The organism is Rhodococcus sp. K11/5 (genome assembly GCF_055193735.1).
Genome location: NZ_CM143721.1, coordinates 2,236,873 through 2,352,215, shown reverse-complemented (window position 1 = coordinate 2,352,215; position 115,343 = coordinate 2,236,873). Strand labels below are relative to the sequence as shown.

The window sequence follows — 115,343 nt, the reverse complement described above, 5'->3', positions numbered from 1 at the left end:
ATCGAGGAGACGGGGCTCGCCGAGTTCTGGGACACGGTCGTTCGTCATCGCGAGACCCTCACCGCGGCAGGCGAATTCGACGCCAAACGACGAGCCCAGCAGGTCCAGTGGGTCTGGACCATGGTGCAGGATCAGCTGATGCGACGCCTCTCGTCGAGTGCGGCCGTCTCGGCGATCGAGAAGGACGTCGAACGGCGGGTCGCCGACGGTTCGCTCACCGCCGCGTTGGCCGCGCAGGAGATTCTCGACGCGTTCGACACCTAGACCGTGCGCGCGGCGAACGCGCCGACCCGGCCCAACAGGTGGTCGAAGAATGCCTCGGGATCGGTACTCACCGCGATGGCGGCGTTGTGTCGACGCCCCCAGAATCCACGCCGGTCGGCGATGGTGGTGCCGCGGGTCAACGCGCCGTCGACCTCCACGTCCACCGTCGCCGGCACGTACCGGGCCATGTCCGGGAAGAGCGCCAGCGCCGCGGCGAACGGATCGTGCATGTGGGCCAGGTACCCCTCGCCCACGGAGCGGTGGAACTCGAAGTAGAACCGGATGGCGTCGGACAGGTGACGTACGACGGGAACCGTTGCCCGCGAACGGGTTCCGTCCGCATCGGCCGGTGAGGGCAGTTCCTCCGGCTCGCTCCCTGCGAGTGCGGCGAGTCGGGCGAGGTGGTGCGGGTGCATCTCGATGGTCTCGGTCACACCGAGGGCACAGACGATGGGCAGTCGGTCGGCGGGCAGGCGGTCGGCGTGCACGTCGGCGAATGCCTCGAACACCTCCTTGGCGGCCTCGGGATCGACGCTCACGTTCCACTCCGCGGTCGGGGTGGTGTTGCCGGGATGGTCGAACGATCCACCCATCACGACGAGCCGACGGAGCAGGGTGGGCAGCTCCGGCTCGATCCGCAGGGCGAGTGCCAGGTTCGTCAGCGGTCCGGTCACCAGGCCCGTGATCTCACCCGGATTCGCGCGCGCGAGATCCACCCATGCCTGCGCGGCCGACCGTCCGGACACCCGGCGGTCGGTGGGCGGAAGATCGGCGTATCCGACGCCGAGAGGGCCGTGGGTGTCCTCGGTGGTCCGCAGCGGCGCGACGAGGGGCTCCTCCGCGCCGACCGCGACCTCGATGTCGGGGGCCCCGCACACCGCGAGCCAGCGGAGCGTGTTGTCGACGACGCGCGCAGTCGGAACGTTGCCGGCGGTGCAGCAGATGGCCTCGATGTGTGCCTCGGGGGACGCGAACAGATAGACCAGGGCGAGCGAATCGTCGATTCCGGTGTCGACGTCGACGATCAGACGGGTGGTCGCGGGCATGGCCGTCATCGTGTCACGGAAACCGGAGCTCGCCGGGCCCGTCGATGCTCGCGGGAAAGGGATGGTCGTCGTACTCGGCGAGGGCGGGTCGCGCCGTCGTGAGATCACCGTGCGTCGCGACGGTGCGATCGCCGACAGGCGCGACGGGCGGAGGATCCTCCCGGCGCCCCTCGGCGGCGAGCAACCACGACGCGGTACGCGACAACGACACCGAGACATCCCGGCCGATACCACCGTCCGCCCGAAGCGCCAACGCGTCGACCACGCCGGCCGCGAGCAGCTGCCCCGTCGCGTGATCGAGAGCCTGGACGGGAAGCGACCCCGGCCGTGACTCGGACCCCACGGTGATCGCGATCCCCGACGCGGCCTGGACCAACGAATCGAACCCGCGCCGCTGCGCCCACGCCCCACGGGTGCCCCAGGCCGTCACGCTCCCCACCACGGCGCCGCCGGGACGATGTGCATCGAGGAACGCCCGCACCGTCGATCCCTGTCGGTAGCCGCAGAGCACCACGTCCACCGTGGTGAGCACGGACGCCAGGCGTTCGGCGTCGTCGGCGTCGGTCACGTCCAGTGCGGCGTTCGCCTTGCCGGCGTCGGTCTCGCGATGCAGCAGAACGGCCTCCGGCATGCCCGGAGGGTCGACGCGAAGAACCGACGCACCCAGGAGCGCGAGCATCCGACCCGCGATGGGTCCGGCGATCACCCTGGTGAGATCGAGCACCCGGACACCGGCGAGCGGGCGCATCGGATCGGTCGGCGGTGCGGCGAGCTCGGGGGCGCCGTCGGGGCGCAACACCGACGCCACCAGCGGACCGACCCGTGACCTGCGTCCGGGATCGCTGTCGGCCCACTCGCTCTCGGTGCGCACCGCGACCGCGACAGCACCGACCTCGGGCGCGAGCTGCTCCACCTCGGACGCGCTCCAGTGCCGCAGTTCCGCGGTCAGCACGGCGGCGTCGGCACCCGCCGGCAACGACAGCAGCTCGTCGAGGCCGCGGCGGTGGTGCGGGTAGTTGGCGTGCGTGCGTACCCACCCGTCACGCGTCGGAAAGAATCCCGACAGCTCGGCGAACGGCGGCACGGCCGCACCGTTCACCCGGAGCAGTCGGTCCCCGCCGAACGACGCCGCGACGCGCTCCGGATCGACGACCCAGGGGATCAGCGGCAGCCCGACCGCCTGGCGATACCGGTCCGTCGCCGCGCACACCGCCATCGTCGAACCCACGGCCAGGTCCTCCACGGGAAGTCGACTCGAGAGCAGCCCCGGATCGGTCGGCGACACGGTGACCGAGCCGACTCGGTCGGCGCCCTGTTCGGCGTCGTACCGGTCCGCCAGATCCCCGGCCGTCACAGCAGATCCCCTCGTTCTCGGTCAGACCCGGCGGGCCGAGATCTCCATACCGGCTCCGCGCAGGCGCGTCACGAGTGCGTCGCCGATGCCCGTCGCGGGGGTCAGAACGCCACCGCCGAGCTCGGGAAGATCGTCGCGGTCGAGGGCGAGGGCAAGCGCGGACTCGCCGAGCATCATGGCCGTCGCGGCGTACCCGGGGTCGCCCTTCGCCTTCACCCGCGAGCGGTAGTGCGCCCCGGTGGTCGTGGTCGTGTACAGGTCGACCGTGAAGTGACCCTTTTCCCGCGTCTTCGCGCTCGGACCCGATCCGGGCTTGGGAAGAACCTTGTCCAGGACGAACCGGGTCGGAGGGAAGGAGAGACCGGCCACGAAGGCCACCAGCCCGGCCGCGACGCCTCCGGCGATGACCGGTGAGAGCGGGGACGAACCGACGCTCATGACCTCGCTGTACTTGAACTTCCGGCCGTAGGCGTAGCCGCGGAGTGCGTTGCTGCGACGCACGATCCGCGTGTTGTGCGCGGCCATGACGAACGGCGCCTTCCATCCCTTCAACGACGGGTGGATGTCCTCACCCTTGGTCAAGGTGGCGTCGGTCTGCCGCCCGAGATCCGGCTCCGCGGAGCGATCCGGGGTCAGCGAGTACGGGCTCGCCGCGAGCTTGCGGGCGGTGCGGTCCTTGGTGACGGTGTCGATCTGTCCGCGCAGCGAGTCGATGGTGCCGCCGCTGACGCCGCCGCTCATGGAGGTGACCACCAGGGTGGTGTCGGTGAGTTCGCCCGCGCCGTCGGCCTCGACCGCCGCATGCAGTGCGTGCACGCCGATGTCGGAGGGGATCGAGTCGAATCCACACGAGTGAACGATGCGGGCGCCGGTGGAGTGGGCCAGGTCGTGGTTCTCGTCCGCGCTCATGCGGGCGAAGAGCACCTCACCGGTGAGGTCGACGTAGTCGGTGCCGGCGGACGCGCAGGCGTGGGCGAGCGTTCGGCCGTACTTGGCGTACGGGCCGACCGTGGTGACGACCACGCGGGTGCGGGCGACGAGAGCGTCGAGCGCCGGACGGTCGTCGGCGTCCGCCACGACGATCGGCCACGACGCCGCTCGGCTCGGCAACCCCACCCGAGCGGTTTCGAGCTTGGGACGCGATCGTCCCGCGAGAGCGATGGTCGTCCCGTCCGGGGCGTTGCGGGCGAGGTATTCGGCCGTCAGCGCACCGACGAAACCGGTGGCGCCGTAGACCACGATGTCGAACTCGCGCTCACCGTCGTTCGACTGCGTCTCGGGGGCTGGGGTCGTGTCGTCGTGTGCCATGCACCGACCTTACAAGTGCCGTCGACCCGGACTCTCGAGGTCGGGGGTCACCAGGTCCAGGTGTGGACCGGCTCGCCCGAGTGCATGCGGTCGAGATAGTCCGACAACATCCCGGCGACGGCGACGTCGCGAGATTCGCCCGCGCGCTCGCGGGCCACGACGGCGCCGCGCTGCCACACCGAGCCCGACTGCCGGTTCAGGCACCGGCCCTCGATCACCTTCAGGTAGCGGTCACGAACATCGGCGTCCACTCCGTACGCGGTCAGACCGGCATCGGCCATCGGAAGCAGGCGGCGCAGGATCAACTCCTCGGGACTGATCCATCCGACGTCCGGCCAGTAGAGCCGGGAGTCGAAACCTGCGCGCGCCGCGGAGTGCAGGTTCTCCTCGGCCGCGTCGAACGACATCTGGGTCCACACGGGACGATCGGCGTCCACGAGGGCGCGCAGAGTTCCGTAGTAGAACGCCGCGTCCGCCATGGTGTCGATCACGGACGGTCCGGCCGGAAGCACCCGGTTCTCCAGCCTGATGTGGTGGTCACCGCCGGAGCGGTCGTAGATCGGTCGATTCCAGCGGTAGACGGTGCCGTTGTGCATGCGCAGTTCGGTGAGGGCGGGAGCGCGACCGGCCTCGAGTTCGGCGGTGGGGTCCTCGTCCGAGACCACCGGGAGCAGCGCCGGGAAATAGCGCGAGTTCTCCTCGAACAGGTCGAAGATCGACGTGATCCACCGTTCGCCGAACCACACTCGCGGGCGCACGCCCTGGTTCTTCAACTCCAACGGGCGGGTGTCGGTGGCCTGCTCGAACAGCGGGATGCGCGTCTCGTGCCACAGGGCCCGGCCGGCGAGGAACGGTGAGTTCGCCGCGAGCGCCACCTGGACACCGGCCAACGCCTGAGCCGCGTTCCAGTGCGCCGGGAACTCGCTGGGCGCCACCTGCAGGTGCAACTGCACCGACGTGCAGGCGGCTTCGGGGAGAATCGTGTCCGAGATCTGGTTCAGCGACTCCGGATCACGGCTGCCGGGTAGCGGAACACCGGTGATCGCCAGCTCGATGTCCTCACCGCGGGCGGCGAAGATCTGCTGGTTGAGGAGGTCGTAGCGCGGGTTGCTCGACAACCACCGGTGTGCGAAGTGTTCGCCGGTCAACGTCGGAAGCATGCCGATCATCGCCAGCGAACAACCCGATTCGGCGGCCTTGGCGTCCGCTGCGTTCAGCGAGGCCCGCAGTCCGTTCTCGAGCTCGCGCATGCTCGAGCCGGCGAGCGGTTCCGGGGCCACGTTGATCTCGATGTTGAACTGACCGAGCTCGGTCTGGAAATCCGGGTTCGCGATCGCCTCGAGCGCCGCGGCATTGGCCATCGCGGGCTGCATGTTCTCGTCGACGAGGTTGAGTTCGATCTCCATGCCGAGGTGGGCTTCGTCGACGTCGAAGGTGTCCTCGGCGAGCATCGACGCCAGCGCGTCGAGGCACTCCTGCACCTTGTGCCGGAACGCCTGGCGATCCTTGCGACTGAACGTGCGCTGCTCGACCTCGTCGCCCATGCGCATATCTCACCACGACGGAACGCGTCGGGTGGGACCGGCGTCACCCGGACGCGGGGCGTCGGGGGAGCGATCACCAGGGGGCGGGGGCGTAATCCTTGAGAAATTTCCCGTGCAGATCGACACCGGCCTCGCCCTGAACGATCGGATCGTAGACCCGAGCCGCGCCGTCGACCAGGTCGAGCGGTGCGTGGAACCCCTCGTCCGCGAGCCGCATCTTGGTGGGGTGCGGGCGTTCGTCCGTGATCCACCCGGTGTCCACCGCGCTCATGGAGATGCCGTCGGTCATCATCTCGTTGGCGCTGGTGCGGGTGAGCATGTTCAGGGCGGCTTTCGCCATGTTGGTGTGCGGGTGGCCGGGACCCTTGTATCCGCGTCCGAACTGCCCTTCCATCGCCGAGACGTTCACGACGTACGCGCGGCGGGCCGTCGACGCGGCCAGAGCGCCCCGGAGCCGGGAGACGAGGATGAACGGCGCCACCGAGTTGCACAGTTGCACCTCGAGCAACTCGACCGGATCGACCTCCTCGACCGTGTGCACCCAGCTGTTGGTCGGCGCCTCGTCCGGCACCAGACCGCCGGCGTCGATCGCACTGCCGTCCGCGATACGCGCGGGTCCGGCGGACCCGGCCACCAGGGCCAGCGACGTCACCGCGGACGGGCCCAGGGCGGCCAGCGCCGCGGGAGTGATGTCTGCGCCGCCCGTCAGGGAGCCCATGAGTGCGGCGGGGTGCGCGGCGCTGGTGACACCGAAGGTGCGCACGGGCACGCCGAGCGCGGTCAGGTCGACGTCCTGCTCACCGTCCGTGAGAGCGGAGTACGACCCGGCCGATCTCTTGACGGTCTGCGCCGCGTTGTTGATCAGAATGTCGAGCGGACCGTCGGCCGCCACGGAATCCGCGAGCGCCACCACCTGGGCCGGGTCACGGAGGTCGATGCCGACGATCGACAGTCGATGCAGCCAGTCGTGACTGTCCGGCATCGAGGCGAAGCGGCGTACCGCGTCGGCCGGGAACCGAGTCGTGACCGTGGTGTGCGCTCCGTCGCGCAGCAATCGCAGGGCGATGTACATCCCGATCTTCGCGCGACCGCCCGTCAGCAGAGCGCGGCGCCCGGACAGATCCGTGCGTGCCTCGCGCCGACTGCGATTCAGGGCCGCGCAGTCCGGGCACAGCTGGTGGTAGAACGCATCGACGACGGTGTAGCGCTGCTTGCAGATGTAGCAGGGCCGCGCCCGCAGCAACGATCCCGCGGTCTCCGATCGAGCGGACGAGGTCAGGGCGAGACCGGCGGTCTCGTCGTCGATACGGTCCGGGGATCCGGTCGCGGTCGCGGCGACGACGGCTCGATCGGCCTCGGCGACCCGCGCGCGCGAGTCGAGTCGGCGCCGCTTCTTGACGGTCTTGAACAATCCGCCGACGGCCCGGCGCACCGCGATCGAATCGGGATGGTCGTCGTCCAGTTCGCCGGCCCGTGCCAGCACTCGCAGACACGTGTTCAGATCGGTCGGGTCGATGCGGCCGAGCTCGGCCGTGTCGGTGGCCGGGTCATGTTCCGGCGCCGTGGGTTCCGCGTCGTGTCGCATGTCCGCTCCGTTCTCCGCTCGTGGGTCTGCGGGTGGCCGTCGGACCGGGTGGTCGTCGGACCGGGTGATCGTCACACGAAGAAGGCCCCGATTCGACTCGCGAATCAGGGCCTTCTTCGTCGGTGTCCGAGGGGGGACTTGAACCCCCACGTCCGTTAATAGGACACTAGCACCTCAAGCTAGCGCGTCTGCCATTCCGCCACTCGGACAAATCACGTCGAGACCGATCTGGATCGGCCGCACGGTGACGTCGGCACGCATGTTGCTGCGTGCGCCGGGTAAATCTATCCGATCCGACGCTGTGAACCAAAACCGCACGTCGGAGTGGGTACAAGGGGTCTCGAGGGCACCACGGGGCGAGAGCCGAGTGAGCGGGCGGTGTGCGTGGTAGGAACAACGGGTGACCACAGACGAACCTCGGGCCGATACTTCGAATTCCCTCGATCCCACGGTGGCCGTCGACGAGGTCGTGGACCTCGTGGCGTCACTCATTCGCTTCGACACCTCCAACACCGGTGAACTCGAGACCACCGTGGGGGAGAAGGAGTGCGCCGAATGGGTGGCGCAGCAACTCGAGGCGGTGGGCTACGACACCGAATACGTCGAGTCCGGTGCTCCGGGCCGCGGCAACGTGTTCGCACGCCTCGCCGGTGCCGACAGCGCACGCGGCGCCCTGCTGGTGCACGGCCATCTCGACGTGGTGCCGGCCGAGCCCGCGGACTGGAGTGTGCACCCGTTCTCGGGTGCGGTCGAGGACGGATACCTCTGGGGCCGCGGGGCCGTCGACATGAAGGACATGGTGGGAATGGCGCTGGCGATCGCACGCCAGTTCAAGTCCGCCGGGACGGTGCCGCCGCGCGACCTCGTGTTCGCGTTCCTGGCCGATGAGGAGGCCGGGGGCAAATACGGCTCGCATTGGCTCGTCGAGAACCGTCCGGACCTGTTCGACGGCGTCACCGAAGCCGTCGGCGAAGTGGGCGGGTTCTCGTTGACGGTGGCCCGGCCCGACGGCGAGGAGCGTCGGCTGTACCTGGTGGAAACCGCGGAGAAAGGCCTGGCGTGGATGCGGCTCACCGCCAAGGCTCGCGCGGGGCACGGCTCCTTCCTGCACGACGACAACGCCGTCACCTATCTCGCGGAAGCCGTTGCTGCGTTGGGCAAGCACCAGTTCCCGCTGGTGATGACCGACTCGGTCACCGAGTTCCTCGCCGCGGTGTCGGAGGAGACCGGCCTGGAGTTCGATCCGACGTCGCCGGACATCGACGGGACCCTGGCCAAGTTGGGCAGTATCGCGCGCATCTTGGGAGCCACGCTTCGCGACACCGCGAACCCGACGATGCTCTCCGCGGGCTACAAGGCCAACGTCATCCCCCAGACGGCCACCGCCACCGTCGACTGCCGGGTGCTGCCCGGTCGGAAGGCGGAGTTCGAGCGGGAGGTCGACGCCCTCATCGGACCCAACGTCGAACGTTCGTGGATCGCCGACCTCGAGCCCTACGAGACCACGTTCGACGGACACCTCGTCGACGCCATGAACGACGCGATCCTCGCCTTCGACGAGAACGGTCGCACCGTTCCGTACATGCTCTCCGGTGGCACGGACGCGAAGGCATTCGCGAAACTCGGCATCCGATGCTTCGGATTCGCCCCGCTCAAGCTGCCCCCCGAACTCGATTTCGCGGCCTTGTTCCACGGAGTCGACGAACGGGTACCCGTGGAGTCACTGGTGTTCGGTACCAAGGTGTTCGAGCACTTCCTGCTGCACAGCTGAGTGCGATCGCACCGGCGTCGAACCACCGGTGATGTTTCACGAACGCATGCAGTCCACGACCGAAAGGACACACTCGATGTCGCACGATCCCTACGCGGCTCTGCCCCAACTGCCCTCCTTCGAGCTCACCTCGACCAGCATCACGGACGGACAGCCGCTCGACGGCGAGCAGGTCAGCGGAATCATGGGCGCGGGAGGCCACGACAACTCTCCGCAGTTGTCCTGGTCGGGTTTTCCCGAGGAGACCAAGAGCTTCGCGGTCACCGTCTACGATCCCGATGCGCCCACGGCGTCCGGGTTCTGGCACTGGGCGGTGGCGAACATTCCGGTGAGCACCACCTCGCTCGAGGCCGGCGCGGGCGACGACGGCGCCACGGGCCTGCCGAACGGCTCCGTGCAGTTGAAGGGTGATGCCGGACTGGCCCGCTACATCGGAGCGGCGCCGCCTCCCGGTCACGGACCGCACCGCTACTTCGTGGCCGTGCACGCCGTCGACGTCGAGCGACTGGACGTCGACGAGACCGCGACCCCGGCGTACCTCGGGTTCAACCTGTTCTCGCACGCCATCGCGCGAGCGGTGATTCACGCGACGTACGAGATCTCCGAGTAGACCGTGCCGGTTCGGGGACGGCGCCGTCCCCGAACCGCCGCGGCGGCGAGATCACGCGCCGCGTGAGTCCGATCCCACCGCGTCGGCCACCGTGGCGAAACCTGCGGCCCGCGCCCGACGGACGAGCCCCGCATTGATGCGGCGCGCCCAGAACGGACCGCCGTAGACGAAGCCCGTGTACCCCTGCACCAGGGTCGCGCCCGCGGTGATGCGCTCCCACGCGTCGTCGGCGCTTTCGATGCCGCCCGCGGACACCAGGATCAATCGGTCGCCGACTCGTTCGCGCAGGCGCCGCAACACCTCGAGGGAACGGTGGGCAACAACCGGTCCCGACACCCCGCCCGCGCCCATCGCGGTCACTCCGGGGGTGCGGACGGCGTCCCGAGAAATGGTCGTGTTCGTCGCGACGATGCCCGCCGAGCCCAACTCCAACGCCAGATCCGCCACGGCATCGACATCCTCGTCGGACAGGTCCGGGGCGATCTTGACCAGGACGGGCACGGACACGGCCGCGTGAACGGCCGCGAGCAGGGGGCGCAGCGACTCGACCGCCTGCAGATCGCGCAACCCGGGCGTGTTGGGAGAGCTCACGTTGACGACGACGAAGTCCGCGACCGGACCCAGCAGGCGTGCGCTCTCGGTGTAGTCGACGGCGGCGTCGGCGGCCTCCACCACCTTCGTCTTGCCGATGTTGGCTCCGATCGGAATGTCGCCGCGGCGCCGGCGCAGCCGCTCGGCCGCGACCTCCGCACCGTCGTTGTTGAATCCCATGCGATTGAGAAGGCCGCGATCGTCCGGAAGGCGGAACAGCCGGGGAGAGGGGTTGCCCGGCTGCGGCCGTGCGGTGACGGTTCCGATCTCGGCGAAGCCGAATCCCAGTGGCCCCCATGCGTCGACGCCGTGGCCGTTCTTGTCGAATCCGGCGGCCAGACCCATCGGGGACGGGAACGTCACCCCGAACGCCGTGGTGCGCAGCGCGGGATCGCGCACGGTGAGCACGCGCGAGACGAGCGCGCGCAGGGGAGCCGGTGTGGTCACGAAGACCATGGCGGCGAAGGCGAGGTGGTGGATGCGCTCGGGCGGCACCAGGAACAGGACACGCAACAGCAGTCGGTACGGGCTCACCGCGGGACGCTTCTTTCGTCGATTCTTCTCACAGTCCCGGCTGCGGGACGTGCTGGGCAGTGCGACGGCGCTTGAGCAACACGCGACGGCTCCCGTCGGTGTAGAGCCGGACCCGCGAGAGTTCCCATCCTCCGTACTCCGCGGAGATCGCCAGTCGCATGGAAGCACTCACCCGCGTGACGTCGGGAGGCAGCTTGATGGGGACGTACTCCCAGTCGTCCGTGGTGCTCTCCCAGCCGACGGGCAGCGCCCGGTTGGATCGTGTCATCGACGAAACCTCGTTCCCCAGCGTCGGAGTCTCAGAATGCTCGGTGCTTCGGAGTGCTCGGTACTTCAGAGTGCTCGGTACTTCAGAGTGCTCGGTACTTCAGCGGGTCGGGAGGACCTGAACACCCTCACCGACCGTCGAGCCTACGAAAAGTGTGCCCGACTGCGAGTCGACGGCGAGAGTATCGGGCTGCCGCACCGTGGCGAACCGTTCCGTCTCCACCGGAATTCCGGAGGCGATGTCGAAGCCGACGACCTCGTTGGTGGCGGTCGTGGTCACCCACACCGTGCCGTCCGTGTCGTCGCACGCCACCGCGAACGGCGAGCCCTCGACGGGGAACCGCTGCCGCAGGAGGAGGTCGTCGGTGGCGAGAATCAGGACCTCGTTGTCGGTGGTGTCCGCCACGACGATCGCGCCGTTGGCGCAGTCGGTGATGTTCGTCGCTCCGTCCCCGGCACGCAGGGCGGGCCCGAGCCGCTCGGAGTCGACCGAGATGGAGGTCACCGACGTCTGCGCGGTGTCGAGTGCGACGAGTTCGTCGCCGGTCACCGACAGTCCGTCGACCGCTGCGAATCCGCCGATGGTCTGCGTCTCGGTTCCGTCGGCGTCGAAAATGCGCACGAAACCGGTCGGGGTTCCCACGGCGAGTCCGTCCCGGTAGGGCCGTACCGAGGCCGCACCTCCGTCGACGGCGAGATCTCGCGTGTCGCCGGTGGCGGCGTCCACGATCGTGATCCCGGCCGCCGTCGTCACCAGCACCTCGCCGTCGACACCGTCCTGGACGGACGTGCCGGGCTCGGCGAGCTCCACGCGCCGAGCTTCGCCGGACGTCGGCGTGAGGAGCAGCTCGGATCCCGCGTCGACCAGGGTGGCGAGGTGACCGGACGCGGAATCGTAGGCCAGCGCGGTGACCGCGACCGCGCCGCCGTAGCGCTCGTCGGCGACCGTCCCGGCGGGCGGGGTGGTCGTCTGGGGGGAGACCGCGGCCGTCTCCGGTTCGCGGGTGTTGAGGCTGCTCGAGTCGTCGTCACTCGAACACCCCGCTGTGACACCGATCACGGCCGCGAGCGAAGCAACCACCCAGCGGGTACCAGTGCGTGACATCTTCTACTCTTTTCGGTCGGCGTGGGAACGACAGGACCCATCTGACCACCCCGCACCGTCGAATCATCTGTGGGGGAGGTGTGATCGTGTCGCCCGCCACGATCCGTACGGTCCATCACAGCCGAACCACTCGTCAGGAGAGACGCCGTGAACGTCGAATTCGACCCTGGCCGCGCCACCGCACCGATCCCCGGATTCGGGGTCGAGGACGTCACGGCCGGCGCGCACGCCCACGGTTTCGGGTCCACCGGTGACGGCCGCAACTTCGCGTTCCGAGTACGCGGAAAAGTGCTGCACGTGGACATCTATCGGGCCGACTCGGCCGACGTACCGGACGCCATGGACGTGGAGGCGACCGCGGACGCCGACGTCACCGACGTCGATCTCGCGGACGAACGGTCCGTCGTCGCGGCCGTCCGTGACGCCGTGACCGGCGCGCTCGCCGGGCCGAGCGACTCCGGGGCTCTGCGATCACTGCTCGGTCGACTCGGTCAGGCCATCGACCCGACCTGAGCCCTCGTGCATGCGAGCGGTCAGGAGCTGACGTCGTCCAGCGCCGCCGCGATGGCCGCCGGCAGCTCGATGTCCTCGGCGGCCAGCACGCCCGTCAGCTGACCGATCGCGCGCGTACCGACCACCACGGACGCCACCCCCGGCCGATCTCGAGCCCACGCCAGGGCGACGGCCAGGGGGGAGGTGCCGAGGCCGTCGGCCGCGGTCAGCACGGCCTCCACCACCTTGCCGCCCTCGTCACCGAGGTATTCCGTCACGCCGCCGATGCGAGCATCGTCGGCACCCCGAGAATCGGCAGGGATGCCGTCTCGATACTTTCCGGTCAGCACGCCCCCGGCCAGCGGTGACACGGCCAACAGGCCGACACCGTGGTGCGCGGCGGCGGGGAGAAGTTCCTCCTCCACCCGCCGAGCCAGTAGTGAGTACTCGGCCTGGGCGGCGACGATGCCGGACAGGCCCGCCGCCGTGGCCACCTGCCATCCCAGATGCCCGCGGACGCCGACGTAGCGCACTCGGCCGGATTGCACCGCATGGTCCATCGTTTCGGCGATCTCGTCGACGGGAGTGCGTGGATCCCAGCCACCGGGGCTCCAGAGGTCGAGATGGTCGGTGCCGAGCTCACGCAGAGTCCGATCGAGCCGGTTCAACAGGGTGCGCCGCGAGCAGTCGATCGTGCGGACATCTCCGTCGTCGGTGCGGTCGACTCCTGCGTCGACACTGAGCACCAGGTCCTCGCGCGGCACCACATCGTCGATCAGCTCGGCGAGCAAGCGGAGAGCGCGGCCGTCGCCGTACGACGGCGAGGTGTCCACCAACGTGCCGCCGGCCTCGGCGAACGCCGACAGTTGCGCGGCAGCGTCGTCACCGTCGACGGCGCGGCCCCATTCGGCCGTACCCAGACCCACTCTCGAGACGCGCAGTCCGCTGGCGCCGACCGTTCTCTGCTTCATGACGAGGTGACTTCCGTTTCGCTCGTGATCCGATCGCCCGGGGCATTCCCGGACGGTGTTCGAGCCACGACCCTAGTACGGTCGATCCTCGTGACTGCCACCGCGACGCGAGCACGAGAACCCCTGTCCGCCGTCTTCGGGCTTCCGTCGGGAGACCCGTCGTGATCACCGAATCCATGAGCTGGATCCAGGCCATCGTGCTCGGCGCCGTGCAGGGACTCACCGAGTTCCTCCCGATCTCGTCGTCGGGCCACCTGCGCATCGTGTCCGAGGTGTTCTACGGAGCCGACGCCGGTGCGTCGTTCACCGCGGTCACGCAGCTGGGCACGGAGGCCGCGGTACTTCTCTTCTTCGCACGGGACATCGGTCGGATCGCGACCGCGTGGTTCCGCGGGCTGTTCGACTCGTCGAAGCGGAGCAACCTCGATTACCGCATGGGGTGGTACGTGATCGTCGCGACCATCCCGATCGGCATCCTCGGCTTCTTCTTCCGGGACGAGATCCGCACGGGAGCGCGCAACCTGTGGATCGTTGCGACCATGCTGATCGTGTTCGCGCTGGTCATCGCCCTGGCCGAGAAGGTCGGCCGCAAGCGCCGACCCATCGAGAAGCTCACCACCAAGGACGGCATCCTCATGGGGCTCGCGCAGTGCCTGGCCCTCGTTCCGGGGGTCTCGCGGTCCGGAGCCACCGCGAGTGCGGGTCTGTTCCTCGGCCTCACCCGCGAGGCCGCGGTGCGATTCTCGTTCCTGCTCGCCATTCCCGCCGTGACCGCGTCGGGCCTGTTCTCCCTTCCCGACGCGTTCGCGCCCGCGGGCGAGGGCCTGCAGGCGTCGGGCCCGCAGTTGTTCGTCGCGACGCTGGTGGCGTTCGTGCTCGGTTACGCGTCGATCGCATGGTTGCTGAAGTTCGTCGCCAACCATTCGCTGTACTGGTTCGTGGGGTACCGCATCATCCTCGGCACCGCCGTGCTGATCCTGCTGGCGACCGGTGTCGTGGCCGCCTCCTAGGGTGGAGTCATGACCGTCATCCTGCTGCGCCACGGGCGCTCGACGTCCAACACGGCCGGCACTCTCGCCGGTCGCTCCGAGGGAGTCGATCTCGACGACCACGGACGCGAGCAGGCCGAGCGCGTCGTGAACCGGCTGGACGGCCTGCGCATCGACGCGATCGTGCGGTCACCGCTGCAACGATGCGGTCAGACGGTGGCCCCGCTCGCGGCCGCGCACGGACTCGAACCGGTGATCGAGGACCGCATCGTCGAGGTCGACTACGGCGACTGGACGGGCAAGTTGCTGAAGGATCTGGTGGGCGAGCCGTTGTGGAAGGTGGTCCAGCAGCACCCCTCGGCCGCGGTGTTTCCCGGCGGCGAAGGCCTCGCCGAGGTGCAGGCGCGAGCCGTCCGGGCCATCCGCGACCACGATCGGCGCCTCGCGGCGGAATTCGGTCGTGACGCGGTGTGGGTCGCGTGCTCGCACGGAGACGTCATCAAGTCCGTTCTGGCGGACGCGCTCGGCTCGCACCTCGACGAGTTCCAGCGCATCGTCGTCGACCCGGCGTCCATCAGCATCGTCCGCTACACCGAGACCCGTCCCTTCGTGCATCGGGTGGGTGACCTGGGCGGCGACCTGACCGCATTCGTTCCGAAGCCCGAGTCCGAAGCGTCGGACACCGCCGAGACGTCCGACGGCGGCGCGTCGGAATCGGACGCCGTGCCCGGTGGTTCCACAGGGAAGTAGACAATGCGCGGATAATGGGTATCACCACCCGCCCGCTCCCGCTCGACTACCGGCCCGATGTCATTTCATGGAGGTGCATGCATGTCCCGCGCGATCCACGTTTTTCGCACCCCCGACCGCTTCGTCGCCGGAACGGTCGGTGAGCCCGGCGACCGCTCCTTCTTTCTCCAGGCCGTCCACGACGCCAGGGTGGTGTCGGTGGCACTCGAGAAGCAGCAGGTCCAGGTCCTCGCCGACCGTGTCGGACTGCTTCTCGACGAGGTCGCCCGGCGTTTCGGCACCGACGTTCCGCCGGAGGAGACCGAGACCCACGACCTCGACCCGTTGGTGACTCCGGTCGACGCCGAATTCCGGGTCGGCACCATGGGCCTCGGCTGGGACGCGGATGCAGGCGCCGTGGTGGTCGAACTGTTGGCCATCACCGAGACCGAGGTGGACGAGTCGGTGGTGCTCGACGACACCGACGAGGGCCCGGACGCGGTGCGGGTGTTCCTCAGCCCCGAGCAGGCTCGCGAGTTCGCCGCTCGCAGCGAACGAGTGATCGCGGCGGGGCGTCCGCCGTGCCCGCTGTGCGGTGAGCCGTTGGCCCCCGGAGGACACATGTGCGTGCGAACCAACGGGTATCGCCGCGGTGAGATCCTGGGCGCCGACACCGACGAGTTCGGAGACGAGTCCTGACGTCGCCGGAGGGCTCGGCGGTGAGCGACGCGGACCTTCTCGCCACCGGTGAACTGACGATCGTCGGCCGGGTCATGCAGGCCAGCAACGCAACGCTGGTGTGCGAGATCCCGCGTCCGGATGCGGAGGACGCGCTCCGGTGCGTCTACAAGCCGGTGCGTGGCGAGCAGCCTCTGTGGGACTTCCCCTACGGCACACTCGCCGGGCGCGAGATCTCGTCGTACCTGGTGTCGGAAGCTCTCGGGTGGAGCGTGATTCCGACGACCGTGTTGCGCGACGGCCCACTCGGCCCCGGGATGGTTCAGCGATGGATCGACACCGTCGAGCGTCGTCCCGAGCGAGGCGAGGGTATCGATCTGGTGGACCTGTGTCGTCCCGATCTGGTGCCGAGTCGCTACATACCGGTCCTGCGGGCGTACGACGACGCCGGCGACGAGGTCGCGTTGGTTCACGCGGACGACCCACGGTTACGCCGAATGGCCGTTCTGGACGTCGTCATCAACAACGCCGACCGCAAGGGCGGGCACGTGCTCGAAGGGTTGGACGGCAACGTCTACGGGGTCGATCACGGCATCGCGATGCACACCGAGGACAAGCTCCGGACCGTTCTGTGGGGGTGGTCGGGTCGGACCATCGACGCCGATCTGGTCGCAGATCTCGAACGCCTCGGAGAAGCCCTCGAGGGCGACTTCGCGGACACGCTGGCGCCGCACCTGACCGAGGACGAGATCCTCGCGCTCGCCGTCCGGGTGGCCGTGCTGGTGGCGGAGCCGGTGATGCCGGCCCCCAACTCGCACCGGCCGATCCCGTGGCCGGCGTTCTGACCGGCACCGGATAGGCTGCGGGCCATGCAGTCCTGGTCCGAAGTCGCCGTCCCCACAGTTCCCGGCGAGGGCCCCCCGCTCCGCTTGTTCGACACCGCCGATCGGGCGGTGCGACCGGTGACGCCCGGGTCGATCGCCACCATGTACGTCTGCGGCATCACCCCGTACGACGCGACCCACCTCGGCCACGCCGCGACCTACCTCGCGTTCGATCTCGTCAATCGCATCCTGCGGGACGCCGGACACGAGGTGCACTACGTGCAGAACGTCACCGACGTCGACGATCCGCTGTTCGAACGCGCGGCCCGCGACGGGGAGGACTGGGTGAGCCTGGGCAACCGGGAGACCGACCTCTTCCGCTCCGACATGACGCACCTGCGCGTGATCCCTCCGCGGGACTACATCGGTGCGGTCGAGTCCGTGTCCGAGGTCGTCGAACTGGTGGAGAAGTTGGTGGCGTCCGGCGCCGCGTACGTCGTGGACGACGCGCAGTACCCCGACGTCTATTTCCGGGTCGACGCGACCGAGCAGTTCGGGTACGAGTCGGGCTACGACCGCGCCACGATGGAGCGGTTCTTCGCCGAGCGCGGAGGCGATCCCGATCGCGCGGGCAAGCGCGATCCGCTCGACGCCCTGGTCTGGAAGGCCGAGCGCCCCGGCGAACCGTCGTGGCCGTCTCCCTTCGGACCCGGACGGCCGGGCTGGCACATCGAGTGTGCGGCCATCGCGATGAACCGCATCGGATCGGCGTTCGACATCCAGGGTGGAGGCAGCGACCTGATCTTCCCGCATCACGAGTTCTCCGCCGCGCACGCCGAGTCCATCACCGGCGCGGAGCGATTCGCCCGGCATTACGTGCACACCGGCATGATCGGCCTGGACGGCGAGAAGATGTCGAAGTCGTTGGGCAATCTGGTCCTCGTGTCCAACCTGGTGGCCGAGGGTGTGGATCCCGGCGCCATCCGGCTCGGGCTCTTCGCCGGCCACTACCGCCAGGACCGCCCCTGGACCGACGAGGTGCTCACGACCGCGCAGGAGCGGATCGCGCAGTGGAGCAAGGCCGTTGCCCTGGATGCGGCCCAGTCCGCCGATGACACGGTGGCCCGAGTTCGCCAACACCTCGCGGACGACCTCGACACGGCCAAGGCGCTCGACGCGATCGACGCGTGGGCGCGGGACGCGCTGACCCTCGGCGGCCGCGACTCCGGCGCGCCGGGGCTCGTGGCCGATGCGGTCGACGCCTTGCTGGGCGTCTCGCTGCGCTGAGTCGCTCGGGCCCCCGACGACATTTCTGCTCCCCTTGTCGCCTCCGCGCGCGGGATCCCGCCCGACCGGGTCGGAACGGGAGCAAAATGTCGTTGTCCCCGGGTAGTCCGGTCATCCACAGGTTTGTCGTCGTCGCAGGTCGGTGTCGACGCCGCATCGTCGACACGGCTCATAGTTCGCTTCGTGGCGATGGACCGAGTGATGACGCGTGCGCAGCTGCTGGCTTCCGGGGTGTCGGTCGGTGGCATCCGCCGACTCCACCGGATTCTGCCCGCCGTGTACTCGCAACCCGATCCGTCGTGGATGGACAGGTGTCGCGCCGTCACTCTGTGGCAACCGACCGCTGTTCTCAGCCACCGAACCGCAGCGCGCCTGTACGGCTGGATCGACGAACCCGAGGGAGTCGATGCAACCGTGGCACCCGCAGCGCGACACCGACCGCCGCCCTGGCTCACTCTGCACCGCCGACGCCTCGACGACTGCGACGAGGTCCTCGGTTTGCCCGTCGTGACTCGTGAACAGGCGCTCCTCGATTGTGTCGCGGTGATGGACGCCGATGCCGCTGCACGACTCGTCGACGAACGGTTGGGGTGGGAGATGGACCCGGACCGTATTCGGATGCTCGTCGCACGGTCTCCGAACAGGCGGGGTAACCGTGCCATGATCGAGCAACTTCGCGGCGCCGCGGTGGGGTTCGCTTCGGAACCCGAGCGTCTGCTGGACCGGGCAATGATCGCGCGTGGTCTGCGGATGCAGGTCAATGCCCGGGTCGGGAGCTACGTGGTCGATTTCCACGACGAGGGCGCCCGGCTGGTGGTGGAGGTCGACGGCCGAGCATTCCACAGCGAGCCGGAGGTGTTCCGCCGTGACCGTGCGCGGCAGAACCGGCTGGTCCTCGCCGGGTATCGGGTGCTGAGATACGCGGCCTACGACGTGCTGGCCGATGCGGATGCGGTGGCGTCGGAGATCGTCACCGAAGTCCGTCGGCGTCGGCACGCCCGCCGATGACACGACATTTCTGCTCCCTTCGTCGCGTCCGCGCGCGGGATCCCGCCACATTCGAGCGAAATCGGAGCAGAAATGCACCCGGCGACCACCGTCAGGTGAAGTCGAGTCCACCCTCGGCGGCTGTCGGCACCCGTCTGCGCAACGGTGACCCCAGCGCCGCCGCGAGGTCGGTGCCGTCGTGCTCGGCGAGCAGTTCGCCGTCGTCCCACACCAGAAGCGCTGCGCTGACGGTGTTCTCGGCGGTGGAGTGCGCGAGATCGTAGTGCGCGCATCCGGGTACGCCGGCGTACGTGATCCACAGGTCGTACCCGGTCATGAACAGGTCCAGGTCGAATTGCACACTGAGACCCAACAATTCGCTGCGACCGTTGTCGTCGACGCCCGCGAACGCCTCGTCGAGGGCGAGCAACCTGGGGGAGTGCGGATCGGCCGACGACAACATCACGTGCGCCGCCGCGAACAGCGGGAGGTGCAGCGAGACCGACTGCTCGCCGCCGGACAACGCGCTGTGCCGAGCAACGGTGAGCCGTTCCTCGGAGCCGTCGCCGCCGATGAGGGAGAACGAGAACACGCGCCACTGCCGGTAATCGAGCGTGGTGGAAAGGATCTCGGGATAGGAACGCTCGGGGTGCGCTGCGCGCGCGCTGCGGATCTGGGCGGCGAAGTGGGCGCGCATGGTGGCGAGATCGTCCGGACCCAGAGCCGACGCATCTCGATCGAGCAGCTTCGAGACCGCGCGGGCGTCGTCGTCGAGCGCGTCCGCGAGCACCCAGTGCACGCCGATCGTGCTGCCCGAGGACATCCGCCGTTCCTTCATCTCCGACCCCATCATGGCGATCAGCTCCCGAGCATCGACGGTGCGTTCGTGGATCTGCTGCGCCAGCCCGGTGAGCAGCGCGTCCTCGAGGATGCGCCGCTCCGCGTCGGTGAGCAACGTTTCCTGATCGCGTCGCGCGGCGTCGATGGACACCGCGAAATCCGCGACCGTCGAGTACCCTTGCTCGTCCTGCACGCGAACCACCGTGACGCCGTCCGCTGCGTCCCAACTCAGCCGGAAATCCTGTCCCGACGCGGCGAGCTGCGCGTCGAATTCCTGGAGGGCACCGGTCAACGCGCTCCGGGTGGACTTGCGTGCGGCGTCACCGGCCTTGACGGATTCCGTCGCGGCGCTCAGTTCGTCGAACAGGCGGTGTACCTCCGCGGGCAGCACCTGCGGGGTGTCATCGGGTCCATCGGCCGCTTCGATGCGATAGAGCAACTGGTCCACGGTCGACCAGGCCGCATCGCTCGCGGGCCACGTGCAGTCGGGTGACGCGCCGAGCACCGCGAGCAGATCGCGGTGGGCGTAGGGCGCGAGAGAACTCGCGTCGGAGATGGTCTCGGTGAGTGCTGCGGTCAGCTCCGCGAGCGCCGCCCGGTGGCTGCCCTCGGCCTCACCGATGTCCTCGCCCGCCTTCGCCGCGGCCTTGCGTGCGGCGGTCTGCTCCTTCTTTCCCACCTCGATGCGGGTCCGCACGGTTGCGAGTTCCGCGTCGATCCGTTCGGCACTCGCGCCGAGCGACTCGCGAAGCATCGTCAGCTTCCCGAGCTGCTGCTCGTATCCGGATTCCGCGATCGCCGCTTCCTCGGCGAACTCCTCGGCGTTGCCGCGTGCCTCGTCGAGCCGCCCCGCAGCCTCGCGTTCGCGTTCGGCCGCGCGATCGACGTCCGCACGGTGTCGCACGATCGCGGACCCCATGTTCTCGAAGTGTCGAATCGATGCGGCCAGAGCGTCGAGCTCGCGAGGCCGATGCGGCGCTCGGTGTGCCATCGCCTCGGAGCGCAACGTGCGCTCGGCGGTGGAGAGCTCGGCGACGGCGTGATCGAGATCGCGATTCGCGGCGGCGACGGAGTCGGTCGTCGACCGGAGGGCACCGGCTGCGTCGACCACGGCGCGCAGAGCCGCGGTGATGGCCGACGTTCGCGGGAGCGCACCGATCGCGGTACGAATTGCGGCGATCCGAGCGTCGATCTCGCCGCCACGGTCGATCAGGGTTTCCACCGTGCGCTGCTGCTGCGCCGTCGCCTCGTCGAGTTCGGTCAGACGGTGCGCTCGACGCCGAGCGCGCGCCGTGGCTCCGATGTACTCGGCGGCGGCCTTCGTGTGCACGCCTCGCTGGACGCCCTGACGGAACCGGCCGTCGACGCCGACGGACACCTCGGCGTCCACGTCGAGTTCGATGGACGCGAGGATGTCGCGCACGAGGGCGGGAGCGACGGGCACATCGTCCTCGACCACGAGAACGTCGGCGAGTGTGCGGCCCTCCGGACGGGTCGGGCTCGGTACGAGGTACAGCTCGGACGTCGCGTCGTGCGGGACGGTGTCGGCCACCCAGCCGTCGAGCACGTTCGCCGCCGCGAGAGCGGCCTCGAGGCCGGCGGCGTCCGCGTCGGACACCGAGTCGGCGAATCGAACGAGGCGCCACAGCGGTGCCCCGCCCCGCCCGGTCCGATCCCCGGTCCTGGCCGCGAAGGCGGGCGGGGCGTCGTCCCGCTCGGCGGCGACGGTGCGCCGCTCCGCGGTCAGCTCGGAGATTCGCACCCGCGCGGCGTCGGCATCACGCGACGCGTCCTGGCGTTCTGCACGCAATTCGTCGAGCGGTTCGCGCACGGCCTCGGCGACCACGTCGCCCAGTGTCGGTGCGTCGTCCTCGCCGATGCCGGCCAACGCAGCGTGGAGCGAGTCGGACAATCCGGGAACGGGTAGATGTTCGGAGTGTTCGGTCCACCACGACCGGAGCGCAACGGCGGTGGTGGCCCGCGCCGCCGCGGCACCGGTCTCGGCTTCGTGCACGGCCGCGACGGCACGGTCGTGGAGTTCACGAGCTCGCACGGCGGATCGCTCCGTGCGGGTGCGCTCGACAGCCGCGCGATCCACGACGGCAACCGCCGCGCGCACGGCGCGCACGTCGGAGTCGCGTTCCTCGGCGTGGCCGCGAACGGCTGCGGAGATCTGATTCACGCGCGCATCGGTGGGCAGCACCGTCCAGGCGATGCCCGCGTCGTCGGCGGCTGCCGCGAGCTCGTCCTCGGCCCGCGAGATGGTCGCCCTGGCGTCGCGGGCGTCCGCGGTCGCGTCGTCGAACTCTCGCGTGCGCGCGTCGACGGCCTCGGTGGCCTTGCGGGCTTTCTCCCCCTGCTGTTGCGTGGAGATCTCGAGCCTGCGAACGGCGTCGGCGAGGTCGTCGAGCTGCTGCTTCCCCTCGTAGGCCGTCGACCGCTGGAGGGTCTGCTGATCGGTCACGGCGAGGTCGAGATCGCGTTCGGCGGCCTCGAACCGCTCCTCGGCGGCACTTCGCTCCGCACGTCGGCGCTCACGTAACTGCCGGGATGCGAACAGAGCGACCGTGGCGTGATCCACCGACGTCAGTCGCCGCGTGACGCGCTCGATGTCCGTCTTGGCCTGCACGGCGAGATAGCGCGAATAGACGCCGACGAAGGTCTTGGCGGCGCGGTCGGCCTGCACCAGCCCGTCCAGGGCGCGCCCGACTTCCTCCATGTCGCTGAACGATCGCGCCGCGTCGAGCACGAGATGCTCGTCGAGGGGCCGCAAGCCGTCCGAGAGGGCGCGCGAGAGTCCCTTGGGGTCCAAGTTCTTCGCGAGCTGCGGTCGCCGCAGGGTCAGGATGAGATTGATGAGCTGGTCGTAGCGTTCGGCGCCGAGTCCGAACAGCCGGGCGTCGATCGCGGCTCGGTAGTCGATGGGGCGGTCGACGATGGCGTCGGTGCCGAGTTGTTCCGCCAGTTGCTTCTTGGTCAACGGCCGATCGTCCGGGCCGAGCAGCGAGAAATCGACTCCCACCCGTCCGTCGGCGACGAAATACCACCGGGTGACCTTGTCCGACGAGCGAGTCGCCCGCATGCCGATGCCGACCGTCACGGACTCGGGGTCGTCCCGGTCACCTCGACCGAACTCCATCCACACGTACGAGTGCGCCGAATCCTGGCCCCGGTAGAGCAGATTCGACTTCATCGTGCGCTCTTCACCGGCGAAGGGATTGAGTCGCCGCGGCTCGATGCGGCCGTCGAGGACGAACGGGAACAGAACCTCGAGGGCCTTGGTCTTCCCGGAACCGTTCGGTCCGCGTAGGACCAGTCGCCCGTCGGCGAAGGAGAACTCCTGGTCGCGGTAGTCCCACAGGTTGACGATGCCCGCCCTGATGGGACGGAAACGGGTGCTGCGGGTCATGACTTCCTCACTCCTCGAACAGGTCCGGAACAGCGGCGCGCTCTCGCACCGTGACGACGACGCCTCGGTACCGCGCCAGCGCGGGTAGCGCAGCGACACCGCCGGCGACGGGCGCGACCAGGGAGAGTCGGGCGAGCAGATCGACCGCGGCATCACGTATCCCCACGCGGTCGGACTGCCACTGGGCTGCGAACGTCCGCCCGTAGGTGTCCACGAGAGAGTCGACGGTGGTGGCGATCCACGAGTCCGGAATCAGGCGGTGGCGGACCGGCTCGCCTCGCGAAGCCGTGCCGTCCACGCCGACCCCGGAGGCGTCGTCGAGCTCGGAATCTTCGGCGACAACGCTGTCGTCCAACAGGTTTCGGAATACCCCGCCCTCTGGTATCGCACCGTCCAGCGCCGCCACGAGGGAGGGCGTGGGGTCGGTGTCGACGGTGCAGTCCACCGCGTCGATCGCATCGGGGTCGAGAACACGGTCGGCGATCTCACCGGCCAGCAGCAGTGCCACCTGGGCCACCGTGCCGGTGGACGGAAAGCGCGTGTCGGACAGTCGACCCGAGGTGTCGATCAGAGCCACACCCTCCGCGCGACGCTCCACCGCCAGGCCCGTCACGAGACACACGTCGTCGATCGCACGGTCGGTGAGCGTCGACAGCAGACCCGAATCGGTGTACACCACAGGCTGTTCCACCAACGCTCGCCGAGCCCGACGCGCCGCGTCCACCCCGTCGTCGGACGGGGGCGTCAACAGACCGGCCGCGGTGGAGAGGTGCTGGAGAGCCCGCGGTGGGCGGAACAACGCCGTCACCACGGACCGGTCGATGTCGTAGAGCGCCTCGCCCGCATCGGGATTGGTCGCCCAGCCACCCGCGTCCCCGTCCGCCAGGGTGATCGCTCCACGAACGGACAGCCATCCGACGGCGTCGACGAAGGCGTCGCGATCCGAGGAGCGCTCGGGGTCGAAGTCGATCCCCACCACCTGAGATGCCTCGGCAGCAGCGTGATCCGCCAGTTCCGACAGCGTGATCTGGTCACCGGCACGGCCCAGCGCGGCGAGCACCAGCGCGAGCAGAGCGTACCGGCGACGGTCGAACACGCGGTCCGTTCCGGTACGTGCCGGTTGCGTGGGATCGAGCCGGTCGAGAACCGGGTACAGGCGAGCCGTGGTCTCGGTGACCTCGAGCCGGTAGCCGAACAGTTCGAGCATGTCTTCGCGCAATTCTGTGGCCCAACGCCGGATCAAGGGCAGCGCAACGCGATCCGGATACGTCCGGGTCACCAGGTGATTCGACAGCACCACTCGCGCGGCGCGCTGATAGGAGTCGATGGCCAGCCCCGGGACGGACCGCGCCCTCATCGTCGATCACCCGTTCTCGCGGGCGACTCGACCCGCAACCGTTGATCGCCGAGGTGGAGCACCCCACGACTGGTGCGCACGGCCGAATATCCGGCACCGTCCGAGACGACGAGTGTGACGCCGGAATCGGTGGCGGACGAATCGGTCACGCGGCCCACCGTCGGGACGCGCGCGGAGAGCGCTGTCGTCAGCAGCCGCAGCAACACCTCGGTCTCCTCGTCGGTGAGCACGCGTTCGTACACGTCGCCGTCCGCCAACGATGCCGCCGCCGCGGCCCGTCGCCGTTGTTCGTCGAGTTGTCGTTCGCGGAGTCGGCGCACGCTCGCGTCGTTCCGCTGCACTCGCGCGGGCGCCCCGGCGGCCGGCGGACGACCCGTCTCGGCGAGGGTCCGCGAAATCTCGATGGGGGGTGCCTCCCACCAGGATCGATGCGTCGGGACGATCTCCGCGTCGGGGTGCGCCATGGACAGATGTCGCGGTCGACCGAGTCCGAAGGTGGCACCGAACAGCGCGTGGGCGGCGTCCTCGGACGGCGCGGCCGCGAACCAGCCCGCGAGGTGCCGCAGCTGCGATTCCCGGCTCACCCCGCCCCGACGGGTCTCCGTCACGCGGCGTAGCAACGACAGGACGGCGGCGATCGCGCTCATGGTGCCCTCACGAAGTCGATCGGCCTCCGTCTCTCCGGCGGTCTCCGTCTCGGCCACCCGGAACCATTTCGCGAGTCCGTCCCAGCGCGTCCGCCAGTCTTCGCGACGTTCGTGCAGCGCCATGAACACTCGTTCGTCGTGCAGCGCGGCCTTGTCCAGCAACGCGTCCAGTCCGGTCGCCTCGACCGCCGTGATGGCGTCGGCGAGCTTGGGCGCGAAACGCGCGAGGTCGACGCTGAACTCGCGCATGTGGGCGAGAAGAGCGTCCTTGTGGGCGAGGAACGCCTCGGGGGTGACCTCGGTGGTGCGGACGAGATCGCCGAGCGAAAGGTAGAAATGTGCGGCCCGAGTGGCCATCTCGGACAACGTCGTGTCGAGTCGACTCAGTTTGCGGAACACCAGTTCGCCGTCGCCGGCCGTGTGAGCCGCCGCGAGGTCGTTCAGGTCGGCGAGCAGCTCGGGCAGCACCAGTCGCGAGAGAGCCGAGTCCTCCGGCCTGGCGGCCAGCACGTCCTCCACCGCTCGGTACGCCTGGTACCCGATCTGCGCGAACTGGTAGACGTAGTGCCGGTTGCGGTACTCGGCCAGGGTCGCCGCCCGCGTGCCGTCGTAACTGCGCTCGAGCACCCCCCACAGGTGGAGCTGCTCGAGCAGGGGCGCGATCTCGTGACGCGTGAGATCCGCGTCGTCGTCCATTCGGGAGACGAGCTCGGCGACCTCCCCGGCGTGCAGCAGGACGACGTAGCCGGTTCGTGCCTGCTCGAAGGCCCGCAGAACACGCAGGTAGTCCGACCGCTTCTCGGCGGTGGCGAACGAGAACAGCCTCAGCCGATCGTCGGCGACGAACTGCTCGGCGGAGGAAGACACTGGGACAGGGTAGGCGGTGCGAACCCCGGGCCCCGAATCTCAGGGCCCGATACCCCGCCGGCCGAGAGCCGTCGAGGCCGTCAGCCGACGTCGAGAACGAGGCTCCCGTCGACGATGTCCGCCGGGTAGGTTCGCACGCTTCCGATGCCCTCGGTGGTGCAGGCGCCCGTCGCGAGCGAGAAGGCGTACTGGTGCAGAGGGCACACCACCACGCGTCGGTCGACCTGCCCGTCCGCGAGTGGTCCGCCGCGGTGCGGGCACTGGGCGTCGAGAGCGCGGACCGACCCGTCGGTGAGCAGGAACACCGCGATCTGTCGGTCGCCGACCACGTAGGTGCGCCCCTCGCCCGGGGTGAGGTCGGTGACGGGCCCGACGGTCACGGCGGTCGCGGCCGTCATGAGGCGGGAAGGCCGGAGGCCGGTCGGGTGGGGGCGGGGAGGCCGGAGGCCGGTCGGGTGGGGGCGGGGAGGCCGGAGGCCGGTCGGGTGGGGGCGGGGAGGCCGGGACGTACGGGCACGATCGGGAGGGGCAGTAGCGGCAGCGATGGTTGGAACTGCGCGGGTGACTTCGGTGCGGCTCGTTCCTTCCACGGATCGACGTATCCGTCCACGGCGGTCTGCAGTCGCTCGTCGAGGCCGGCGACGACGCCGTCCCGATCGTCGATCAGGATCGCGATCAGCTCGTCGAGACCCAGCCGGGGCACGAACGCGTAGGTCCGCTCGAGCCACTTCGCCTCCTCGCGGTAGAACTGGATGAATCGGCCGGCCACGGTGATCACCTCCTCAGGGGAGCCGACCGTCGCCAAGACGTCCCCCTTGCGGATGTGGGCTCCGGCCGCGCCGCCGACGTAGATCTCCCACCTGCCGTCTCCGACGGCGACGACACCGAAGTCCTTGCACAGCGCCTCGGAGCAGTTCCGGGGGCATCCGGCCACGGCGAGCTTGAGTTTCGCCGGGGTCTCCAGTCCCTGGAAGCGCTCTTCCAGCGCGATACCGAGGGCGGTCGAGTCACCCAGTCCGAAGCGGCAGAAGTCCGATCCGACACAGGTCTTGACGGTGCGCATGGACTTTCCGTAGGCGAATCCGGAGGGCATGTCGAGGTCTCCCCACACCTCGGGCAGGTCCTCCTTCTTGATGCCGAGCAGGTCGATGCGCTGACCGCCGGTGACCTTGACCAGGGGGACGGAGTACTTGTCGGCGACGTCCGCGATGCGTCGCAGCTGATCGGGGGTGGTGACGCCTCCCTTCATCTGCGGGACCACCGAGAAGGTGCCGTCGCGCTGGATGTTCGCGTGCACGCGATCGTTGATGAACAGCGCACCGCGCTCGTCCACCCAGTCCGGACCCCACACGACGCGCAACAGCGACGCGAGCGGCATCTTCGACGCCGCGTCCTCGACACCGTCCGTGGCGAGTTCGGCGATGACGTGGGACACCGACCGCAGATCCTTCTCCCTGATCGCGGCGATGAGTTCGGGCTTGGTCAGGGGAATGCTCGGGACGTACCAGTCGGCCGCGGGATCGGCCTGCAACGCACCCCCCGCGGCGCACGCCACGACGTCCGCGACGAGACCCTTGCACGAGCCGCACCCCTTGCCGGCTCGGGTTTTCGCCACGACGTCGGAGAGGGTGGTGGCGCCACCGTGCACGCACGCCACGATGTCGCCCTTGGTGACGCCGTTGCAGTTGCACACCTGCGCCTCGTCGGCCAGTTCTGCGGCTCCCGTTGCGGCCGTCGGGGTTCCGAGATCGAAGAGCATGCCGATGCGCTCGTCCGGGAGGGGGACCTTCTCGTCGAAGGCCTGCGTGAGAAAGGCCACCTTGCTGATGTCGCCGAGCAGCATGGCCCCGATGAGCTTGTTGTCGCGCACCACGACCGACTTGTACGTTCCGCTCCGGGGTTCGTAGAACTGGACGAACTCGTCGGTCTCGCGCTCGGGTCCTTTGACACCCATCGCCGCGACGTCGACGCCGGCGACCTTGAGCTTGGTGGTCGACCGCGAACCGTGGTACGCCGCAGCCGGATTCGCGCCGGTCAGCACGTCCGCCAGCACGCCGGCCTGCTCCCACAGCGGAGCCACGAGCCCGTAGACCTCTCCGCGGTGCTGGCAGCACTCACCGACCGCGAACACCGAACCCTCGTCCTCGCAGCGCATCTGATCGTCCACGACGATGCCGCGTTCGACCACCAGTCCACCTCGTCGCGCCAGGTCGACGTTCGGCCGGATACCGGCGGTCACGACAATCATGTCGGCCGCCAGGGTGGTTCCGTCGGCGAATCCGACGCCGGTCACCACACCGGCATCGTCTCGCTCCACCGTCGTCGTGCGCTTCGACGTGTGCACGCCGACCCCGAGTTCCTCGATCTTGTTCCGCAACAACCGGCCCCCGCGCTCGTCGAGTTGTTGGTTCATCAGGTGGCCGGGGGAGTGCACCACGTCGACGTCGATTCCTCGGGTGCGCAGACCGTAGGCCGCTTCGAGACCGAGCAGGCCTCCGCCGATGACGACGGCTCGTACCCCGTCCCTGGACGCCGCCATCTGCAGCATCCCGTTGGTGTCCTCGATGGTGCGGAATCCGAAGACTCCGCGGGCGAGTCGCCCGTCCGGCTCGCGAAGACCGTCCATGTTCGGAAAGAACGTGGTGCTGCCCGTCGCCACGATCACCGTGTCGAACTCCACGACGCGGCCGCTCTCGCAGGTGACCGTCTTCGCGAACCGATCGAGCGCCACCGCTCGGTCGCCGACATGCAACGTCACGCCGTTGTCCCGGTACCAGGCCATCGGGTTCAGCATGAGGTCGTCGTCGTCGACGGAGCTCTCGCCGGACAGCACGTGGGAGAGCATGATGCGGTTGTAGTTGCCGTAGGGTTCGTCGCCGATCATGGTCACGTCGAACAGGTCCGCGCCGCCGCGCTGAAATATCTCCTCGACCGTGCGCGCCCCCGCCATGCCGTTGCCGATCACCAGCAATCGCTGCCGGGGCATCAGAAGATCATCATCCCGAAGTCGACGACGATCTCGCCGCTGCAGCCGTCCGGAGCGGCGACGGTCAGCTGCAACACCGAATCCGACTCGACGTCCTCGACCACCCGCAGGGGGACGTTGACGCTCGATCTGGCACCCATCGGAAACACGCGCATCGATTCGCCGTCTCGGGTGAGGGTGACCACCACCAGTTCGGCGGACGAATTGCCACCACGGAAGTACAGCGGTTGCGCGGTCAGTCCGGAGGGGACGACGTAGGACGCGCTCGGGTCCACCGACTCCGGCTTGCTCAGACCGCTGCCGGTGAAGGGGAAGACGCCCTGGATGAACTTCGGAGTACTGGCCATGGAAGACGACTGTGCGGGTCGGGAGTTGCCGGGCGACTGCGCCGACGTTACGGCGAGGTCAGGAATACCTCTCGAGCCGGCGTGCTCCGATGTCAGCTGCCCCGCGCGTCACTTCCGTCGTCCGGGCATGGCCAGCGGAGCGAGGATTCCGAGCAGGATCGCCGGGATAAGGAACGCGACGTGGGGATGCAGCGCGTACAGCGGAGTCAACGCCAAGGGCGCCAGGGCGGCCCCACCGAACCGGAAGGATTGCACCACCGACACCGCGCCGCCGCGATTCGCACCGCCGGAACCCAGAATGGCGGCGTTGACGCCGACGAGGACGAATTGCGACGCGACCCCGGCCATGGCCCACACGACGGCCACCACCAGGAGCACGTCGACCGTCCCGGCGAGCGCCACCAGCACCGCACCCGCCGGGGCGCCGATGAGTACCGAGCGACGCGCGCCCAGGCGGTCGATGAGTGTGCCCACCGGACGAGCGGCGAAGATTCCGGCGATGCCGAACACGGTGAGCAGCAACCCGCGCTGACCGGCGGTGAGTCCGAAGGTGTCCTCGGCGCGGAAGGCGACCAGGAAGTTCAACCCACCGAGTGCGCCCCACCCCAGCAGCGCGACGACGGCGACCCGAAGGACGGGCACGCTCAGCGCATCACGCAGCCGCTCCCGGGGGGCGTGTGCGTCGACCGTGTCGTCCGCCGCGGGAAGGCCGACGGCCAGAAGAACGAGCGACACCCCGGTCAGCACGAGGAAGGCGTAACGCCAATCGAATTCGGCCGCGAGGCCACCCACCAGCGGTGCGCTCGTCTGTCCTGCGGCCTGGAGCGCTCCGAACGTGCCCAGGGCCCGGCCGAGACGTGCGCGAGGGGTCACCGCTGCCAACGCGGCGAGCAGCAGGGGAGTGGTGAAGGCGTTGGCGACACCCTGCAGAGCCCGCGCCCCGAGCAACAGTTCCAGGGTGGGCGCGGCGAAGCAGGCCAGCGAGGCGACGGCGTACAGCACGTACGCCCAGGCCACCGTCCGCTCGCGTCCCCATCGAGCACCGAGCGTTCCCGACGCCAGCATCGCGGCCGCGAACGGGAGCAGGTACGCCGTCAGCGAAGTCGCGGCCGATCCGGTGGTCACGGACAGATCGGCGCCCATCTCGGGCAGCATCGACGCGACGACGCCGCCACCGAAGGGACCCAGGAATCCGCCCGCGTAGAGCGCGCCGACCCTGAGCCTCGCCAGACGCCCGGGGACGTCCGCGCTCACGATCGAGCGGGGGATCGAGAACCGCTCACAGCCCGAAGTTTCCCGGTCCCCGCCGCCGAAGGTAACGCTCGAACTCCGCCGCGAGTGCGTCTCCGTCGACCTTCGAGACCGCCTCGGTCATGTCGACCTCGGCGTCGCCCCGCTCTTCGAGAGAGCGGACGTACTCCGCGATTTCCTCGTCGTCCGCGGTCATCTCGGTGACCGATTCCTCCCAGTCCTCGGCCTGGCCGGGGAGCTCGCCCAGCGGAACCTCGATGTCGAGGATGTCCTCGACGCGCTGGAGGAGAGCGACCGTCGCCTTGGGGTTCGGCGGCTGTGACACGTAGTGCGGGACGGCGGCCCAGAGGGAGACCGCCGGAATGCCCGCTTTCACACACTCGTCCTGCAGCACGCCGGTGATTCCCGTCGGGCCCTCGTACCGGGTCTGCTCGAGATTGAACTGCTCGGCCGACTCCATGCTGTACGCCGTGCCGGTGACGGGAACCGGACGGGTGTGCGGGGTGTCCGCGAGCAGCGCGCCGAGAATGACCACCGTGTCCACGCCGAGTTGGTCGACGAATTCGAGCAGGTCGTCGCAGAAACTGCGCCACCGCATGTTGGGCTCGATGCCCCGCAGCAGAACCACGTCGCGCTCGCTGCCGGGAGGGGAGCACACGGACAGTCGGGTGGACGGCCACTCGATCTCTCGGGTCACCCCGTCCACCTGCCGGACGGTGGGTCGATTGACCTGGTAGTCGTAGTAGTCCTCGGAATCGAGTTCGGCCAGCGGGGTGGCGTCCCAGATGAGTTCGAGATGCTCGACGGCACCGCTGGCGGCATCGCCCGCGTCGTTCCAACCCTCGAAGGCCGCGACGAGTACGGGGCTGCGCAGCGTCGGCAGCAGTGCGTCGTCGGACTCCCCAACCTCGACGTCGTCGGACTGCGCCGCCTCGACCTCGCCGGACTCCCGGACCTCGACCTCGCCGGTCGGCTGGTTCGTGTCCCGGGTCACACCTGATTCGCCTCGGGGCGTTTGCGACTCACTCACCCACCCAGCCTACGACCAGAGTCGCGAACCCCGACCACTACGCTGGTGGCCATGCCTGCCGAATTCCGTTCCCGCCTCCTCGATGCGCTCTCTCAGCGCGTTGTCATCGGCGACGGCGCCATGGGGACGATGTTGCAGGCCGCCGATCTGACCCTGGACGATTTCCTGGGCCTCGAGGGCTGCAACGAGATCCTGAACGACACCCGTCCCGATGTCCTGAAGGACATTCACCGGGCGTACTTCGAATCCGGCGCCGACGCGGTCGAGACCAACACGTTCGGCTGCAACCTGCCCAACCTCGCCGACTACGACATCCAGGACCGCATCCGCGAACTGTCCTACAAGGGCACCAAGCTCGCCCGCGACGTGGCCGACGAGATGGGCACCGGCCGCGACGGCATGGGTCGCTTCGTCCTCGGATCCATGGGACCCGGCACCAAGCTGCCCACCCTGGGGCACGCACCGTTCCGGGCTCTCCGCGACGCGTACCAGGAAGCCGCCCTGGGCATGATCGACGGCGGTGCCGACGCGGTCCTCGTGGAGACCTGCCAGGACCTGCTCCAGGTGAAGGCGGCGATCCTGGGTAGCCAGGCCGCGATGGAACAACTCGGCATTCGCATCCCGATAATCACGCACGTCACCGTCGAGACCACCGGCACGATGCTGCTCGGTAGCGAGATCGGCGCGGCGCTCACCGCGATCGAGCCGCTGGGAATCGATCTCATCGGCCTCAACTGCGCCACGGGTCCCGCCGAGATGAGCGAGCACCTTCGCCACCTCAGCAAGCACTCCAACCTGCCCATCTCGGTGATGCCGAACGCCGGCCTTCCTCAGCTCGGCCCCACCGGTGCCGAGTACCCCCTCACACCCGAGGAGTTGGCCGAGGCGCTCAGCGGCTTCGTGTCCGAGTTCGGGCTCGGCCTCGTCGGCGGGTGCTGCGGAACGACGCCGGAGCACATCAGGCAGGTGGCCGACGCCGTCCACGGCGCGACGCGCAAGCAGCGGAACCCGGCGCCCGAGAACGGCGTGTCCTCGCTGTACGCGGCGGTCCCGTTCGATCAGGACAACAGCATCCTCATGATCGGCGAGCGCACCAACTCCAACGGCTCCAAGGCATTCCGCGACGCGATGCTGGCCGAGGACTACCAGAAGTGCCTCGACATCGCGAAGGATCAGACTCGCGACGGCGCGCACATGCTCGACCTCAACGTCGATTACGTCGGCCGTGACGGCGCCGCGGACATGTCCGCGCTCGCCTCCCGACTCGCGACGTCGTCGACGCTGCCGATCATGCTCGACTCCACCGAGCCCGACGTCCTGGAAGCGGGCCTCGAACATCTCGGTGGCCGCAGTGCGGTCAACTCGGTCAACTACGAGGACGGCGACGGACCCGATTCGCGGTTCCAACGCATCATGCGGCTGGTGAAGAAGCACGGTGCCGCCGTGGTGGCGCTGACCATCGACGAGGAGGGGCAGGCCCGTACCGCCGACTGGAAGGTGCGGATCGCCGAGCGACTGATCACCGACATCACCGAGAACTGGGGGGTGGCGGAGTCCGACATCATTCTCGACACCCTGACGTTCCCCATCTCCACCGGTCAGGAGGAAGTGCGGCGGGACGGCATCGAGACCATCGAGGCGATCCGGCGGATCCACGAGTCCCACCCCGACGTGCACTTCACTCTCGGTATCTCGAACATCTCGTTCGGACTGAACCCCGCTGCGCGGCAGGTGCTGAACTCGGTGTTCCTGCACGAATGCACCGAGGCGGGTCTGGACACGGCCATCGTGCACGCGTCGAAGATTCTGCCGATGAACAAGATTCCGGACGAGCAGCGCGAGACCGCACTCGATCTGGTCTACGACCGACGCGCCGAGGGGTACGACCCCCTGCAGAAACTGATGGCGTTGTTCGAGGGCGTCTCCGCCGCGTCCGCGCGCGAGTCGCGAGCGCAGGAGCTCGCCGGACTGCCGCTGTTCGATCGGCTCGAACGCCGCATCGTCGACGGTGAACGCGAAGGGCTCGGCGACGATCTCGAGGAAGCGATGGAGGTCAAGCCGCCGCTCGAGATCATCAACGAGACGCTGCTGTCGGGGATGAAGACGGTGGGCGAACTGTTCGGCTCCGGTCAGATGCAGTTGCCGTTCGTGCTGCAGTCCGCCGAGGTCATGAAGGCCGCGGTGGCCCTGCTCGAGCCGCACATGGAGGCGTCGGACGAGGACGGCAAGGGCCGCATCGTGCTCGCGACCGTCAAGGGCGACGTCCACGACATCGGTAAGAACCTCGTCGACATCATTCTCAGCAACAACGGCTACGAGGTCGTCAATCTCGGTATCAAGCAGCCCATCTCGGCAATTCTCGATGCCGCGGTGGACAAGCGGGCCGACGTGATCGGCATGTCCGGGCTGCTCGTGAAGTCGACCGTCGTGATGAAGGAGAACCTGCTCGAGCTCAACGCCAAGGGCGTGGCCGAGAAGTTCCCGGTCATGCTCGGCGGTGCCGCGCTCACCCGGTCGTACGTCGAGAACGATCTGCAGGACGTCTACGACGGCCAGGTGTCCTACGCACGGGACGCGTTCGAGGGCCTGTCGCTGATGGACACCATCATGAACACCAAGCGCGGCGTCGCGCCCGCCGCGGACAGCCCGGAGGCGCTCGCGGCGGCGAAGAAGACGGCCGAACGCAAGGAGCGGCACGAGCGGTCACGCCGAATCGCGGCGAAGCGCAAGGCCGAGGAAACTCCGGTCGAGATCCCCGAGCGTTCGGACGTCGCCGTGGAGAAGGACCTTCCGGCGCCACCGTTCTGGGGTACGCGCATCGTCAAGGGCGTCTCGTTGGCCGAGTACTCGGGCCTTCTCGACGAGCGCGCTCTGTTCCTCGGTCAGTGGGGTCTGCGTGGTGCCCGGGCCGGTGAGGGGCCGTCGTACGAGGATCTCGTGGACACCGAGGGTCGCCCGCGCCTGCGGTACTGGCTGGACCGACTCAGCACCGACGGCATCCTCGCCCACGCGGCGCTGGTGTACGGCTACTTCCCCGCCGTGTCCGAGGGCGACGACGTCGTCGTCCTCGAGAGTCCGGAACCCGACGCGGCAGAACGATTCCGCTTCACGTTCCCCCGCCAGGACCGTGGCCGGTTCCTGTGCATCGCGGACTTCGTGCGGTCGAGGAAACTCGCCCACGAGACCGGGCAGGTCGACGTACTCCCGATGAATCTGGTGACGATGGGGCAGCCGATCGCGGACTTCGCCAACACGTTGTTCGCCGCCGACGCATACCGGGACTATCTGGAGGTGCACGGTATCGGCGTCCAGCTCACCGAGGCGCTCGCCGAGTACTGGCACCGCCGGGTGCGTGAGGAACTGATCCTGTCCGGTGGCCGCTCGTTGGCCGCGCAGGACCCGACCGACGCCGAGGGCTTCTTCAAGCTCGAGTATCGCGGGGCCCGCTACTCGTTCGGATACGGCGCGTGCCCCAACCTCGAGGACCGCATCAAACTGGTGAAGTTGCTCGAACCACAGCGCATCGGGGTCGACCTGTCCGACGAGTTGCAGCTGCATCCCGAACAGTCCACGGATGCGTTCGTCCTCCACCACCCCGAGGCCAAGTACTTCAATGTCTGATTCCCCCACGACGGGCACCACCGCGGTCGCGCTTCGGGCCGTGCTGTTCGACATGGACGGCACCCTGTTGGACTCCGAACGACTGTGGGACGTCGCGGTGTACGAGCTGTCGGCGTCGATGGGTCGCGAGCTCACGGCCGAGGTACGCGAGAGCACCCTGGGTAATTCGATGCGCGGTTCGCTGCGCAAGATCTTCGCGCACGTCGGCCGCGAGGCCACTCCGGACGCGATGGACGAGGCCGCACGGTGGCTCAACAGCCGCGTCACCGAGCTGTTCTCCGCGGGGCTGCCGTGGCGTCCGGGTGCACAGGACGCGCTCGACACCGCGCGCGCCGCGGGCGCCCGGTGTGCACTGGTCACGAACACCGAGCGAGTCCTGACCGAACTGGCGTTGGACACCCTCGGACGTGATCGCTTCGACGCGACCGTGTGCGGCGACGAGGTGGCCGACGCCAAGCCGGCACCCGATCCGTACCTGCGCGCCGCAGAACTGCTCGGCGTCGATCCCGGACACTGTGTGGCCGTCGAGGATTCGCCCACCGGAACCATGGCTGCGGTGGCCGCCGGGTGCGGCGTGATCGTGGTGCCGTCGGAGACCGCGGTCCCGTCCGGCCCCGGTCGTACCCTGCGGGAGTCCCTGGTCGGCCTCACCGTCGACGATCTACGCGGCGCGGTGCGGCGACCGTCCGACTGAGCGGCACCGCCCCACCGGCCCTGCGGCCTGATGGGGAGGATCGACCGTCACCGTGGAACAATCCTCGTCTGTGAAGAACTTCGAATCCCTGTTCGCCGAACTCAGCGACCGCGCCGTGACTCGCCCGGAGGGTTCGGGCACCGTCGCTGCGCTCGACGCCGGTGTCCATCAGCAGGGCAAGAAGATCCTCGAGGAGGCGGGCGAGGTGTGGATCGCCGCCGAGCACGAGAGCGACGAGGCCCTCGCCGAGGAGATCTCCCAGCTTCTGTACTGGGTCCAGGTGCTGATGGTGGGACGCAACATCGGTCTCGAGGACGTCTACCGACATCTCTGAGCGGCCCGCTCACTCTCGAACACTCGGATGCCGTCACCCCGCCCTCGAACTTCCCGTTCACGAACCATCAGGATGTCCCCATGCTTCGCGTTGCCGTTCCCAACAAAGGTTCCCTCTCCGAACTCGCCGGCGAGATCTTGAGCGAAGCCGGATACCGGCGTCGCACCGACTCGCGCGACCTCACCGTCCTCGACAACGCCAACAACGTCGAGTTCTTCTTCCTCCGCCCCAAGGACATCGCGATCTACGTCGGGTCCGGTGAGCTCGATCTCGGAATTACCGGCCGGGATCTGGCGCTCGATTCCGGCGCCCCGGTCGCCGAGCGACTGGCGCTGGGCTTCGGTCGCAGCAGCTTCCGGTACGCCGCCCCGGCGGGTCGGGAGTGGACGCCGGAGGACCTGAACGGCTTGCGAATCGCGACCTCGTACCCCAACCTCGTGCGCGCCGACCTCGCCGCGCGCGGGCTCGAGGCCACGGTCATTCGCCTCGACGGCGCCGTGGAGATCTCGATCCAGCTCGGCGTGGCCGACGCGATCGCCGACGTGGTGGGCTCGGGACGCACTCTGCGCCAACACGATCTGGTGGCCTTCGGAGAGTCGCTGTGCGATTCCGAGGGGGTCCTGGTGGAGCGGGCGGGCGCACCTTCGGACGACCGCGCTCGCAACCAGTTGATCGCTCGCATCCAGGGTGTCGTGTTCGCGCAGCAGTACCTGATGCTGGACTACGACTGCCCGAAGTCCATTCTCGACGCCGCCGTCGAGATCACTCCCGGCCTCGAATCGCCGACGCTGTCTCCGCTCGCGGACGAGAACTGGGTCGCCGTGCGGGCGATGGTGCCGCGCAAGATCCACAACTCCGTGATGGATCGACTGGCCGATATCGGCGCGAAGGCCATTCTCGCGTCCGACATCCGGTCCTGCCGGGCCTTCTGACCCGGCCCCTTTCCACGCAGCGCCGGGTCAGCGCGCGCGGACCTCGAGCGTCTGGAAGCTGCGGCCGACCGCGCCGTCGGCGTCGTACAACGTGGCCGCGCACAGGCCGATCCCGTCGGCCGCGATCGACGTTCGGGCTCGGACGCCGACCCATTCGCCCACCGGTTCCCGGAGAATCTCGACCGTCAGATCGGTGTTCAGGAAGGTCCAGTCCTTCGCATCGAGCCGGGCGCCGACGCCGTTCGCGATGTCGGCGACACCGAACAGCCGCGTGATCGGTGACGGGGTCTCACCCGCCACCACCGGCACGAGGCTGCGGGTCCAGAGGCTGCCCGTCCCTTCCTGCGGGTCGACGGGCACGACTCCGCGAAACTCCAGCGCGTCGAGGTACCCGCCGTGCCAGTCCGCGGCGAAACCCCAGCCCGGCTCGCTGTCCTCGGGCCCGGGAACCAACGGAGCCTCGGCCGCGAAGGCCACCGCCGACGTGTCCGAGGTGGCGATGCGCCACGCCGTCGCCCGAGCGACGGTCCGCGCGGTGCCGTCCGGCCGCTGCGCGACCAGCTCGGCCGCGAGCATCTCGACGCGGCGACCGGGCCGCTCGATCCATGCGCGCACCTCGATCTCGGCCACGGGGACCGGACCGAGGATCTCCATCGTCACCCGGGCAAGCCGTGCCTCCGGCCGCGGCGCGCAGTTCTCCAGCGCGCGGGTGAGCAACGCCGAGGGCGGGGCGCCGTGCTGCATCGTCTCGGCCCACACACTCACGGTGTATCGGGTTGCCAGGAAGCGTTCGTAGCCCTCCCGCAACGCGGCGATCGGAACGAACAGAGCTGCGCCGGAATCGGTCTCGGTCACGACGCGGGCTCCGAAGCCGCCGGTGCGGACACCGCCGGTTCGGGCGTCTCGGAGGGCCAACCAGGATAGGCCGGGGGAGTGCCGCCGAAGCTGGGGCACAGTGCCTGATAGTCACACCACCCGCACAATTTGCTCGGCTTGGGCCGGAAATCACCCGACACACCCGCGGTACGGATGGCACTCCAGATCGCGACCAGCGTGCGCTCGAATCGATCGAGCTCGTCCTCGTCCGGGGAGTAGGTGAGCACCTGCCCGTCCGCGAGGAACAGCAGGCGAAGCTGCGACGCCACGATCCCGCGCGTCCGCAGGAGCACCAACGCGTAGAACTTCATCTGGAACAGGGCCTTGCCCTCCGCGATCTGCCGCGGCGCCTTGCCCGTCTTGTAGTCGACGACACGAACCTGCCCGGTGGGCGCGACGTCGATGCGGTCGATGTAACCGCGCAGCAGCACGCCGTCCGCGATCTCGGTCTCCACCAATTGTTCGCACGACTCCGGATCGAACCGGGTGGGGTCCTCGAGGGTGTAGTACGCATCGACCAGCGCACGGGCCTCGGCCACGAACTTCTCTCGTTCGTCCTCCGCCACGGTGTCGGCGGCGAACTCGTGTTCGTCCAGCATCGCCGACCACGCCTGCTCGAGGAGCGCGATCGCGCGGTCCGATCCGCGGTCCGCGGCGGGCAGGCCGTAGAGGTGCTCCAGCGCGGAATGCACCAGGGTGCCACGCAACTGGGCCCTGCTGGGCGGGGCCTCGATGCGGTCGATGGCCCGGTAGCGATACAGCAGCGGACACTGCTTGTAATCGGCGGCGCGCGACGGTGACAGCGCCGGGCGGCGCCGCGGTCGGGCCGAATCCGCGGATCCGGGCGAGGGGCTCGGGTGCTCGATCGCGATACTCACCCGCCGAGACTAAGCCCGGCCACCGACAGGATCGGTGACCTCCCATAGAGTTCCCCCGGCGCGTCGCGACGACGAGCACCGACCCAGCACGAGCACGAAACGAGGCCCGACGGCGTGGAGCCAACCGAGAACGACGCGGCACAGGCCGAGAAGACCCCGGCGCACACCGACGCGACGCAGTCGGACACGAGTGACACCGCCCCGGACCGCGTCACTCGACCGAGCGGGCCGTTTCGGGTGGGCGATCGCGTGCAGCTCACCGACGCCAAGGGGCGGCACTACACGGTGATCCTGGAGGCCGGGAAGCAGTTCCACACGCACCGCGGCGGCATCGAGCACGACGCGTTGATCGGCGTCGACGAGGGCAGCGTGGTCACCTCGACCAACCACACGCCTTATCTGGCCCTGCGCCCGCTGCTGGTCGACTACGTGCTCTCGATGCCTCGCGGCGCCCAGGTGATCTACCCCAAGGACGCCGCTCAGATCGTGCACGAGGGCGACGTGTTCCCCGGCGCGCGTGTGCTCGAGGCCGGCGCGGGGTCGGGCGCCCTGACCTGTTCGCTGCTCCGCGCGGTGGGACCCGAGGGGAAGGTCATCTCGTACGAGGTCCGCGACGACCATGCGGTGCACGCCGTGCGCAACGTCGAGCAGTTCTTCGGCGAGCGCCCCGCCAACTGGGATCTGGTCATCGACGACCTCGCGTCGTTCGACGTGGCGAAGCACGGCGGCATGGTCGACCGCATCGTTCTCGACATGCTCGCACCCTGGGACACGCTGCCCGCCGTGGCGAACGCGCTGGTGCCCGGCGGGGTGCTCATCGTCTACGTCGCGACGGTGACCCAGCTGTCCAAGGTGGTCGAGGCGCTGCGCGAACAGGAGTGCTGGACCGAGCCCCGGTCGTGGGAGTCGATCGTGCGCGGCTGGCACGTCGTCGGACTCGCGGTGCGACCCGAGCACCGCATGCAGGGCCACACGGCATTCCTGGTCAGCGCCCGACGCCTCGCCGAGGGCACGGTGACCCCGAAGCCGCAGCGACGCGCCGGAAAGACCCCGCCCGCGACGCCACCGGCGGCGGATGCGTCCGGTTCCACACACCTCCCCTGAGCAGTACGGACGCATCGAACGACGGTCCGGTGCCGAATACCTCCCGAACGGACGGCGCACACACTTGCGATTCGCCCGGTAGCGTTGATGAATCGCTTAGAGAGGTGTCCTACATGAGCCCTACAGACAACTCGAATCGAGATGCCGGCAGGAACCGAGAAGAAGCCTCGGATCAGGCCGCCTTGATCGCCGAACTCGACGCCGTACGTGCGGAGGCCACCGTGCTCCGCCGCCAACTGGACAATGCCCGTGCCGGTTCCGGTGCAGGTGCCACGAGCGACACCCGTGACCTCGAATCGCGAGTGGATTCGCTGACCACGCGCAACACCAAGCTCATGGAGACGTTGAAGGAAGCGCGGCAGCAGCTCATCGCCCTGCGCGAGGAGGTCGACCGGCTCGGCGCGCCCCCCAGCGGTTACGGCGTTCTCGTCCACAAGTACGACGACGACACCGTCGACGTGTTCACCTCCGGCCGCAAGATGCGCCTGGGGTGCTCTCCCAACGTCGAGGTCGCCGAACTGCGGCCCGGCCAGACGGTGCGGCTGAACGAGGCCCTCACCATTGTGGAGGCCTGCGAGTTCGAACGTGTCGGTGAGATCAGTTCGCTGCGCGAGATTCTCGACGACGGTCGACGGGCGCTGGTCGTCGGACACGCCGACGAGGAGCGTGTGGTGTGGCTGGCCACGCCGCTGCAGGAGATGGCGGACGACGAGACCCCCGAGGACCCGGACGGCCCGTCGCGCCGACTGCGCCCCGGCGACTCGTTGCTCGTGGACACCAAGGCCGGGTACGCCTTCGAGCGCATCCCCAAGGCCGAGGTGGAGGACCTGGTCCTGGAAGAGGTCCCGGACGTGGGCTACGAGGACATCGGTGGTCTCGGGCGCCAGATCGAGCAGATCCGCGACGCGGTCGAACTGCCGTTCCTGCACAAGGATCTCTTCCGCGAGTACTCGCTGCGTCCGCCGAAGGGTGTTCTGCTCTACGGTCCTCCCGGCTGCGGCAAGACGCTGATCGCCAAGGCCGTCGCCAACTCCCTGGCGAAGAAGATCGCCGAGGCGAAGGGCGAGGACGCGAAGGAAGCGAAGTCGTTCTTCCTCAACATCAAGGGCCCCGAACTGCTCAACAAGTTCGTCGGCGAGACGGAGCGGCACATCCGACTCATCTTCCAGCGGGCTCGGGAGAAGGCGTCGGAAGGCACCCCGGTCATCGTGTTCTTCGACGAGATGGACTCGATCTTCCGCACACGTGGTTCGGGCGTCTCCTCCGACGTCGAGACCACGGTCGTCCCGCAGCTCCTCGCCGAGATCGACGGCGTCGAGGGGCTCGAGAACGTCATCGTCATCGGTGCCTCGAACCGTGAGGACATGATCGACCCGGCCATCCTTCGACCCGGTCGCCTGGACGTGAAGATCAAGATCGAGCGTCCCGACGCCGAGTCCGCACTCGACATCTTCTCGAAGTACCTCGACGAGAACCTGCCGATCAACAGCGACGATCTGGGCGAGTTCGGCGGTGATCGTGCTGCGTGCATCCACGCGATGATCGAGAAGGTCGTCGAGCGCATGTACGCCGAGAGCGACGACAACAAGTTCCTCGAGGTCACCTACGCCAACGGCGACAAGGAGGTCCTGTACTTCAAGGACTTCAACTCGGGCGCGATGATCCAGAACATCGTCGACCGCTCCAAGAAGTACGCGATCAAGTCGGTGCTGGACACCGGTACGTCCGGCCTGCGTATTCAGCACCTCTTCGACTCCATCGTCGACGAGTTCGCCGAGAACGAGGACCTGCCCAACACCACCAACCCGGACGACTGGGCGCGCATCTCGGGCAAGAAGGGTGAGCGGATCGTCTACATCCGCACACTGGTCACCGGCAAGAACGCCAGCACCAACCGGGCGATCGACACCGAGGCCAACACCGGGCAGTACCTCTGACGGGGGTTCGGTCGGCACCGGTTCCGTCGGTGGGGAATAGGCTCGACTGATGCAACGCATCATCGGCATCGAGGTCGAGTACGGAATTTCCTCCCCGACGGAACCGTCGGCCAATCCCATTCTCACGTCCACCCAGGCCGTTCTGGCCTACGCCGCGGCCGCGGGCGTACCGCGCGCCAAGCGCACCCGGTGGGACTACGAGGTGGAATCCCCGCTCCGCGATGCGCGGGGATTCGACCTGGGCAAGTTCAGCGGGCCGGCGCCGATCATCGACGCCGACGAAGTGGGCGCGGCGAACATGATCCTCACCAACGGCGCGAGGCTCTACGTCGACCACGCTCACCCCGAGTACTCGGCGCCCGAAGTCAGTGACCCGATGGACGCCGTGATCTGGGACAAGGCCGGTGAGCGGGTCATGGAGGCGGCCGCGCGGCACGCGGGGAGCGTGCCCGGAGCGCCGCGGCTGCAGCTGTACAAGAACAACGTGGACGGCAAGGGCGCGTCGTACGGCACTCACGAGAACTACCTGATGTCGCGCGAGACGCCGTTCTCCGCGATCGTCATGGGCCTGTCGCCGTTCTTCGCCTCACGTCAGATCTTCACCGGGTCGGGGCGCGTCGGGCTGGGGCAGTCGGGGGACGAGCCGGGCTTCCAGCTCTCCCAGCGTGCCGATTACATCGAGGTCGAGGTCGGCCTCGAGACCACGCTCAAGCGCGGCATCATCAACACCCGCGACGAGCCGCACGCCGACGCGGACAAGTACCGACGGCTGCACGTCATCATCGGCGACGCCAATCTCGCGGAGATGTCGACCTACCTCAAGGTCGGCACCACGGCCCTGGTGCTAGACCTCGTCGAGGCCGGTGTCGATCTGTCGGATCTTCAACTGGCGCGCCCGGTCACCGCCGTCCACCAGATCAGCCACGACCCCACGCTGCGGCGGACGGTCGCGCTGGCCGACGGCCGTGAGCTCACCGCGCTCGCTCTGCAACGGATCTACCTCGAGCGCGTGTCCGCGCATCTCGACGCGCAGGGAAACGAGGACGCTCGCGCGGCGGATGTCGTGGAGAAGTGGGCGATGATCCTCGACCTGCTCGAACGCGACCCGATGGACTGTGCCCACCTGCTCGACTGGCCCGCGAAACTGCGCTTGCTCGAAGGTTTTCGCAACCGCGAGGGTCTCGGGTGGTCGGCGCCGCGTCTGCACCTGGTCGACTTGCAGTACAGCGACGTCCGCCTGGACAAGGGTCTGTACAACCGGCTCGTGGCGCGCGGTTCGATGGAACGGCTGGTCACCGAACAGCAGATCATGGACGCGGTCTCGACTCCCCCCAGTGACACCCGGGCGTACTTCCGCGGCGAGTGCCTACGCCGGTTCGGTCCCGACATCGCCGCAGCCAGCTGGGACTCGGTGATCTTCGACCTCGGCGGCGACTCGCTGGTTCGGATCCCGACTCTCGAACCGCTGCGCGGCACCAAGGCCCACGTCGGGAAGCTGCTCGACTCCGTCGATTCGGCGGCGGAGCTGGTCGATCAACTGACCAACTGAGGTAGGGACGCCCGATCTCGGGCGGGTTGCCCCGGTCCGACGGCCGTCGGCTCGGTAGGCTGAAGTTCCCCGTGGAGCCGGTCTCCGCAGGGTCGAGTGAGAAGGAGGTCGGCGATGGCACAAGAGCAGACCACACGCTCCGGCGGTGGAGACGACGACGAGGGTTCTGCGGAGGGCGCGCAGGGTCAGGAACGGCGCGAGAAGCTCGCCGAGGAGACCGACGATCTGCTCGACGAGATCGACGACGTGCTCGAGGAGAACGCCGAGGACTTCGTCCGGGCCTACGTGCAAAAGGGCGGCCAGTGACGGAAGGCCGATCCGTCTCCCGTCCCCACGAGAGCGAGACCTCGCTGCGCTACGGCTCGGCGTTCTCCTCGTTCAGTGATCACCTCCGCAACCACGCCCCGCACCTGCTGCCCGAGAATCGCTTCGACGGTGATTCTCGGTCGGCCGCCGCGTCCGAGGCCGGAACGAGTTCCGACATCGCGCCGCACGGAACCACGATCGTCGCCGTCGCGTACGACGGCGGCGTCGTGCTCGCCGGAGACCGCCGCGCCACGATGGGCAATCTGATCGCCAGTCGCGACGTCGACAAGGTCTACATCACCGACGACTACTCCGCGGCGGGCATCGCCGGTACCGCGGGACTCGCCATCGAGCTCGTTCGTCTGTTCGCCGTCGAACTCGAGCACTACGAGAAGATCGAGGGCGTCCAGCTCACCTTCAACGGCAAGGCCAGCAAGCTGTCGTCGATGGTGCGAGGCAATCTCGGTGCCGCGATGCAGGGTCTCGCCGTGGTTCCGCTCCTGGTCGGATACGACGTGGACGCTGTCGACGCGCGGCGCGCCGGTCGCATCGTGTCCTACGACGTGGTCGGTGGGCGCTACGAGGAACGCGCCGGCTATCACGCCGTCGGGTCGGGGTCTCTCTTCGCCAAGTCCGCGATGAAGAAGCTCTACCGCGACGGCATGTCCGAGGACGACGCGTTGCGCGTGGCGATCGAGGCTCTCTACGACGCAGCGGACGACGACTCCGCCACGGGTGGTCCGGATCTCACCCGAGGCATCTACCCGACGGCGGTGACCATCGGGTCGGGTGGCGCGGACTTCGTCACCACCGATCGCACCGAGACGCTCGCGCGCGCGGTGCTCCAGGATCGACTCGCACAGGGAGGTGAACGTCGATGACCATGCCGTACTACGCCTCCGCCGAGCAGATCATGCGCGATCGCTCGGAACTGGCGCGCAAGGGAATCGCCCGCGGGCGCAGCGTCGTGGTCCTCACGTACGCAGACGGCGTGCTGTTCGTCGCCGAGAACCGATCGTCGGCCCTGCACAAGGTGAGCGAGCTCTACGATCGCCTCGGCTTCGCCGCGGTCGGCAAGTACAACGAGTTCGAGAACCTCCGTCGCGCCGGGATCGTCCACGCGGACACCAAGGGATACACCTACGATCGCGCCGACGTGACGGGGCGCTCGTTGGCCAAGGCCTACGCCCAGACGCTGGGCACCATCTTCACCGAGCAGCTCAAGCCCTACGAGGTGGAGATCTGCGTGGCGGAGGTGGGTCGCTTCGGTGACGCGCCGAAGGCTCAGCTCTACCGCATCACCTACGACGGCTCCATCGTCGACGAACTCGAGTTCGTGGTGATGGGCGGAACGACCGAACCGATCGTGACGGCACTGCGCGAGGCGTACCGTCCCGGCCTCGATCTCGCTGCCGCCGTGGGTATCGCCGTGGCCGCCCTGCAGGACGGGGTCGCGCCGGTCGCTCCGCCCGCTGCAGGTGCGGAGGCGCCGGAGAAGCGAGTTCTCGAGGTGTCCAGCCTCGAGGTGGGGGTACTCGAGCAGACCCGTCCGCGGCGCGCCTTCCGACGCATCACGGGGAATGCGCTGCAGGAACTACTTCCCGCGGCGTCCGCCGACTGATCCCGATCCGTAGATCGTGAGCAGGGAGGGCCGGGCCTCGAAGTCGAAGGTCCGGCCCTCTCCGGCCACCTCCCCGTCCACCGCGACGGACACCGGTTCGCCCGCGTTCGCCACCGTCAGCGTGTTCACCCTCAGGTGCCGGTAGGTCGGTGAGCGACCCAGGGTCCCGGTGAGCGCCGCGACCGCGAGTCGGGTTCGCGACAGCTTCATCCGCGCCCGCAGGTAACGCACGTCGAGGACTCCGTCCGACAGGGTGGGGCGCGGCATCGGGATCTGATCCGCGGGCGCGTACCGCCCGTTTCCGACGAACAGCATCCACACCGATTCCGGGCGTCCGTCGAGAGTCACGGTCATGGGTTCGGCGACCGCGAGAACCTTCACCATGGCGGCCGCCGCGGCGGGCCACTTGCCGATGCGCGGGCCCCACTTGTCGCGCAGCAGAACCGAGTCCGGATATCCGCCGACGCTCGCGGTGTTGACGAACAGGTGCGGCTTCCGTCCGTCGACGGAGACACCGCCCACGTCCACCGTCGCCGACCGCCCCGATTCGACGGCTCGCGCGGTGACCTCGATGTCGGCCGATCCGGTGTCGCGGGCGAAGTGGTTCAGGGTTCCGCCCGGAAAGACCGCCAGTGGAAGGCGACGATCCGCCGCGACCGTCACCGCGGTGGCCACGGTGCCGTCACCCCCGCAGACGCCGAGGGCGCGAACCTCCGGACCGACGGCCGCGTGGAACTGATCGACGAAGTCGACGCCCGATTCGACGTCGGGTTCGAAGAAGGTGGCTCCCGGCAGGGAATCGGCGACCCGATGCACGTCGGCCTCGTTGTCCGACCCCGCGCCGGGGTTGACCAGGACCAGCAGTCCGTGGCCCGTCGGCAACGCCGGGGCCTCGCCGTCGTTCCCCAGGCGAGCAGCCTCCTCGGTGCGCACCGCCCACCACCGACGCGTCGACAGCGCCACGGCCGCCCCGAGCGCGGATCCGACGACCACGTCCGACGGCCAGTGCACACCGACGTGCACTCGCGAGTACGCCACGGCGGCGGCGAGCGGCGCCACGATCGCTCCGGCCAGCGGTGACTCCAGGGCGACCCCGGTCGCGAACGCCGCGGCCGACGCCGAGTGCCCGGACGGAAACGACGACGACACGGGGGGCTCGAGCAGGCGACGCAACGACGGCACGTCGACGGCGGGTGGCCGATCGCGGGGGAGCATGGGCTTGAGGACCCCGTTCGCGAGGGTGCTCGCGCCGACGACGGCGAGGAGGCCGCGCACCGCACCGCGCCGTCTCGATCCCCCCGTCGCCGCCAGCCCCGCGGCGACGATCAACCAGAGCACGCTGTGGTCGGCCAGGCCGGTGAGATGACGCAGAACGGGGTCGACCCGAGCGGGGCGGGCCGCGAAGCTCGCGCGGACCAACGATCGATCGAGCGTGCGAGTGCGGCCGCGAAGGGATCGAGTCGTCATCGGGCCACACTATCGGCGCGAACGACGGTGATCGGCGCGAACGCACACCACGACGTGCTCGCCGCCCGACAGCCGATGCCGGACCGTTCGTGGTTGTACTGTCGAAGTGTGCAGCGACGAATCATGGGTATCGAGACCGAGTTCGGTGTGACGTGCACGTTTCACGGGCATCGTCGGCTGAGTCCGGACGAGGTGGCCCGGTACCTGTTCCGCCGGGTGGTCTCGTGGGGGCGCAGCTCCAACGTCTTCCTGCGCAACGGCGCGCGGCTCTACCTGGACGTCGGCTCGCACCCGGAGTACGCGACGGCGGAGTGCGACAGTCTGCTGCAGCTGGTCACCCACGATCGCGCCGGCGAGCGCGTGCTCGAGGACCTGCTGGTCGACGCAGAGCAGCGGCTCGCCGAGGAGGGCATCGGCGGAGACATCTACCTGTTCAAGAACAACACCGACTCCGCCGGCAATTCGTACGGGTGCCACGAGAACTACCTGGTGGTCCGCGCGGGCGAGTTCTCGCGCATCTCCGACGTCCTGCTCCCCTTCCTGGTGACCCGCCAGTTGATCTGTGGCGCCGGCAAGATCCTCCAGACTCCGAAGGCCGCGACCTTCTGCTTGTCCCAACGCGCAGAACATATCTGGGAGGGTGTCTCGTCCGCGACCACCCGGTCCCGACCCATCATCAACACCCGCGACGAGCCGCACGCGGACGCGGAGAAGTACCGACGACTCCACGTGATCGTCGGCGACTCCAACATGGCCGAGCCGTCGACGATGCTCAAGGTCGGCACCGCCGCGCTGGTGCTCGAGATGATCGAGGCCGGCGTCTCGTTCCGAGATTTCGCTCTGGACAATCCGATTCGCGCGATTCGCGAGGTGAGCCACGACCTCACCGGCCGGCGTCCCGTTCGCCTCGCCGGAGGTCGCCAGGCCAGTGCGCTCGAGATCCAGCGCGAGTACCACGCCCGCGCCGTCGAGCATCTGGTGAACCGGGAGCCCGATCCGCAGGTGGAGCAGGTCGTCGATCTGTGGGGCCGCACTCTCGATGCCGTCGAGGCGCAGGATTTCGCGAAGGTCGACACCGAGATCGACTGGGTGATCAAGCGAAAGCTGTTCGAGCGCTACCAGGATCGGTACTCGATGGATCTGTCCGATCCCAAGATCGCCCAACTCGATCTCGCGTACCACGACATCAAGCGCGGCCGCGGCGTGTTCGACGTACTGCAGCGCAAGGGTCTCGCGAAGCGCATCACCGAAGACGAGCAGATCGACGAGGCCGTCGACACCCCGCCCCAGACCACTCGGGCGAAACTGCGCGGCGAGTTCATCTCTGCCGCACAGGAGGCGGGGCGCGACTTCACGGTCGACTGGGTTCATCTCAAGCTCAACGACCAGGCGCAGCGAACGGTGCTGTGCAAGGACCCGTTCCGCTCCGTCGACGAGCGGGTCGAGAGGCTCATCGCCTCGATGTGACGGTGGTCGGCGGCGCCGTCAAGGGCACCGTCCACAGATCGGGCACGTCACGGCGTCGTATCGGCGGTTGTCCACAGCCCGGCGATGCGCGCCTCCATCGACGCGTCCGACCACTACGCTGACGATCGTGGCGATCTCCAAAGTCGAACGACTCATGAACCTGGTGATCTGCCTGTTGTCGACGCGGCAGTTCCTGACGGCAGAGCGCATCCGAGACTCGGTGGCCGGGTATGCCGATTCCGCGACCGACGAGGCGTTCAGTCGCATGTTCGAGCGCGACAAGAACGAACTGCGGGATCTGGGCGTACCGCTCGAGACCGGACAGGCGTCGCGGTTCTCCACCGTCGAGGGGTACCGCATCAACCGTGATGCCTACGAACTTCCGGATATCGATCTCGCGAGCGACGAGGCGGCCGCGGTCGCCGTCGCCGTGCAGCTGTGGGAATCACCGGAGCTGACGTCCGCCGCGCAGAGCGCGGTCCTCAAGCTGCGTGCCGCGGGAGTGCAGGTCGACGCGGAGGCGTCGCCGGCGTCGCTCACCGCAGTGCCGGCTCGCACCCGTGGTTCCGAACCGGCACTCGGCAGACTCCTCGCCGCGATAGACGACGGCCGCGCCGTCCGCTTCTCGCACCGCTCGTCCCAGGCCGACGCCTACGCCGAGCGCTCCGTCGAACCGTGGGGCGTCGTGACGCACGGCGGGCGGTGGTACCTGGTCGGACACGACCTGTCTCGCAACGCCGTTCGCACTTTCCGACTCTCGCGCATCGGCGACGACGTCGTCGCGTTCGGAGAGGCGGGTGCCGTCCACAAGCCCGACACCGCCGACCTCGCCGCCATCGTCGCCGACGCCGCGGGCACCGGCAACGTCGCCGGGAGCGCCGACGTGTGGGTGGCCGACGGGCGTGGATTCGAGATCCGCCGACTCGGGGCGGTCGTGGAGGAGCGGACGCTCGCGGGCCGTACGGGGTCCGTCGTTCGGGTCCCGGTGCGCTCGTGGGAGTGGATCGCCCGCGTGATCACCGGTCACGGCGCGGACGCGATCGTGCTCACGCCGCCGGAACTCCGCGCGGACGTCACGGCCAAACTCTCGGCCACCGCGTCGTCGGAGGTCGCCCGATGAGCGCGCGCCTGTCGTCGCGGTTGGCGCGGCTGCTGAATCTCGTTCCGTATTTCGTCGCGAATCCCGGGATGAGCGCCGTCGAGGCGGCCGCCGAGCTGGGGGTCACCACCAAGCAACTCATGGACGACCTAAACCAACTGTGGATGTGCGGTCTCCCCGGGTACGGACCCGGTGATCTGATCGACCTGTCCTTCTCCGAGGAGAGCATCGAGGTCACGTTCACCGCGGGCATCGATCGGCCTCTCCGTCTGACCTCGACCGAGGCGACGTCCCTGCTGGTCGCGCTGAGGTCGCTGGTGGAGATGCCGGGGATGGTCGATCCGTCGGCCGCGCAGCGTGCCATCGCCAAGATCGAGGCGGCGGCCGGTGTCGCGAACGCCTCGGCGGACGCGGGCAACACCTCCGAGGATCCGGTCGAGAGCCCCATCGTCGCGACCGTGCGCGGGGCCGTGGCTGGTCATCGCGCGTTGGATATCACCTATTACTCGGCGTCGCGGGACGTGATCTCCGAGCGCACCGTCGATCCGATCCGGGTCGTCCTGATCGACGATCACAGCTACCTGCAGGCGTGGTGCCGCAGCGCCGAGGGTGTGCGCCTGTTTCGTCTCGACCGCATCGACGCCGCGCGGGAGAACGGTGAGCCGTCCACCCCGCCGGAGCAGGCCGAGGACGACGACGCGTTCGATCTGTTCCGAGACGACGCGTCGCTGCCCCTGGCCCGGTTGTCCGTCGCCCCCGACCACGTGTGGATCCTCGACTACTACCCGATGACCAGGGTGGCGGACGGTTCCGACGGTTCGGTCGAGGTGACCATGCGGTTCGCCACCGTCGATTGGATGTCGCGTCTCGCGCTGGGATTCGGGTCCGGGGTCCGGGTGCTGGAGCCACCGCAACTGGTGGACATGGTCGGCGAACGCGCTCGCGCGGCTCTCGACGTGTACCGAAGTGTCGACGCGGTGGGTTCGGGTGGTTCACCCGACTCGGGCGATGTGATCGGGCACTGAGTTCGCCCACAGGATTCTCCGAGTGAACTCTCGGCGAACCTCGAGGTATCGGCGGGTCCGCGAGCCGAGAATTCGATGTCCACTCCGGTAGCATCGGGTCATCCAACTGGGAGGTTTTCAATCATGACTGGCGCTTTTCAACCGTGGCACTGGATCGTTCTGATCCTCGTCGTCGTCCTGCTCTTCGGCTCGAAGAAGCTGCCCGACGCGGCACGTGGACTCGGACGCTCGCTGCGCATCTTCAAGAGCGAGGTCAAGGAGATGCAGAACGACGGCAAGGACACGAACTCCACGACCACGCAGACTGCGCAGACCACGCAGCAGCCGGTCGCCCCGGCGCAGCTGCCCGCGCAGGCGCCGGTCGCCTCGCCGGATCCGACCGTGCAGACTGCCGTACCCACCGATCAGGATCAGCATCCTCGGTCTGCCTGATCGACGGTGAGTCGCCGGCCCCCCGGTCGGCGCCACCGATGAGGACGCCGGGGCGTGTGGCGCCCCGGCCGTGCTCACGGCCGGTCCCGGACCGGCGACGTCCCCACGGCTACGTCGGCTGAGGCCGCGTCCGACCATCAGAGAGTGATCGTGCGAATCCCACTGGACCCGCGACAGCGCAAGCGGCGCGTCAACCCCGACGGAACGATGTCGCTGGTCGAGCATCTTTTCGAGCTTCGGACCCGGCTGGTGTGGTCGATGATCGCCATCGTGGTCACCACGATCGTGGGCTTCTTCTGGTACTCGCACACGTTCCTGGGAATCGCCTCGCTCGGTGATCTGCTCAAGGATCCGTACTGCTCTCTTCCCGCGTCCAGCCGCGCCGATCTCACCGACGACGGAGTGTGTCGCCTTCTGGCCACCGGTCCGTTCGAGCAGTTCATGCTCCGTTTCAAGGTCGCCATCACGGCCGGCGTCGTCCTCGCCTGCCCGGTGTGGCTGTACCAGGTGTGGGCGTTCATCACGCCCGGCCTTCACAGCAACGAGCGACGCTACGCCGTCGCGTTCGTCACGTCGGCGGCGTTGCTGTTCATCTCCGGCGTCGTCCTCGCCTACGTCGTGGTCTCCAAGGCCTTGGACTTCCTGCTCACCATCGGTGACAACGTCCAGATCACCGCGCTGTCCGGCGCCGAGTACTTCGGGTTCGTCATCAACCTGCTGATCATCTTCGGCGTCAGCTTCGAGATCCCTCTGCTGATCGTCGCGCTCAACGCCATCGGTGTGCTCAAGTACGAGCGGCTCAAGTCCTGGCGTCGCGGGTTGATCTTCGCGATGTTCGCCTTCGCCGCCGTGGCCACCCCGGGTGGTGACCCGTTCTCCATGACCGCGCTGGCCCTGGCTCTGTGCATCCTGGTGGAGCTGGCCATCCAGGTCGCCCGCATCAACGATCGCCGTCGCGCTCGCAAGCAGACCGAAGCCTGGGGCGAGGTCTCGGACGACGAGGCGTCGACTCTGGACACGCGAGTCGCCCCCGTCGAGCGGCCGGTCCCGGTGACATCGGACGGCAAGACCGACTACTCCGACACCCCCTGATCTGGGCAGGTCGGCCACGGCCGTGTGGGTGAGCGCCGCGCTCGACCGGTCGATCCACCGCCTCGGGATCGATAACCTCTAATCTGGACGGGTGGCCACTCCCAGCGGACAGCACGAATTCCGGTCAGCGAGCGGACAGCAGGACCTGCACGACGGTCCGCGTTTGGACGAGTTCGCGTCGTCGCTGTCGTTTCCCCTCGATCCGTTCCAGCGCAACGCGTGCCGCGCTCTCGAAGACGGTCACGGCGTTCTGGTCTGCGCGCCGACCGGTGCCGGGAAGACCGTGGTGGGCGAGTTCGCCGTCCACCTCGCGCTGACCTCCGGCAACAAGTGCTTCTACACCACGCCCATCAAGGCGCTGAGCAATCAGAAGTACGCCGAACTCGCCGCGCGCTACGGCAAGGGCTACGTGGGCCTGCTCACCGGTGACCAGAGCATCAATTCGGACGCGCCGATCGTGGTGATGACCACCGAGGTGCTCCGCAACATGCTGTATGCGGAATCGCCTGCGCTGCGCGGACTCTCGCATGTCGTCATGGACGAGGTCCACTACCTGGCCGACCGGTTCCGGGGCGCCGTCTGGGAGGAGGTCATCCTCCACCTCTCCGAGGACGTGCGCCTGGTGAGCCTGTCCGCGACGGTGAGCAACGCCGAGGAGTTCGGCGCGTGGATGGAAACCGTCCGCGGCAACACCTCCGTGGTGGTGGACGAGACCCGACCGGTGCCGCTGTGGCAGCACATCCTCGTCGGCAAGCGGTTGTTCGACCTGTTCGACGTCAAGTCCGACGCCGGCGCCCCGACCGGCGGTCCGGTGGACAAGGACCTGGTTCGCTACGTCAAGGAACGCGTTCAGGCCGAGCGGATGGGGTCATGGGAGGCGCCGCGCGGTCGAGGTCGCGGGGGGAGTCGTCCGCACCGGCCGGAAAGCCGCCCCATTCCACGACCCGAGGTCATCCGACTCCTGGACGCCGAGGGTTTGCTCCCGGCCATCACCTTCGTCTTCAGCCGCGCCGGATGCGACGGTGCCGTCAACCAGTGCCTGCGATCGGGCCTGCGGCTCACCTCCCCGGAACAGGCGGAGGAAATAGTCGAGGTCATCGAACGGCACACGGCCGAGATCCCGCGCGGCGACCTCGAGGTACTCGGGTACTGGGAGTGGCGCGAGGCGCTCGAGCGCGGACTGGCCGCGCACCACGCCGGAATGCTCCCGGTGTTCCGACACACCGTCGAGGAACTGTTCGTCAAGGGTCTCGTGCGGGCCGTGTTCGCCACGGAAACGCTGGCCCTCGGCATCAACATGCCCGCTCGCACCGTCGTCCTCGAACGTCTGGTCAAGTTCAACGGTGAGACGCACGCGAACCTGTCGCCGGGGGAGTACACCCAGCTCACCGGGCGGGCGGGGCGTCGCGGTATCGACGTCGAGGGCCACGCGGTGGTGTTGTGGCAATCCGGGGTCGAGCCGACCGAGGTGGCCGGCCTGGCGTCCACCCGCACGTTCCCACTTCGCAGTTCGTTCCGACCGTCCTACAACATGGCCGTCAATCTCGTCGACCGCATGGGCGTCGACGCGTCCCGCACCCTGCTCGAGCGTTCGTTCGCGCAGTTCCAGGCGGACGCATCCGTCGTCGGGCTGGTCCGGGGAATCGAACGCAACGTCAAGGCACGAGAGGATCTGCTGGCCAAACTCGGTGGTGCCGATTCGCCGTACGCCGAGTACGCGGAACTGAAGGCCCGGCTCAAGGAACGCGAACGGCTGCTCGAGCAGCAGGGCCGCACCGAACGCCGGAACGACGCGGTGTCCTCCCTCGTGGCCCTGCGCCGTGGCGACGTCATCTCGATCCCCACCGGCCGGCGGTCCGGGCTGGCCGTGGTGCTCGAGAGCGACGAGTCGTCCGTGGATCCTCGGCCTCTGGTCCTCACCGAGGACAAGTGGGCCGGTCGACTGTCGTCCGCCGACTTTCCGACCCCGGTGTCTGCACTCGGTCGCATGCGACTTCCTCGGCACATCGATCACCGCACCGCGCGGACGCGTCGAGATCTGGCGTCGGCGTTGCGCAGCACGGGAATCACCGCGCCGGGACGAGGTCGACGTGGCCGCTCCACCGCTGCGGACGATCGTGAACTCGGTGCACTGCGCCGTGCCGTGCGATCGCACCCGTGCCACTCCTGGCCGGACCGCGACCATCTGGCTCGCCTGTCGGAGAAATACGCAAGGCTCGAACGCGACACCGATTCGATGCGCTCTAAGGTCGCGTCCACCACCAACTCGCTGGCCCGCACCTTCGATCGCATCCTCGAACTGCTGACCGAGCGGGGTTACCTCGCCGAGCGTGACATCGAGGCCACCGACGGCGAACCGGCCGGCCGGGCCGTCATGGTCACCGAGCGCGGCACGAAACTGGGTCGCATCTACTCGGAGTCCGACCTGCTGGTCGCCGAGTGCCTCGCCGAAGGAGTGTGGAAGGGGCTCGGTCCGGCCGAGCTCGCTGCGGTCGTCTCGTCCGTCGTCTACGAGTCGCGTCAGGACGGGGACAATTCGCCGCAGGGACCGACGGGGAACATCCGGTTCGCACTGGCTCGGACCGTGCAGGCGTGGAGCGAACTGCGGGCCGACGAGATCAGACTGAAGCTGCCTCCCACCCGGGAACCGGACATGGGCTTCGTGATCGCGATCTACAAGTGGGCGCGCAGGGAATCGCTGGAGGAAGTGCTGTTCGCGGCCGGTCAGCAGGGTCGGGCACTGTCCGGCGGCGACTTCGTGCGGTGGTGTCGTCAGGTGATCGACATCCTGGACCAGATCCGCTCCGCCTCGCCCGACGAGACCGTGACCGCCACCGCGAACAAGGCCATCGCCGCCATTCGCCGAGGAGTGGTGGCCGTCGACGCGGCCTGACGGTTCCCGCCCTTCGCTGCGGCGAAGGGCTAGTGTGCGACGCGAAAGAGCACGTTCCGGCTTAGTGGAGGCGATCATGAGCGGCCCGTATCAGCGCGACGACGAGGGGCGTTCCGGGGATGCCGCCGACGGTGGTGTGCCGGAGACGGGCCAGCAGGGTGGCGCGAGTCGGCCCGAGGACCAGCGGTACGCGCAGCCGGGGGGTTACGGGCAGCCGCAGGGGTACCAGCAGCCCCAGAAGTACCAGCAGCCCCAGGGGTACCAGCAGCCCCAGGGGTACCAGCAGCCCCAGGGGTACCAGGGTCTACCGGGTTTTCAGCCGCAAGGTCAGCCCGGCTACGGACAGTCCGGTTATCAGCAGCCGCAGGGATACCAGCAACCGCAGGGTGATCACGGTTACGGCCAGCCCCAGCACTACGGGCAACCCCAGCAATACGGGCAACCCCAGCAGTACGGGCAACCCCAGCAGTACGGGCAACCCCAGCAGTACGGCCAACCCGGGTACGGGCAGCCGGGGTACCCACAACCCGGATACGGGCAGCAAAGCCCCCCTGCGCAGCAAAGTTATGCGCAACCCGGGTACGGGCAGCCCAGCGGCTACCCGCAGGGGAATCAGCAATGGAACGAGTCCGAGCAGAACAAGCGGTCGCGGAAGAAGCCTCTTCTCATCGGGGGCGGCATTGTGCTCGGACTGCTCGTCCTCGGGTTCATCGCCTTCGCGGTGTCGGGACTCTTCGTCGACCGATTGGACAACGAGGCCGTACAGGCCGGGGTCGCCCAGATCGTGACCGAGGCGTACAGCGCCATCGAGGTCACCGATGTTTCCTGTCCTTCCGGGCAAGCGGTCGAGGTGGGTAATGAGTTCACATGCTCCCTCACCGTCGACGGCGATCCCCGCACCGTCACCGTGACCGTCACCGACGACCAGGGCACGTACCAGGTGGCCCGCCCCCAATAGGTCCAACGGTTTCACTGCGCCCAGCCTCACCCCGTGTATCGGGTGAGGCTGGGCGGCAGAGTTTTTGGGACCGGTTTCAGTCCGGTTCTGGCGGTTCTGGCGGCTCTGGTGGTTCGGGGTCTGGTGGGTCTGGGTCGTAGAGGTATTCGTCGGGGTGGTGGTAGTGGTTGATGCGCCCGGTGCGCCTGGCGTCGAGCCAGGTCGGTGGGTGCCAGAGGGTGCGCCCCGGGTAGGGGTGATCGTTACCGGCGGTGGTGGTGGACCAGCGGAGGTTCGGGTCGTCGCCGATGAGGTGGTGATGCCGATCGCAGGCCAGTGCCAGGCAGTCGATGTTCGTGCGCCCGCATTTGGCCCAGTCGGTGACGTGGTGGGTTTGGCATCGGGTGGCGGGTCGGGTGCAGCCGGGGAAGGTGCAGCCGCGGTGCCAGGCGGTCAGGACGAGGCGTTGGTCTTCGGTGGCGAGTCGGCGGCCGCGTTCGAAGTGCAGGGGGCGGCCGTGGCCGTCGAAGAGCAGCAGGTAGGGGTGTGCGGCGGCGGCCATCTGTATGGCCTGCCTTATCGGGATGTGGGTTCCGGTGCCGGTGAGGGCGAGTCCGGTGGCGTTTTCGAGGTCGTGCAGGGTCATGGTGACGATGGCTTTGGTGGCGACACCGCGGTGGTGTCCGAGCAGGTTCGAGCTCAGCAGCAGGCGGATGGCGTCTTTGAGGTCGTCGTGGATACGTTGGCCGCGGCTACGCAGATCCCGCTCCGGCTCCGCACCCGGCTCCGCGTCGGGGGTGGGGAGGCCGAGGTCGAGCTCGGGATCGGCACCCGCACCGGCGTCGGCGTCGGGATCGGCGGTGGGGGAGTCGTTCCCTTCCGCTCCGCCGTCGTCTGAGCCGTCGGACGCACCGTCGTCGGCCGCGTCACCGCCGCCCGCGTCACCGCCGGAGCCATCCCTCTTCGGTCCTTTCTTGGCTCCGGGTTTGCCCATCGCCTCGGTGACCGCTTCGAGCAACGCCCGGAACTCCGCATCGACCCGGAACTTCCCCCGACTCAGCCCGTGGGCGTCCTGTTTGTCGAAGTGGATGAAACACGACGCCGCGACCTCCTCGTCGGAGGGTGGGTTTCCGTCCTCGTCGAGGTGCGCGAGGATCCGCTCCCCGGCCGCGCGCACCGCATCCGCAGCATGCTCACCGCACAGCGCCACCAACTGCTTCTCCGCCTCCTCGGCGACCTCTGGGCCGACCGCCTCGGGGATGCGGGAGACGATGGTGCGGATCACCGCCACGTGCGCCGGATCCAACACACCCTGCACTGCGGCGGTGCCGGTGTGCGGGTACACCGGCGGCATCGGCTTACCCGTGAACGCCCGCCGCCTCCCGACGTCGGCGGCGGTGCGCAGGCGGTCCCCGGCGGCGCGGGCGGTGATCCGCAACAACATCCCCAGCGAGAAGGGGGCGGAGCCGCCGAGACCGTCGAACCCGCCCTGATGGACGGTGTCGTTGAGCCAGGTGTACGACGAGCCGAGCAACGAGCGGCGGACGGTTTCGGTGCGGGCGATCAACGCCAACCGATCCCGATTCGACAACCGTGACGCATCGACCGAGGCGAGGTCCGCCATCGTCGTCTCCAACGACGCGATCAGTGTTTCGACGGAGGCATCGGTGATGACGGCGCCGGCGATGTCGCCGACCCCGTCCCCCGTGCCGTCCCCCGAAAGCATGCCCAGAAGGTAACCGACCCCACCGACACAAATCGAACAGGTGTTCTAGAGAGGGGATGGTCAGCGAGCCATGGCCTTGATCAGCCGCCCGATCGAATTCTGAACGCCGAGCTCGTCGGCGAGTACGGACAGGCGCTCCGGATCGACGGGCTCACGCGGAATCTCGTCCGACCGAGATCGAATGATGTCGGCGTCGGTGACCACCCGAACGACGGGCAGTGCTGCGTCGATGTAGTCGCGTGAGGCGAGCAGTTTCGCCCGGACCCCGGCGGCCAGCTCCGGATCCTGACTGTCGGCTGCAGCCAGAACGGCCTCGAGCGATCCGAACTTCGTCATCAAGGACGACGCACCCTTCTCGCCGATGCCTTTCACGCCGGGCAGCCCGTCGGACGAATCTCCGCGTAGGAGAGCGAGTTCCGCGTAGGCAGGGCCCGGTCGGTCGATCGGTACGCCGTACTTCTCCGACACCTCCGCCGGGCCGAACAGCTCGGCCTTCGCCAGTCCGCGACCGGCGTAGAGCACCCGGACCGGCACCGGTTCGTCGGCCACGACCTGGAGAAGATCACGATCACCGCTGACCACGACGACGGTGTCGACCCGCTCCTGAGCCGCCAACGTGCCGAGAACGTCGTCGGCCTCGAGGCCTTCGGCGCCCGCCGTGGCAATTCCCGCTGCTTCCAGAATCTCGAGAATGAGGTCGACCTGGGGCCCCAACGCATCCGGTGCGTCCTCGGAGTCAGGGCCGGACGCCGATTCGTCGAGTACGCGATGGGCCTTGTAGGACGGGACCAGTTCCACCCGAAAGGTGGGGCGCCAATTCAGATCCAGGCAGACCGACAGTCTCGACGCGCCGGTGCGGGTGATGAGCGAGGCGACCATGTCGATGAACCCGCGCACCGCGTTGACGGGCCGACCGTCGGGCGCGGTCATCGACTCGGGCAACGCGTGGAATGCCCGGAACCACAAACTGGCAGCGTCCAGAAGCAGGAGTGTTCTTCTCTCGTCGCCGGTCATGGGGACATCCTGCCGCACGCGTTAGCCTGAGGGGCATGACGTCACGATTTCCCAGTTCCGTGTACCGAGAACGACTCGCTCGAGCCGCCACGCTCACCGCGGAAGCCGGTCTCGACGCCCTCCTCGTGACTCCGGGCCCCGACCTGTTGTACCTACTCGGTTCGGGTGCCGAATCTTTCGAGCGCCTCACGTGCCTGGTGATCCCGGCAGACGGATCCGCGGCCACCGTCGTGGTGCCCCGCATCGAGCTCGCCGCCCTCTCCGATTCGGCCGCATCGGATCTGGGGCTCGAGCTGCGTGACTGGGTCGATGGAATCAGTCCCCATCGACTCGTCGCGGACCTGTTGCCCACTCCCGCACGGGCTGCCGTCGCCGACGCCATGCCGGCTCTGCACCTCGTGCCGCTCGCCGATGCGCTCGGCGCCCTTCCCGTTCTCGCCACGCCCGTGCTGCGCGAGCTGCGCATGACCAAGGACTCCGCCGAGATCGACGCATTGCGGAAAGCCGGAGCCGCGATCGATCGCGTACACGCTCGGATGGGCGAGTTCCTGGCGGCGGGCCGCACCGAAGCTCAGGTGGGCGCGGACATCTCGGCCGCCATCCTCGCCGAGGGACACACGGCGGCGGCGTTCGTCATCGTCGGCTCCGGCCCCCACGGCGCAGATCCGCACCACGAGGTCTCCGACCGGGTGATCGAGCCGGGCGACGTCGTCGTGATCGACATCGGCGGACCCGTCGAGCCCGGCTACAACTCGGATTCGACGCGGACCTACAGCATCGGCGAGCCGAGTGCGGACATCGCCGCCAAGTACGCCGTCCTCGAACGAGCTCAGCAGGCTGCCGTCGACGCCGTGAAGCCCGGGGTGACGGCCGAAACGATCGACGCAGCCGCCCGCGACATTCTTGCCGACGCGGGGCTCGCCGACGTGTTCGTGCACCGCACCGGGCACGGTATCGGCCTGTCGGTCCACGAGGAGCCGTACATCGTGGCGGGCAACGACATCGCACTCGCCGAGGGAATGGCCTTCAGTATCGAACCGGGGATCTACTTCCGCGGTGAGTGGGGCGCACGGATCGAGGACATCGTGGTGGTCACGGCCGACGGCTGCGAGTCGGTCAACAACCGACCGCACGGACTGACGGTTCTGTGAGCGTCGATCTGCTGGCCGCACTGCACCGCGAAGGTACCCGCCTGGCGGACATGCCTGCCGACGCGCTGGACGAGCCCGTCCCCTCCGTTCCGGGGTGGACGATGCAGCACGTCGTGCGGCACACCGGCAAGGTCCACCGGTGGACGGCCGCGCTTCTCGAAGCCGACCCGGGTGTCGATGCCCGTGCACTCGCCGGCGAAGTGGAGGCCCTCCCGAAAGGCCCGGCCGCACTCGACGCGTACCGCGACGCGCTCGACACTCTCGTCGAACGTTTTCGATCGACCGACGCGGAGCGGCCGGTGGCGACGTTCGTCGGCCCCGGCACGGCCGGATGGTGGTTACGTCGGCAAGCCCACGAGGTCGCCGTGCACCGCGTCGACGCCGCGGACGCGGTACATGCGGGGGGCGGTCCCGTACCGACTCCACTCGATCCGGGGGTGTCCGCGGACGGGATCGCCGAACTGACAGAACTTCAGTTCGTGCACCGGTTGCAGCACCATCTGCTGCCGCCGGAGGTGCTCGGGAAGTCGGTCCACGTGCACAGCACGGACGCGACCGACGTCGAGTGGACCTTCACCCTTGGTTCCGACGGCGTGACATCGGTTCGCGGTCACGCGAAAGGAGAGGTGGCCCTGCGCGGTACCGCGGCAGACCTTCTCCTCGTCCTGTGGCGTCGCCGCACGCTCGACGCCGTGGACGTCTTCGGGGACGCGTCGGTGGCGCGGGGATTCCTCGAGGCGACGCGCTTCTGACCGGGGGCGACACCGGTCGTCCTTCCGTCCCGGAGCGACGCCGGTCGCCCCTCATTCCCGGAGCGACGCCGACCCGAGCACCCGCACCACGTCGATCTCGATGACCACTCGCTGGGGGTTCTCGCGGGGTTGCCGGTAGCGCGCGGCGTAGCGGTTCTCGGCGTCACGCACGTCGTCGGCGTCGCGCAGTACTCGAGTCGGTCCCTCGAGGGTGAGCCACCGAGCTCCGTCGACCTGGGTGACGGCTCCGTAGCCGCCCCGTTCGGCGTTGCGCACCTTCTGCGACCCCTCACGAGTGATCACGCGCGCCTTTCCGTTCTCGGCGTCCCAGGTGAATCCGACCGCGACGACGTGCGGAGTCCCGTTCGGGCGCAGAGTGGCGAGAGTCGCGAGATGGCGCTCGGTGAGGAAGGTCGCGGCGTCGGCGTTCAGGGAGGAGGGGGTGGCGGGCATGGGATGAACGATAATCGAGGACACTGTTGGTCGTGAGCCCCCAACGCACCGATGACCGCGCCGGCACTCTCCTGCTGCTCGGCGGGCGCAGCGAGATCGGCGTCGAAGTGGCCGAGAGGATGGCACGCGATCGGCCCGTCGTGCTCGCCGCCCGGCGTAGCGACGACCTCGAGGCCGAGACCTCGCGTCTGCGAGCTGCGGGTGCACGATCGGTCGCGACGGTCGAATTCGACGCCGACGACGTCGCCGGGCACCACGAGTTCCTGTCGCAGGTGGCTCGGGACCACGGACCGCTCGACATCGTGGTGCTCGCGTTCGGAATCCTCGGCGACCAGGCTCGCGCGGAACGCGATGCCGCGCATGCCGTATCGATCGTGCACACCGATTACGTCGCGCAGGTGAGCGTCCTCACCCACCTCGCGACGATGCTGCGTCAGCAGGGTTCGGGTCGCATCGTGGCGTTCTCCTCCGTCGCCGGCATCAGGGTGCGCCGCGCCAACTACGTCTACGGATCCGCGAAAGCCGGTCTCGACGGCTTCGCGAGCGGTCTGGCCGATGCACTGCACGGCAGCGGAGTTCGATTGATCCTGGTCCGATCCGGATTCGTGATCGGCCGCATGACGGAGGGCATGTCGCCGGCACCGATGTCCAGTACGCCCGCACAGGTGGCCGACGCCGTCGCGGCCGCACTCGGATCGCGCAGGGACGTCGTCTGGGTGCCGGGACGGCTCCGCCCGTTCTTCTTCGTCATGCGGCTCGTTCCGCGGATCATCTGGCGCAGGATGCCTCGATGAAGCATCCGATCGACGTGGTCGGCATCGGTGCCGACGGCTGGGACGGTCTGGCGCCGCCGTCCCGACGCGCTCTCGCCGAGGCCGACGTTCTGTTCGGCTCGCGTCGACAGCTGGACGCGATCCCCGAATCGGCGTGCGCTGCAGACAGAGTCGTGTGGCCGAGTCCGATGTTGCCCCGGCTGCGGGAAACCGTGGACGTGTACGCCGAGCGCCGATGCTGCGTCCTCGCCAGCGGCGATCCCATGTTCCACGGTATCGGCGTGACTCTGGCGCGGACGTACGGGCCCTCGTCGATTCGCGTGTTCACCCACCCGTCGTCGGTGTCGCTGGCGTGCGCCAGGCTGGGCTGGGCGCTCCAGGACGTCGAGATCGTCAGTGTCGTCGCCCGAGCGGTGGAGACCGTCCTCCCGGCCCTCGTCCACGGTCGTCGTGTTCTGGTCCTCGGTGAGGATCGGCACACGCCGTCCTCACTCGCGGATCTGCTGCAGCGCAACGGTTTCGGGATGTCCGCGATGACGGTCCTCGAACAGCTCGGGAGCGTGGAGGAACGAGTGCGCACGCTGCCGACCGAGACGTGGGCCGAGGGCCTCGACGCTTCCGACGCACCCGGCGCGCTGAACGTGATCGCACTGGACGTCGCCACCGACGATGCGGGACAGGGCATCCGCGCCACCCGCAATCCCGGTCTCGCCGACTCCCTCTTCGTCGGCGACGGCCAACTCACGAAATCCGAGGTTCGGGCGCTGACGGTCACCGCGCTCGCTCCCACCCCCGGCGAACTTCTCTGGGATGTCGGCGGCGGCTCCGGCAGCATCGCCATCGAGTGGATGCGCACCCACCCTCGCTGCCGCGCCGAAGTGTTCGAACGAGTCGACACCCGCATTGGGAGTATCCGCACGAACGCCGGAGCGCTGGGCGTTCCGTCGATGTCGATCCGCGGGGCCGCACCGGAATCCTTCGATGGCGCTCCGACTCCCGACGCCGTCTTCGTCGGTGGCGGCGTCACTCAACCCGGACTTCTCGACGGCTGCTGGGCGGCGCTGCGACCGGGCGGGCGACTCGTGGCCAACGCGGTCACCGCCGAATCCGAAGCGTTGCTGCTGGCGTGGTATTCGAAGCACGGCGGCACCCTGCGCAGAATTCAGATCCAGCGTGGGGAGCCCCTCGGGCGTTTCACCGGATGGCGCCCGCAGATGCCGGTGACGCAGTGGGTGGCGGTCAAGACGACCGAGCGCACGGACCCCGAATCGACAGTCCCACTGGAGGCGAACCCATGACCGTGTACTTCATCGGAGCCGGACCGGGAGCGGCGGACCTCATCACCGTGCGCGGCGCCCGAATCATCGCCGAGAGCCCCGTGTGCCTGTATGCGGGCAGCCTGGTTCCGCGCGAGATCCTCGACACGTGCCCGCCCGACGCGCGTGTGGTGAACACCTCGCGGATGACGCTCGATGCCATCGTCGACGATCTGATCGACTCGTCGCGCGCGAATCTCGATGTGGCACGAGTTCATTCGGGTGACCCGTCGTTGTACAGCGCTGTCGCGGAGCAGAAGCGACGCCTCGACGCCGCCGGGGTGGCATCGGTCGTCGTGCCGGGTGTCCCTGCGTTCGCGGCCGCCGCGGCGTCACTGGGTCGCGAGCTGACGGTGCCGGGTGTCTCGCAGACCGTCGTACTGACTCGGATCTCGACGCTGTCGACCGCGATGCCCGAGGGCGAGCAGTTGCCGATTCTGGCCGCGAGCGGTGCCACCATGGTGATCCATCTCGGCGCCAAGCAGATCGAGTCCATCGCCCGCGAGCTGATTCCGGCGTACGGGTCCGATTGCCCGGCCGCGGTCGTCGCCTTCGCCAGTCGCGACGACGAGAAGATCGTGCGGGGAACACTGGCGGAGATCGCGGCGTCCACCATCGAGGCAGGGATCACCAAGACCGCCGTCATCGTGGTGGGCCGAGTGCTGGCGGCGGAGAGCTTCCCGGACAGCTTCCTGTACTCGGCGGCACGGCGCCGTCTGGATCACTGAGCGCAGCAGATAGATTCGACAGCCATGACCACCGCTACCCACATCCTCGTTCTGGGCGGCACCGCCGAAGCACGCACGCTGGCCTCCGCCCTCTCCGGTGACCCCGATCGCCGGGTGACGTCGTCTCTCGCCGGCCGCGTCGCACACCCGCGTCTTCCGGTCGGGGAGGTGCGCGTGGGCGGGTTCGGCGGCGCGACCGGGCTCACCCGCTGGGTGGAGCGCCACGACGTCGATCTGGTCATCGACGCCACGCACCCCTTCGCCGCGACGATCACCGCCCACGCGGCCGAGATGTCCCGGCTGTGCGACGTTCCGCTGACCGTGCTGAGACGACCGTCGTGGACCGCGGAGCCAGGGGACCGATGGTCACCGGTGGCCGACATCGCGGGAGCAGCCGCGGCGCTCCCACATGGGTCGACGGCACTGCTGACCATCGGGCGCCTCGGCGTCCACCGGTTCGCCCATCGCGACGACGTCGACTTCACCATCCGGTGCATCGATCCGCCCGACGCCCCCTTGCCCGCGCGAGCGCGCGTCATCCTCGCACGGGGGCCGTTCGCGCTCGAGAATGAGCGAGAGTTGTTGTCTCGGTCCGGAATCGACGTCATGGTCAGCAAGAACAGCGGGGGAGCGGCAACGCAGGCGAAGCTGACGGCGGCTCGGGAAGCGGGGATCGAGGTCGTCATGATCGACCGGCCGCCGCTCCCGGTGTCCGGTCTCGACGTGGTGACGACGGTCGAGGAATGCCTCGACCGAGTACACCGCCTCGGTAGGTGACGGAGCCCCGAGACCTACAGCTGCGCCGCGTCGGTCGCGTACCGGCGTGAGGTGAACACCCGACCGCCCGACACCGCGGTGGTCGACGCCCCGATGATGAGCAGGCACCGCATGTCGATGCGCTCTGGTTCGAGTTCGTCGAGACGCATGACGGACACGCTTTCCTCCGGTCCGGAGACGTCGCGACCGACGATCACGGGGGTGTGGGGACCGCGGTGCTCGAGGACCAGATCGCGCAGGGCGGCGACCTGCCACGTCCGGGTCTTCGACGCCGGGTTGTAGACCGCGATCGCCATGTCCGCCGAGGCAACCGCCCGAATGCGCTGTTCGACGACGTCCCAGGGCTTGAGCCGGTCGGAGAGCGAGATGACGGCGTAATCGTGACCGAGAGGGGCTCCGACCCGGCTCGCCACGGCGTTCGCCGCCGTCACCCCGGGGCACACCCGCACCGAGATGGATCGCCAGCGCTCCTCGGCGGCCACCTCGAGAACCGCTGCAGCCATGGCGAAGACGCCGGGATCGCCCGACGAGACGACGACGACCCGAGCCCCTCGGGACGCCAGATCCAGGGCCATCTCGGCGCGCTCGGATTCGACCCGGTTGTCGCTCGCGTGGCGGTTCTGGCCGGCCCGATGTGGAACTCTGTTGATGTAGGTGGTGTAGCCGACCAGGTCCGTGGCCATCGAGATCTCGTGCCGCACTTCGGGAGTCGTCCATTGGTCCGAGCCGGGTCCGAGCCCGACGACGACGACCTCACCGACGTCCGGGCGGCGCAGGGTCGCGTGGGTGGGGCTCGAGACCATGGCGATGGAGAAGTACGGCACGTCGGCGTCGTCCACGTCCGCGGCCGCCGTCACCTTCTCTCCGTCGGTGCTGGCCCGTTCGACGTACCGGCCCTCGGCCAACCGGCCGCTGTCTCGAAGTGCTTGTCGCACAGCGGGATAGGTCCGTCCGAGCTTGAGAATGGAGGCGGCGTCGGTGTCGCGCAGACGGCGGGTGAGTTCGGCCTGCGGCAGGGTCCCCGGCAGGATCGTCAGCACTTCCTCGCCCTCGACGAGGGGCTCGCCCAGTGCGGCCGACGCGGCGCTCACCGAGGTGACACCGGGCACGACCTCGGTGTCGAACCGGGGCGCGAGCCGCACGTGCATGTGCTGATAGGAGCTGTAGAACATGGGGTCGCCGGCCGCCAGCAGAGCCACCGATCGGCCGGCCTCGAGGTGGACGGCCAAGCGCTCGGCGGCCTCGGTGTAGAAGTCCGCGAGCGCGCCGTCGTACCCGCCGGGGTGATCGGTGCCCTCGGTGGTGACGGGGTAGACCAGATGCTCTTCGATCTGACCCTCGCGCAGGTACGGTTCGGCGGTCCGTCGGGAGATACTGCGGCCGTGCCGAGCGCTGTGGAAGGCCACCACGTCGGCCGCGGCGATGACCCGCGCGGCCTTGACCGTGACCAGCTCGGGATCCCCGGGCCCGATACCCACCCCCCAGAGTTTGCCGCTCACTCTCGTTCCGTCGCAATGGCATTGATGGCGGCGGCTGCGATCGCACTTCCGCCGCGACGTCCGGTCACCAGCAGATAGTCCAGCCCCAGTCCCGACGCGATGAGATCGTCCTTCGATTCGGCGGCGCCGATGAAGCCGACGGGACCGCCGAGAATCGCGGCGGGACGCGGGGCGCCGTCCGCGACGAGCTCCATGAGGCGGAAAAGGGCGGTCGGCGCGTTACCGATGGCGACGACCGCGCCGTCGAGATGCTCGACCCACAGGTCGACCGCGGCGGCGGTGCGCGTCGTGCCCTTCGCTCGAGCCATCTCGGGAACATCCGGGGCGTTGAGCGTGCAGATGACCTCGTTGTCGGCCGGGAGGCGTCGACGCGTCACTCCCGACGCGACCATCGTGGCGTCGCACAGAATCGGCGCCCCGGCTCGCAGCGCCGCTCGCCCCTTGGCGACGACGTCCGGAGTCGCCTTCACCGAACCGGCGAGATCGACCTCGCCACAGGCATGGATCATGCGAACGACCACCTGCGCGACGTCGTCCGCGAAGGCCGACAGATCGGCCTCGGCGCGGATGGTCGCGAAGGAACGTCGGTAGATCTCGTCGCCGTCGCGGATGTAGTCGTGCATGGCACCACGATAGGGAGGTCGGTAGCGGAACGGTGCGTCAGGGTGGCAGCGACACCCGTCGGCGTCCCCGCCACCTCGTCGTGGTTCGGACCTACCCGTCCGTCGTGGTTCGGACGTACCCGTCGACGCCCGCCACGACGTCGGTGACGGTGCCGCGCGGCCGACCGCAGCGGCGTTCGCACCCCACCCAGTGCTCGCGGCCGGTCTCGGAGATCGCACCGTCCGCCACCGCGGCGTCGAGATCGGCGCGCACGTCGGAACGTGATTTCTCGCAGCCGGGGCTCCCGACGCAGGAGCTGACGCGAACCCACGGCGACTCGGCGTCGAAGATCAGACCCATCGGAGCGAGGACACGCACCACCTGCTCGGCGGCGAACTCCTCGAGGTCCACGATCACCAGTGAGCGCCACGGCGTGACGTAGACGTCCCGGTCGATCGCGGCGAGGAACTCGGCGGTGCGGGCGGGTAGCACCCCGTGCGCCACCGTCGCGCCGAGTGCCACGGTCGCGTCGTTCTGGACGAACCAGCCGATCGGTGGTTCCGTGCCGATCTCGACATCGAGTGCGTTCACACCCGGCGCGCCCGTGTTCGCGGCGTCGCCCGGCGCCTCCAGGTGACGCAGTACCCGATTCACCCCGTCGGGGAGTTCGGCGATCCGCCAATGACCGTCGCGCTCGGCGCGGAAGCCGCGCGCGGCAGCGAGCATCACGTCGACGGCCTCGTGTCGGTCCACCCGGACCCCGCTGTCTCGGCCGGCCAGGATCAGCCCGAACCGGTGGTCGTCCAGCGCGTGCACGCCGATGTCCGCCGCGAAGCCGGAGACATCGCCGCGGCCGTCGTCGACGCTGAACAGGACGCGGCCGGGCAGCTCCGCGAGCGTGTCGTCGCGCATCAGTCGTCGGTCCAGTTCGGTGACCAGATCGCGGACGTCGGACCGGCCCTCGACGCGGCCGGACAGCGGCGACGCCAGGATGTTGCGCACCCGTTCATGGGTCTCGGACGGGAGCAGCCCGGCGTCGGCGAGTCGTCGGGCCAGTTCGTCCGGATCGGTCACCGCGCGCAGCTGCACGTTGCCCCGCGACGTGAGGACCAGGTTGCCGTCCGAGAGTTCGGTCGCCGCCGCGGCCAGCACCCCGAGCTGCGTGGAGGTGAGTCGGCCACCGGGAAGACGCACCCGCGCCAGCGCCCCGTCGGCGGCCCGGTGTACCTGCAGTGCGCCGGGGCAGGCGTCGGGCCGGGTGCGGTCCGACGTGGGGCTGTCGGAGGGATCGATACTCACGGGGTCCAGGCTACGACCCGAACGACCGTCGACCCGACGTGCCCGAGGACCCTGCCGTCCTCACGCCCCCGGCCGCCGGGCCCGTACGATCACAGTCGAGCAGCGCGGAAGCCGGTGCAATTCCGGTGCGGTCGCGCCACTGTGACGCGCACCGGGTGCGCGAAGTCAGACCCGAGCCGCTCACCGAGAACCACCGACGGGGCGCGAAACCCCAGGGGAGGCACCACCTGTGATTCTGCTGCTGTCCACGTCGGACACCGACCTGCTGAGCGCCCGTGCGAGCGGCGCCGACTACCGGTGGGCGAACCCGTCGCGTGTGCTCGTGAGCGAGGATCTTCCGACGATGCTCGACGGCGTCGATCTCGTCGTCGTGCGCATTCTCGGCGGGCGCCGCATGTGGGAGGACGGCATCGACGCGGTGCTGCGATCCGGCCTTCCGGTGGTGATGCTCGGTGGCGAGCAGGCCCCCGACGCCGAGCTCATGGAACTGTCCACCGTGCCCGCCAACGTCGCGGCCGAAGCCCATCAGTACCTGGCCGAGGGCGGCGCCGACAATCTTCGCGAGCTGGCGTGGTTCCTGTCGGACACGGTGTTGCTGACCGGTCACGGTTTCGCGCCTCCGGCTCACCTGCCGACATGGGGATTCCTGGCGCGCGAGGACGCCGAGGTCACCGGGCCCACCGTGGCCGTTCTGTACTACCGAGCTCAGCACCTGGCCGGCAACGTCACCTACATCCACGCGTTGTGCGACGCCATCGCACACGCCGGGGCCCGGCCGATGCCGATCTACTGCGCGTCTCTGCGCAGCGCGGATCCCGAGCTGCTCGAGGCATTGCGTCGGGCCGACTCGATGGTGGTCACCGTGCTCGCCGCCGGCGGCACGCGTCCTGCGAACGTCGGTGCCGGCGGCGACGACGAGGCCTGGGACGTCACCGAACTCGCTGCGCTCGACGTGCCGATCCTGCAGGGCCTGTGTCTCACCAGCAGCCGCGCGAACTGGGCCGCGAACGACGACGGGATGTCACCGCTCGATGTCGCCACCCAGGTGGCGGTACCCGAGTTCGACGGCCGCATCATCACGGTCCCGTTCTCGTTCAAGGAAATCGATTCCGACGGCCTCAGCACGTACGTACCCGACCTCGAGCGGTGCTCCCGGGTCGCCGGGATCGCCGTTCGGCACGCTCGGTTGCGCCACATCCCCAACCGGGACAAGCGGGTCGCGCTGATGCTCTCCGCGTACCCCACCAAGCACGCCCGGATCGGCAATGCCGTCGGCCTCGACACCCCCGCCAGCGCGATCCGCATGCTCACCGAGATGCGCGAGCGCGGATACGACGTCGGACCGATCGACGGCGACGACGCGGTGCCCGGACTCGCCGCGCAGGACGGAGATGCGCTGATCCACGCTCTCATCGCCGCGGGCGGCCAGGACGCCGATTGGCTGACCGCCGAGCAGCTCGAGGGCAACCCGATCCGTATCTCCACGGCGCAGTATCGGCCGTGGTTCGACACGCTTCCCGACGATCTGCGCAGCGGCGTCGTCGAACACTGGGGTGAGGCCCCCGGTGAGCTCTACGTCGACCGCTCTGCCGACAAGGACGGCGAGATCGTCATCGCCGCATTGCGTTTCGCGAACGTCGTGCTCATGGTGCAACCGCCCCGCGGCTTCGGTGAGAACCCCGTGGCCATCTACCACGACCCCGATCTGCCCCCGAGCCATCACTACCTCGCCGCGTATCGGTGGCTGGCGGCGCCCGAGGAGGACGGTGGCTTCGGCGCCGACGCCGTGGTGCACCTGGGCAAGCACGGAAACCTGGAATGGCTGCCGGGCAAGACGCTCGGAATGTCCGCGTCCTGCGGCACCGACGCGGCACTCGGCGATCTCCCGCTGATCTACCCGTTCCTGGTCAACGACCCGGGGGAGGGTACGCAGGCCAAGCGCCGCGCCCACGCCACCCTCGTCGACCACCTCATCCCGCCGATGGCCCGCGCGGAGAGCTACGGCGACATCACCCGCCTCGAGCAGTTGCTCGACGAGCACTCCAACATCTCGACGCTGGACCCGGCGAAGCTCCCGGCCATCCGCCAGCAGATCTGGACGCTGATGACCGCGGCACAGATGCACAAGGATCTGGGGCTCGAGGAGCGCCCCGACGAAGAGGTCTTCGACGACATGCTGCTGCACGTCGACGGGTGGCTCTGCGAGATCAAGGACGTCCAGATCCGCGACGGTCTGCACATTCTCGGTGAGGCGCCGCACGGCGAGGCCGAGGTCGACCTGGTGCTCGCGATGCTCCGCGCCCGGCAGATGTGGGGCGGCGAGCGCACGGTTCCGGGTCTTCGGGAGGCCCTGGGACTCAGCGAGGACGGCGACGAGGCTCGGACCGACGTGGACTCGGTGGAGGAACAGGCACGCGGCCTGGTCGCCGCGCTGCACCGCACCGACTGGGACGTGTCCGCGGTCGAGAGCATCACCGAGGGCCTGCCCGATGCCGTGGGTGACATCCTGCGGTTCGCTGCGGTCGAGGTCGTTCCGCGGCTCCGGCAGACCGACCAGGAGATCCACCGGGTGATGCACGCCCTGAACGGCGGATTCATCCCCGCCGGTCCGAGTGGGTCACCGCTGCGTGGCCTGATCAACGTGCTGCCCACCGGCCGCAACTTCTACTCCGTCGACCCCAAGGCCGTTCCTTCTCGCCTGGCGTGGGAGACGGGGCAGGCCATGGCCGAATCGCTCGTCGCTCGCTACCTGCAGGACCACGGCGAGTACCCGAGGTCGGTGGGTCTGTCCGTGTGGGGAACGTCGGCGATGCGCACGTCCGGTGACGACATCGCCGAGGTGTTCGCCCTGCTCGGCGTGTTGCCGGTCTGGGACGAGGCGTCGAGGCGCGTCACCCACCTGGAGCCGATCTCCCTCGAGGAACTGAAGCGACCGCGCATCGACGTCACGGTGCGCATCAGTGGCTTCTTCCGCGATGCGTTCCCGCACGTCCTCGCGATGATGGACGACGCCGTGCGGATGGTCGCCGCGCTGGAGGAATCGGACGAGCAGAACTACGTGCGAGCCCACGCACAGGCCGACCTCGCCGAGCACGGCGACGATCGACGGGCCACCACTCGCATCTTCGGGTCCAAGCCCGGGACCTACGGCGCCGGGCTGCTGCAGCTCATCGACAGCAAGAGCTGGCGCAGCGACGAGGATCTGGCGCAGGTGTACACCACCTGGGGCGGTTTCGCCTACGGCCGAGGACTGGACGGGGTTCCCGCGGCCGAGGACATGCGCTCGTCCTACCGGCGCATCGCGGTGGCGGCCAAGAACACCGATACCCGTGAGCACGACATCGCCGATTCGGACGACTACTTCCAGTACCACGGCGGCATGGTCGCGACGGTGCGCGCGCTCACCGGGACCGCGCCCGAGGCGTACATCGGTGACAGCACCCGCCCCGAGTCGGTACGCACCCGCACCCTGCACGAGGAGACCTCCCGGGTGTTCCGCGCTCGCGTGGTCAATCCGCGATGGATGGACGCGATGCGGCGGCACGGATACAAGGGGGCGTTCGAGATGGCGGCGACCGTCGACTACCTCTTCGGGTACGACGCGACCACCGGCGTCGTCCAGGACTGGATGTACGAGAAGCTCACGCAGGAGTACGTGCTGGACGAGGTGAACCGCAAATTCATGTCCACCTCCAATCCCTGGGCGCTGCACGGCATCTCGGAGCGCTTGCTCGAAGCGGTGGAGCGCGGGATGTGGGCGGAACCCGATCCGCAGGTTCTCGCGGACCTTCGCGCGGCGTACCTCGAGAGCGAAGGAGACCTGGAGGGGGAGTGACCCGGGGCCTACTCTGATTCTCATGACCCCTCCCTCCGCGAACCCGTTCGGCGATATCGGCACCGCCAAGTACGTCCTGCTGACCACGTTCACCAAGACGGGCACGCCCAAGCCCACCGCCATCTGGGCGGCGCTCGACGCCGGCGAACTGCTCATGTGGACGCAGGGACAGTCCTGGAAGGTCAAGCGCATCCGCAACACCCCGCGAGTCACCGTGGCCACGTGCGATCGTGCGGGCAACAACGCCGGCCCGGCGATGGAGGCGACCGCCGTGGTCCTCGACGATGCGGGCACCGCGCGCACGCGGAAGGCCATCGTCGCGAAGTACGGCATCGTCGGTCGGGTGGCCGTGACGGCCAGTTCGCTCTTCCGCGGCAAGGATTCGACGATCGGGATCGCCGTCCGCGCGGAGGAGACCGAGTAGGCCTGCCGTTCGAACCTCTACTGCGCCTTGCTCACCGACGACATGTGGAAATCGGGGATGCGGAGCGGCGGCATCGCTGCGCGCGTGAACCAGTCCTGCCACTCGCGGGGGAGGGTGGGGACCGTCGCGCCGGCCTCGGTCGCGCGGCGTAGCAGGTCCAGTGGGCTCTCGTTGAACCGGAAATTGTTCACCGACGCGGTGACCTGCCCGTCCTCCACGAGGTAGACACCGTCCCGCGTCAACCCGGTGAGCAGCATCGTCGTCGGGTCGACCTCACGGATGTACCAGAGCGTGGTCAGCAGCAACCCGCGTTCGGTGGACGCGACCAGATCGTCGGTCGAGCCGCCGCGGCCACCGGTCATGATCAGATTGTCCCCGGGGGCGGTGGGGGCGCCGCCGAACCGGTCGGCAGCGGACCTCGGGTAGGCGAGCGAGGTGATCGTGCCGTCGCGAATCCAGTCCACCCGCCCGGCATCCATGCCGTTGTCGAAGACCGAGATCGCGTCGGAGGACGACCCCGTGACCACGAACGGCGCAGTCTCCAGGCCGGGCTCCGCGGGATCGGAATAAAGCGTCAGCCCCAGGGCGCCGAGGGTCTCGCCGATTCGCGTTCCGCCGCTGCGAGACAGCGCGTTTCGACCCTCGTGTGCCCCGCGGCCCTCCATCGTCCACATCAGATCGATCATGAGATCCGAGACCGCCGACGGGGGCAGAATCGTCTCGTATCGACCGGCGGGGAGCTCGACCGTACGGGCCGACCAGTCCAGACGTCGGGTCAGTTCGGCGAGCAGACCGTCGACGACGACGTCGGTGAAGTCCTTCGTTCCCGAGCCCACCCACGCGCTCGCCCCACCCGACAGTCCGCCGCGTTTACCGTTGATCTCGAGCGTGCCGATGGGTTCGACGACCCTGCGGCGCACCCCGGACGAGGTCCCCAGCCACACCGTGCCGACCGTGTGGTGAGCGAAGCCGTACAGGGCGTCGGCCCCGTCGAATCCTCGCGCGAGTCCGGGGACCAGCGGCTCGAAGACCTCGACGCCGGTGACCGGGCCCGCCTCGCCCCACCCGTCCGGATCGCCGTCTCCCGCGATCAGCGGCATCGCGTCCGACGCCGGTTCGGCGGCACGCGCCGCGCGTTCGGCCGCACGAACGACCCCCACGACGTCGTCGGGGTCGACGCTGGTGGACGAGACCGATCCGACGCGGGCCGCGTCGCCGTCACGCACGATGGACACCACCGTCCACCGGCGCTGCGCACCGACGCCGTTGGTGGTCATCGAGTTCCCGGCCCACCGCAACGACGCCTCCGCCGTGTCGGACACGATGACCACGGTGTCCGACACCGTGGTCACGGACAGGGCCTTCTCCACGAGCTCGTGGCCGCCCAGCATTCGGGTCGCGCTCACTGTCCCGCCTCCGATCGTGTGTTCAGCACCGAGACGCCGCGGAACAGGGCGGACGGGCAGCCGTGGCTGACGGCCGCCACCTGGCCGGGTTGTGCCTTGCCGCAGTTGAAGGCTCCGCCCAGGCGCCACGTCGACGCACCGCCGACGGCCTCCATCGAGCCCCAGAAATCCGTCGTCGTCGCCTGATACGCGACGTCCCGGACCTGCCCGGTGAGGGCACCGTTCTCGATACGGAAGAAGCGCTGGCCGGTGAACTGGAAGTTGTAGCGCTGCATGTCGATGGACCACGACTTGTCACCGACGACGTAGATGCCGCGCTCGACGTCCGCGATGAGATCGTCGGTGGTGCGATCGGCGACCGGATCCGGCTGCAGCGACACGTTCGCCATGCGCTGGATCGGAACGTGGTGCGCCGAATCGGCGTACGAGCACCCGTTCGATCGTTCGAGTCCGAGGCGCGGGGCGAACACCCGATCGAGCTGATACCCCACGAGGACACCGTCGCGCACCAGGTCCCACCGCTGGGACTCGACGCCGTCGTCGTCCCAGCCGATGCTGGAGAGTCCGTTCGGCTCCGTGCGGTCGGCGGTCACGTGCATCACGTCGGTGCCGTACCGCAGCGTGCCGAGCTGGTCCGGGGTGGCGAACGAGGTGCCGGCGTACGCGGCCTCGTACCCGATCGCTCGGTCGTATTCCGTGGCGTGGCCGATGGACTCGTGGATGGTGAGCCACAGGTTGGTGGGGTCGATCACCAGATCGGTGGGACCGGGTTCGACGGTCGGTGCCTTCACCTTCTCGGCCAACCACTCCGGTATCCGGGCAAGCTCGTCGTCCCAGTCCCACATTCCTTCGCGGCCGCTACCGGGGTCGACCAGGTATTCCCACCCGCGCCCGACCGGAGGCGCGAGCGTGCGCATCGATTCGAACGATCCCGACGCGGAATCGACCGCCACGGCGTCGAGCTGGGGATGCAGCCGCACGCGTTGCTGGGTTATTCGCGATCCGGCTAGATCGGCGTAGAAGGTCTGCTCCTTGACCTGCAGCACCGACGCCGTCACGTGGTCGATGCCGTCCGCGGCGGACAGCCGGCCGGAGAACTCGGCGAGCAGACCGACCTTGTCCTCGGTGGGGACGTCGAACGGATCGATCCGATACTCCGACACCCAGAGGACGTCCTCGTGGACCGGCTCGGCCGCGAGGACGACGCGTTCACGGTTGAGCTCGCGCAGGGCGGTCGCCACCTGGACCGCTTTCCAGGCCACCGCCACGGCCTGATCGACCCCGAGTGCGACGTCGGAGGCGAAGCCCCACGTCCCGTCGACGACCACCCGAACCGCCATGCCCAGATCCGAGGAGTCGACCGCCGATTGGACCGACCCGTCGCGCAACACGAGAGCCTGGGTGGTGGATCGGTGGATGCGCAGATCGGCATGCGTGGCGCCCGCGGCCCGGGCGGAGGTCAGCGCCGCGTCCGCGAGGGCGTGCAGGGGCAGGGCGACGAAATCGGCGTCGACGTCTCTCACCCGGCTCACGCTAGCCGAATTGTTGCCATCCCAACCGGACGACGAGCGCGAAGACCACGACGAGCAGGACCACGCGGACGAAGCCGGCGCCGCGGGAGATCGCCATTCTGGATCCGACGAGAGCTCCGGCGATGTTCGCGACGGCCATCGAGAGCCCGAGCAGCCACAACACGCTGCCGGTCGAGGCGAACCAGGCGAGGGCGCCCAGATTGGAGCCGAGGTTGAGGACCTTGGCCATCGCGGCGCTGCGGACGAATTCCGTGCCGAGGACCGTCGCGAACACGATGATGAGGAACGTGCCGGTACCCGGCCCGAGGATGCCGTCGTAATAGCCGATGGCGATCGCGGCGAGAGCCACCACGATCGCGATCCGCCGGGTGGTCGGTGGCTCGGAGGCGATGACCACTCCGATGGTGGGCCGCAACGTCACGATCAGGGCGACGAACACGAGCACCACCAGCACGATGGGGATGAACACGTCCTTGTCGATGAGACTCACCGACGCGGCGCCGAACGCGGCGCCGACGGCCGCGAGAACCCCACACGGGGCCAGGATCGACCACTGCATCGGCACTCGCCGAGCGAACGTGAGCACTGCTGCCGTCGTACCGGCGACGGACGCCACCTTGTTGGTGGCCAGCACGGTCTGCGGCAGCGTCGCGGCGGGGGTGACCAACAGCAGCGCGGGCAGCAGAATCAGCCCACCGCCGCCGACGACGGCGTCCACCCATCCCGCGGCCAATGCCGCAGCCAGCAACACACCCCAGTCAGCGGCACCCATGGCGATATTCGATCACAGCCCAGCGCACTACCATTACGCGCGATGCGACCCCTCCGATCGTGGTTCACGGCCCGCCCGCTGGTCGCCGACGCGGCCCTGGCGCTGTTCGTCGTGTTCGTCGAACTGGTCGGCACGGCCGGCACCGACCTCCCCACTGCGGTGTACGTGGCGCTGGTGGTGGCGGTGGGGGCTCCGATCGTCGTCCGCCGACGGCACCCCGTCCTCGCGGCCTGGACGGCCCTGCTGCTGTGTCAGATCGGGTCCGCGCTGATCCGGTCCGATCCACCGGCCGACGGGGGCGTCCCGGAGTTTCCCCCGGGTCATCTCGCCCTGATCGTTCTGCTCTTCTCCTGCGCGCTGTACGCCCGGCGGCGCGACACGGCGTTGTTCGCCGCGGGTCTGGTGCTCGACCTCGTGGTGATCACCGTGGCGGTGCGCCCCGACTTCTCGGTCACCCTGTCCATGTTCGTGCTCTACGCGCTCGCCTGGATCACGGCGGAGTTCATCGGCGCGCGCCGCGCGTACGTGGCCGAGGTGCGAGCCCGGCTCGCCGTCGCGGAACTCGAACGCGACCGCCTGGCCGAGGAGGCGGTGATCGCCGAACGGACTCGCATCGCGCGCGAGCTGCACGACGTGGTCGCGCACGCGGTCAGCGTCATGATCGTCCAGGCCGACGGAGCGTCGTTCACGCTGCGCACGGATCCGGATCGGGCCGAGGCCGCGCTCGGGAACATCTCCACGACCGGGCGTCGGGCGTTGGCCGAGTTGCGTCGCACCGTGTCCCTGCTGCGCACCGACGAATCCGTCGGTACGCCCGGTACCGCCGACGGCCTGCCCCAGTACGGCACCGCGGCGCTGGCGAAAGTGGTGGAGATGATGCGCGCCGCCGGCCTGCAGGTGCAGATCGAGCAGACCGGGGACCTCGACGATCTGCCGCCGGCGGTGTCCCTCGGTGTGCACCGGCTGGTGCAGGAATCGTTGACCAACGTGTTGCGGCACGGCGGCGAGCAACCTCGGGCGCGAGTCGTGGTGCGGCGCGAGAGCGACGAGAACGCCGTCATCGTCCAGATCACCAACTGGGCGGACACCGATGCGCAGGCCACCACCACCTCGGCCGCGCTGCAGGGCACCGGATTCGGGGTGATCGGAATGCGCGAACGTGTCGCGGTGCTGGGCGGCGAACTGACCGCGGGACGTCTCGACGACGGACGGTGGCGGGTGTCCGCGTCACTGCCGCTCGAGCAACCCTGAGCGCACGACGCGTGAACCCGGTGGCCCCGCACCGGTTAGGTTGTTCGACGTGTCCATCTCGGTGCTGCTCGTCGACGACCAGGAATTGATGAGGATGGGTCTGTCCATGGTGCTCGGCGCCCAGGACGACATCGAGGTCGTGGGTGAGGCGGCCGACGGGGCCACCGCGGTGGCGGCCGCCGCGCGGTTGCGACCCGACGTCGTCCTGATGGACGTCCGGATGCCGGGTGTCGACGGACTCTCCGCCACGGAGCGCATCGTCGCCGCGGACTCCGAGGTCCGAGTGCTCGTCATGACCACGTTCGATCTCGACGAACACGCGCTCGGTGCGCTCCGCGCCGGCGCCAGCGGTTTTCTCCTCAAGGACACCCCGCCCGAGGATCTGATCTCGGCCGTACGCAGCGTTGCCGCGGGTGACGCCGTGGTGTCGCCACGGGTCACCAAGAGGTTGATCTCGCGCATCATCGCCGACGACGACGCGCCGTCTCCCGACACCTCGGCCCTCGACGCGTTGACCGAGCGCGAACGCGAGGTGCTCGAGCTCATCGCGTCGGGAAAGTCGAACGGGGAGATCGCCGCGGCCCTGTTCCTGTCGGAGGCGACGGTCAAGACCCACGTGGGACGGGTGCTCACCAAGCTCGGACTGCGGGACCGCGTGCAGGCCGTGGTGCTCGCCTACGAGCTCGGGGTCGTGAAACCGGGCTCGTGAGATCTGGTCACGGGACCGGGTCGCCCGGGAAACATCGGTGCCGATTCGTGTCCGATTCCGGGAGAAAACGAGGGTGCTCCGACGTTGACCGTGTGTACCGACGAAGGGAACCGGCGATGCCTCTGCTCTATTTCTTCCTCTACCTGCTGGTGGAGATCAGCGCGATCGCGTGGCTGGCCTCGGCCGTCGGCGTGTTGTGGACCGTCTTCGCCGTCATCGCGGCCTCGGTCGTCGGCATGGTCGTCATCCGGTCCCAGGGCCGTCGTGTGCTCGCCGATCTTCGTGAGGCCAACGCCGGCCGTCGCTCTCAGGGCGGCGCCGTCGCCGACGGCGCGCTGGTCGCGCTGGGGTCGGTGCTGCTGACGATTCCCGGTCTGGTGTCCTCGGCGCTCGGCCTGCTGTTGATGATTCCGCTCACGCGCACGGTGCTCAAGCCCGTGATCGCCCGGTCGGCGGCCAAGCGAGTGCAGACGGCGGTGGCGACCGGTCGATTCGTCGGACCCGTCGGGAGTCCGTTCGGTCCGGGCGGCCCCGGTGGACGCTTCGGGCCCGGTGGCCGTTTCGGTCAGGGCCACGTGGTGGTGGACGGCGAGGTCGTCGACGGCGATGTGGGGCCGACGAGCGGCCCCGGTCGTTCGACCCCCGACCGTGGCATCACCGACCGCGGTATCACCGACGGTGGCGACGACTACGGTCGCGGCAACGACGGCCGCACGGCCTCCTGACCCCACGGCCGGGTCGGTCCGTCCGAGAAGGCAGACTCGATACGTGAGTACGCAACTGTTGGTCGATGGCCGCATCTACAGCCCCAGCGCCCCCGACGCCACCGCCATGGCCGTCACCGACGGCATGGTCGTGTGGGTCGGTGACGATCGTCCGGGCCGCGCGCTGCACCCGGATGCCGAGATCGTCGAACTCGACGGTGCGTTCGTCACTCCGGGTTTCGTGGACACCCACGTCCACACCACCGCGACCGGTCTCGCGCTGATCGGTCTCGACCTCGGCTCGGCGCGATCGCTGAGCGAGTGTCTGGCCGCCGTGCGGAAATACGCCGCCGACCACCCCGACACGCTGATCTGGGGACAGAACTGGGACGACACCTCCTGGCCGGAAGGCCGCGGCCCCACCACGGACGAACTCGACGAGGCCGCTCCCGGTCGGGCGGTATACCTGTCCCGCATCGATGCGCATTCCGCCGCGTGCTCCACGGTGTTGCGGCGGGCCTCGGCGGAGTCGGTCGCGCAGGCCGATCCACAGGCACCCCTGATCGCGGAGGCCCACCACGCGGTGCGCCGGACCGCTCGCGATCTGCTCAGTCCCAGCGGCCGCCACGCGGCCCGCGTGGCGGCGCTCGATCACGCCGCGGCGCACGGGGTGGTGGCGATCCACGAGTGCGCCGGACCGGACGTCTCCGGACGCACCGATCTCGCCGAACTCCTCGCACTCGATCACGCCGTGCAGGTGCACGCCTACTGGGGCGAGGCAGTCCGCACCGCCGACGAGGCGACCGAACTGCTCGCCGCGACGGGCGCTCACGCACTCGGTGGGGATCTGTTCGTCGACGGCTCCATCGGCTCCCACACCGCATGGTTGACCGAGCCCTACTGTGACGGGGACGGCACCGGCTACGCCTATCTGGACGTCGACGCCATCGCCGACCACGTCCGGGCCTGCACGGAGGCGAAGATCCAGGCCGGGTTCCACGTCATCGGCGACGCCGCCACCGGCGCCGTGGTCGACGGACTTCGGCGCGTCGTCGACGAACTCGGCGGCCCGGCCGTGGCGGCACGCGGGCACCGGCTCGAACACCTCGAGATGGTCACCGAGGAGCAGGCGTCGCTCCTGGCCGGTTGGGGAATCATCGCCAGCGTCCAACCCGTGTTCGACGCCTATTGGGGCGGCAACGACGGCATGTACCGTGCTCGGCTCGGTGTCGACCGCGCCCGCGCCCTGAACCCGCTGGCGATGATGGCCTCGGCCGGGGTGCCCCTCGCGTTCGGATCCGATTCGCCGGTCACCCCCCTGTCGCCCTGGAGCGGGATACGCGCCGCCGTCGGGCACCGCACGCCCGGAAGTGCGATCTCCCCGCGCGCCGCCTTCTCCGCCGCCACTCGTGGTGCCTGGCGCGCCGGGGGAGTGCGCGACGGACTCGCCGGCACCCTGGTTCCCGGTGCCCCTGCCTCCTACGCGGTGTGGGACGCCGATGAATTGGTGGTGAGCGCACCCAAGGATTCCGTGCAGCGGTGGTCCACCGATCCTCGATCCCGGGTCCCCGCGTTGCCGCGCTTGGACGACTCCGCACGGGATCCGGTCTGCCTGCAGACCGTGCACCGAGGCCGGACCGTGTACCGGTCGTGATCGTTCTTCTGCGCCTGCTTCTGTCCGCGGGAGCGGGGGCGCTGTTGTTCGCGTCGTTCCCACCGAGACCCCTCTGGTTTTTCGCACCGATCGCGCTCGCGCTGATCGGATTCGTCCTCACCGAACGGTTGTCCCGTGGCCGCACCGTGTCGAAGAAGGGCGGATTTCTCTACGGGTTCGTCTTCGGCCTCGGGTTCTTCCTTCCGCTGCTGCCGTGGATCGGGGTCTACGTGGGCCCGCTCCCGTGGATCGCGCTCGCCGTCGCGGAAGCGGTGTTCACGGGCCTGTTCGGGCTGCTGGCGGTCGTGGTGTCCAGGCTGCCCTTCGCGGCCCTGTGGCTCGCGGCCACGTGGTCGCTCACCGAGTGGCTGCGTAGCACCGTGCCGTTCGGTGGGTTCCCGTGGGGACGACTCGCGTTCGGGCAGTCCGAGTCGGTTCTGCTCCCCGTCGCGGCAGTCGGCGGAGCGCCGCTGTTGAGCTTCGTCGTCGCCGCGATCGGGCTGGGTGCGGTCGTGGTCCTGCGCGCGGTCGCGAGCATCCGCTCCGCGCCGGCCGGCGCATCGCGCGGCGGAGTCGTGTCCGTGGCCGCCACGCTGGTGCTGATCCTCCTCGGCCCGATCGTCGCCGTGGCCACCGCGCCCGGGCTCGCCGGACCGCAGGACGGGGAACGCACCGTGACGGTCGCCGCGATCCAGGGCAGCGTTCCGCGACTGGGGCTGGACTTCAACGCTCAGCGCCGACAGGTGCTGAACAACCACGTCGACGAGACGTTGCGGCTCGCCGACGACGTGGACGCCGGCCGCACCGAGCAACCCGACGTCGTCGTGTGGCCCGAGAACGCGTCCGACGTCGATCCGCTCCGTGACGCGGAGGCGGCGGCGTCGATCTCGGCGGCCTCGGTCCGCATCGGCGTCCCCATCCTGGTGGGCACGGTGCTGAACAACGGCGACGGAACCACGAGCAACAGCGTGATCGTGTGGGACGGAAACGCCGGGCCGGGGGAGCAGCACGACAAGAAGATCGTTCAGCCCTTCGGCGAATATCTCCCGTACCGTGACTTCTTCCGACTGTTCTCGCCGTACGCCGATTCGGCGGGCAACTTCGTTCCGGGCGACGGAGACGGAGTGGTCCGTACGCGCGGCGTCGACGATGTCGCCCTCGCCGTCGGTGTGGCCACGTGTTACGAAGTGGCGTTCGACCGGGCGCCCGCCGAGGCCGTGAACGCGGGGGCGACCATCCTGGCGGTCCCCACGAACAACGCGACGTTCGGCGACACCGAGATGACCTACCAGCAGCTCGCAATGTCGCGGGTCCGCGCCGTGGAACATTCCCGCACCGTCGTCGTCGCGGCGACCAGCGGCGTCAGCGCCATCGTCGCGCCGGACGGTTCGGTGACCGAGCGGACCGAACTCTTCGAACCCGCCTACCTCGTCGACACCGTCGGAGTCCGCACGAATCTCACTCTCGCGACACGCTGGGGTGCGGTCGTGGAGTACGTCCTCGTCGGTCTCGGGGTGCTGGGAGTCATCGCCGCCGCCGCGAACCCCGTGCGACGACGACGCCGCACGGACGCTACTCGGGCGTAGCGGCCACTCCGCGGCCCCCTACCGGTACATCGACGGGCTTCGTGACCTCGAACAGCGGAATGTAACGCTTCGGCGCTGATCCCCGAGAAAATTGGTGAGACTCACCAATCCAAGGTCGGTGAGTCCGCGAATCACACACCAAGAGTGCGACCACGGTCGGGGACACCGTCAGTCACACGCAGGTTTCACGCAGGACTCGGGCTCGGGACTGCGGACGTCAGCGCCACGGGCCCACGGTGGAGTGCGTTTCTGCTCGGCAATCTTTCCCGCCGACGAGCGAACGGAGCTTCGATTCATGACTCCCCCCACGCACACGACGCACACCCTCGACGCACACCGACATACCGACACCCGGGACGACCACGACCGGGACACCGACTACCCGAACACCGACGACCCGAACACCCCGTCCGAACCCTTCCCGCTCTCCCCGGCCCAGGCCAGCCTCTGGTTCGCGCAGAAGCTCGCACCCGAGGTGCCGCTGACCGTGGCGCAGTACGTCGACGTCGTCGGCGACTTCGACGTCGACCTGTTGGTCCGGGTGGGAGCGCAGGCCGCCGCCGAACTCCAGTCCGGCCAGATCCGCCTGATCGAGATCGACGGCCAGCCGTACCAGCTCACCGACCCGTCGGCCACCGTGCAGACCCGACGCCTGGATCTGCGGGGCGAACCGGATCCCGTCGCCGCGGCACACGAGTGGATGGCCGTGGAGATGCGCACCGCCGTCGACATCGACCGCGACCCGCTCACCGTCAACGTCGTGCTCCGCGTGTCCGACGATCGGCACTTCTGGTACACCCGCATGCACCACATCGCGGGCGACGGGTACGGGGCCGTCACCGCGATGAAGCGGATCGCCGAGCTCTACTCCGATGCCGTCGCGGGTCGAGCGAGCGCTCCCAGCAAGGCGGGCGATCTGCCCGCGCTCTATGCCGCCGAACGGAAATACGTCGAGTCGACGCGGTATCGCACGGACAAGGCATTCTGGATGGACAAGCTCCAGGGCCTGCCGGACTCCTTCGGACTGGCCGACCGCACGGCTCCCGCGCAGCCCGATCGCCTTCGGATCAACGGTGTGGTCGACGGGTCCGTGGGCCGGATGCTGGCCGCCGCCGAGACTCGATTCGACGCGAGCGCCGCCGCCGTCATCGCGGCCGCGTTCGCCGCGTACCTGCACCGGGTCACCGGTCACCGGGACGTGGTGGTCAGCCTTCCGGTCTCGGTGCGTACCACCGCGGCGCTGCGCCGATCGGGGGGCATGGTGTCCAACGTGGTGCCCATCCGCATCCACATCGGACCGAACATGAACATCGGCGATCTCGTGACCACGGTCACCCTCGAGATCACCGGCGCACTGCGCCACCAGAAGTACCGGCACGAGGACATCCGGCGTGATCACGGCAGCTCCACGATGCACCGCGGCTTCTTCGGCCCGATGGTCAACATCATGCTCTTCGACTGGCACGTCGGACTCGGCGATCTCACCGGACAGCTCCATCTTCTCTCCAGCGGACCCATCGAGGACCTCACGTTCAACGTCTACAACAGCACGGGTGGGGACCGCCTGAACATCGATTTCGAGGCGAACCCGGCGCTCTACGAGCCGGAGGTGCTGGAGGCGCACCACCGTCGTTTCGTCGCGTTCCTGGAGAACTTCCTCGGCCGCGGCGCCCGCACGCGGGTCGGTGGCCTCGACGTGGTGCTTCCCGACGAGCTCCGCCGGGTCACCGCCGATTTCAACGACACGGGCCGACCGGTTCCCGCCACGACGCTTCCCGCGCTCTTCGTCGAGCAGGTCCGCCGTACCCCCGACGCCGTCGCGCTGCAGTTCCGCGACGACGTCCTGACGTACGCCGAGCTCGATCGACGGTCCAACCGGTTGGCCCGGGTGCTGATCGATCGGGGAGTGGGTCCCGATTCTCTGGTCGCCCTCGCGCTGCCCCGGTCGGTCGACCTCCTGGTCGCGATGTACGCCATCGTCAAGGCGGGCGGCGCCTACGTGCCGATCGACCCCGACCATCCCGCAGACCGCATCGCCTACGTCCTGGACACCGCCCGCCCGGTGTGCGCGCTCGTCTCGACCGACGACGACATCGATATCGGCGAGACCACCCCGCGGTTGGCCGTCGATTCGTTGTCGACTCTCGGCATCGACGACGGGGACGTCACCGACGCCGACCGCCGCGCGCCGCTGCATCCGGACGCCCTCGCGTACGTCGTCTTCACCTCCGGGTCCACCGGCCGGCCCAAGGGAGTCGGCGTCAGCCACGCCTCCATCGTCAACCGTCTGCTGTGGATGCAGCACGAGTACCGACTCACCGCCGACGACGCCGTGCTGCAGAAGACACCCGCGACGTTCGACGTGTCGGTGTGGGAATTCTTCTGGCCACTGATCGTCGGCGCCCGTCTCGTCGTCGCCGAGCCGGACGGACATCGCGATCCGCGCTACCTGCTGTCCACGATCGACGAGGCGGGCGTCACCGTCGCGCACTTCGTCCCGTCGATGCTCACCGCATTTCTCGCCGAACAAGCGGACGGCCGGTCCCGGCGCGATGCACCGCGATCGTTGCCCGGACTGCGGACCGTGTTCTGCAGCGGTGAGGCGCTCCCCGCGGACACCGCCGCCACCTTCCGGTCACTGAACTCCGCGGCGCTGCACAATCTCTACGGTCCCACCGAAGCGGCCGTCGACGTCTCCCACTGGGAGTGCACGGACGCCGACCGGGTCGGCGTTCCCATCGGTCGCCCGGTGTGGAACACCGCCCTGCACGTTCTGGACGCGCAGCTCGAGCCCGTTCCGGTCGGCGTCGCCGGCGAGCTCTACCTCTCCGGAGTCCAGCTCGCCCGCGGTTACGTCGGCCGCCCCGAGCTGACCGCGGATCGGTTCGTCGCCGATCCGATCGCCGCCGACGGCTCCCGCATGTACCGCACGGGCGACCTCGCGCGCTGGCGCGCCGACGGCGCGGTGGAATACCTGGGCCGCAGTGACTTCCAGGTCAAGATTCGCGGTCTGCGCATCGAGCTCGGTGAGGTCGAAGCCGCCCTGATCGGCCACCCGCACGTTCATCACGCCGTCGCTGTCGCACACACCGACGATCGCGGCGAGACCGAACTGGTGGCGTACGTCGCTCCGATTCCCGGCCTGGCCGCACCGGACGTGGACGTCCGCGCGGTCGCCGCGACGGCGGCGGCGTCGGTGCCGAGTTACATGGTTCCGTCGTCCATCACCGCACTCGCGGCTCTGCCGCTGAACAGCAGCGGCAAGGTGGACCGCGCCGCACTTCCGGCTCCGACGCGCGCCGCCGTCGACGCCCCGTCGGTCGCACCGCGAACCGAGGTCGAACGCCGGATCGCCGAAACCATCGCCGACGTGCTCGATGTCCCGGTCCCGGGGGTGCACGACAGCTTCTTCGACATCGGCGGCAACTCGTTGCTGGCCGCGCGCGTCGTCTCACGAGTGAGCGCCGAGGTGGGCGCCGATCTGTCCATCAAGGACCTCTTCGAAGCCCCCACCGTGGCGCGTCTGGCCCGGCGGATGGCCGAGTCGACCGCATCCGGACCCCGTGCCGCCGTGACCGCCGGTCCCCGCCCCGACCGCATTCCCCTCTCGCTCGCACAGCAGCGTCTGTGGTTCCTCAACCGGTTCGACTCGTCGTCCCCGGCCTACAACATGCCGTTCTCGATCACGCTCACCGGCTCCGTCGACGTCCCCGCCCTCTCCTCCGCCCTGCTCGACGTGGTGGAGCGCCACGAGTCTCTGCGCACCGTGTTCCCCGATTCGGTCGACGGTCCGCACCAGGTCGTCGAGGAGCCGCGTCCGCAGCTGCTCGAGCCGATCGTCGTCTCGCCCGACGAACTGCGCGCACGGATGATCGACCTCGCGAGCACCGGCTTCGACGTCACTCGCGAGCACCCGTTCCGCGTCGGGCTTCTGCAGACGAGCCCGACGTCGTTCACCCTGGCCGTGGTTCTGCACCACATCGCGTCGGACGGGTGGTCGTTCGGTCCGCTGGCCACGGATCTGATGACCGCCTACACCTCCCGTCTTCGGGGCGACGCGCCTCGGTTCACACCGCTCGAGGTCCAGTACGCGGACTTCGCGGTCTGGCAACGTACCGCTCTCGGCTCCGAGTCGGACCCGACGAGTCCGCTCGGCAGTCAGATCGAGTACTGGACCCGGCGTCTCGACGGCCTGCCCGACGGCATCGACCTGCCCACCGACCGGGTACGCCCGGCGGCCGCGTCGTTCCGCGGGGACAGCGTGTCACTCTCCCTGGATGCCGACGTGCACCGCGGTCTCGCCGCTCTCGCGCGCGAGAATTCGTCGAGCATGTTCATGGTGGTGCACGCGGCGCTGTCCGTCGTCCTGGGCCGGTTGGCGGACGTCGACGACGTCGCCGTCGGCTCGCCCATCGCAGGACGCGGCGATCGAGCCCTCGACCCCCTGGTGGGCATGTTCGTCAACACGCTCGTGCTCCGATCGTCACCGGCGCCCGACGTGTCCTTCCGCTCCCTTCTCGCAGACGTGCGTGACCACGACCTCGAGGCGTTCGCCCGCGCGGACGTCCCGTTCGAGCGAATCGTGGACGCCGTGGCGCCGGAACGCTCGGCCGCTCGGCATCCGCTGTTCCAAGTGGTGCTGTCCTTCGAGAACCTCGACCCCGTGCACGTTTCTCTGCCCAGCGCCGACGTCGAGATCGCCGAACTCGATTCCGGCACGGCCAAATTCGACCTCGCCTTCCAGCTGGCGGAACGGTTCGACGACCGGAACGAGCCCGCCGGAATCGACGCCCGCATCGGTTACGCCCTCGACCTGTTCGACGCGAACACGGTGCGCGGGTTCGGCGATCGACTCACGGCGGTGCTGCGAGCCGTCGTCGCCGATCCGACGGTCGCGGTGGGCGACATCGATTTGCGTACCTCGGCCGAAGCGTCGGCGGGCCTGCTCGGCGGGCCGCCGGCCGGGCCTCCGACCACCCTCGGCGACGTCCTCGCGTCCGCGGCTCGGCGTGACCCCGATGCGGTCGCCGTGGTCACGGCGGAGCAGAGCTTCACCTACGGCCGACTGGACGCCGCGTCGGATCGTCTCGCCCGCACTCTGATCGACGAGGGCGTCGGCCCGGAGACGCTGGTTCCCGTCTGCCTGCCCCGGTCGTTCGAATCCATCGTCGCTCTCTGGGCGGTCACCAAGGCCGGAGCCGCGTTCGTACCCGTCGATCCGGCACTGCCGACCGAACGCATCGAACACATGCTCGCGGACTCGTCGGCCACGATCGGGTTGTGCCCGGTCGGCACCGATCTCCCCGGCGGCCTGCAGTGGATCCCGGTTCGTCCGGACACGCGTCCCACCGACGCGCCGCGGGTGCAGGTCTCCGTGCGGCACGACAACCCGGCGTATCTCGTCTTCACCTCCGGGTCCACCGGTCGACCGAAGGCCGTCGTGGTCACTCACCGGGGGATCGCCGACTTCGCTCGCGATCAGGTCGAGCACTACCACGTCGATTCCACTTCGCGCACACTGCATTTCGCGTCGCCCAGCTTCGATGCCTCGGTGCTCGAGTTGGTCATGGGCTTCGCCGCCGCATCCACCATCGTGGTCGCCGGAACCGAGATCTACGGCGGCGCGGAACTGGCGGCACTGCTGCGCGAGCAGCGGGTGACCCATGCCTTCACCACCCCCGCCGCCCTGGAAACCTGCGACGCCTCCGATCTCCCCGACCTCGTGTTCGTCGGAGTGGGCGGCGACGTCTGCAGTCCGGATCTGGTGCGCCGCTGGGCAGTTCCCGGCCGCACGATGCTCAACATGTACGGCCCCTCGGAGACCACGGTCGTCGCCACGATGTCCGACGCCCTCGAACCGGGCGACGTGGTGACCATCGGATCGCCGCGTCGAGGCGTACGCGCGCACGTGCTCGATCGTCGCCTTCGACCGGTGGCCCCCGGCGTGGCGGGCGAGCTGTACCTGAGCGGACCCGCGCTCGCGCGTGGCTACCTCGGGCGACTTCCCCTCACCGCGTCGCGCTTCGTCGCCGACCCGCAAGGGCTCGGTGGATCCCGGATGTACCGCACAGGCGACGTGGTGGTCGAGCGTCGGCGCGCCGACGGCGTCTCCGAACTTCTCTTCCGCGGACGCGCCGACGATCAGGTCAAGATCCGCGGATACCGCATCGAACTCGCCGAGATCGACGCCGTCGCCTCCGCGCCGGACGGCATCCGGTTCTCGCACACGGCCGTCGTGGACGCCGATCGCTCCGATCGCGCCCGCCTCGTGACGTGGGTCGTCGCCGACCCGTCCACCGACGCCGACCCCGACGCGGTGGAGGCGGTCGTCTTCGAGCACCTGCGCACCGCGCTTCCGAGCTACATGATCCCCGCCGCCGTGGTGGTCCTGGACCGCCTCCCGGTCACCCCCACCGGCAAACTCGACAAGCGGGCGCTGCCGGTCCCCGACCTCGGTGCGCCGTCCACCGAGTACGCCGAACCCCGCACCGCGACCGAGTATGCGGTGGCCCGCGCGTACGCCGACGCGCTGGGAATCGCGGTCGTCGGACGCACCGACGACTTCTTCGCGGCCGGCGGCAACTCGCTCATGGCCACCCGAGTCACGTCCGCGCTCGGGGCAGCGCTGGGCCGCGAGGTGCAGGTTCGCGCACTCTTCGACGCACCGACGGTCGAACGACTGGCCGCGGCACTGGACGACGAGGCAAACGCACCCGGCCGTATTCCTCTCACCGCGGTTGCCGAACGGCCGGATCGGATTCCGCTCGCCCCGGCCCAGCAGCGGCTGTGGTTCCTCAACCGCTTCGATCCGACGTCCGACGCCTACAACATCTCGTTCTCGGTCACCCTCGACGGACCCCTCGACGTCCACGCACTGGGTGAGGCGCTGGAGGATCTGGTGACTCGTCACGAGACGCTGCGCACCGTCCACCCGGAAACGGACGACGGACCGGTCCAACGGGTACTCCCCGCCGAACCCGTCGTGCTCGAGCCGGTCTTCCTCGACGAATCCGCCGACGGGGTCGAGAACGAATTGTCCTCGTTCGCACGCGGCGGATTCGACCTGACCGCCGAGCGCCCGTTGCGGGTACGTCTGCTCCGCGTGCGCGACGATCGGCACGTGCTCGCTCTGGTGGTGCACCACATCGCCGCCGACGGTTGGTCGATGGGTCCGCTGACTCGTGACGTCCTCACCGCCTACGCGGCGCGGGTGCGCGGCGACGCCCCGCGGTGGGACCCCCTGCCGGTGCAGTACACCGACTTCAGCCTCTGGCAGCACGCCCGTCTCGGCGACTTCGACGTCGACGGTGTCGCGGCGACACAGACACGCTTCTGGGCGGACACCCTCGCCGATCTGCCCGACGAGTGCACCCTGCCGTCGGACCGGCCGCGCCCCGCGGTACCCACGCACGCCGCCGGAACGCACGAGTTCGCCGTGGACCGCGCCGTGGTGGCTCGACTGTCGGAGCTCGCGGACGAGCACGGAAGCACGCTCTTCATGGCGGTGCACGCGGTGCTGGCCGTGCTGGTGTCTCGGCTCGCCGACACCGACGACGTGGTGATCGGGACGCCGGTGGCGGGACGGCGCGATCCGCGGCTCGACGACCTGGTCGGCATGTTCGTCAACACGCTCGTTCTGCGCACCTCCGTCGCTCCGAGCGCGTCGTTCGCCGACGTGCTCGCCGACGTCCGCGCTGCCGATCTGGACGCCTTCGCGCACGCCGATCTGCCCTTCGAGCACCTCGTCGACGCGGTGTCTCCGTCACGAACGGCCGGACGCCACCCCCTGGTCCAGGTGGTACTGGCCTTCGCCACGGCCGGCGTCACCTCCGGCCGCCTGGACGACCTCGAGGTGACGGCCGAGGCGATCGATCTGCAGCGCAGCAAGTTCGACCTCGAGCTGAACGTCGAGGAATCCGGTGCGGACGGCGACCGCGACTGGCGGTTCCGCATGACCTACACCCGCGACCTGTACGACGAGGCCACCGTCGCGGCCGCTGCCCGGCGATTCGTGACGCTCCTGTCCGCCGTCGTCCGTCACCCGGAGACCGCTGTCGGAGATTTCTCGATTCTCGATCACGACGAGACCGTCGATCTGACGCATCGGGCCGGCCCGCGGGCCGGCGACGTCGAGCTCCTCGCAGACCTGTTCTCGCGCACCGCGACCGAGCTTCCGACCGCCGACGCCCTGGTCGCCGGCCGGGGTGACGATCGCCGCGTCGTGACCTACGCCGAGCTCGACGACGCCTCGTCCCGCCTCGCCCGAGCCCTCATCGCTCGGGGCGCCGCGCCGGAGACCGTGGTGGCCGTGGCGATCTCGCGCTCCGTCGAATCGGTGCTCGCCACGTTGGCGGTCACCAAGACCGGAGCGGCGTGGGTGCCGGTGGATCCGAACTACCCGTCCGAGCGCATCACGCACATGCTCGCCGACAGCGGTGCCGTGCTCGCGATCACCGCGGGTGTCCGACCGGACGTACCCGAGTCGGACGCGATCGAGTGGATCGACCTCACCGACGACGCCCTGCACGCGGAACTCGCCGATCACGCGGGAACCGCGATCACGAACACCGAGCGGCTCGGCATAGTTCTGCCGTCCCATCCGGCGTATGTGATCTTCACGTCCGGCTCCACCGGAGTTCCCAAGGGCGTGAGCGTCACGCACAGCGGTCTCGCGAACTTCGCCGACGAACAGCGAGAGCGGCTGGACGTCACGGCGGCCGCCCGCACCCTGCACTTCGCCAGCCCCAGCTTCGACGCCTCGGTGCTCGAACTGTTGCTCGCCTTCCGCGCCGGTGCCGCCATGGTCATCGCGCCGGACGACGTCTACGGCGGGACCGATCTGGTCGAGTTGCTCGACCGGGAGGCCGTCACCCACGCGTTCGTCACCCCGGCCGCCCTCGCGACCGTCGAGACCGAGCCGGGCGTCGAGACCGAGGCGAGCGTGACGGCACCGTCGCTGCGCGTGGTGGTCGTCGGCGGCGACGCCTGCAGCGACGACCTGGTGCGACGCTGGGCCCCCGGGCGCCGGATGCTCAACGGCTACGGGCCCACCGAGGGCACGATCGTCGCGGCGATGGCCGAACTGACCGCCGGCGAGCCCGTCACCATCGGTCGGCCCATTCGGGGCGTCCGAGCGACGGTGCTCGATTCACGCCTGAATCCGGTACCGCGCGGCGTGACCGGTGAGCTGTACCTCTCCGGCGTCGGACTGGCCCGCGGCTACCTGAACCGCGCGGCTCTCACGGCCGACCGCTTCGTGGCCGACCCCCACGGTGAACCCGGAGCCCGCATGTACCGGACCGGCGACGTGGTCCGGTGGACCGCCGACGACCGCCTCGAGTACGTCGGCCGGTCGGACACCCAGGTCAAGGTCCGTGGATTCCGCATCGAGCTGGGCGAGATCGACGCCGCGCTCACCGCGGTCGAGGACGTGCATTTCGCGCACACCGTCGTCCACGCCGATTCCGCGGGCCCGTCCCGCCTGGCGTCGTACGTGGTTCCTCGCGGTGACCACCGCATCGACCCGGCGAGCGTTCTCGATGCGGTTCGGGCGGTACTGCCCGGGCACATGGTGCCGTCGTCGATCACGGTGCTCGATCGCGTCCCGCTGACACCCGTGGGCAAGCTCGACGTCCGCGCCCTTCCCACCCCGACGCCGGGTGGCCCCGATCGGCCCTACCGGGCACCGTCGACACCCACCGAGACCGTGATCGCCGACGCGATGGCCTCCGTGCTCGGCGTCGTCGATCTGCGGGTGGGCGGCGACGACAACTTCTTCGATCTCGGCGGGAACTCCCTGCTGGCGACCAAGGTGGCGGCTCGCATCGGATCCGCGCTCGGTGTTCGAGTTCCGGTGCGCGCACTGTTCGAGTCTCCGGACGTCGCGTCCCTCGCCGCACACGTGGACCTGCTGGGCGAGTCCGCCGGGCCCGTCCTGCAGGCCGCACCCAGGCCCGAGGTCGTTCCGCTGTCCCCGGCTCAGCAGCGGCTGTGGTTCCTCAACCGATTCGATCCGACGTCCGGGGCCTACAACGTTCCGTTCGCGGTCCGACTGACCGGCCCCCTGGACCGAACGGCGTTGACGCACGCCCTCGCCGATCTGGTGCGCCGGCACGAGATCCTGCGCACCGTGTTCCCCGACAGCGCGGCGGGACCTCGGCAGGAGGTGCTCGACGCCGACACCGCGGCGGTGGAGCTCGAGAGCCTCGACCCGGCGTCGTCCACCGACCGCACCGACCTCGACGCGCTGCTCAGGCTCACCGCGACCCGCGGCTTCGATCTGACCACCGAGATGCCGTTGCGCTGCAGCCTGATTCGCGAGGGCGAGGATCGACACGTGCTGGTGGTGACGATGCACCACATCGCGGCGGACGGGTGGTCGATGGCTCCACTGGCCGCGGACCTCATGACGGCGTACACCGCCAGGGCGGCGGGGGAGACGCCGAGCCCGGAGCCGCTGCCCGTGCAGTACGCCGATTACAGCCTGTGGCAGCACGAGCGTCTGGGGTCCGAGGACGACGTGCAGAGCGTGCTGTCGACGCAGCTCGCCTACTGGGAGCGCACGTTGATCGGAGCGCCCGAACGTCTGGACATCCCGACGGACCGGCCCCGGCCGAGCCTGCCGTCGTTCCGAGGTGGCCGCGTGTCGAGCGAGATCGGTGCCGATCTGCACGACCGGCTCGTCGACCTCGGTCGTCGGGAGAACGCGACGCTGTTCATGACGGTGCACACCGCGATCGCCGTCCTCCTCGGTCGGCTCGCCGGTCGCTTCGACACCTCGATCGGCACCGCGGTGGCCGGCCGCGGCGAGGAGGTGCTCGATCGTCTGGTCGGCATGTTCGTCAACACCCTGGTGCTCCGAACCTCGGTGGACCCGGACGCGTCGTTGGCGGACACTCTGCGCGCCGTGCGCGACGTCGATCTCGGTGCCTTCGAACATCCCGACGTACCGTTCGAGCGGGTCGTCGACCTGCTCGCACCCGAGCGCACCACCAGTCACCACCCGTTGTTCCAGGTCATGCTCTCCATGCTCGAGGACAGCCCGACCGAGGCGGCCATGGGGGACGTGCTGCTCGAGGCGGCGGAGATCGACGTGAACATCGCCAAGTTCGATCTGCAGTTCACGGTGACCGAGCGTCGATCGGCCGACCACGGACCGGACGGGTTGACCGTGGTGGTGGATTACGCCGTCGATCTGTTCGACGAGTCCACGGTGACCGCGATGGTCGAGCGGCTGACCGCAGTCCTGCACGCGCTGGCCACCGACCCCGAGCGCGCCGTGGGGAGTGTCGACCTGCTCACCGCGAGCGAGCGGTCGGACCTGGTGCCGGTGCACGGAGGGGGCACGAATCCCGACCCGGCCGTGACCATGGCGGACGTGTTCGCACGCACCGCGGCGGAATTCGGCGACCGTGTCGCGGTGGAATACCTCGATGCGTCGTTGACGTACCGGGAACTGGACGAACGATCGTCCGCGTTGGCGCGCGCTCTGGTCCGACGAGGGGTCGGACCGGAGTCGCTCGTCGCGCTCGGATCGACCCGTTCCTTCGAGTCCGTCGTCTCCGCACTGGCGGTGGCGAAGGCCGGCGCGGGATTCGTTCCCGTCGATCCCGGCTACCCGGCCGATCGCATCGCGCACATGCTGAGCGACTCGGCGGCGCGGTGGGGCCTGACCACGTCGGAGCATCGGGCTGCGTTGACCGTGGACGGGGTGGAGACCACGTGGATCGAACTGGACGATCCCGACACGGTGCGCGAGCTCGAGGCGATGCCGACGACCGCACCGACGAACGCCGAACGCACCGCACCGTTGTCTCTGGACCACACCGCGTACGTCATCTACACCTCGGGATCGACCGGCCGTCCCAAGGGCGTCGTGGTCACGCACGCCGGTCTGTCGAACTTCGCGGGTGAACTGCGTGACCGCTTCGACGTTCGCCCCACCTCACGGGTGTTGCACTTCGCCACCCCGAGTTTCGACGCGGCGGTCATGGATCAGCTGTTCGCGTACGGCTCGGGAGCCACCCTGGTGGTGGCTCCCACCGGGGTGTACGGCGGCCGCGAGCTCTCGGAGTTCTTCGGCTCCCATCGCATCTCGCACGCGTTCGTCACCACCGCTGCACTGGCGACTGCGGATCCCGGCCCGGCGACCTCGCTCACGCACGTCCTGGTCGGCGGGGAGGCGTGCCCGCCGGAACTGGTCGAGAAGTGGGCGCCGGGACGCAACCTGCACAACGTCTACGGCCCGACCGAGACCACCATCGTGACCACCATGAGTCACCCGATGAGTCCCCGTCGACCCGTCACCATCGGCGGGCCCATCCGCGGGGTCAGGGCGACGGTCCTCGACCGACGCCTGGAGCCGGTCCCGTACGGCGTCGTCGGCGAGCTGTATCTCGCAGGCCCGGAGCTCGCCCGCGGCTACCTCGGACGGCAAGCGCTGACCGCGGAGAGGTTCGTCGCCGACCCGCACGGAAAGCCGGGGAGCGGATGTACCGCACCGGTGACCTCGTGCGGTGGCGACGGGATGCGGCAGGCGAGCCGAACCTGCTCTACGTGGGGCGGTCCGACCACCAGGTCAAGATCCGCGGGTTCCGCATCGAGCTCGGCGAGATCGACGCGGCCTTCGATGCGCACGACGGCGTCGATTACGCGATCACGATGGGTCACCCGCGCGAGAACGGGGACACCGCGATCGTGTCGTACGTCCTGCCGCACGACGGTGCGAGCGTGGACGCGGCGTCGCTACGCCGGCACCTGCAGGATCGATTGCCGCGCTACATGATCCCGCAGTCCATCACCCTGCTCGACGAACTCCCGCTCACCTCGGTGGGCAAGGTGGATCGACGGGCGCTGCCGGCACCGGAGTTCGTCACGGCAGCCGTGCACCGAGACGCGGACACCCCCACCGAACACACCGTGTGCGAGGTGTTCGCGGAGGTCCTCGGCGTCGACGGTGTGGGCCTGGACGACAACTTCTTCGAACTCGGCGGCACCTCGCTGGTGGGCACCCGCATCGTGGCCACGATCGCCGAGCGTCTCGACGAGACCGTGCCGATGCAGTGGCTGTTCACCGACTCCACTCCGGCGTCCCTCGCGGCGCGCATCGACGAGGCTCGGCGCGAGGGGACCGACTCGACCGCCGCGGGCCTCGGCGGAGCACTGGAGATGGTGCTGCCCATCCGCCCACAGGGTGATTCGGCCCCGCTGTTCTGCATCCACCCGGCCTTCGGGCTGGCCTGGAGCTACGCGGGGCTGCTCGCTCACGTCGATCCGGGCCGACCCGTCTACGGCGTGCAGTCCCCGGTGATCTCCGGCCGGACCACCGAGTTCGACACCATGGAGGACCTCGCTCGGTACTACGTGCGGGAGATCCGCTCGATCCAGCCACACGGCCCGTACCACCTGCTGGGTTGGTCTCTCGGCGGGCTGATCGCGCACGCGATGACCGTCGAGCTCGAGAGCGTCGGGGAACGGGTACAGACCCTGACAATGCTCGACAGCTACGTTCTCGCCGACCGCTACCTCGAGGCGACCCCCACCCCGGGCGACCTGATCGAGGAGTTCACCGGGCAGGTGATGCCGGACGGCGTCGAACCCTCGATCGCCGACGCGGCCGCGCTCCTGCGCAGCCGGGGCGGGCCCGCAGCGTCTCTCACCGACGAGACCCTGGGCGCGCTGTACGACGCGTACGTCAACGGCACGGTGTTGGCGCACGGATACCGTCCGGCTCCGGTGAACTGCGACGTCGTGTTCGTCACCGCGGTGGACGACGACGTCAACCGGGCCGATCCGCACCGCAATGCCTCCGCATGGCGCGGGTACGTCCGCGGCGCGATCCACGATCACGCCGCTCCCTGTGCCCACTCGGAGATGACGGACCCCGAGATGCTCGGGGTGATCGGCCCGATCGTGAACCGGTACCTGGACGGCTGATCCACGAACCGGACGACCGCGACCGACGACGAGGGCCCCGGAGCAGTGCTCCGGGGCCCTCGTGTGTTCGGTCGTGCGGGTGTTCAGGTGTCGAATCGGATCAGACTCCGGCTCCGCGGCGCTTGGCCTTGAGGAGGTCCATCCGCTCCTTGAGGAGCTCTTCCAGTTCCTCGACCGAACGGCGCTCGAGCAGCATGTCCCAGTGCGTGCGCGGCGGCTTGACCTTCTTGGCCTCCGGCGCGGTGCCCTCGATCAGCGAGCCCTCCATGCCGTTACGGCAGAGCCAGGTGCCCGGCAACTCGGCGTCGTCGGCGAAGGGAACGTCGAACTCCTCACCGTTGTCGGTGCGGTACCGGGCCATGCGCCGCGGCGCGAGGTCGTGGTCGCGATCGGTCTCGTAGCTCACCGCTCCGAGTCGACTACCTCGTAGTACGCGATCTGCCATGGTGGAGTCCTCTCTCGATCGAATGTCTGCTGCGCGCCGAGGGCATCACCCTCGCGGCGCTGCTGCTCTTCCTACAACGCGACAGAGCCGCCGAACGTTCCCGCGGGCGCGCAAGCACACCATCCTACCGTCGCAGGGCTCTGCGAGCGCGCTCGGTAGGGTCGCCGCATGGTCAGAGCCCGGCGTCCCGCCACCTGCGTGTGGTGTGGTCGCCCGGTGCCCGACGCCGGTACCGGGCGACGACGGCGGTACTGCCGGCAATCCTGTCGGCAGCGCGCGTACGAACACCGCACGTCGGCGGCCGGTACGTCGGTGCCGGTCGACGCGGTCGTTCTCACCGCCGACGAAGTCGAGGCCGTCGCGGATCGCGCGTTCGGGGTGCGATGTGCCGCCGAGGACGTCGCGACGGCGGTCGCGGAGGGGGCGAGCGGCGACGATCTCACCGAACTGTGCGGTGCGCTCGTGCGCCTGGCGAAGGACGCCGAACGCCTTCGGTGAGTCCGACGATATTCGGCGACGCCGGTGACATCGGCGCCGCCCGAACGTCAGCGCCGCCCGAACGTCAGCGCCGCCCGTGGAACTGGGTCAGGATCCAGCGGGCCACCGTGACGTCCCGGCGCTTCCGAGCCATCGTCACCAGATCCAACGGTGCAGTGAACTTCTGTCGCGTCACCGACTTGACTCGCGAGAACTCCCGCAGACCGTCCGCCCCGTGGATACGACCGAATCCGGAATCACCCACCCCGCCGAAGGGGAGTGCGCCGATGGCGGCGAAGCCCAGCACCGAGTTCACGGTCACCACACCCGCGCGGAGTTCGGACGCCGCTCGCTCGGCGGCGTCCGCGTCGGCGGTGAACACGGAGGCACCGAGCCCGTACTTCGACGCGTTCGCCCTCTGCACGCCCTCGTCCAGATCTCGGATGCGGTTGATCACCACGGTGGGCCCGAAGGTCTCCTCGGTGACCGCGTCGCTGTCCTCCGGGACGTCGAGCAACACGATCGGATCGACGTAGGGTGCGCGAATGGACTCCGGACCGCCGAGCACGGCGCGACCTCCCCGCGCCAACGCGTCGTCGAGCTGGTCTTTGACGACGTCCACCTGGCGGGCCAGCGTCATGCGTCCGTAATGGGAATCGGGTCGATCGCCCACGGTGAGGGCTTTCACCCGAGTGGTCAGCGCCTCGATGAACCGATCGGCCACCGCGTCGACAACGTAGATGCGCTCGACGCCGGCGCAGGTCTGACCGGCGTTGCCCATCGCACCGAACGCGGCGAACGTCGCGGCCTTCTCGATGTCCGCGTCCGCGTCGACGATCATCGCGTCCTTGCCGCCGCCCTCGACCACGATCGGCGTGAGCGTGCGCGCGCACGCCGCCATGACCTTCTTGGCGGTCGCCGTCGATCCGGTGAACGCGATCTTGTCGACGCCGGCGTCGCACAGCGCCGCACCGACCGAGCCGCCGCCGGTCACGGTCTGCACCACCGCGTGCGGGGCACCGAGTGCAGCCCACGCGTCGGCCAGCCACTGTCCCGTACGAGGCGTCAGTTCGCTGGGCTTGAAGACGACGGCGTTGCCTGCCGCCATGGCGTACGCGATGGATCCCATCGGTGTGTACACCGGGTAGTTCCAGGGGCCGATGACACCGACGACGCCGAGGGGCTGATAGCGCACGGACGCAGCCTGATTGATGCTCACCATGCCGGGGTAGACCGACCGCTCCCGCAGCACCTTGCGAGCGTTCTTCGCCGCCCAGCTCAGATGCTCGACCGCCAGCATCACCTCGAGCAGCGCGTCGTCGGCCGGTTTGCCGGTCTCCTCGCGCACGATCTTCACGAGCGAGGCAGACGTGCGGGCGATCCGGCGCTTGAAGCGCAGGAGGTACTCGCGGCGTTCGGCGAAATCGAGAGCTCCCCACCAGAGCGCGGCGGCACGCGCGCGCTCGACGGCGGAGCCGACCTCGGAATCGGGGGTGTGGTCGGGGCTGCCGTCGGAGGCATCGTTCACGGTGGGCGCGGTGTCGGTGGTCATGGATCTCATCTCCGTAGCGGGCCTGAGGATGCGGGTAAATCGGACACTAGGCGCGGCTCCGGCCCCCAGCAATGACCGAGCGGACCCTTTACGGTGACCGCATCGCCTCGAGGACACATCACAGAACTGATCGAAATATCAGAATGCCTCCGATTCTTCACTAGACTCGGCACGTCCGGACGGTTCGACACGGGGGTGGGGCGTGAACGATCGACGGACGCGTGTCGCGGCTACGCGGCGGCAGGCTCTCCGAGCCGCCGCCGTCGCGGGGGCTGTAGCTGCGAGCATGCGGATGGCGCCCGCTCAGCGGGCGCCATCCGCACACGCCGCGCCGGCCACCGGCCCGTACCGCGTGGACCTGCATGCACACTTCCTCCCACCCGAGTACCGCGCCGCTGTTCTGGGCGCCGGTCTTCTCGCACCCGGCGGCCTACCCCTGCCGCAGTGGACACCCGACGCTGCTCTCGAATTCATGGACCGCTTCGGAATCGACGCGCAGGTGCTGTCCATCTCCGATCCGTCGGTGCGATTCGCGGAACCGGTGCAGGCCGCTCGGCTGTCGCGGTACTGCAACGAGTACGCGGCCGATCTGATCGCTCGGCACCCCACCCGATTCGGCGGGCTCGGAACCGTTCCGCTTCCAGATGTCTCGGCCGCGGTGGCCGAGGCCGTGTACGCACTGGACGTCCTGAAGCTCGACGGTGTCACGCTGCTGTCCTCCTACGACGGCGTCTACCTCGGCGATCCGCGGTTCGATCCACTCCTGGCGGCCCTCGACGACCGCGGCGCCCTGGTGTTCGTTCACCCCGGCGAGCCGCCTGCCGCGTCGAGATCGACGCTCCCACTGCCCGACTTCCTCCTCGAGTTCCCGTTCGAGACGACCAGAGCCGTGACCACGATGATCACGGCGGGCGTCCCCATCCGATACCCGAACCTGCGGATCCTGCTCGCCCATGCCGGCGGATGCACGCCGTTCCTGGCCACCCGGCTCGGATCGCCACGCATCGTCGTTCCCGACGTCGTCCCGGACGTGTCCCTGCTGGGAGTCGCCGACGCGCTGCGAACCTTCTACTACGACACCGCGCTGTCGGCCTCGGCCTCGTCGATGCGCAGCGTGCTCGAAGTGGCCGATCGCGACCACGTCGTGTTCGGCACCGACTGGCCCTTCAGTGGCCTGACCTACGCACGTTCGGAGACCGACGACCCGGCGCCCGGACTCGATGCCGTGTTCGACGCGGACGAGCGGTATCTCGTCGAGCGCAGCACTCCGCTGTCCCTGGTCCCGCGGTTGGCCCGACTCCTCGAGTAGAAGGCGTGGCCCGGCGACGATCGAAACTACCGCAGGGCAACGTATTCGACGTCCAGGTACTTTCCGGTGCCCTCGATGCCTTCCGGAAGCGACTCGCGCTCCGCCGACGCCTCCAGCGCGTCGACTCGCTAGGTGCGGTATTGCGCGGGCACGTAGTGCTGGGGACTGTTCCGGCGATGCTCGGGTGGGAGATTGCGCTCGGGAGTTTCGGGCAGGGGAGAGGCGAGCGGAATCGCTCCCGCAGCCCGGTCGAACCCGGCTCGGGCGCGGGGATGCAACCGAGCCCGCGCCGGAACGAGTCGAAAGGCCAGCGTCACCGCTCGGCACACGCGTCGAAACCACCGCTCGTCCTGCGCGGTCCAGGTGTAGCCGAGAAGGTCTCGCACGGCGGGGTCGTACAGGCCGACGGTGAGCCGCACCGCCGATCGCCCTACCGCGGGTCGGACCGTCGTCCAGACGCGAGCCGGTAGCCACGGCAGGAACGGGGGCACGGGCAGATCGGACATGTCGAGCACCATGCGCGCGGCCGGTGAATCCTCCAGGACGTTGCGGCACATGTGATCCCAGTAGACCTGGAAGTCGGCCCAGGTCTCCGGCACCGGGCGCATGCTCATCCCGTACAGCGCGTACCACTGCCGGTGCTCGAGGAACAGCTGCTCCCGATCGGCCTCGCCGAGCCCTCCCATGAAGTGCTGCGCGGTCAGCATCGTTCCGACGAAGAAGGTCGCGTGCGCCCAGTAGAAGGTCTCGGGGTCCAGGGCGTGATAGCGCCGACCACGACTGTCCGTTCCGCTGATGTCATTGTGATACTTGCGGATTCGGACCGCTGTCTCCGCGGCGCGCTCGCCGTCGAAGACCACGCCGCCGATGGGGTAGAGGGACCGCATCACCCGCTCCCACCGCTCGAACCCGAACGTGGAGTGGTCGGTGACCGCTGCCCCCAGGCCGGGGTGCAGGTTCTGCATCGATCCGGCCCACGGCCCCTGGAGCATTCCGCGCCAGTCCCCGAAGTAACGCCACGTCGCGGAATCGGGACCCAACGGCTGACTACACATGTTGTCACCGTAGGGTTGCGGGAGCAGAAGGTCAACAGAAAGGCCCGATCGGTGACGACGCTGGACGAGCGACGCACGCTCCGACGCGCCGCGCTGCTGGACGCGGGCATCGCCCTCCTCGGCGCCGAGGAGCGGCCCGCAGTCAGTGTTCGAGCCGTGTGCACCCGCGCATCGCTGACCGAGCGGTATTTCTACGAGAGCTTTGCCGACCGGGACACCTTCGTTCGCACGGTGTACGAGGAAGTCGCCGGCGCGGCGCGCGCAGCGCTGATCGCCGCGGTCGGTGAGGCCCGTACGCCCGGTGAGCGCTCTCGGCGCGCCGTGGCCGCGTTCGTCGAACTCGTGATCGACGAACCGGCACGGGGTCGAGTGCTGTTGAAAGCCCCCTTCGCAGACGTGGCGTTGAATCGGTTGGGCCCGAACACCGTTCCGCTCTTCGTCGCGCTCGTCGAGGAGCACCTGCCCGCCCGGGTGACGGGCGTCGATCGACGACTCGCGGCCACCGCCATGGTGGGCGCACTGACCGCGCTGTTCACGTCGTACCTCGACGGCGACCTGAACGTGGACCGGGACCGTTTCGTGGACCACTGCGTGTCCGTCGTGACACCGGCCTGATAAGCAAGAGCCCATGACGAACCGGTACCGGCAACTGGCGTTCGGCGAGCGGGCGCGTGCTCGGCAGGGAACCATCGGCTCGGAGGACGCGAACGGCGTAACTGCCGAGAACATGACGCTGGGGGACCGCGAGGTCGCGATGGTGACCGGCGCATTCCAACTCCACCTGGGCACCGTGACCCCGTCGGGGTGGCCGTACGTGCAGTACCGCAGTGGTCCGGCGGGGTTCGTGCACCACCTCGGCGGAAATCGCATCGGGTTCGCCGATCACCGCGGCAACCGCCAGTTCGTGTCCGTGGGCAACATCGAGACCGACGGACGGGTGGCGCTGTACGTCGCCGATCTCCCGCGGCGACTACGGCTGAAACTGTTCGGTACCGCGCAGGTCGTCGACGCCGCCGACGATCCGATGCTGCTGGACGACCTGCGCCGACTGCCCGACGGCCGCACCGTATCCGCGGAGTGCGAGCGCAGCATCGTCGTCGAGGTCGAGGCCTTCGACTGGAACTGCGCCCGCAGCTTGGTTCCGCAATACACCGACGAACAGATCCGGCGGCGGATCCAGCCGTACATCGACGAGATCACCGCTCTGCGTGCGGAAGTCGACGCACTACGCACACAGCGGGCTTCACCGAGTTCGGATCAGTGAGTCGCGGTCATGTCGCCGGTACGGGGCTCTCCGCCCTCGAATGCGTAGCGGAGGAGGACGATTCCCGTCGAACCTACCGCGGGCGGCTGCAGCAGTGTCAGGCTCGCCGGCGTCGTTCCGGAGTCGAAGAGGCGCTTTCCGGTCCCCAACACGATCGGATGCACCCAGAGATCGAGACGGTCGATCAGGTTGTGCTGCAACAGTGTTCTCACCAGATCGAGACTCCCGACGACCCGGATACCGTCGTGACGTCCACGGATTTCGCTCACGGCGTCGGCGATGTTCGTACCCAGAAGCGTCGATCCCGACCAGGAGAGTTCGGGGGTTCCGCGCGATGCCACGTACTTCGGAATGCGGTTGAACAATGCGGCGAAGTCGTCGTCCTGGTGTGGCCAGTGCGCGGCGAAGATGTCGTAGGTACGCCGCCCGAGCAGCAGCGCATCGGTCCCCTCGTACGCCTCGTCGATCTGCGCAGCGGTGATGTCGTCGAGCAACGGCGCTTGCCACCCGCCGAAGGAGAAGCCGTCGGGGTCCTCCTGCGGCCCGCCGGGCGATTGCCCGACCAGATCGAGGCTCGTGAACAGTTCGAGCGTGACGGTACCCATGGCGGTTCTCCTCGTCGGTCGGTTCCTGTCGAGTACGACCATCGGGAGGGCTCGAACTCATCGCGCGCTCGGTGCCGACGACACACGGCACCGGACGGAACGGTGCGGGATACGCTGCACCGGTGACCATGCCGGATCGATGGGAAGCGGACGGTCTCTCGGCGAGGCGACTCGACGTCGAGGATCTGCCACACGTCGACGCCATGCATACGGACGACAGGTCCATGGCACCCATCGGCGGTACCCGGACACCGGAGCACAGCGCCGCGTATCTGGATGCGGCACTGAAGCACTGGGACACGTTCGGTTTCGGAATGTATCTGCTCTTCGACGACGGTCGGCTCGCCGGACGGGCCGGCATCAAACGAGACGGAGCCGATCTCGAGCTTGCCTACATTTTGCTGCCCGAGTGGTGGGGACGTGGGCTCGCTACGGCCGTCGTACGGTGCCTGCTGACGATGTGCGCGGCATCGGAGATCGATGCGCGTCGTGTGGTTGCGTACACCCGCCACGACAATCTGGCCTCGCGGCGTGTCATGGAGAAGGTCGGGCTCGACTACGACGGCGAGGTGGAACGCGGTGGTCATCCGTGCGTTCGGTACTCGAGTCCACGCGCGAATGTCCGAGGCGGCTCCCCGGCACCATTTCGTCACAGTGACGAATAGGAGGATGGGAGCGGGTGGACCTCGTGGGTGAGGTAGGGGTTCGATGCCATCGGTGCGCCTGACCGGATACCTCGTGTGCCGCAGCACCGACGAGGTTGCGGTCGTCATCGACCTGTTGCCACACCACATCGAGCTCACACACGCGGAACCCGGATGCATGTCGTTCACGGTGAGCCCGACATCCGACCCGTTCGTGTGGCGCGTCGACGAGGAGTTCGTCGACGACGTCGCGTTCGCCGAGCACCAGCGGCGCGCACGGACCAGCGACTGGGGTGTGCGCACGGCAGGTATCGAGCGTCGATACACGGTCCAGCGCTGAACCACCTGCAATGTCGTTTTGCCGATAATCGACATTATGTCAACTTTGACGGCATATCGCACCAGATGCATCACCATCCCCGTCCTCGATCGACGACGTGCTCGAGGACGACTAGTTAACGTTCACCCCACCCTCCGCAAGATTCCAAGCTGACCCTGCAACATCGCTCTGCGTCAGATTGACGTAATCCTGCGCCGTTGCTGAAGCGAAACTCGGGCACGCGACGACTCTATATGCCCGCCTGGACGCAGCCTGGTTGGTCGCATGGCGGAGACGCTGATGTGCTGTTGTAAGCGATAGTTCGGTGCGCCATCCAGATTTTCTCCAGGTCGGCAGTCTTCAGAGATTCGCGCATCGCAGTCAGCGCGTTGTTGGAGTATCTCAGATGCTTCGAACTGCCGAATTGGAACCGATGGGAAAAGTGATCGTCATTGTTGTCCAGGCCCAGATGTCTCCTCATGGCAACGGCACGGGTCCTGCTGACACCAGATTTGTCGGCAAGGTCGTAGGCGCCCATATGGAACTTCTTCTCGAGGTCGACTGTCCGAATCGCTGCCGTGTCGGCAGTGGGGTTGTCGGTATAGGTAACTGGTAGTCCGCCGGCCTTGACTATGCGAACCTCCACACCCACCCCATCGCCCTGGAAACTCGACGTGTAGCCGGTTAGCTTCGGAAAGACCTGCTCACGGGTCCTGCCTTCACTGATACCCCTGGTCACTCGGCGCACGTCATCCTCACGCACCTCGGCTGCATCGGCGTCCGCAACGGCCTCGGTCGCTAACAGCGCCCGAACCCGGCCTTTTGCCTCGGCGGTGGCCCTTCGACCGGGCTTAAGCAGATCAGCAATTCGCTGATATTCCCTGTCAACCAACAGGTCCAAACCCATTGGCGGCTCTGCACTGATCGGTAGGACACGAGTCGGAATGTACTGCGACAAGCGCTCATTGAATACACGATGTAGCAGATCATCAAACAGCGTTACCGCTGCGCGCGCGTTATGAAAGAGAAGCCCCTCGTCGACCACGAGGTGCCAGTGCTGCTCCGCGTCACGCATTGCATCGAGGTGCCGGATGACACCTGCCTCTTCGTCAGTCAATTTTACACCCTCAATCTGCTGACACCGGTTTATCGCACGGTCCAGCGAGATCGATTTCTGACTGCGCTTGTCGAAAACCCCCTTGTCCTTCTTGACCTCAAGAATCGCCTTCAGAAGCATTTCAAACGCGTGTTGGAGACTGAGCAGTACCGTCGTAATCCGTCCAGCGTCATCGAGCCCGTTGAAGGCGGCAACTCCCGTGCGAAGCGAAGCAACTGCCTTGCCACGCAGGACACGAACGTTGTAGGACTCCCTAGGCATGCCGTAAGTCTAGCCAGCGACCCGTGCGTGAAGTGTGAACCCAGACCGGGCGTAAATTGTCTCGCCTAGTCGGTCTGGATCTCAACCAAAGCGCATCTCCGATTATGCGGCGCCTGAATATGCAGGGTTACCAGTAAGGGGCGGGAAGCCCCACGCGGTGCCCCTACGCCCTCGCCTGACCATGCCGACGCACTATCACTCGCACCCGATCCTTTATCGCACGGCAGTGCCGGATCGTGTCGCGACGACAGTCAGCAGTCACATACGGAACGAATGATGTTCCACGCCAGACATTTCCGGCTATTCGGACTATGAGCAGCATCACGCGCCGCGCTGTCATCGGCGGCATATGCTTGCTTTTGGTAACTATATTGCGATTCGGAAGAACAGTGCTTTTTGGCCCCCGAGGAGCACCAGGAGGGAGTTCGACCATGACCCGCACTCTGGACACCCGCGACGCCGCGGATCGTCTCGTCGATCGGTACGGCGAGTTGCACACCAACGACGACGAGTTCCGCGCCGCGGAACCGGATTCGAGCGCCGCCGACGCTGCTCGGGACCACGCCCCCGATCTGGCCCGCGTGGTCGACGAGATCATGACGCGATACGCCGACCGGCCGGCGTTGGGGCGTCGGGCCCGCGCTGTGCCCACCGACGACACCCGGGAGCTGCTCCCCCGGTTCGAGACGATCACCTACCGGCAAGCATGGTCCGACGCCGCCGCTCTGGCCGCGGCGCTGGCGGAAGCGGACTCGCGCGTCGGTGCCGGATCGTTCGTCGCCACACTCGGATTCGCGAGCCCGGAGTACGTCGTCGCGGAGCTGGCGACCATCCGCCTCGGAGCCGTCGCCGTCCCCCTGCAGGCCGGAGCCGCAGCCGCACAACTGTCGGCGATCGCCGAGGAAGTGTTGCCGGTGGTCCTGGCCTCCGACGTCGAGAACCTGCCCGTTGCGGTCGACGTCGCGACTCGATGCGGCTCGATCCGCCAGATCGTCGTGCTCGACGTCGACCTCGAGTTCGGCCCGCACCGACGGACATTCGACGACGCGTGCTCCGCCGCCGGCGGCGGCGTCCGCGTCCGCGTCCGCAGCCTTCGAGAACTGGTCGACGCAGGGTCGTCGCTGCCTCGGGTGCCGGTGGCGTCGTCCGGCGACCCCGATCGAATGGCCGCGCTGATCTACACCTCCGGCAGCACGGGAACACCGAAGGGCGCAATCCACACCGAGCAGATCGTGTCGGGGTCGTGGACCGGGGCGTGGCACCCCACCGGCACCTCCAACGATTCCTCGCAGTCCCCCGCGTTCCCCGTCATCGCTCTCGACTACCTCCCGATGAGCCATCTGGCCGGACGTGGTCTGGTCTTCTCGACACTCGCAGCGGGGGGCACGGTTCACTTCACCGGATCGAGCGACCTGTCGACCCTCTTCGAGGACTTCTCGATCGTCCGCCCCACCTTGGCGCTACTGATACCACGGGTCTGCGAGATGATCCGGCACACGGTGACCGCCGAGATCGAGCGAGAACTGGACCGAAGGACGTCCGGCGACGCCGACGACATCCGCCGGGAGATACTCGCCCGCCACCGCACCGAACAGTTCGGTGGCCGCATTCTGGCGGCGATGGTGGGTACCGCACCGATCGCGCCGGAGGTCAAGGACTTCGTCGAGGAACTGCTGGACGTACACGTTCAGGACAACTACGGATCGACCGAGGCGGGGATGGTGTTGCACGACGGCGTGATCGCGCGCCCTCCGGTCATCGACTACAAGCTCGACGACGTTCCGGAACTCGGTTACTTCTCCACCGACCGGCCGCATCCTCGGGGTGAACTCCTTCTCAAGACGTCCTCCATCATTCCCGGGTACTACAAGCGCCCCGACGTCACCGCCGAGGTCTTCGATTCCGAGGGGTACTACCGGACGGGTGACGTGGTGGCCGAGATCGAGCCGGATCACCTCGCCTACGTGGACCGTCGCAAGAACGTGCTGAAACTCGCGCAGGGTGAGTTCGTCGCGTTGGCCCGGCTCGAAGCCGTGTTCGGCACCAGTGGCCTCGTCGACCAGATCTTCCTCTACGGGAGCGGTCGACGCGCGTACCTGCTCGCCGTGGTGGTGCCGACACACGAGGACGTGACCTCGGCGGACGTCATCGCCTCACTGCAGGAGATCGCGAGGGCGGAATCGCTGAACTCCTACGAGATTCCGCGAGACGTGCTCATCGACCACACACCCTTCACGCAGGACAACGGACTGTTGTCCGGTGCCGGAAAGCAATTGCGTCCCAGACTGATCGAACGGTACGGCGAGGCGCTCGAGGCTCGGTACGCCGAATTGGAGACCGGTCAGGACGACCTCCTGCGCGAACTTCGCCGCACCGGGGCCGACGCACCGGTTCTCGACACCGTCGGCGCAGCGGCGAAAGCTCTGCTCGGCTGCGCGGGATCCGACATCCGACCGGACGCGCGCTTCACCGATCTGGGTGGCGATTCCCTGTCCGCCCTGACCTACTCGGCGCTGCTGCGCGACATCTTCGGCGTCGAGGTACCGGTCGGCGTCATCACCGGGCCGGCGATGGATCTCGCCGCGCTGGCCGAGCACATCACGGCGGCCAGGGACACCGACAGCGCCACCGCGACGTTCGCGTCCGTGCACGGCCGCGGTGCGAGCGTGGCGTCGGCCTCGGATCTGCAGTTGTCGGCGTTTCTCGACGCAGAACTTCTCGAGACCGCGCACACGATCACGGGACCGCGGACGTCGACGGTCACGGTGCTGCTCACCGGCGCCAACGGCTACCTCGGTCGATTTCTGTGCCTCGAATGGCTCGAGCGCATGGCCGAGGTCGGTGGGACGGTGGTCTGCCTGGTGCGCGGACGCTCCGACGCCGACGCGCGAGACCGACTCGATGCAGCGTTCGACACCGGGGATGCGGAGCTCTCCGACCGATACCGGACGTTGGCCGACGCCGCCCTGGACGTCGTCGCCGGCGATCTGGGATCGACGCGGTTCGGGTTGGACGACGGTGCCTTCCGAGACCTGGCCGACCGGGTCGACCGCATCGTCCACCCCGCGGCACTGGTCAACCACGCCCTGCCGTACGAACACCTCTTCGGCCCCAATGTCGTCGGAACCGCGGAGGTGGTCCGACTGGCCCTGACCCACCATCTCAAGCCGGTGACCTACCTGTCGACGGTGGCCGTCGCAGTGGGGGTGGAGAACTTCCGCGAGAACGGTGACATCCGATCGGACAGCCCCACGCGTGCCGTCGACGACTCGTACGCGAACGGCTACGGCAACTCGAAGTGGGCCGGAGAAGTCCTTCTGCGCAACGCATTCGACGAGTATCAGCTGCCGGTTTCGGTCTTTCGATCCGACATGATTCTCGCGCACGGGAAGTGGACCGGTCAGGTGAACGTGCCGGACGTGTTCACCCGGCTGATTCTGTCGGTGGCCGCCACCGGTCTGGCCCCTCGGACGTTCTACGCGACCGATACGGGTGCGCCGACCGACGCGGACGGGCGCCCGCGGGCCCACTACGACGGGCTGCCGGCCGACTTCACCGCGTCGGCCATCACGTCGATCGCGGGTGCGGACACGTCGGGCTTCCGAACGTTCGACATCCTCAACCCCCACGACGACGGTATCTCGCTGGACACGTTCGTCGACTGGCTGCGCGAGAGCGGTCGCGACATCGAGATCGTCGACGACTACGCCGAGTGGTTCGAGCGATTCAGCGACGCGATCGAGGGTCTTCCCGGTGAGCAGCGATCACACTCTCTGCTGCCCCTGATCGACTCGTACGCACACCCGCAGCAGCCCTCGAACGGAGCGCTGCTGCCGGCGGACGAATTCGCCTCGGCTGTCGGCGAGATTCCGCACCTCGGGCGTGAGCTGATCGAGAAGTATCTCGGCGATCTCGAGCAGCTGGGTCTGCTGCACTCGAACTGAGATCGACACACGGTTGCCACCGGTCCTGTCCCACAGGGTCGGTGGCGACCCAGTATCATCGGCGGCCTATGTGGATCGGTTGGATAGAATTCGATTTTCTCCTCGGTGATGTGCACTCCCTGAAGGAGAAGCGCTCACTCGTCAAGCCTGTCGTGGCGGAGATGCATCGCAAGTTCGCCGTCTCGGTGGCCGAGACCGAGCATCACGACCTCCATCGCCGGTCCGGGATCGGCGCGTCGGTCGTCGCGGGCGATCGGGAACACGTCACCGACGTACTGGATCGACTCGAAAGGGTGGCGGCGTCGAGGCCGGAACTCGAACTCGTGGCCGTTCGTCGTCGCGTCATCAGAAGCGACGACATCTGACCGGAACCGAGTGCGCGCCGGAATCAGACTTCGGTTTTCGAGGCTCGAGCGAGAGCACCGAGAGCGCCGGAAGCTCCGACGACACCCATCAGAAGCAGGACGATGGTTGCCCATGTGGGTAGTCCACTGCCGAGCAGGGTCATCGCCACAACACCTATGGACACGATGAGCGCCACCAGGGCGAGGACAACGGTGCTCGAGTAACTCACGGACATCCTTTCGCGCGTGACGGACGTTTCGACGCGACTCCGCGCCAGCGCTGCCCGCACGACATGTCGTTGCTTATGCTACCGAGTGCACGAAGCGCCGAGCGCTCTTTGACATGGTGTGACGCAGCTCATACGCTCGACCCGAGCGATCGTTCGGTTGCCGCGTAGGTCCGTGAACGGTCGCCGCCCGACCCGAAAGGCCCGCGATGACCACCACGACCATCGACATCCCCCACCTCGGCGGCTCCACCATCGGATATCGCTTCGCCCGCGACTACGACCCAGCGCTTCCCACGATTGTCATGGCCAACTCGTTCACCACCTCCGTCGAGTTGTACCGTCCGCAGTTCGCCGATCCGGCGCTCGTCGACTCCATGAATCTGCTGGCGATCGAACCGTACGGACACGGTGCCACGCGTGCGGCGTATCGGCATTTCACCTACTGGGACAGTGCCGTCGCGAATCTCCAGGTCCTGAACGGCCTCGGCATCCCGAACGCGTTCGCTCTCGGCACCTCCCAGGGCGGGTGGATCGCCACCCGCATGGCCCTTCTCGCCCCCGACGCCATACGCGGCATCGTCGTCTTCGGTACCTCCATGGATCACGAGAGCGCGGCCAGCATCGACCGCGGTTGCTGGGACGGCAGCGAGTTCTGCAGCCCGTCGATCGACGCGCTCGCCTCCCCCGTTGGCGACGACTGGGTGGTGCCCGACGACTTCGTGATCGCCGTTCTCGGTGCCGGTCTCGGCGAGAACGTGTCCGACGACGAACGCGACTTCTGGCTGAAGACCTATCGCGCCAACTACACGGGCGACGACGGACGTCGGCGCCTGCGCACGAGCACCATCAACCTGCGTGACCGGGACGGACTGGAAGCACGCCTGGACGATGTGACCTGCCCCGTCCTGTGGCTCCAGGGCACCGCGGATCAGGTGTACTCGGTGGCGAACGCCGAGGACGGAATCGCCCGGTTCACCGGTGCGCGCTCGGCCGAACTGCAGATCGTCGACGGCGGCCAGCACTTCCTCACCGCCTCCGATCCCGAGACGGCGAATGCCGCGGTCCGGTCCTTCGTCGAGCGCTGGGTCTGAGGACCGTTTCGCAGGTCGTTGTGTGAATCCGGTTGCGCTGCAGCGCAACCGGATCCACGCGACGCCCCGCGCCTACTGGACCGGCCCGTGCAGTCGCGCGGCCGCATCCCGCATCTGGACTCCGATGCGATCCGCCGCCTCGTCGAACATGTCGCGAGCCGCACTCACGGTCATCGATCCGAGTTCGTCGCTCTCGCGCGCGTGGAGCTCCGCCTCGTCGGGCTCACCGTGCCTGCGGATCCACCGCATCCGCTCGAGTTCTCTCTGCATCGAGGACAGGCCGTCGAAATAGCTCCGCAGCGCCGACAACCGCGTGAGCAGCACCTGCTGCCGCTCCGTCAGCGCCTCGGTGCGTGAGCGATAGATCCGCATGACCTCCTCGTCGTCCGCGAGGTGGCCGGTGGGGCGCTCGAGTTTCGTGCACGCCGACTCGAGCAAGAATGCGCTACGGCAGATCGCCGCCACCTCGCCGGCCAGGTCGATCCGCACGACACGATGCGCGACTTCCTCCGCGGTCCACGCGTCGAGCGACTCGATGGCGGTGCCGACGACGACGGCGGACACTGCGATACTGCCCCGCACCGACGCACGAATGGCCTTGATGCGCGCCGACTCGGCGGGGTCCAGACCGCGAACACCCCCGCGGCGATCGATCGACTGCCGGACGCGGTCCAGACGCCTTACTTCGGACGCATCACGCGCGTCTTCCGTATCGACGACGGGGCGCCATGCCTCCAGCATCGCGCGGGCGAACCGGTTTCTCCCCGCCCGTTCGGCGTCGGACCACGGAAGCGAGGGCAACCCCACGACGGCGTCGTCGATCACTCGGTCGTCCTTCGATCGGCGGTCGAAGGGGTTCTTCAGACCCATCGCGCCACCGCTCGAACCGTCACGCTGTCACCCATGTCGACACCACTCACGACCGCCGAATATACGGACTCGAGCGTCGTCGGGACCGTTCGTGCGGCTACAACGGTGTCCGAATAGGTGAGGAGGTGGCATCTTCCGCCATTCGGCACAGCACGATCGCACCCCCGCCATACGCTTGACCGATTCGAAGGAAAGGTGACCGCGCCGGCGAACGAGGAGAGTCCATGGTCGACCCCACCGACGATCTCGTCGCCTTGCGCGCGTTCGTCGAGCACTCCCCCGACACGGTGTCCTTCAGCACGCTCGCCGGCGACATCCTGTACCTCAACCCGGCCGGTCGACGTCTGATCGGCGTCGCGGACGATTTCGACGTGGCCACCGTTCCGGCCGCGGACTATCTGACGTCGCGAGGGAACGACGTCGTCACCGACCTCGAGGGCGCACTCATGACGAGAGGGACGTGGAAGGGTTACACGGAATTGACCCACCGCGTCACCGGTGCCGGAATTCCCGTTCTCCTGTCCGCGTACCTCGTTCCTCGTGGGAACGGCGAGCCGAACATGGTGGCCGCAACCATTCGTGATCGCAGCAGCGGCGAACGCATCAATGCCGCAATGGCGGAGTCGGCTGCGGTGGCCGGACGACACGCCGACGAACAACGCGCGCTGGCCGAACTGAGTCACATGGCCGTGGTGGCCGACCTTCCACAGCTGCTGTCGGCGGCGACCGCGGCAGCCGCGACGCTCACCGGGGTCGGGCAATCCGCGATCGCCCGACGGCATCGCCCGGAGGACGACGTCATGACCATCGTCGCAGCCAGTGGACTGCTGGGCATACGTGACGATGTACCGGCCGGCGACGGGTCGCTGATGGGGTACGCGCTGACGCAGACTCGGCCCGTCGTTTCTCCGGACAGGAACACCGAGACCCGCTTCGACACGACCACCATGGAGTTCCTCGGTCTCCGTAGCGGAATCGGCATCCCCATACGACCCGGATCGGGTGAGGCATGGGGTGTACTCACCATTCACTCCGCCGAGGCACGGAGCTACCGCGACGAGGACGTGTCGTTCCTCGAGTCGGTGGCGGGCATCCTGTCGGCCGCGCTCCGGCGGATGGACCTCGAACACCAGCTTCGGCGCCGCAGCACCCACGATGCGTTGACCGGGCTTCCCAACCGCACGTACGCCTACGACGTCATCGACGCCGCGCTCGAGCGTTCCCGACGCGACGGCGGAGCGGTGGCCCTGTTGCTGATCGACGTCGACGACTTCAAGATCATCAACGACAGTCTCGGACACGACGCGGGCGACCGTGCGCTCGTCAGCTTCGTTCGCCGTCTTCACGCCGCCACTCGGGAGCAGGACACCATCGCGCGACTCGGCGGAGACGAGTTCCTGGTCATCTGCGAGGGCGTCGACAGCACCGCGCACGCCGAGGACCTCGCACGCCACATCACCACGTCGATCGCCGCCCCGTTCGCCGCGGAAGACCAGCCGATCCCCCTCAGCGCGAGTATCGGTATCGCCGTGGCGGAACCGACCACCACTCGGCACGATCTCATCCACCGTGCAGACCTCGCCATGTATCGCGCCAAGGACGCCGGCAACGGCGGCCACGCACTCTTCGATCCGACGGACCTCTACGACGCCGACCGCATTCGCTCGTTGTCGGTCGACCTCCGCTCGGCTCTGAGCCGCGGGGAACTGACGCTCGCCTATCAACCCCTCGTGGACATCGCCACGCGCAGAACGGTGGCCGTCGAGGCACTTGCTCGCTGGAATCACCCGATTCTCGGTCCGATCGAACCGTCGGAGTTCGTCGGCGTTGCCGAACGAACCGGACTGGCCACCACTCTGGGAGCATGGGCGCTGCGCACGGCGTGCGCCGAGGCAGTGCGCTGGCGGGCACGTTCGAACGTCGTGGTGAGGGTGAACGTCAGTGCTCTGCAGTTGCGCGACCCGACGTTTCCGCAGCAGGTCGCCGACATCCTCGCCGCCACCGGTTTGCCCGCCCACGCTCTGGGACTCGAGGTGACCGAAACGATCTGGGTGTCCGACACCGAGCGGGTCGCGGACACGGTCGCGGCCCTGCACGAGATGGGCCTGGCGTTGCTTCTCGACGACATGGGCAAGGGTCACACATCCATGTCCTACCTGGATCGGTACCCGATGTTCGAGAGCTTCAAGATCGACAAGTCCTACATCGCACGACTTCCCACCCCGCGCGCCAAAGCCATCGTTGCCGCCATCGTCGCGCTCGCTCGCGCGTTCGACGTCACGGTCGTCGGCGAGGGCGTCGAGACCGCGGAGCAACTCGATGCACTGGCCGCGGCCGGCTGCGACCTGGCGCAGGGATACTTTCTCGGTCGTCCCACCGGCGCCGACGGGTGGCAGAGATGTTCGACTGAGCTCGGACCGCGCCTCGTCTTCATCGACACAGGTGCGATCCGCCCCTACAGTCATCGGCCATGAGCAGCACTTCGCCGTCGACCCACGCCGCCGACAGCCATGATCGCATCAGGGTCCGCGGCGCTCGCGTCAACAACCTGAAGGACGTCGACGTCGAACTTCCCAAACGGCGTCTGACGGTCTTCACCGGCGTGTCCGGATCGGGGAAGAGCTCGCTGGTGTTCGGCGCCATCGCAGCCGAGTCGCAACGCATGATCAACGAGACCTACAGCACCTTCGTGCAGGGGTTCATGCCGACGCTCGCGCGGCCGGACGTCGATCTCATGGACGGGCTCACGACGGCGATCATCGTCGACCAACAGCGACTCGGGGCGGACCCGCGTTCCACGGTGGGAACCGCCACCGACGCCTACGCGATGCTGCGTATCCTCTTCAGCCGTGTGGGAAAGCCGTACATCGGTTCGGCCCAGGCCTTTTCGTTCAACGTCGCCTCGGTGTCCGGTGCCGGGGCGATCAAGGTGGAGAAGGGTGGCCGCCAGACCACCGAGAAGAAGACGTTCACCGTGACGGGCGGCATGTGCCCTCGATGCGAGGGACGCGGGTCCGTCAGCGACTTCGATCTGACGGCACTCTACGACGCGAGCAAGTCGCTGAACGACGGCGCGATCACCATTCCCGGCTACAGCATGGAGGGCTGGTACGGCCGAATCTTTCGCGGCTGCGGCTACTTCGATCCGGACAAGCCGATCGCGAAGTTCACCGAGAAGGAGCTCGGCGACCTTCTGTACCGCGAAGCGACGAAGATCAAGGTCGACGGCATCAATCTGACGTACTCCGGCTTGATTCCGCAAATCCAGAAATCGTTCCTGGCCAAGGACATCGACGCCATGCAGCCCCACATCCGCGCCTTCGTCGAGCGTGCGATCACCTTCACCACCTGCCCCGAATGCGACGGGACGCGGCTCAACGCAGGCGCACGATCGTCGAAGATCTACGGCATCAACATCGCCGACGCGTGTGCCATGCAGATCAGCGACCTGGCCACCTGGGTGCGCACCCTGACGGATCCGTCCGTCGCTCCCCTGCTGACCACGTTGTCGGACACCCTCGATTCGTTCGTCGAGATCGGGCTCGGCTACCTGAGCCTGAACCGACCGTCGGGAACCCTGTCCGGTGGTGAAGCGCAGCGCACGAAGATGATCCGGCATCTCGGCTCGTCCCTGACCGACGTCACCTACGTCTTCGACGAACCGACCACCGGCCTGCACCCGCACGACATCGAGCGGATGAACAACCTCCTGTTGCGGTTGCGCGACAAGGGCAACACCGTGCTGGTGGTCGAGCACAAGCCGGAGACCATCGTCATCGCGGATCACGTCGTCGATCTCGGACCGGGGGCCGGAACCGAGGGCGGAACGGTGTCGTTCGAAGGCTCGGTCGACGGGCTTCGACAGAGCGACACGATCACCGGTCGTCATTTCGACGATCGCGCAGCGGTCAAGCCGACGGTTCGCGAGTCGACCACGTCGTTCGCCATCCGCGGCGCAGCCACGCACAACCTTCGCGACGTCG

Annotated in this window: 88 protein-coding genes, 1 tRNA gene and 2 pseudogenes (2 of these 91 only partly in view); 54 read left to right on the top strand and 37 right to left on the bottom strand. The window is 68.5% G+C overall.

Annotated features, from left to right (window positions below):
- Nucleotides 1-264: the final stretch of a methylmalonyl Co-A mutase-associated GTPase MeaB gene (meaB, locus tag ACY466_RS11110; RefSeq protein ID WP_463245461.1), read on the top strand. The gene continues 726 nt to the left of window position 1, outside the view; the window shows 264 of its 990 coding nt (coding positions 727-990); its start codon lies off the left edge, out of view; its stop codon occupies nucleotides 262-264.
- Here meaB and ACY466_RS11105 read toward each other — a convergent pair.
- From ACY466_RS11105 to ACY466_RS11080, 6 genes are all read right to left on the bottom strand, one after another.
- Nucleotides 261-1,310, bottom strand: a complete 1,050-nt coding sequence (locus ACY466_RS11105; RefSeq protein ID WP_463245460.1) for a nucleoside hydrolase — start codon at nucleotides 1,308-1,310, stop codon at nucleotides 261-263. The two genes, meaB and ACY466_RS11105, sit on opposite strands and share 4 nt — an antisense overlap.
- Nucleotides 1,311-1,323: 13 nt before the next feature.
- Entirely contained in the window at nucleotides 1,324-2,664 is a 1,341-nt protein-coding gene (locus tag ACY466_RS11100) for a CoA transferase (protein ID WP_463245459.1), read from the bottom strand.
- 21 nt (nucleotides 2,665-2,685) lie between these two features.
- Nucleotides 2,686-3,972 carry a saccharopine dehydrogenase family protein gene (locus ACY466_RS11095; RefSeq protein ID WP_463245458.1) on the bottom strand — a complete coding sequence of 429 codons (1,287 nt, stop codon included), beginning with the start codon at nucleotides 3,970-3,972 and terminating at the stop codon, nucleotides 2,686-2,688.
- 47 nt (nucleotides 3,973-4,019) lie between these two features.
- Nucleotides 4,020-5,516 (bottom strand): glutamate-cysteine ligase family protein, encoded by a 1,497-nt coding sequence (locus ACY466_RS11090; RefSeq protein ID WP_463245457.1) that lies wholly within the window; start codon nucleotides 5,514-5,516, stop codon nucleotides 4,020-4,022.
- Nucleotides 5,517-5,589: 73 nt separating this feature from the next.
- Nucleotides 5,590-7,101, bottom strand: a complete 1,512-nt coding sequence (locus ACY466_RS11085; RefSeq protein ID WP_463245456.1) for an SDR family NAD(P)-dependent oxidoreductase — start codon at nucleotides 7,099-7,101, stop codon at nucleotides 5,590-5,592.
- Nucleotides 7,102-7,224: 123 nt separating this feature from the next.
- Nucleotides 7,225-7,310 (bottom strand) — tRNA-Leu (locus ACY466_RS11080).
- A 242-nt stretch (nucleotides 7,311-7,552) separates the two neighbouring features.
- On the opposite strand from ACY466_RS11080, the gene ACY466_RS11075 reads away from it, so the two are divergent.
- Entirely contained in the window at nucleotides 7,553-8,872 is a 1,320-nt protein-coding gene (locus ACY466_RS11075; RefSeq protein ID WP_463252230.1) for a M20/M25/M40 family metallo-hydrolase, read from the top strand.
- A 76-nt stretch (nucleotides 8,873-8,948) separates the two neighbouring features.
- A complete protein-coding gene (locus ACY466_RS11070; RefSeq protein WP_463245455.1) occupies nucleotides 8,949-9,482 on the top strand; it encodes a YbhB/YbcL family Raf kinase inhibitor-like protein in 534 nt (177 codons plus the stop codon).
- A 51-nt stretch (nucleotides 9,483-9,533) separates the two neighbouring features.
- Here the strand turns inward: ACY466_RS11070 and ACY466_RS11065 are convergent, their stop codons facing one another.
- The 3 genes from ACY466_RS11065 to ACY466_RS11055 form a co-directional block, all read right to left on the bottom strand.
- The gene (locus ACY466_RS11065; RefSeq protein ID WP_463245454.1) at nucleotides 9,534-10,607 is read right to left on the bottom strand and encodes a quinone-dependent dihydroorotate dehydrogenase; all 1,074 of its coding nucleotides are present in this window, start codon (nucleotides 10,605-10,607) and stop codon (nucleotides 9,534-9,536) included.
- A 28-nt stretch (nucleotides 10,608-10,635) separates the two neighbouring features.
- Nucleotides 10,636-10,875, bottom strand: coding sequence for a DUF5703 family protein (locus tag ACY466_RS11060; RefSeq protein ID WP_463245453.1), 240 nt, complete (start codon nucleotides 10,873-10,875; stop codon nucleotides 10,636-10,638).
- A 99-nt stretch (nucleotides 10,876-10,974) separates the two neighbouring features.
- A complete protein-coding gene (locus tag ACY466_RS11055; RefSeq protein WP_463245452.1) occupies nucleotides 10,975-11,979 on the bottom strand; it encodes a YncE family protein in 1,005 nt (334 codons plus the stop codon).
- A 147-nt stretch (nucleotides 11,980-12,126) separates the two neighbouring features.
- Here ACY466_RS11055 and ACY466_RS11050 point away from each other — a divergent pair, with 147 nt between their 5' ends.
- Nucleotides 12,127-12,492 (top strand): hypothetical protein, encoded by a 366-nt coding sequence (locus tag ACY466_RS11050; protein ID WP_463245451.1) that lies wholly within the window; start codon nucleotides 12,127-12,129, stop codon nucleotides 12,490-12,492.
- A gap of 20 nt (nucleotides 12,493-12,512) precedes the next feature.
- On the opposite strand, the gene ACY466_RS11045 is transcribed toward ACY466_RS11050, so the two are convergent.
- Nucleotides 12,513-13,442, bottom strand: coding sequence for an aldo/keto reductase (locus ACY466_RS11045; RefSeq protein WP_463245450.1), 930 nt, complete (start codon nucleotides 13,440-13,442; stop codon nucleotides 12,513-12,515).
- 164 nt (nucleotides 13,443-13,606) lie between these two features.
- Between ACY466_RS11045 and ACY466_RS11040 the strand changes: the two genes are divergently transcribed.
- The 6 genes from ACY466_RS11040 to ACY466_RS11015 all read left to right on the top strand — a co-directional run bounded on the left by ACY466_RS11040 (nucleotide 13,607) and on the right by ACY466_RS11015 (nucleotide 18,957).
- On the top strand, nucleotides 13,607-14,452 hold the full coding sequence (locus ACY466_RS11040) for an undecaprenyl-diphosphate phosphatase (RefSeq protein WP_463252229.1): 846 nt from the start codon (nucleotides 13,607-13,609) through the stop codon (nucleotides 14,450-14,452).
- A gap of 9 nt (nucleotides 14,453-14,461) precedes the next feature.
- Complete coding sequence (locus ACY466_RS11035; protein WP_463245449.1) at nucleotides 14,462-15,181, top strand: histidine phosphatase family protein; 720 nt, start codon at nucleotides 14,462-14,464, stop codon at nucleotides 15,179-15,181.
- Nucleotides 15,182-15,262: 81 nt separating this feature from the next.
- On the top strand, nucleotides 15,263-15,859 hold the full coding sequence (locus ACY466_RS11030; RefSeq protein WP_463245448.1) for a DUF3090 domain-containing protein: 597 nt from the start codon (nucleotides 15,263-15,265) through the stop codon (nucleotides 15,857-15,859).
- A gap of 20 nt (nucleotides 15,860-15,879) precedes the next feature.
- Nucleotides 15,880-16,683 (top strand): SCO1664 family protein, encoded by an 804-nt coding sequence (locus ACY466_RS11025; protein WP_463245447.1) that lies wholly within the window; start codon nucleotides 15,880-15,882, stop codon nucleotides 16,681-16,683.
- A 24-nt stretch (nucleotides 16,684-16,707) separates the two neighbouring features.
- Complete coding sequence (gene mshC / locus ACY466_RS11020) at nucleotides 16,708-17,949, top strand: cysteine--1-D-myo-inosityl 2-amino-2-deoxy-alpha-D-glucopyranoside ligase (RefSeq protein ID WP_463245446.1); 1,242 nt, start codon at nucleotides 16,708-16,710, stop codon at nucleotides 17,947-17,949.
- 201 nt (nucleotides 17,950-18,150) lie between these two features.
- Complete coding sequence (locus ACY466_RS11015; RefSeq protein ID WP_463245445.1) at nucleotides 18,151-18,957, top strand: DUF559 domain-containing protein; 807 nt, start codon at nucleotides 18,151-18,153, stop codon at nucleotides 18,955-18,957.
- 91 nt (nucleotides 18,958-19,048) lie between these two features.
- On the opposite strand, the gene ACY466_RS11010 is transcribed toward ACY466_RS11015, so the two are convergent.
- From ACY466_RS11010 to ACY466_RS10975, 8 genes and pseudogenes are all read right to left on the bottom strand, one after another.
- Complete coding sequence (locus ACY466_RS11010) at nucleotides 19,049-23,185, bottom strand: TIGR02680 family protein (protein WP_463245444.1); 4,137 nt, start codon at nucleotides 23,183-23,185, stop codon at nucleotides 19,049-19,051.
- A 7-nt stretch (nucleotides 23,186-23,192) separates the two neighbouring features.
- Nucleotides 23,193-24,542, bottom strand: coding sequence for a TIGR02678 family protein (locus ACY466_RS11005; protein ID WP_463245443.1), 1,350 nt, complete (start codon nucleotides 24,540-24,542; stop codon nucleotides 23,193-23,195).
- Complete coding sequence (locus ACY466_RS11000; RefSeq protein WP_463245442.1) at nucleotides 24,539-26,056, bottom strand: TIGR02677 family protein; 1,518 nt, start codon at nucleotides 26,054-26,056, stop codon at nucleotides 24,539-24,541. The genes ACY466_RS11005 and ACY466_RS11000 overlap by 4 nt, the downstream gene beginning before the upstream one ends.
- 80 nt (nucleotides 26,057-26,136) lie before the next feature.
- Nucleotides 26,137-26,454, bottom strand: a complete 318-nt coding sequence (locus ACY466_RS10995; RefSeq protein WP_463245441.1) for a Rieske (2Fe-2S) protein — start codon at nucleotides 26,452-26,454, stop codon at nucleotides 26,137-26,139.
- 107 nt (nucleotides 26,455-26,561) lie between these two features.
- Nucleotides 26,562-29,042: pseudogene (gene nirB / locus ACY466_RS10990) on the bottom strand (nitrite reductase large subunit NirB); the annotation flags it as partial.
- Nucleotides 29,042-29,389, bottom strand: a complete 348-nt coding sequence (locus ACY466_RS10985) for a molybdopterin oxidoreductase (RefSeq protein WP_463245440.1) — start codon at nucleotides 29,387-29,389, stop codon at nucleotides 29,042-29,044. The gene ACY466_RS10985 and the pseudogene nirB, both read right to left, overlap by 1 nt.
- Nucleotides 29,390-29,497: 108 nt before the next feature.
- On the bottom strand, nucleotides 29,498-30,643 hold the full coding sequence (locus tag ACY466_RS10980; protein WP_463245439.1) for an MFS transporter: 1,146 nt from the start codon (nucleotides 30,641-30,643) through the stop codon (nucleotides 29,498-29,500).
- 25 nt (nucleotides 30,644-30,668) lie between these two features.
- Nucleotides 30,669-31,526 (bottom strand): PAC2 family protein, encoded by an 858-nt coding sequence (locus ACY466_RS10975; protein WP_463252228.1) that lies wholly within the window; start codon nucleotides 31,524-31,526, stop codon nucleotides 30,669-30,671.
- A gap of 195 nt (nucleotides 31,527-31,721) precedes the next feature.
- Between ACY466_RS10975 and metH the strand changes: the two genes are divergently transcribed.
- The 4 genes from metH (at nucleotide 31,722) to hisG (ending at nucleotide 37,251) form a co-directional block, all read left to right on the top strand.
- Nucleotides 31,722-35,291 carry a methionine synthase gene (gene metH / locus ACY466_RS10970; protein WP_463245438.1) on the top strand — a complete coding sequence of 1,190 codons (3,570 nt, stop codon included), beginning with the start codon at nucleotides 31,722-31,724 and terminating at the stop codon, nucleotides 35,289-35,291.
- On the top strand, nucleotides 35,284-35,985 hold the full coding sequence (locus ACY466_RS10965; RefSeq protein ID WP_463245437.1) for an HAD family hydrolase: 702 nt from the start codon (nucleotides 35,284-35,286) through the stop codon (nucleotides 35,983-35,985). The genes metH and ACY466_RS10965 overlap by 8 nt, the downstream gene beginning before the upstream one ends.
- 70 nt (nucleotides 35,986-36,055) lie before the next feature.
- Complete coding sequence (locus ACY466_RS10960) at nucleotides 36,056-36,319, top strand: phosphoribosyl-ATP diphosphatase (protein ID WP_463245436.1); 264 nt, start codon at nucleotides 36,056-36,058, stop codon at nucleotides 36,317-36,319.
- Nucleotides 36,320-36,399: 80 nt separating this feature from the next.
- On the top strand, nucleotides 36,400-37,251 hold the full coding sequence (hisG, locus tag ACY466_RS10955; RefSeq protein WP_463245435.1) for an ATP phosphoribosyltransferase: 852 nt from the start codon (nucleotides 36,400-36,402) through the stop codon (nucleotides 37,249-37,251).
- Between the two features lie 27 nt (nucleotides 37,252-37,278).
- On the opposite strand, the gene ACY466_RS10950 is transcribed toward hisG, so the two are convergent.
- Together ACY466_RS10950 and ACY466_RS10945 are read right to left on the bottom strand one after the other, a co-directional pair.
- Nucleotides 37,279-38,106 carry a thioesterase family protein gene (locus ACY466_RS10950; RefSeq protein WP_463245434.1) on the bottom strand — a complete coding sequence of 276 codons (828 nt, stop codon included), beginning with the start codon at nucleotides 38,104-38,106 and terminating at the stop codon, nucleotides 37,279-37,281.
- A complete protein-coding gene (locus ACY466_RS10945; protein ID WP_463245433.1) occupies nucleotides 38,103-39,005 on the bottom strand; it encodes a RecB family exonuclease in 903 nt (300 codons plus the stop codon). Before ACY466_RS10945 ends, ACY466_RS10950 begins: the two co-directional genes overlap by 4 nt.
- A gap of 237 nt (nucleotides 39,006-39,242) precedes the next feature.
- Between ACY466_RS10945 and ACY466_RS10940 the strand changes: the two genes are divergently transcribed.
- From ACY466_RS10940 to prcA, 6 genes are all read left to right on the top strand, one after another.
- Complete coding sequence (locus ACY466_RS10940) at nucleotides 39,243-40,109, top strand: tRNA (adenine-N1)-methyltransferase (RefSeq protein WP_463252227.1); 867 nt, start codon at nucleotides 39,243-39,245, stop codon at nucleotides 40,107-40,109.
- A 113-nt stretch (nucleotides 40,110-40,222) separates the two neighbouring features.
- Entirely contained in the window at nucleotides 40,223-42,046 is a 1,824-nt protein-coding gene (gene arc, locus ACY466_RS10935) for a proteasome ATPase (RefSeq protein ID WP_463245432.1), read from the top strand.
- Nucleotides 42,047-42,095: 49 nt separating this feature from the next.
- On the top strand, nucleotides 42,096-43,595 hold the full coding sequence (dop, locus tag ACY466_RS10930) for a depupylase/deamidase Dop (RefSeq protein ID WP_463245431.1): 1,500 nt from the start codon (nucleotides 42,096-42,098) through the stop codon (nucleotides 43,593-43,595).
- A gap of 114 nt (nucleotides 43,596-43,709) precedes the next feature.
- Entirely contained in the window at nucleotides 43,710-43,901 is a 192-nt protein-coding gene (locus ACY466_RS10925; protein ID WP_463245430.1) for a ubiquitin-like protein Pup, read from the top strand.
- Nucleotides 43,898-44,782, top strand: coding sequence for a proteasome subunit beta (prcB, locus tag ACY466_RS10920; RefSeq protein ID WP_463245429.1), 885 nt, complete (start codon nucleotides 43,898-43,900; stop codon nucleotides 44,780-44,782). Before ACY466_RS10925 ends, prcB begins: the two co-directional genes overlap by 4 nt.
- Nucleotides 44,779-45,522, top strand: a complete 744-nt coding sequence (prcA, locus tag ACY466_RS10915) for a proteasome subunit alpha (protein ID WP_463245428.1) — start codon at nucleotides 44,779-44,781, stop codon at nucleotides 45,520-45,522. Before prcB ends, prcA begins: the two co-directional genes overlap by 4 nt.
- On the opposite strand, the gene ACY466_RS10910 is transcribed toward prcA, so the two are convergent.
- Nucleotides 45,496-46,989, bottom strand: a complete 1,494-nt coding sequence (locus ACY466_RS10910; protein WP_463245427.1) for a phosphatase PAP2 family protein — start codon at nucleotides 46,987-46,989, stop codon at nucleotides 45,496-45,498. The genes prcA and ACY466_RS10910 overlap by 27 nt on opposite strands.
- Before the next feature lie 108 nt (nucleotides 46,990-47,097).
- Here ACY466_RS10910 and pafA point away from each other — a divergent pair, with 108 nt between their 5' ends.
- The 7 genes from pafA to ACY466_RS10875 all read left to right on the top strand — a co-directional run bounded on the left by pafA (nucleotide 47,098) and on the right by ACY466_RS10875 (nucleotide 55,955).
- The gene (gene pafA, locus ACY466_RS10905; protein WP_463245426.1) at nucleotides 47,098-48,456 is read left to right on the top strand and encodes a Pup--protein ligase; all 1,359 of its coding nucleotides are present in this window, start codon (nucleotides 47,098-47,100) and stop codon (nucleotides 48,454-48,456) included.
- 127 nt (nucleotides 48,457-48,583) lie between these two features.
- Nucleotides 48,584-49,576, top strand: a complete 993-nt coding sequence (locus ACY466_RS10900) for a helix-turn-helix transcriptional regulator (protein ID WP_463245425.1) — start codon at nucleotides 48,584-48,586, stop codon at nucleotides 49,574-49,576.
- Nucleotides 49,573-50,580, top strand: coding sequence for a helix-turn-helix transcriptional regulator (locus ACY466_RS10895; protein WP_463245424.1), 1,008 nt, complete (start codon nucleotides 49,573-49,575; stop codon nucleotides 50,578-50,580). The genes ACY466_RS10900 and ACY466_RS10895 overlap by 4 nt, the downstream gene beginning before the upstream one ends.
- 123 nt (nucleotides 50,581-50,703) lie before the next feature.
- On the top strand, nucleotides 50,704-51,012 hold the full coding sequence (gene tatA / locus ACY466_RS10890) for a Sec-independent protein translocase subunit TatA (protein ID WP_463245423.1): 309 nt from the start codon (nucleotides 50,704-50,706) through the stop codon (nucleotides 51,010-51,012).
- Between the two features lie 150 nt (nucleotides 51,013-51,162).
- Nucleotides 51,163-52,104, top strand: a complete 942-nt coding sequence (gene tatC, locus ACY466_RS10885; RefSeq protein ID WP_463252226.1) for a twin-arginine translocase subunit TatC — start codon at nucleotides 51,163-51,165, stop codon at nucleotides 52,102-52,104.
- A gap of 145 nt (nucleotides 52,105-52,249) precedes the next feature.
- On the top strand, nucleotides 52,250-54,997 hold the full coding sequence (locus ACY466_RS10880) for a DEAD/DEAH box helicase (protein WP_463252225.1): 2,748 nt from the start codon (nucleotides 52,250-52,252) through the stop codon (nucleotides 54,995-54,997).
- Between the two features lie 76 nt (nucleotides 54,998-55,073).
- Nucleotides 55,074-55,955: a DUF4333 domain-containing protein gene (locus ACY466_RS10875; protein ID WP_463245422.1), complete on the top strand. Its 882-nt coding sequence runs from the start codon at nucleotides 55,074-55,076 to the stop codon at nucleotides 55,953-55,955.
- Nucleotides 55,956-56,031: 76 nt separating this feature from the next.
- Here ACY466_RS10875 and ACY466_RS10870 read toward each other — a convergent pair whose 3' ends face one another.
- Together ACY466_RS10870 and ACY466_RS10865 are read right to left on the bottom strand one after the other, a co-directional pair.
- Nucleotides 56,032-57,660 carry an HNH endonuclease signature motif containing protein gene (locus ACY466_RS10870; RefSeq protein ID WP_463245421.1) on the bottom strand — a complete coding sequence of 543 codons (1,629 nt, stop codon included), beginning with the start codon at nucleotides 57,658-57,660 and terminating at the stop codon, nucleotides 56,032-56,034.
- Between the two features lie 60 nt (nucleotides 57,661-57,720).
- Nucleotides 57,721-58,674 (bottom strand): 5'-3' exonuclease, encoded by a 954-nt coding sequence (locus ACY466_RS10865; protein ID WP_463245420.1) that lies wholly within the window; start codon nucleotides 58,672-58,674, stop codon nucleotides 57,721-57,723.
- Between the two features lie 35 nt (nucleotides 58,675-58,709).
- On the opposite strand from ACY466_RS10865, the gene ACY466_RS10860 reads away from it, so the two are divergent.
- Nucleotides 58,710-59,825 (top strand): M24 family metallopeptidase, encoded by a 1,116-nt coding sequence (locus ACY466_RS10860; protein ID WP_463245419.1) that lies wholly within the window; start codon nucleotides 58,710-58,712, stop codon nucleotides 59,823-59,825.
- On the top strand, nucleotides 59,822-60,577 hold the full coding sequence (locus tag ACY466_RS10855) for a maleylpyruvate isomerase family mycothiol-dependent enzyme (protein ID WP_463245418.1): 756 nt from the start codon (nucleotides 59,822-59,824) through the stop codon (nucleotides 60,575-60,577). The genes ACY466_RS10860 and ACY466_RS10855 overlap by 4 nt, the downstream gene beginning before the upstream one ends.
- A gap of 51 nt (nucleotides 60,578-60,628) precedes the next feature.
- Here the strand turns inward: ACY466_RS10855 and ACY466_RS10850 are convergent, their stop codons facing one another.
- Nucleotides 60,629-61,030, bottom strand: a complete 402-nt coding sequence (locus ACY466_RS10850) for a PPOX class F420-dependent oxidoreductase (RefSeq protein ID WP_463245417.1) — start codon at nucleotides 61,028-61,030, stop codon at nucleotides 60,629-60,631.
- A 32-nt stretch (nucleotides 61,031-61,062) separates the two neighbouring features.
- On the opposite strand from ACY466_RS10850, the gene ACY466_RS10845 reads away from it, so the two are divergent.
- From ACY466_RS10845 to ACY466_RS10830, 4 genes are read left to right on the top strand one after another with little or no spacing between them, the layout of a single operon-like run.
- Nucleotides 61,063-61,824, top strand: coding sequence for an SDR family NAD(P)-dependent oxidoreductase (locus ACY466_RS10845; RefSeq protein ID WP_463245416.1), 762 nt, complete (start codon nucleotides 61,063-61,065; stop codon nucleotides 61,822-61,824).
- Nucleotides 61,821-63,101, top strand: a complete 1,281-nt coding sequence (gene cbiE / locus ACY466_RS10840) for a precorrin-6y C5,15-methyltransferase (decarboxylating) subunit CbiE (RefSeq protein WP_463245415.1) — start codon at nucleotides 61,821-61,823, stop codon at nucleotides 63,099-63,101. The genes ACY466_RS10845 and cbiE overlap by 4 nt, the downstream gene beginning before the upstream one ends.
- Nucleotides 63,098-63,847, top strand: a complete 750-nt coding sequence (cobM, locus tag ACY466_RS10835; protein WP_463245414.1) for a precorrin-4 C(11)-methyltransferase — start codon at nucleotides 63,098-63,100, stop codon at nucleotides 63,845-63,847. Before cbiE ends, cobM begins: the two co-directional genes overlap by 4 nt.
- Before the next feature lie 24 nt (nucleotides 63,848-63,871).
- Nucleotides 63,872-64,624, top strand: coding sequence for a cobalt-precorrin-6A reductase (locus ACY466_RS10830; protein WP_463245413.1), 753 nt, complete (start codon nucleotides 63,872-63,874; stop codon nucleotides 64,622-64,624).
- A 14-nt stretch (nucleotides 64,625-64,638) separates the two neighbouring features.
- On the opposite strand, the gene cobJ is transcribed toward ACY466_RS10830, so the two are convergent.
- The 3 genes from cobJ to cobG form a co-directional block, all read right to left on the bottom strand.
- Entirely contained in the window at nucleotides 64,639-66,123 is a 1,485-nt protein-coding gene (cobJ, locus tag ACY466_RS10825; protein WP_463245412.1) for a precorrin-3B C(17)-methyltransferase, read from the bottom strand.
- Nucleotides 66,120-66,746, bottom strand: a complete 627-nt coding sequence (locus ACY466_RS10820; RefSeq protein WP_463245411.1) for a precorrin-8X methylmutase — start codon at nucleotides 66,744-66,746, stop codon at nucleotides 66,120-66,122. The genes cobJ and ACY466_RS10820 overlap by 4 nt, the downstream gene beginning before the upstream one ends.
- A gap of 91 nt (nucleotides 66,747-66,837) precedes the next feature.
- Complete coding sequence (cobG, locus tag ACY466_RS10815; RefSeq protein WP_463245410.1) at nucleotides 66,838-68,025, bottom strand: precorrin-3B synthase; 1,188 nt, start codon at nucleotides 68,023-68,025, stop codon at nucleotides 66,838-66,840.
- A 229-nt stretch (nucleotides 68,026-68,254) separates the two neighbouring features.
- Between cobG and cobN the strand changes: the two genes are divergently transcribed.
- Nucleotides 68,255-71,860 (top strand): cobaltochelatase subunit CobN, encoded by a 3,606-nt coding sequence (gene cobN / locus ACY466_RS10810; protein ID WP_463245409.1) that lies wholly within the window; start codon nucleotides 68,255-68,257, stop codon nucleotides 71,858-71,860.
- 22 nt (nucleotides 71,861-71,882) lie between these two features.
- Nucleotides 71,883-72,284, top strand: coding sequence for a PPOX class F420-dependent oxidoreductase (locus ACY466_RS10805; protein ID WP_463245408.1), 402 nt, complete (start codon nucleotides 71,883-71,885; stop codon nucleotides 72,282-72,284).
- Between the two features lie 17 nt (nucleotides 72,285-72,301).
- Here the strand turns inward: ACY466_RS10805 and ACY466_RS10800 are convergent, their stop codons facing one another.
- From ACY466_RS10800 to ACY466_RS10790, 3 genes are read right to left on the bottom strand one after another with little or no spacing between them, the layout of a single operon-like run.
- Nucleotides 72,302-73,675: a metallopeptidase TldD-related protein gene (locus ACY466_RS10800; RefSeq protein ID WP_463252224.1), complete on the bottom strand. Its 1,374-nt coding sequence runs from the start codon at nucleotides 73,673-73,675 to the stop codon at nucleotides 72,302-72,304.
- A gap of 11 nt (nucleotides 73,676-73,686) precedes the next feature.
- Nucleotides 73,687-75,222, bottom strand: a complete 1,536-nt coding sequence (locus ACY466_RS10795; RefSeq protein WP_463245407.1) for a TldD/PmbA family protein — start codon at nucleotides 75,220-75,222, stop codon at nucleotides 73,687-73,689.
- Nucleotide 75,223: 1 nt separating this feature from the next.
- On the bottom strand, nucleotides 75,224-75,994 hold the full coding sequence (locus tag ACY466_RS10790) for a TSUP family transporter (RefSeq protein WP_463245406.1): 771 nt from the start codon (nucleotides 75,992-75,994) through the stop codon (nucleotides 75,224-75,226).
- A 42-nt stretch (nucleotides 75,995-76,036) separates the two neighbouring features.
- Here ACY466_RS10790 and ACY466_RS10785 point away from each other — a divergent pair, with 42 nt between their 5' ends.
- The 8 genes and pseudogenes from ACY466_RS10785 (at nucleotide 76,037) to ACY466_RS10750 (ending at nucleotide 95,833) form a co-directional block, all read left to right on the top strand.
- Complete coding sequence (locus ACY466_RS10785) at nucleotides 76,037-77,245, top strand: sensor histidine kinase (protein WP_463245405.1); 1,209 nt, start codon at nucleotides 76,037-76,039, stop codon at nucleotides 77,243-77,245.
- A gap of 49 nt (nucleotides 77,246-77,294) precedes the next feature.
- A complete protein-coding gene (locus ACY466_RS10780; RefSeq protein WP_463245404.1) occupies nucleotides 77,295-77,954 on the top strand; it encodes a response regulator in 660 nt (219 codons plus the stop codon).
- Between the two features lie 116 nt (nucleotides 77,955-78,070).
- On the top strand, nucleotides 78,071-78,679 hold the full coding sequence (locus ACY466_RS10775) for an FxsA family protein (RefSeq protein WP_463245403.1): 609 nt from the start codon (nucleotides 78,071-78,073) through the stop codon (nucleotides 78,677-78,679).
- A 43-nt stretch (nucleotides 78,680-78,722) separates the two neighbouring features.
- Nucleotides 78,723-80,312: an amidohydrolase gene (locus ACY466_RS10770; RefSeq protein ID WP_463245402.1), complete on the top strand. Its 1,590-nt coding sequence runs from the start codon at nucleotides 78,723-78,725 to the stop codon at nucleotides 80,310-80,312.
- Nucleotides 80,309-81,898 (top strand): apolipoprotein N-acyltransferase, encoded by a 1,590-nt coding sequence (lnt, locus tag ACY466_RS10765; protein ID WP_463245401.1) that lies wholly within the window; start codon nucleotides 80,309-80,311, stop codon nucleotides 81,896-81,898. The genes ACY466_RS10770 and lnt overlap by 4 nt, the downstream gene beginning before the upstream one ends.
- A 295-nt stretch (nucleotides 81,899-82,193) precedes the next feature.
- The gene (locus ACY466_RS10760; RefSeq protein ID WP_463245400.1) at nucleotides 82,194-94,682 is read left to right on the top strand and encodes a non-ribosomal peptide synthetase; all 12,489 of its coding nucleotides are present in this window, start codon (nucleotides 82,194-82,196) and stop codon (nucleotides 94,680-94,682) included.
- Nucleotides 94,568-94,945: pseudogene (locus ACY466_RS10755) on the top strand (phosphopantetheine-binding protein); the annotation flags it as partial. The gene ACY466_RS10760 and the pseudogene ACY466_RS10755, both read left to right, overlap by 115 nt.
- A gap of 9 nt (nucleotides 94,946-94,954) precedes the next feature.
- Nucleotides 94,955-95,833: a thioesterase domain-containing protein gene (locus tag ACY466_RS10750; RefSeq protein WP_463252223.1), complete on the top strand. Its 879-nt coding sequence runs from the start codon at nucleotides 94,955-94,957 to the stop codon at nucleotides 95,831-95,833.
- 100 nt (nucleotides 95,834-95,933) lie between these two features.
- On the opposite strand, the gene ACY466_RS10745 is transcribed toward ACY466_RS10750, so the two are convergent.
- Nucleotides 95,934-96,278, bottom strand: a complete 345-nt coding sequence (locus ACY466_RS10745) for an RNA polymerase-binding protein RbpA (RefSeq protein WP_463245399.1) — start codon at nucleotides 96,276-96,278, stop codon at nucleotides 95,934-95,936.
- A gap of 168 nt (nucleotides 96,279-96,446) precedes the next feature.
- Between ACY466_RS10745 and ACY466_RS10740 the strand changes: the two genes are divergently transcribed.
- Nucleotides 96,447-96,776: a hypothetical protein gene (locus ACY466_RS10740; RefSeq protein ID WP_463245398.1), complete on the top strand. Its 330-nt coding sequence runs from the start codon at nucleotides 96,447-96,449 to the stop codon at nucleotides 96,774-96,776.
- A 64-nt stretch (nucleotides 96,777-96,840) separates the two neighbouring features.
- Here the strand turns inward: ACY466_RS10740 and ACY466_RS10735 are convergent, their stop codons facing one another.
- Nucleotides 96,841-98,307, bottom strand: coding sequence for an aldehyde dehydrogenase family protein (locus ACY466_RS10735; protein WP_463245397.1), 1,467 nt, complete (start codon nucleotides 98,305-98,307; stop codon nucleotides 96,841-96,843).
- Between the two features lie 292 nt (nucleotides 98,308-98,599).
- Between ACY466_RS10735 and ACY466_RS10730 the strand changes: the two genes are divergently transcribed.
- Complete coding sequence (locus ACY466_RS10730; protein WP_463245396.1) at nucleotides 98,600-99,616, top strand: amidohydrolase family protein; 1,017 nt, start codon at nucleotides 98,600-98,602, stop codon at nucleotides 99,614-99,616.
- A 128-nt stretch (nucleotides 99,617-99,744) separates the two neighbouring features.
- Here ACY466_RS10730 and ACY466_RS10725 read toward each other — a convergent pair whose 3' ends face one another.
- Entirely contained in the window at nucleotides 99,745-100,671 is a 927-nt protein-coding gene (locus tag ACY466_RS10725) for an oxygenase MpaB family protein (protein ID WP_463245395.1), read from the bottom strand.
- 51 nt (nucleotides 100,672-100,722) lie between these two features.
- Here ACY466_RS10725 and ACY466_RS10720 point away from each other — a divergent pair, with 51 nt between their 5' ends.
- Both ACY466_RS10720 and ACY466_RS10715 read left to right on the top strand, forming a co-directional pair.
- A complete protein-coding gene (locus ACY466_RS10720; protein WP_463245394.1) occupies nucleotides 100,723-101,286 on the top strand; it encodes a TetR/AcrR family transcriptional regulator in 564 nt (187 codons plus the stop codon).
- Between the two features lie 13 nt (nucleotides 101,287-101,299).
- Nucleotides 101,300-101,935 carry a pyridoxamine 5'-phosphate oxidase family protein gene (locus ACY466_RS10715; protein ID WP_463245393.1) on the top strand — a complete coding sequence of 212 codons (636 nt, stop codon included), beginning with the start codon at nucleotides 101,300-101,302 and terminating at the stop codon, nucleotides 101,933-101,935.
- Here the strand turns inward: ACY466_RS10715 and ACY466_RS10710 are convergent.
- A complete protein-coding gene (locus ACY466_RS10710; RefSeq protein ID WP_463245392.1) occupies nucleotides 101,929-102,540 on the bottom strand; it encodes a dihydrofolate reductase family protein in 612 nt (203 codons plus the stop codon). The two genes, ACY466_RS10715 and ACY466_RS10710, sit on opposite strands and share 7 nt — an antisense overlap.
- 128 nt (nucleotides 102,541-102,668) lie before the next feature.
- On the opposite strand from ACY466_RS10710, the gene ACY466_RS10705 reads away from it, so the two are divergent.
- Nucleotides 102,669-103,205 carry a GNAT family N-acetyltransferase gene (locus ACY466_RS10705; RefSeq protein WP_463252222.1) on the top strand — a complete coding sequence of 179 codons (537 nt, stop codon included), beginning with the start codon at nucleotides 102,669-102,671 and terminating at the stop codon, nucleotides 103,203-103,205.
- Nucleotides 103,206-103,248: 43 nt separating this feature from the next.
- Nucleotides 103,249-103,524, top strand: a complete 276-nt coding sequence (locus ACY466_RS10700) for a putative quinol monooxygenase (RefSeq protein ID WP_463245391.1) — start codon at nucleotides 103,249-103,251, stop codon at nucleotides 103,522-103,524.
- A gap of 229 nt (nucleotides 103,525-103,753) precedes the next feature.
- Here ACY466_RS10700 and ACY466_RS10695 read toward each other — a convergent pair whose 3' ends face one another.
- Nucleotides 103,754-104,881: a DUF3644 domain-containing protein gene (locus ACY466_RS10695; protein WP_463245390.1), complete on the bottom strand. Its 1,128-nt coding sequence runs from the start codon at nucleotides 104,879-104,881 to the stop codon at nucleotides 103,754-103,756.
- 431 nt (nucleotides 104,882-105,312) lie between these two features.
- Between ACY466_RS10695 and car the strand changes: the two genes are divergently transcribed.
- On the top strand, nucleotides 105,313-108,825 hold the full coding sequence (gene car, locus ACY466_RS10690; protein WP_463245389.1) for a carboxylic acid reductase: 3,513 nt from the start codon (nucleotides 105,313-105,315) through the stop codon (nucleotides 108,823-108,825).
- A gap of 68 nt (nucleotides 108,826-108,893) precedes the next feature.
- Entirely contained in the window at nucleotides 108,894-109,190 is a 297-nt protein-coding gene (locus ACY466_RS10685) for a DUF503 domain-containing protein (protein ID WP_463245388.1), read from the top strand.
- A gap of 23 nt (nucleotides 109,191-109,213) precedes the next feature.
- Here the strand turns inward: ACY466_RS10685 and ACY466_RS10680 are convergent, their stop codons facing one another.
- Nucleotides 109,214-109,399, bottom strand: a complete 186-nt coding sequence (locus ACY466_RS10680) for a hypothetical protein (protein WP_463245387.1) — start codon at nucleotides 109,397-109,399, stop codon at nucleotides 109,214-109,216.
- Nucleotides 109,400-109,605: 206 nt separating this feature from the next.
- Here ACY466_RS10680 and ACY466_RS10675 point away from each other — a divergent pair, with 206 nt between their 5' ends.
- Nucleotides 109,606-110,490 carry an alpha/beta fold hydrolase gene (locus ACY466_RS10675; RefSeq protein WP_463245386.1) on the top strand — a complete coding sequence of 295 codons (885 nt, stop codon included), beginning with the start codon at nucleotides 109,606-109,608 and terminating at the stop codon, nucleotides 110,488-110,490.
- 72 nt (nucleotides 110,491-110,562) lie between these two features.
- Here the strand turns inward: ACY466_RS10675 and ACY466_RS10670 are convergent, their stop codons facing one another.
- Nucleotides 110,563-111,360, bottom strand: coding sequence for a hypothetical protein (locus ACY466_RS10670; protein ID WP_463245385.1), 798 nt, complete (start codon nucleotides 111,358-111,360; stop codon nucleotides 110,563-110,565).
- A 224-nt stretch (nucleotides 111,361-111,584) separates the two neighbouring features.
- Between ACY466_RS10670 and ACY466_RS10665 the strand changes: the two genes are divergently transcribed.
- Entirely contained in the window at nucleotides 111,585-113,834 is a 2,250-nt protein-coding gene (locus ACY466_RS10665; protein ID WP_463245384.1) for a sensor domain-containing protein, read from the top strand.
- A protein-coding gene (locus tag ACY466_RS10660) for an ATP-binding cassette domain-containing protein (RefSeq protein ID WP_463245383.1) crosses the window boundary here: on the top strand, nucleotides 113,831-115,343 show its 5' portion. The gene runs 860 nt beyond the window's last position; the window shows 1,513 of its 2,373 coding nt (coding positions 1-1,513); it begins with the start codon at nucleotides 113,831-113,833; its stop codon lies beyond the right edge, outside the window. Before ACY466_RS10665 ends, ACY466_RS10660 begins: the two co-directional genes overlap by 4 nt.

Excerpts from the sequence above, each read along its gene's own strand:
- ACY466_RS10965 (WP_463245437.1), top strand. The coding sequence starts at position 35,284 with ATGTCTGATTCCCCCACGACGGGCACCACCGCGGTCGCGCTTCGGGCC.
- ACY466_RS10785 (WP_463245405.1), top strand. The coding sequence starts at position 76,037 with ATGCGACCCCTCCGATCGTGGTTCACGGCCCGCCCGCTGGTCGCCGAC.
- ACY466_RS10735 (WP_463245397.1), bottom strand. The coding sequence starts at position 98,307 with ATGACCACCGACACCGCGCCCACCGTGAACGATGCCTCCGACGGCAGC.
- ACY466_RS10670 (WP_463245385.1), bottom strand. The coding sequence starts at position 111,360 with ATGGGTCTGAAGAACCCCTTCGACCGCCGATCGAAGGACGACCGAGTG.
- ACY466_RS10995 (WP_463245441.1), bottom strand. The coding sequence starts at position 26,454 with ATGACGGCCGCGACCGCCGTGACCGTCGGGCCCGTCACCGACCTCACC.
- ACY466_RS11060 (WP_463245453.1), bottom strand. The coding sequence starts at position 10,875 with ATGACACGATCCAACCGGGCGCTGCCCGTCGGCTGGGAGAGCACCACG.
- ACY466_RS11105 (WP_463245460.1), bottom strand. The coding sequence starts at position 1,310 with ATGCCCGCGACCACCCGTCTGATCGTCGACGTCGACACCGGAATCGAC.
- ACY466_RS10715 (WP_463245393.1), top strand. The coding sequence starts at position 101,300 with ATGACGAACCGGTACCGGCAACTGGCGTTCGGCGAGCGGGCGCGTGCT.
- ACY466_RS10820 (WP_463245411.1), bottom strand. The coding sequence starts at position 66,746 with ATGCACGACTACATCCGCGACGGCGACGAGATCTACCGACGTTCCTTC.
- cobM (WP_463245414.1), top strand. The coding sequence starts at position 63,098 with ATGACCGTGTACTTCATCGGAGCCGGACCGGGAGCGGCGGACCTCATC.
- ACY466_RS10985 (WP_463245440.1), bottom strand. The coding sequence starts at position 29,389 with ATGGCCAGTACTCCGAAGTTCATCCAGGGCGTCTTCCCCTTCACCGGC.
- ACY466_RS11005 (WP_463245443.1), bottom strand. The coding sequence starts at position 24,542 with ATGAGGGCGCGGTCCGTCCCGGGGCTGGCCATCGACTCCTATCAGCGC.
- ACY466_RS10725 (WP_463245395.1), bottom strand. The coding sequence starts at position 100,671 with ATGTGTAGTCAGCCGTTGGGTCCCGATTCCGCGACGTGGCGTTACTTC.
- ACY466_RS10675 (WP_463245386.1), top strand. The coding sequence starts at position 109,606 with ATGACCACCACGACCATCGACATCCCCCACCTCGGCGGCTCCACCATC.
- ACY466_RS10760 (WP_463245400.1), top strand. The coding sequence starts at position 82,194 with ATGACTCCCCCCACGCACACGACGCACACCCTCGACGCACACCGACAT.
- ACY466_RS10800 (WP_463252224.1), bottom strand. The coding sequence starts at position 73,675 with ATGCTGGGCGGCCACGAGCTCGTGGAGAAGGCCCTGTCCGTGACCACG.
- ACY466_RS11015 (WP_463245445.1), top strand. The coding sequence starts at position 18,151 with ATGACGCGTGCGCAGCTGCTGGCTTCCGGGGTGTCGGTCGGTGGCATC.
- ACY466_RS10875 (WP_463245422.1), top strand. The coding sequence starts at position 55,074 with ATGAGCGGCCCGTATCAGCGCGACGACGAGGGGCGTTCCGGGGATGCC.
- ACY466_RS10685 (WP_463245388.1), top strand. The coding sequence starts at position 108,894 with ATGTGGATCGGTTGGATAGAATTCGATTTTCTCCTCGGTGATGTGCAC.
- ACY466_RS10705 (WP_463252222.1), top strand. The coding sequence starts at position 102,669 with ATGCCGGATCGATGGGAAGCGGACGGTCTCTCGGCGAGGCGACTCGAC.
- ACY466_RS11035 (WP_463245449.1), top strand. The coding sequence starts at position 14,462 with ATGACCGTCATCCTGCTGCGCCACGGGCGCTCGACGTCCAACACGGCC.
- ACY466_RS10790 (WP_463245406.1), bottom strand. The coding sequence starts at position 75,994 with ATGGGTGCCGCTGACTGGGGTGTGTTGCTGGCTGCGGCATTGGCCGCG.
- cbiE (WP_463245415.1), top strand. The coding sequence starts at position 61,821 with ATGAAGCATCCGATCGACGTGGTCGGCATCGGTGCCGACGGCTGGGAC.
- ACY466_RS10775 (WP_463245403.1), top strand. The coding sequence starts at position 78,071 with ATGCCTCTGCTCTATTTCTTCCTCTACCTGCTGGTGGAGATCAGCGCG.
- ACY466_RS11010 (WP_463245444.1), bottom strand. The coding sequence starts at position 23,185 with ATGACCCGCAGCACCCGTTTCCGTCCCATCAGGGCGGGCATCGTCAAC.
- metH (WP_463245438.1), top strand. The coding sequence starts at position 31,722 with ATGCCTGCCGAATTCCGTTCCCGCCTCCTCGATGCGCTCTCTCAGCGC.
- ACY466_RS10750 (WP_463252223.1), top strand. The coding sequence starts at position 94,955 with ATGCAGTGGCTGTTCACCGACTCCACTCCGGCGTCCCTCGCGGCGCGC.
- ACY466_RS10830 (WP_463245413.1), top strand. The coding sequence starts at position 63,872 with ATGACCACCGCTACCCACATCCTCGTTCTGGGCGGCACCGCCGAAGCA.
- ACY466_RS10700 (WP_463245391.1), top strand. The coding sequence starts at position 103,249 with ATGCCATCGGTGCGCCTGACCGGATACCTCGTGTGCCGCAGCACCGAC.
- tatA (WP_463245423.1), top strand. The coding sequence starts at position 50,704 with ATGACTGGCGCTTTTCAACCGTGGCACTGGATCGTTCTGATCCTCGTC.
- ACY466_RS10665 (WP_463245384.1), top strand. The coding sequence starts at position 111,585 with ATGGTCGACCCCACCGACGATCTCGTCGCCTTGCGCGCGTTCGTCGAG.
- ACY466_RS10695 (WP_463245390.1), bottom strand. The coding sequence starts at position 104,881 with ATGCCTAGGGAGTCCTACAACGTTCGTGTCCTGCGTGGCAAGGCAGTT.
- ACY466_RS10740 (WP_463245398.1), top strand. The coding sequence starts at position 96,447 with ATGGTCAGAGCCCGGCGTCCCGCCACCTGCGTGTGGTGTGGTCGCCCG.
- ACY466_RS10870 (WP_463245421.1), bottom strand. The coding sequence starts at position 57,660 with ATGCTTTCGGGGGACGGCACGGGGGACGGGGTCGGCGACATCGCCGGC.
- ACY466_RS10730 (WP_463245396.1), top strand. The coding sequence starts at position 98,600 with ATGGCGCCCGCTCAGCGGGCGCCATCCGCACACGCCGCGCCGGCCACC.
- ACY466_RS10925 (WP_463245430.1), top strand. The coding sequence starts at position 43,710 with ATGGCACAAGAGCAGACCACACGCTCCGGCGGTGGAGACGACGACGAG.
- ACY466_RS10910 (WP_463245427.1), bottom strand. The coding sequence starts at position 46,989 with ATGACGACTCGATCCCTTCGCGGCCGCACTCGCACGCTCGATCGATCG.
- ACY466_RS10865 (WP_463245420.1), bottom strand. The coding sequence starts at position 58,674 with ATGACCGGCGACGAGAGAAGAACACTCCTGCTTCTGGACGCTGCCAGT.
- ACY466_RS10805 (WP_463245408.1), top strand. The coding sequence starts at position 71,883 with ATGACCCCTCCCTCCGCGAACCCGTTCGGCGATATCGGCACCGCCAAG.
- mshC (WP_463245446.1), top strand. The coding sequence starts at position 16,708 with ATGCAGTCCTGGTCCGAAGTCGCCGTCCCCACAGTTCCCGGCGAGGGC.
- ACY466_RS11095 (WP_463245458.1), bottom strand. The coding sequence starts at position 3,972 with ATGGCACACGACGACACGACCCCAGCCCCCGAGACGCAGTCGAACGAC.
- ACY466_RS11090 (WP_463245457.1), bottom strand. The coding sequence starts at position 5,516 with ATGGGCGACGAGGTCGAGCAGCGCACGTTCAGTCGCAAGGATCGCCAG.
- ACY466_RS10895 (WP_463245424.1), top strand. The coding sequence starts at position 49,573 with ATGAGCGCGCGCCTGTCGTCGCGGTTGGCGCGGCTGCTGAATCTCGTT.
- ACY466_RS11030 (WP_463245448.1), top strand. The coding sequence starts at position 15,263 with ATGTCCCGCGCGATCCACGTTTTTCGCACCCCCGACCGCTTCGTCGCC.
- ACY466_RS10850 (WP_463245417.1), bottom strand. The coding sequence starts at position 61,030 with ATGCCCGCCACCCCCTCCTCCCTGAACGCCGACGCCGCGACCTTCCTC.
- ACY466_RS10860 (WP_463245419.1), top strand. The coding sequence starts at position 58,710 with ATGACGTCACGATTTCCCAGTTCCGTGTACCGAGAACGACTCGCTCGA.
- ACY466_RS11045 (WP_463245450.1), bottom strand. The coding sequence starts at position 13,442 with ATGAAGCAGAGAACGGTCGGCGCCAGCGGACTGCGCGTCTCGAGAGTG.
- ACY466_RS10710 (WP_463245392.1), bottom strand. The coding sequence starts at position 102,540 with ATGGGTACCGTCACGCTCGAACTGTTCACGAGCCTCGATCTGGTCGGG.
- ACY466_RS11070 (WP_463245455.1), top strand. The coding sequence starts at position 8,949 with ATGTCGCACGATCCCTACGCGGCTCTGCCCCAACTGCCCTCCTTCGAG.
- hisG (WP_463245435.1), top strand. The coding sequence starts at position 36,400 with ATGCTTCGCGTTGCCGTTCCCAACAAAGGTTCCCTCTCCGAACTCGCC.
- car (WP_463245389.1), top strand. The coding sequence starts at position 105,313 with ATGACCCGCACTCTGGACACCCGCGACGCCGCGGATCGTCTCGTCGAT.
- ACY466_RS11055 (WP_463245452.1), bottom strand. The coding sequence starts at position 11,979 with ATGTCACGCACTGGTACCCGCTGGGTGGTTGCTTCGCTCGCGGCCGTG.
- ACY466_RS11085 (WP_463245456.1), bottom strand. The coding sequence starts at position 7,101 with ATGCGACACGACGCGGAACCCACGGCGCCGGAACATGACCCGGCCACC.
- dop (WP_463245431.1), top strand. The coding sequence starts at position 42,096 with ATGCAACGCATCATCGGCATCGAGGTCGAGTACGGAATTTCCTCCCCG.
- ACY466_RS10745 (WP_463245399.1), bottom strand. The coding sequence starts at position 96,278 with ATGGCAGATCGCGTACTACGAGGTAGTCGACTCGGAGCGGTGAGCTAC.
- arc (WP_463245432.1), top strand. The coding sequence starts at position 40,223 with ATGAGCCCTACAGACAACTCGAATCGAGATGCCGGCAGGAACCGAGAA.
- prcA (WP_463245428.1), top strand. The coding sequence starts at position 44,779 with ATGACCATGCCGTACTACGCCTCCGCCGAGCAGATCATGCGCGATCGC.